General features: G+C 50.7%; 91 protein-coding genes, 1 tRNA gene and 2 pseudogenes (2 of these 94 only partly in view). 54 read left to right on the forward strand and 40 right to left on the reverse strand.

Annotated elements, in window-relative coordinates; genetic code table 11:
* On the reverse strand, positions 1-359 hold the 5' portion of the coding sequence (locus tag R6H26_RS23445) for a helix-turn-helix domain-containing protein (RefSeq protein ID WP_404785999.1). It extends 304 nt beyond the left edge of the window; the window shows 359 of its 663 coding nt (coding positions 1-359); it begins with the start codon at positions 357-359; the stop codon falls past the left edge of the window.
* Positions 360-501: 142 nt separating this feature from the next.
* Between R6H26_RS23445 and R6H26_RS23450 the strand changes: the two genes are divergently transcribed.
* Positions 502-810 (forward strand): hypothetical protein, encoded by a 309-nt coding sequence (locus tag R6H26_RS23450; RefSeq protein ID WP_404786001.1) that lies wholly within the window; start codon positions 502-504, stop codon positions 808-810.
* An 89-nt stretch (positions 811-899) separates the two neighbouring features.
* Here the strand turns inward: R6H26_RS23450 and R6H26_RS23455 are convergent, their stop codons facing one another.
* Positions 900-1,622: a Uma2 family endonuclease gene (locus R6H26_RS23455; RefSeq protein WP_404786003.1), complete on the reverse strand. Its 723-nt coding sequence runs from the start codon at positions 1,620-1,622 to the stop codon at positions 900-902.
* 231 nt (positions 1,623-1,853) lie between these two features.
* On the opposite strand from R6H26_RS23455, the gene crtD reads away from it, so the two are divergent.
* From crtD to R6H26_RS23480, 5 genes and pseudogenes are all read left to right on the forward strand, one after another.
* Positions 1,854-3,368 (forward strand): C-3',4' desaturase CrtD, encoded by a 1,515-nt coding sequence (crtD, locus tag R6H26_RS23460; protein WP_404786005.1) that lies wholly within the window; start codon positions 1,854-1,856, stop codon positions 3,366-3,368.
* Between the two features lie 103 nt (positions 3,369-3,471).
* Positions 3,472-4,419 (forward strand): cell division protein FtsQ/DivIB, encoded by a 948-nt coding sequence (locus R6H26_RS23465; RefSeq protein ID WP_404786006.1) that lies wholly within the window; start codon positions 3,472-3,474, stop codon positions 4,417-4,419.
* Positions 4,420-4,751: 332 nt separating this feature from the next.
* A pseudogene (ftsZ, locus tag R6H26_RS23470) lies at positions 4,752-5,720 on the forward strand (cell division protein FtsZ); the annotation flags it as partial.
* A gap of 364 nt (positions 5,721-6,084) precedes the next feature.
* Entirely contained in the window at positions 6,085-7,077 is a 993-nt protein-coding gene (locus R6H26_RS23475) for a ribose-phosphate pyrophosphokinase (protein ID WP_404786008.1), read from the forward strand.
* 625 nt (positions 7,078-7,702) lie between these two features.
* On the forward strand, positions 7,703-8,260 hold the full coding sequence (locus tag R6H26_RS23480; protein WP_404786009.1) for a hypothetical protein: 558 nt from the start codon (positions 7,703-7,705) through the stop codon (positions 8,258-8,260).
* A gap of 138 nt (positions 8,261-8,398) precedes the next feature.
* Here R6H26_RS23480 and R6H26_RS23485 read toward each other — a convergent pair whose 3' ends face one another.
* The 6 genes from R6H26_RS23485 to groL form a co-directional block, all read right to left on the reverse strand.
* Positions 8,399-9,349: an SIMPL domain-containing protein gene (locus R6H26_RS23485; RefSeq protein ID WP_404786010.1), complete on the reverse strand. Its 951-nt coding sequence runs from the start codon at positions 9,347-9,349 to the stop codon at positions 8,399-8,401.
* A gap of 73 nt (positions 9,350-9,422) precedes the next feature.
* On the reverse strand, positions 9,423-11,387 hold the full coding sequence (locus R6H26_RS23490) for an N-acetylmuramoyl-L-alanine amidase (protein WP_404786012.1): 1,965 nt from the start codon (positions 11,385-11,387) through the stop codon (positions 9,423-9,425).
* Positions 11,388-11,416: 29 nt separating this feature from the next.
* On the reverse strand, positions 11,417-11,590 hold the full coding sequence (locus R6H26_RS23495) for a hypothetical protein (RefSeq protein ID WP_404786014.1): 174 nt from the start codon (positions 11,588-11,590) through the stop codon (positions 11,417-11,419).
* A gap of 102 nt (positions 11,591-11,692) precedes the next feature.
* Positions 11,693-12,502 (reverse strand): carbon-nitrogen hydrolase family protein, encoded by an 810-nt coding sequence (locus R6H26_RS23500; protein WP_404786015.1) that lies wholly within the window; start codon positions 12,500-12,502, stop codon positions 11,693-11,695.
* Between the two features lie 259 nt (positions 12,503-12,761).
* Entirely contained in the window at positions 12,762-13,409 is a 648-nt protein-coding gene (locus R6H26_RS23505) for a cadmium resistance transporter (RefSeq protein ID WP_404786017.1), read from the reverse strand.
* 296 nt (positions 13,410-13,705) lie between these two features.
* Complete coding sequence (gene groL / locus R6H26_RS23510; RefSeq protein WP_404786019.1) at positions 13,706-15,370, reverse strand: chaperonin GroEL; 1,665 nt, start codon at positions 15,368-15,370, stop codon at positions 13,706-13,708.
* Positions 15,371-15,682: 312 nt separating this feature from the next.
* On the opposite strand from groL, the gene R6H26_RS23515 reads away from it, so the two are divergent.
* On the forward strand, positions 15,683-16,666 hold the full coding sequence (locus R6H26_RS23515; RefSeq protein WP_404786020.1) for a hypothetical protein: 984 nt from the start codon (positions 15,683-15,685) through the stop codon (positions 16,664-16,666).
* 11 nt (positions 16,667-16,677) lie between these two features.
* On the opposite strand, the gene R6H26_RS23520 is transcribed toward R6H26_RS23515, so the two are convergent.
* The 3 genes from R6H26_RS23520 to R6H26_RS23530 all read right to left on the reverse strand — a co-directional run bounded on the left by R6H26_RS23520 (position 16,678) and on the right by R6H26_RS23530 (position 19,352).
* Entirely contained in the window at positions 16,678-18,114 is a 1,437-nt protein-coding gene (locus tag R6H26_RS23520; protein ID WP_404786021.1) for a toll/interleukin-1 receptor domain-containing protein, read from the reverse strand.
* 313 nt (positions 18,115-18,427) lie between these two features.
* On the reverse strand, positions 18,428-19,039 hold the full coding sequence (locus R6H26_RS23525) for a fasciclin domain-containing protein (RefSeq protein WP_404786023.1): 612 nt from the start codon (positions 19,037-19,039) through the stop codon (positions 18,428-18,430).
* Between the two features lie 230 nt (positions 19,040-19,269).
* Positions 19,270-19,352 (reverse strand) — tRNA-Leu (locus R6H26_RS23530).
* Positions 19,353-19,413: 61 nt separating this feature from the next.
* On the opposite strand from R6H26_RS23530, the gene rsmA reads away from it, so the two are divergent.
* From rsmA to R6H26_RS23560, 6 genes are all read left to right on the forward strand, one after another.
* Positions 19,414-20,229 (forward strand): 16S rRNA (adenine(1518)-N(6)/adenine(1519)-N(6))-dimethyltransferase RsmA, encoded by an 816-nt coding sequence (gene rsmA / locus R6H26_RS23535; protein ID WP_404786024.1) that lies wholly within the window; start codon positions 19,414-19,416, stop codon positions 20,227-20,229.
* A gap of 13 nt (positions 20,230-20,242) precedes the next feature.
* On the forward strand, positions 20,243-21,184 hold the full coding sequence (ispE, locus tag R6H26_RS23540; protein ID WP_404786025.1) for a 4-(cytidine 5'-diphospho)-2-C-methyl-D-erythritol kinase: 942 nt from the start codon (positions 20,243-20,245) through the stop codon (positions 21,182-21,184).
* 160 nt (positions 21,185-21,344) lie between these two features.
* On the forward strand, positions 21,345-22,223 hold the full coding sequence (locus tag R6H26_RS23545; protein ID WP_404786027.1) for a M48 family metalloprotease: 879 nt from the start codon (positions 21,345-21,347) through the stop codon (positions 22,221-22,223).
* Between the two features lie 134 nt (positions 22,224-22,357).
* Positions 22,358-23,221 carry a Tab2/Atab2 family RNA-binding protein gene (locus tag R6H26_RS23550; protein ID WP_404786029.1) on the forward strand — a complete coding sequence of 288 codons (864 nt, stop codon included), beginning with the start codon at positions 22,358-22,360 and terminating at the stop codon, positions 23,219-23,221.
* A 9-nt stretch (positions 23,222-23,230) separates the two neighbouring features.
* On the forward strand, positions 23,231-24,538 hold the full coding sequence (locus R6H26_RS23555) for a TldD/PmbA family protein (RefSeq protein WP_404786031.1): 1,308 nt from the start codon (positions 23,231-23,233) through the stop codon (positions 24,536-24,538).
* Positions 24,539-24,610: 72 nt separating this feature from the next.
* A complete protein-coding gene (locus R6H26_RS23560) occupies positions 24,611-24,808 on the forward strand; it encodes a hypothetical protein (RefSeq protein ID WP_404786033.1) in 198 nt (65 codons plus the stop codon).
* A 27-nt stretch (positions 24,809-24,835) separates the two neighbouring features.
* Here the strand turns inward: R6H26_RS23560 and R6H26_RS23565 are convergent, their stop codons facing one another.
* Genes R6H26_RS23565 through R6H26_RS23585 form a run of 5 tightly spaced genes read right to left on the reverse strand, consistent with a single transcriptional unit; the run spans position 24,836 to position 29,552 of the window.
* Complete coding sequence (locus R6H26_RS23565; RefSeq protein ID WP_404786034.1) at positions 24,836-25,405, reverse strand: hypothetical protein; 570 nt, start codon at positions 25,403-25,405, stop codon at positions 24,836-24,838.
* Positions 25,405-26,796: a DUF58 domain-containing protein gene (locus R6H26_RS23570; protein WP_404786036.1), complete on the reverse strand. Its 1,392-nt coding sequence runs from the start codon at positions 26,794-26,796 to the stop codon at positions 25,405-25,407. Before R6H26_RS23570 ends, R6H26_RS23565 begins: the two co-directional genes overlap by 1 nt.
* On the reverse strand, positions 26,793-27,734 hold the full coding sequence (locus R6H26_RS23575) for an AAA family ATPase (protein WP_404786037.1): 942 nt from the start codon (positions 27,732-27,734) through the stop codon (positions 26,793-26,795). Before R6H26_RS23575 ends, R6H26_RS23570 begins: the two co-directional genes overlap by 4 nt.
* Positions 27,731-28,888 (reverse strand): DUF4350 domain-containing protein, encoded by a 1,158-nt coding sequence (locus R6H26_RS23580; protein WP_404786039.1) that lies wholly within the window; start codon positions 28,886-28,888, stop codon positions 27,731-27,733. The genes R6H26_RS23575 and R6H26_RS23580 overlap by 4 nt, the downstream gene beginning before the upstream one ends.
* Positions 28,889-28,922: 34 nt before the next feature.
* Positions 28,923-29,552: a DUF4129 domain-containing protein gene (locus R6H26_RS23585; RefSeq protein WP_404786040.1), complete on the reverse strand. Its 630-nt coding sequence runs from the start codon at positions 29,550-29,552 to the stop codon at positions 28,923-28,925.
* A 110-nt stretch (positions 29,553-29,662) separates the two neighbouring features.
* Here R6H26_RS23585 and panD point away from each other — a divergent pair, with 110 nt between their 5' ends.
* The gene (panD, locus tag R6H26_RS23590) at positions 29,663-30,064 is read left to right on the forward strand and encodes an aspartate 1-decarboxylase (protein ID WP_404786042.1); all 402 of its coding nucleotides are present in this window, start codon (positions 29,663-29,665) and stop codon (positions 30,062-30,064) included.
* On the opposite strand, the gene R6H26_RS23595 is transcribed toward panD, so the two are convergent.
* Positions 30,016-30,480 carry a dual specificity protein phosphatase family protein gene (locus R6H26_RS23595; RefSeq protein WP_404786044.1) on the reverse strand — a complete coding sequence of 155 codons (465 nt, stop codon included), beginning with the start codon at positions 30,478-30,480 and terminating at the stop codon, positions 30,016-30,018. The genes panD and R6H26_RS23595 overlap by 49 nt on opposite strands.
* A gap of 248 nt (positions 30,481-30,728) precedes the next feature.
* On the opposite strand from R6H26_RS23595, the gene R6H26_RS23600 reads away from it, so the two are divergent.
* The 14 genes and pseudogenes from R6H26_RS23600 to R6H26_RS23665 all read left to right on the forward strand — a co-directional run bounded on the left by R6H26_RS23600 (position 30,729) and on the right by R6H26_RS23665 (position 46,846).
* Complete coding sequence (locus R6H26_RS23600; protein WP_404786045.1) at positions 30,729-33,002, forward strand: GumC family protein; 2,274 nt, start codon at positions 30,729-30,731, stop codon at positions 33,000-33,002.
* Between the two features lie 72 nt (positions 33,003-33,074).
* Positions 33,075-33,704, forward strand: a complete 630-nt coding sequence (gene cysC / locus R6H26_RS23605) for an adenylyl-sulfate kinase (protein WP_404786047.1) — start codon at positions 33,075-33,077, stop codon at positions 33,702-33,704.
* A gap of 78 nt (positions 33,705-33,782) precedes the next feature.
* Positions 33,783-34,844 carry a dTDP-glucose 4,6-dehydratase gene (rfbB, locus tag R6H26_RS23610; protein WP_404786049.1) on the forward strand — a complete coding sequence of 354 codons (1,062 nt, stop codon included), beginning with the start codon at positions 33,783-33,785 and terminating at the stop codon, positions 34,842-34,844.
* A 149-nt stretch (positions 34,845-34,993) separates the two neighbouring features.
* Entirely contained in the window at positions 34,994-35,875 is an 882-nt protein-coding gene (rfbA, locus tag R6H26_RS23615) for a glucose-1-phosphate thymidylyltransferase RfbA (RefSeq protein WP_404786051.1), read from the forward strand.
* Positions 35,876-36,019: 144 nt separating this feature from the next.
* On the forward strand, positions 36,020-37,174 hold the full coding sequence (gene metK, locus R6H26_RS23620; protein ID WP_404786053.1) for a methionine adenosyltransferase: 1,155 nt from the start codon (positions 36,020-36,022) through the stop codon (positions 37,172-37,174).
* Between the two features lie 17 nt (positions 37,175-37,191).
* A pseudogene (locus tag R6H26_RS23625) lies at positions 37,192-37,884 on the forward strand (adenosylhomocysteinase); the annotation flags it as partial.
* Between the two features lie 390 nt (positions 37,885-38,274).
* Entirely contained in the window at positions 38,275-39,768 is a 1,494-nt protein-coding gene (locus tag R6H26_RS23630) for a flippase (RefSeq protein ID WP_404786054.1), read from the forward strand.
* Between the two features lie 107 nt (positions 39,769-39,875).
* Positions 39,876-41,177: a hypothetical protein gene (locus R6H26_RS23635; RefSeq protein ID WP_404786056.1), complete on the forward strand. Its 1,302-nt coding sequence runs from the start codon at positions 39,876-39,878 to the stop codon at positions 41,175-41,177.
* Between the two features lie 80 nt (positions 41,178-41,257).
* Positions 41,258-42,232: a class I SAM-dependent methyltransferase gene (locus tag R6H26_RS23640; RefSeq protein ID WP_404786057.1), complete on the forward strand. Its 975-nt coding sequence runs from the start codon at positions 41,258-41,260 to the stop codon at positions 42,230-42,232.
* A gap of 17 nt (positions 42,233-42,249) precedes the next feature.
* A complete protein-coding gene (locus R6H26_RS23645) occupies positions 42,250-43,323 on the forward strand; it encodes a glycosyltransferase family 2 protein (protein WP_404786059.1) in 1,074 nt (357 codons plus the stop codon).
* Between the two features lie 134 nt (positions 43,324-43,457).
* The gene (locus tag R6H26_RS23650; protein ID WP_404786060.1) at positions 43,458-44,408 is read left to right on the forward strand and encodes an NAD-dependent epimerase/dehydratase family protein; all 951 of its coding nucleotides are present in this window, start codon (positions 43,458-43,460) and stop codon (positions 44,406-44,408) included.
* 90 nt (positions 44,409-44,498) lie between these two features.
* Positions 44,499-44,954, forward strand: a complete 456-nt coding sequence (locus R6H26_RS23655) for a helix-turn-helix domain-containing protein (RefSeq protein WP_404786061.1) — start codon at positions 44,499-44,501, stop codon at positions 44,952-44,954.
* The gene (locus R6H26_RS23660; protein WP_404786063.1) at positions 44,951-45,643 is read left to right on the forward strand and encodes an ISL3 family transposase; all 693 of its coding nucleotides are present in this window, start codon (positions 44,951-44,953) and stop codon (positions 45,641-45,643) included. The genes R6H26_RS23655 and R6H26_RS23660 overlap by 4 nt, the downstream gene beginning before the upstream one ends.
* Before the next feature lie 93 nt (positions 45,644-45,736).
* Positions 45,737-46,846 carry a glycosyltransferase gene (locus R6H26_RS23665; RefSeq protein WP_404786064.1) on the forward strand — a complete coding sequence of 370 codons (1,110 nt, stop codon included), beginning with the start codon at positions 45,737-45,739 and terminating at the stop codon, positions 46,844-46,846.
* A gap of 167 nt (positions 46,847-47,013) precedes the next feature.
* Here R6H26_RS23665 and R6H26_RS23670 read toward each other — a convergent pair whose 3' ends face one another.
* The gene (locus tag R6H26_RS23670) at positions 47,014-47,181 is read right to left on the reverse strand and encodes a transposase (RefSeq protein ID WP_404791429.1); all 168 of its coding nucleotides are present in this window, start codon (positions 47,179-47,181) and stop codon (positions 47,014-47,016) included.
* A 398-nt stretch (positions 47,182-47,579) separates the two neighbouring features.
* Here R6H26_RS23670 and R6H26_RS23675 point away from each other — a divergent pair, with 398 nt between their 5' ends.
* The 3 genes from R6H26_RS23675 to R6H26_RS23685 all read left to right on the forward strand — a co-directional run bounded on the left by R6H26_RS23675 (position 47,580) and on the right by R6H26_RS23685 (position 52,466).
* Positions 47,580-48,788: a hypothetical protein gene (locus tag R6H26_RS23675; RefSeq protein WP_404786066.1), complete on the forward strand. Its 1,209-nt coding sequence runs from the start codon at positions 47,580-47,582 to the stop codon at positions 48,786-48,788.
* Positions 48,789-49,641: 853 nt separating this feature from the next.
* Positions 49,642-51,294 carry a hypothetical protein gene (locus R6H26_RS23680; protein WP_404786068.1) on the forward strand — a complete coding sequence of 551 codons (1,653 nt, stop codon included), beginning with the start codon at positions 49,642-49,644 and terminating at the stop codon, positions 51,292-51,294.
* Positions 51,295-51,401: 107 nt separating this feature from the next.
* A complete protein-coding gene (locus R6H26_RS23685; protein WP_404791431.1) occupies positions 51,402-52,466 on the forward strand; it encodes a glycosyltransferase in 1,065 nt (354 codons plus the stop codon).
* Here the strand turns inward: R6H26_RS23685 and R6H26_RS23690 are convergent.
* Positions 52,443-52,649, reverse strand: a complete 207-nt coding sequence (locus R6H26_RS23690) for a hypothetical protein (RefSeq protein ID WP_404786070.1) — start codon at positions 52,647-52,649, stop codon at positions 52,443-52,445. The genes R6H26_RS23685 and R6H26_RS23690 overlap by 24 nt on opposite strands.
* Before the next feature lie 87 nt (positions 52,650-52,736).
* Here R6H26_RS23690 and R6H26_RS23695 point away from each other — a divergent pair, with 87 nt between their 5' ends.
* Entirely contained in the window at positions 52,737-53,387 is a 651-nt protein-coding gene (locus tag R6H26_RS23695) for a Crp/Fnr family transcriptional regulator (RefSeq protein WP_404786072.1), read from the forward strand.
* Here the strand turns inward: R6H26_RS23695 and R6H26_RS23700 are convergent.
* Positions 53,374-54,813 (reverse strand): aminotransferase class I/II-fold pyridoxal phosphate-dependent enzyme, encoded by a 1,440-nt coding sequence (locus tag R6H26_RS23700; RefSeq protein WP_404786073.1) that lies wholly within the window; start codon positions 54,811-54,813, stop codon positions 53,374-53,376. The genes R6H26_RS23695 and R6H26_RS23700 overlap by 14 nt on opposite strands.
* 102 nt (positions 54,814-54,915) lie before the next feature.
* On the opposite strand from R6H26_RS23700, the gene fni reads away from it, so the two are divergent.
* On the forward strand, positions 54,916-55,953 hold the full coding sequence (fni, locus tag R6H26_RS23705) for a type 2 isopentenyl-diphosphate Delta-isomerase (protein ID WP_404786075.1): 1,038 nt from the start codon (positions 54,916-54,918) through the stop codon (positions 55,951-55,953).
* A 61-nt stretch (positions 55,954-56,014) separates the two neighbouring features.
* Complete coding sequence (locus tag R6H26_RS23710; protein ID WP_404786077.1) at positions 56,015-58,618, forward strand: DNA polymerase III subunit alpha; 2,604 nt, start codon at positions 56,015-56,017, stop codon at positions 58,616-58,618.
* Here R6H26_RS23710 and R6H26_RS23715 read toward each other — a convergent pair.
* The 6 genes from R6H26_RS23715 to lgt all read right to left on the reverse strand — a co-directional run bounded on the left by R6H26_RS23715 (position 58,615) and on the right by lgt (position 67,610).
* Positions 58,615-59,940 carry an exonuclease SbcCD subunit D gene (locus R6H26_RS23715; RefSeq protein WP_404786079.1) on the reverse strand — a complete coding sequence of 442 codons (1,326 nt, stop codon included), beginning with the start codon at positions 59,938-59,940 and terminating at the stop codon, positions 58,615-58,617. The genes R6H26_RS23710 and R6H26_RS23715 overlap by 4 nt on opposite strands.
* Before the next feature lie 600 nt (positions 59,941-60,540).
* Positions 60,541-61,134, reverse strand: coding sequence for a response regulator transcription factor (locus tag R6H26_RS23720; RefSeq protein ID WP_404786080.1), 594 nt, complete (start codon positions 61,132-61,134; stop codon positions 60,541-60,543).
* A 28-nt stretch (positions 61,135-61,162) separates the two neighbouring features.
* Positions 61,163-63,655, reverse strand: coding sequence for an ATP-binding protein (locus R6H26_RS23725; RefSeq protein WP_404786081.1), 2,493 nt, complete (start codon positions 63,653-63,655; stop codon positions 61,163-61,165).
* Positions 63,656-64,305: 650 nt separating this feature from the next.
* Positions 64,306-65,595, reverse strand: a complete 1,290-nt coding sequence (locus tag R6H26_RS23730; RefSeq protein WP_404786083.1) for an ABC transporter substrate-binding protein — start codon at positions 65,593-65,595, stop codon at positions 64,306-64,308.
* Between the two features lie 309 nt (positions 65,596-65,904).
* Positions 65,905-66,741 carry a precorrin-4 C(11)-methyltransferase gene (gene cobM / locus R6H26_RS23735; RefSeq protein ID WP_404786085.1) on the reverse strand — a complete coding sequence of 279 codons (837 nt, stop codon included), beginning with the start codon at positions 66,739-66,741 and terminating at the stop codon, positions 65,905-65,907.
* 14 nt (positions 66,742-66,755) lie between these two features.
* Entirely contained in the window at positions 66,756-67,610 is an 855-nt protein-coding gene (gene lgt / locus R6H26_RS23740) for a prolipoprotein diacylglyceryl transferase (protein ID WP_404786087.1), read from the reverse strand.
* Positions 67,611-67,749: 139 nt separating this feature from the next.
* Here lgt and R6H26_RS23745 point away from each other — a divergent pair, with 139 nt between their 5' ends.
* Positions 67,750-68,859, forward strand: coding sequence for an esterase-like activity of phytase family protein (locus R6H26_RS23745; protein WP_404786089.1), 1,110 nt, complete (start codon positions 67,750-67,752; stop codon positions 68,857-68,859).
* Positions 68,860-68,933: 74 nt separating this feature from the next.
* On the opposite strand, the gene lepB is transcribed toward R6H26_RS23745, so the two are convergent.
* Positions 68,934-69,557 carry a signal peptidase I gene (lepB, locus tag R6H26_RS23750; protein ID WP_404786090.1) on the reverse strand — a complete coding sequence of 208 codons (624 nt, stop codon included), beginning with the start codon at positions 69,555-69,557 and terminating at the stop codon, positions 68,934-68,936.
* A gap of 233 nt (positions 69,558-69,790) precedes the next feature.
* Here lepB and ilvD point away from each other — a divergent pair, with 233 nt between their 5' ends.
* Positions 69,791-71,473: a dihydroxy-acid dehydratase gene (gene ilvD / locus R6H26_RS23755; RefSeq protein ID WP_404786092.1), complete on the forward strand. Its 1,683-nt coding sequence runs from the start codon at positions 69,791-69,793 to the stop codon at positions 71,471-71,473.
* An 18-nt stretch (positions 71,474-71,491) separates the two neighbouring features.
* Here the strand turns inward: ilvD and R6H26_RS23760 are convergent, their stop codons facing one another.
* Complete coding sequence (locus R6H26_RS23760; protein WP_404786094.1) at positions 71,492-73,405, reverse strand: transglycosylase domain-containing protein; 1,914 nt, start codon at positions 73,403-73,405, stop codon at positions 71,492-71,494.
* A gap of 308 nt (positions 73,406-73,713) precedes the next feature.
* On the opposite strand from R6H26_RS23760, the gene tyrS reads away from it, so the two are divergent.
* The 8 genes from tyrS to R6H26_RS23800 all read left to right on the forward strand — a co-directional run bounded on the left by tyrS (position 73,714) and on the right by R6H26_RS23800 (position 79,655).
* A complete protein-coding gene (gene tyrS, locus R6H26_RS23765) occupies positions 73,714-74,928 on the forward strand; it encodes a tyrosine--tRNA ligase (RefSeq protein ID WP_404786096.1) in 1,215 nt (404 codons plus the stop codon).
* A 194-nt stretch (positions 74,929-75,122) separates the two neighbouring features.
* Positions 75,123-75,497 carry a response regulator transcription factor gene (locus tag R6H26_RS23770; RefSeq protein ID WP_404786098.1) on the forward strand — a complete coding sequence of 125 codons (375 nt, stop codon included), beginning with the start codon at positions 75,123-75,125 and terminating at the stop codon, positions 75,495-75,497.
* Positions 75,498-75,514: 17 nt separating this feature from the next.
* Positions 75,515-75,997: a CYTH domain-containing protein gene (locus R6H26_RS23775; protein ID WP_404786100.1), complete on the forward strand. Its 483-nt coding sequence runs from the start codon at positions 75,515-75,517 to the stop codon at positions 75,995-75,997.
* Positions 75,998-76,097: 100 nt separating this feature from the next.
* Complete coding sequence (locus R6H26_RS23780) at positions 76,098-77,861, forward strand: protein kinase (protein WP_404786101.1); 1,764 nt, start codon at positions 76,098-76,100, stop codon at positions 77,859-77,861.
* Between the two features lie 91 nt (positions 77,862-77,952).
* Positions 77,953-78,873 carry an FHA domain-containing protein gene (locus R6H26_RS23785; protein ID WP_404786102.1) on the forward strand — a complete coding sequence of 307 codons (921 nt, stop codon included), beginning with the start codon at positions 77,953-77,955 and terminating at the stop codon, positions 78,871-78,873.
* A 127-nt stretch (positions 78,874-79,000) separates the two neighbouring features.
* Positions 79,001-79,267: a hypothetical protein gene (locus R6H26_RS23790; RefSeq protein WP_404786103.1), complete on the forward strand. Its 267-nt coding sequence runs from the start codon at positions 79,001-79,003 to the stop codon at positions 79,265-79,267.
* On the forward strand, positions 79,267-79,458 hold the full coding sequence (locus R6H26_RS23795) for a type II toxin-antitoxin system VapC family toxin (RefSeq protein WP_404786105.1): 192 nt from the start codon (positions 79,267-79,269) through the stop codon (positions 79,456-79,458). The genes R6H26_RS23790 and R6H26_RS23795 overlap by 1 nt, the downstream gene beginning before the upstream one ends.
* Positions 79,440-79,655 carry a type II toxin-antitoxin system VapC family toxin gene (locus R6H26_RS23800; RefSeq protein ID WP_404786106.1) on the forward strand — a complete coding sequence of 72 codons (216 nt, stop codon included), beginning with the start codon at positions 79,440-79,442 and terminating at the stop codon, positions 79,653-79,655. Before R6H26_RS23795 ends, R6H26_RS23800 begins: the two co-directional genes overlap by 19 nt.
* Before the next feature lie 372 nt (positions 79,656-80,027).
* Here the strand turns inward: R6H26_RS23800 and bchM are convergent, their stop codons facing one another.
* Positions 80,028-80,717 carry a magnesium protoporphyrin IX methyltransferase gene (bchM, locus tag R6H26_RS23805; protein WP_404786108.1) on the reverse strand — a complete coding sequence of 230 codons (690 nt, stop codon included), beginning with the start codon at positions 80,715-80,717 and terminating at the stop codon, positions 80,028-80,030.
* 320 nt (positions 80,718-81,037) lie between these two features.
* Between bchM and R6H26_RS23810 the strand changes: the two genes are divergently transcribed.
* The 4 genes from R6H26_RS23810 to R6H26_RS23825 all read left to right on the forward strand — a co-directional run bounded on the left by R6H26_RS23810 (position 81,038) and on the right by R6H26_RS23825 (position 87,977).
* Complete coding sequence (locus R6H26_RS23810; protein ID WP_404786110.1) at positions 81,038-82,792, forward strand: PA14 domain-containing protein; 1,755 nt, start codon at positions 81,038-81,040, stop codon at positions 82,790-82,792.
* A gap of 321 nt (positions 82,793-83,113) precedes the next feature.
* The gene (locus tag R6H26_RS23815; protein WP_404786112.1) at positions 83,114-85,252 is read left to right on the forward strand and encodes an adenylate/guanylate cyclase domain-containing protein; all 2,139 of its coding nucleotides are present in this window, start codon (positions 83,114-83,116) and stop codon (positions 85,250-85,252) included.
* A 1-nt stretch (position 85,253) separates the two neighbouring features.
* Positions 85,254-86,726: a mechanosensitive ion channel domain-containing protein gene (locus tag R6H26_RS23820; RefSeq protein ID WP_404786113.1), complete on the forward strand. Its 1,473-nt coding sequence runs from the start codon at positions 85,254-85,256 to the stop codon at positions 86,724-86,726.
* A gap of 168 nt (positions 86,727-86,894) precedes the next feature.
* On the forward strand, positions 86,895-87,977 hold the full coding sequence (locus R6H26_RS23825) for an ATP-dependent 6-phosphofructokinase (RefSeq protein ID WP_404786115.1): 1,083 nt from the start codon (positions 86,895-86,897) through the stop codon (positions 87,975-87,977).
* Positions 87,978-88,134: 157 nt separating this feature from the next.
* On the opposite strand, the gene R6H26_RS23830 is transcribed toward R6H26_RS23825, so the two are convergent.
* The 4 genes from R6H26_RS23830 to R6H26_RS23845 all read right to left on the reverse strand — a co-directional run bounded on the left by R6H26_RS23830 (position 88,135) and on the right by R6H26_RS23845 (position 93,565).
* A complete protein-coding gene (locus tag R6H26_RS23830; RefSeq protein WP_404786116.1) occupies positions 88,135-88,854 on the reverse strand; it encodes a diacylglycerol/polyprenol kinase family protein in 720 nt (239 codons plus the stop codon).
* An 82-nt stretch (positions 88,855-88,936) separates the two neighbouring features.
* Positions 88,937-90,853, reverse strand: coding sequence for a putative bifunctional diguanylate cyclase/phosphodiesterase (locus tag R6H26_RS23835; protein WP_404786117.1), 1,917 nt, complete (start codon positions 90,851-90,853; stop codon positions 88,937-88,939).
* Positions 90,850-92,697, reverse strand: coding sequence for a CheR family methyltransferase (locus tag R6H26_RS23840; RefSeq protein WP_404786118.1), 1,848 nt, complete (start codon positions 92,695-92,697; stop codon positions 90,850-90,852). The genes R6H26_RS23835 and R6H26_RS23840 overlap by 4 nt, the downstream gene beginning before the upstream one ends.
* Before the next feature lie 283 nt (positions 92,698-92,980).
* On the reverse strand, positions 92,981-93,565 hold the full coding sequence (locus tag R6H26_RS23845; protein ID WP_404786119.1) for a chemotaxis protein CheB: 585 nt from the start codon (positions 93,563-93,565) through the stop codon (positions 92,981-92,983).
* A 288-nt stretch (positions 93,566-93,853) separates the two neighbouring features.
* Here R6H26_RS23845 and R6H26_RS23850 point away from each other — a divergent pair, with 288 nt between their 5' ends.
* The 4 genes from R6H26_RS23850 to R6H26_RS23865 all read left to right on the forward strand — a co-directional run bounded on the left by R6H26_RS23850 (position 93,854) and on the right by R6H26_RS23865 (position 97,021).
* On the forward strand, positions 93,854-94,147 hold the full coding sequence (locus R6H26_RS23850; RefSeq protein ID WP_404786120.1) for a hypothetical protein: 294 nt from the start codon (positions 93,854-93,856) through the stop codon (positions 94,145-94,147).
* Between the two features lie 130 nt (positions 94,148-94,277).
* Positions 94,278-95,096, forward strand: a complete 819-nt coding sequence (locus R6H26_RS23855) for a M48 family metallopeptidase (RefSeq protein ID WP_404786121.1) — start codon at positions 94,278-94,280, stop codon at positions 95,094-95,096.
* Between the two features lie 178 nt (positions 95,097-95,274).
* Complete coding sequence (locus R6H26_RS23860; protein ID WP_404786123.1) at positions 95,275-96,027, forward strand: hypothetical protein; 753 nt, start codon at positions 95,275-95,277, stop codon at positions 96,025-96,027.
* Between the two features lie 364 nt (positions 96,028-96,391).
* On the forward strand, positions 96,392-97,021 hold the full coding sequence (locus tag R6H26_RS23865) for a CPP1-like family protein (protein ID WP_404786125.1): 630 nt from the start codon (positions 96,392-96,394) through the stop codon (positions 97,019-97,021).
* A 14-nt stretch (positions 97,022-97,035) separates the two neighbouring features.
* Here the strand turns inward: R6H26_RS23865 and R6H26_RS23870 are convergent, their stop codons facing one another.
* Positions 97,036-97,965 (reverse strand): glycosyltransferase family 2 protein, encoded by a 930-nt coding sequence (locus R6H26_RS23870; protein WP_404786126.1) that lies wholly within the window; start codon positions 97,963-97,965, stop codon positions 97,036-97,038.
* A gap of 11 nt (positions 97,966-97,976) precedes the next feature.
* A complete protein-coding gene (locus R6H26_RS23875; RefSeq protein WP_404786127.1) occupies positions 97,977-98,138 on the reverse strand; it encodes a hypothetical protein in 162 nt (53 codons plus the stop codon).
* Here R6H26_RS23875 and gatA point away from each other — a divergent pair.
* Positions 98,137-99,588 carry an Asp-tRNA(Asn)/Glu-tRNA(Gln) amidotransferase subunit GatA gene (gene gatA / locus R6H26_RS23880; RefSeq protein ID WP_404786128.1) on the forward strand — a complete coding sequence of 484 codons (1,452 nt, stop codon included), beginning with the start codon at positions 98,137-98,139 and terminating at the stop codon, positions 99,586-99,588. The two genes, R6H26_RS23875 and gatA, sit on opposite strands and share 2 nt — an antisense overlap.
* 147 nt (positions 99,589-99,735) lie before the next feature.
* Here the strand turns inward: gatA and R6H26_RS23885 are convergent, their stop codons facing one another.
* The 5 genes from R6H26_RS23885 to R6H26_RS23905 form a co-directional block, all read right to left on the reverse strand.
* A complete protein-coding gene (locus tag R6H26_RS23885; protein WP_404786129.1) occupies positions 99,736-105,165 on the reverse strand; it encodes a beta strand repeat-containing protein in 5,430 nt (1,809 codons plus the stop codon).
* 228 nt (positions 105,166-105,393) lie between these two features.
* Entirely contained in the window at positions 105,394-108,966 is a 3,573-nt protein-coding gene (locus R6H26_RS23890; RefSeq protein ID WP_404786130.1) for a TonB-dependent receptor, read from the reverse strand.
* On the reverse strand, positions 108,963-110,456 hold the full coding sequence (locus R6H26_RS23895) for a hypothetical protein (protein WP_404786131.1): 1,494 nt from the start codon (positions 110,454-110,456) through the stop codon (positions 108,963-108,965). The genes R6H26_RS23890 and R6H26_RS23895 overlap by 4 nt, the downstream gene beginning before the upstream one ends.
* Positions 110,457-110,739: 283 nt before the next feature.
* Positions 110,740-111,312: a hypothetical protein gene (locus R6H26_RS23900; protein WP_404786132.1), complete on the reverse strand. Its 573-nt coding sequence runs from the start codon at positions 111,310-111,312 to the stop codon at positions 110,740-110,742.
* A gap of 96 nt (positions 111,313-111,408) precedes the next feature.
* Complete coding sequence (locus tag R6H26_RS23905; RefSeq protein WP_404786133.1) at positions 111,409-114,090, reverse strand: beta strand repeat-containing protein; 2,682 nt, start codon at positions 114,088-114,090, stop codon at positions 111,409-111,411.
* A 701-nt stretch (positions 114,091-114,791) separates the two neighbouring features.
* On the opposite strand from R6H26_RS23905, the gene ctpB reads away from it, so the two are divergent.
* On the forward strand, positions 114,792-115,343 hold the 5' portion of the coding sequence (ctpB, locus tag R6H26_RS23910) for a carboxyl-terminal processing protease CtpB (RefSeq protein ID WP_404786135.1). It continues 798 nt past the right edge of the window; only the first 552 of its 1,350 coding nucleotides appear in the window; its start codon is at positions 114,792-114,794; its stop codon lies beyond the right edge, outside the window.

Consider the following 115,343-nt stretch of genomic DNA (forward strand, 5'->3'; position numbering starts at 1 on the left):
AAACCAGCGAGTAGATGTTCCGGCTCGAGCTTCGACGATCGCGCTTTTGATGCTTCAGATTGGGCAAACTTGATGGCGTCGATCGCCGATTCGGTGAATCGCTCAAACCCAAACTCGAACCCCAGGAAGGTTGTGAATCGCTCGACGAGTGTTTGCATGGGATCCTTTACCTCGTGAATGAAAATGTCTTGGATGCTCGCGCCGAACAAACCTGAAATCTTGAACGCCATGTCTAAGCTCGGGTCAAATTTTCCAGATTCAAACCCATTCACCGCCTGACGACTGATTCTTAACTCCCTGGCCAGATCGGCTTGCGACCATTGGCGCTGTTGCCGAAGTTCTTTCAGTCGGTTTTTCATGGCATTTTTCTGCTCTTCGTCAAGTAACACTTTACATCTGACAAGAGAAGACTGTCAAGTGCTGCTTGACACAACCTTTGGAATACGGCGTTATATTTGTATTCGAGGGTAAGAACCGAGCCAAGGCGACCGGAGTAAACGCGTGCGAGTAAAACTCGAAGACCAAATCCTTTTTCTCCATCAAGAAGACATCCCGCCGTTCAAGAAAGGGGGATCGGTGGTGCGCAATAGTTACTTCTGGGCGCTGAAGGCGATCGCCGGATATTCACCCCGTCATGGCGATTGGGAATACGAAGCGGAAGTTTGGGTAGCGCTCAAGCGCATATTGATTGCCTTTCAAGCGTCGGGATATCTAGGCTTAAGCGAAACCCAGCTAGAATTTCCCGTCGATCGGGTTGAAATTCCTGCGGCTTTGCGAGACGTCTCAACTTGGCAAGAGCTAATCAGTTAGAGCATTCCATTCGTCGTCTTGCAGCGCGACCAATTCGTCTCGCGATAAATCCACCCAACAAATCCAACCTTATTAAATGTTTGAGACCTCTAGACTTCATTCGGATCGACACCGAGTTCTCTAAGCTTTTCAGCCAATCGATCTGCCCTTTGCTGTTCGAGATCTGCTCGTTCTGCACCCGCGAGCAGTAAAGCACCCCGCGCATCCCACCATCGCAGCCAGGGCAGTTCCAAATTCTGATAGCGTCCTTGCCAAATTCCTAACTCAACCCCCATTGGGGGAATCTCATAATGCCCCCGCTCGTTGGCAGACACCCGCTCAAACCGATTCTCAACGTGTCTGTACAGTTCTACACTGGCTTTTTCAACCTCGTAAATACCGTAAAAGGCAGGTCGAATCACCTGTTCGTAAATCCAAAACTTGCCCGTCCACGGGGTGTTATCCCGTTCTTCGGAACCATTGCCAGAGACAAACTCTAAGACGATTAGCGGCGCAATAAATTCTTGCCAGAGCACGTAAGAGCGGCGAGGTTTGCTGTCAAGCGCTGCTGGGACATTGGGGACATAAAACCAATCTGGAGCCTCAGCGCCGCGCTCCGGCGGATCCATGATGCGCCAGTAAATCCCAGAATCCTGGCCGATGCAATAGTCTCCGTTAGGATGAAGCCCTCGCAAAACGGGAGTAATAGAATCCGTCAGAAGAATGCTCTGAGGATGTTCTTGAAAGTTTTTCACAAACGTGCCATCGGATTCTGGGAGCTGCGTATGGTCTGGCAGAGAAGTTTGGCCAGAAACAAACGGAGGAGAAACCATGCAATATTACCCCCTGAAATGGAGCGTCTACCGCCATCGTAAAGCACTTTAGAGCTTGGTTCGATACCCTCTATAGGGCACAGGCTCTCGCGTCCCCGCAAGATCCTGTAATTCATTCGATCGAGAGATGCCGTAAATGACTGGCTTAAGCTTCGCCAAGCTTATGACAACTCCTCATAAGGAATTAAAACTACTTTAGAATAGGAATGTTAAGTTATGTAAAACAATTCTGTGTCCTCCTCTGCCGAAAAAAAGTCTCGTTCATCATCTCGGATTATCGTCATTGGGGCGGGCATCGGCGGGTTGACTGCGGCGGCTCTGCTGGCGCGCCAGGGATATTCTGTCCTCATTGCCGATCGCGCTTGGGTTCCAGGGGGCTGTGCCTCAACCTTCAAGCGCAGAGGTTTTACCTTTGATGTGGGCGCAACCCAGGTGGCCGGACTAGAACCGGGGGGCATTCACCATCGCATTTTTGAGGCGTTAGATATCGCAGCGCCGGAGGCAACCTACTGCGACCCAGCCTGTGCGGTAATGCTGCCAGGGGAAGCCGAACCGATCCGGGTTTGGCGAGACCCGGATCGCTGGAGGCAGGAACGGCAGGCCCAGTTTCCAGGGAGCGAGCCATTCTGGCAGTTCCTCAACACGCTATTTGAGGCGAGCTGGGCCTTTCAGGCTCGCGATCCCGCAATTCCACCCCGCAATCTCTGGGATCTATGGCAAACGGCCAAGGCCCTCCGGCCCCGCACCCTCGTGACAGTCCCCCATATCTTTTCGACAGTGGGAACTGCGCTGCGGGCTTATGGATTGGAGAGAGATCGCCGTCTCAAAACCTTTCTCGACCTTCAGTTGAAACTTTACTCTCAAGTCGATGCCGACGAAACGGCCTTGCTCTATGCCGCTACTGCCCTCGGCGTCTCTCAAAGTCCCCAGGGATTGTTCCACCTTCAGGGAAGCATGCAGGTCCTGAGCGATCGCCTCGTTACGGCCCTCAAGCGAGACGGCGGCGATTTGCGAATGCGCCATTGCGCTAAGACCATTCACGTCGAACGCGGTCGAGCCACAGGCGTCACGCTCGAAAATCTCAAAACGGGAGAACTCTTTTTTGAGGCCGCCGATCGCATCGTTGCCAACGTCACGGTGCAAAACCTCGTAGACCTTTTGGGAGATCGCGCGCCCGCAGGCTATCGGCAGCGCGTCGAAAAACTGCCTCAATCCTCTGGAGCCTTTGTAATTTACCTGGGCGTCGATGCAGCGGCCATTCCGCCCGGCTGTCCCCCCCACCTTCAGTTTCTCTACGACTACGATGGCCCCATCGGCGAAAATAATTCCCTCTTTGTTTCCGTCAGCCAGCCCCATGACGGACGCGCACCGGACGGCAAAGCCACCATCATTGCCTCTTCCTTTACCGATCCCAACCTTTGGAACCGCGCGGAAGATTACGAACAGCTCAAGCAAACTTACGCCAAAACGGCGATCGCCCGCCTCTCTCAATACTTTCACTTGGACGAGCGGACCATCCTGCATCGAGAAACCGCCACCCCCCGAACTTTTGAGCGATTTACAGGTCGCAGTCTCGGTATTGTAGGCGGCATCGGTCAGCGGGCTAACACCTTTGGTCCGTTTGGATTTGCCAACAGAACGCCCATAAAAAACCTGTGGCTCGTCGGAGATTCTACTCATCCCGGCGAAGGCACCGCAGGCGTCAGTTACTCTGCCCTGACGACCGTTCGGCAGATTACAGCCTAAATCAATTTCAGTCCTGTCGATAAAAGTGCATCGCGATTGCAAAACTCCTGCTATGGTGAAATTCGAAAACGATGTTCAGAGATTTTTTTGAAGGTCCGACGGCATGGCAGACACATACTCTGATAACCGAGTCGTTTCAATCGATCGCCGCAAACAACTCAAGCGACAGCGCCGCTCTCAATTTTGGCAAGCCACTTGGCGCACCTCGACTATCTTGGGTTGTACCTTAGGATTGGGGTGGCTGTTTAAGAGTCCGGGATGGCAAGTCCAAAAAGCCAACCAGATTAAAGTTTTAGGCAATCGCCATTTAACGACTCAAACACTCGAAACCTTCATCCCCTTAACGTTTCCAACATCGCTCTTGAGGGTAAAACCCATGGATATCAAGACCATGCTGGAGCAAAATACCCATGTCGATCGGGTTACGGTTCGCCGACAACTATTCCCGCCTCGGATCTTAGTGCAAGTCCACGAACGCCCGCCCGTGGCGATCGCCACCTGTCGGAGCTGTCTGCTGGTCGGCAAAAAAAATTCAGCCGCCCAGCCCATTACCGTAGGCCCTGCCGATCTGTGGCTCCTAGACGATCGAGGCATTCCGCTTCCCTTCGAGAGCTACCCCAAGCTAGGACAAACCGACAAAGCACCAGAGCTCGTAGTCTCGAGCTACCTCAAACCGCTCGATGCCAAGCAGGCCAAAGCCGTTTCACTCAAAAATATTCCCGCACAGACCAACTTGGTCTTCTTAGATCCCAAGCGTCAGAAGGAATGGCAAAACCTGTTTGAGCCCATGCGCAGCAGCCCCGTCAAAATCCAAGAACTCGACTGGCAGAACCCCAATAACCTCAATCTCAGGACCGAATTAGGTGTCGTTCAGATTGGACCTTCTAGTGCCAAAATTTCCGAACAGCTAAGCGCGTTAGATCGGATGCGCGCTTTACCTCAAACCTTAGATTCCAAAAAAATTAAGTACATTAATCTAGAAGATCCCAAAAACCCCGTCCTAGAAGTAAATGCAGTGCCATCATCTCCCCAGCCCAAAGTAATGCCATAATTTTTGAGTATTGTATGTATCGGGCAATACAGCGTCTAATGAAAGCAAGCAGGATATGTTTTCTAAACTGTTTGTGCTTTATTTGATTGGTTTTCAGATAAACTTACCCTATAGTTGAGTTACCGAATCACCCCGGTTTAGAGTTTGTACCCTACCCAATGACGCCAGAAGATCAGAATTCCTTAAATCAGCTTGAGAGCCTATTTGGCCCTCGCAGCTCCGCTGCGGAGAATTTTCCGGGTCTACCCGGTAATTCTCCGAGCCCAAATCGTGCTGAAGGCGGTGGCATCAATCACGAGCATCGGGCAAACTCGGAGCGCTATGCAGGTGGCATATCCGCGCGGGAAAAGAAGCTTGAGGAAGTTTTATCTCAAGGGGCGGCCAACATCAAGGTCGTGGGCGTAGGCGGTGGCGGTGGCAATGCAGTCAATCGAATGATCGCCAGCAATTTAGTGGGCGTCGAGTTTTGGTCTATTAATACTGACTCTCAAGCTTTGGCCCAGTCAGAAGCCACCAAACAGCTCCAGGTGGGTCAAAAGCTGACCCGCGGGCTGGGTGCTGGGGGCAATCCAGCCATCGGCCAAAAGGCAGCGGAAGAGTCCCGGGACGAAATTGCAGCGGCTTTAGCTGGCGCGGACCTAGTCTTTATTACCTGCGGCATGGGAGGCGGAACGGGAACGGGTGCGGCTCCTATTGTGGCAGAAATTGCCAAGGAGATGGGCGCGCTGACCGTTGGCGTTATTACTCGTCCCTTTACCTTTGAGGGTCGTCGTCGCAGTCATCAAGCCGAGGAAGGCATGGCCGCGCTTCAAGGTCGAGTCGATACGCTCATCATTATTCCGAATGACAAAATCTTAGCGGTCATTCCCGAGCACACACCCGTACAAGAAGCGTTTCGCGTGGCGGACGACATTCTCCGCCAAGGGGTGCAGGGGATTTCAGATATCATTAACATTCCCGGTTTAGTGAATGTCGATTTTGCCGACGTGAGAGCCGTGATGGCCGATGCAGGTTCGGCACTGATGGGGGTAGGGATTGCTTCGGGCAAGACGCGGGCGAAGGAAGCGGCGATCGCCGCCATTGATTCTCCACTGCTGGAGTCTTCCATCCGAGGCGCGAAGGGCGTCGTTTTCAACATTACCGGCGGCAGCGATCTGACACTTCACGAGGTGAGCACCGCCGCCGATACCATTTACGAAGTCGTAGACCCCAATGCCAATATCATCTTTGGCGCGGTGATCGACGAAAAGCGTCAAGGCGAGCTTCAAATTACGGTCATTGCCACTGGTTTTTCTGGCGAGCCTTCCGTCGCAATACCCACGCCCAGTCGCACTGCAGCACAGCAACCATCTAATCCTGCAAAGTCGTCGTCGACCAAAGCAATGCCCCCCTCCCCCGATGGTGGGAAAAAGCTCGACATTCCCGAGTTTTTGCAGCGCCGACGTCCTGGCGGCAAGCCATCCTAAAATCTCTAGCATTACTTGGAATCCTTTCTCAGACCGGATTTAACCCGATTATTCGAGCAATACAGCGGAATTCAGCCTGAATTTAGCGTCTGACTGGACTTGCAATTCCGCCTGAACCCTTTCAAAAAATCTTAGAAAACGCGTTCAACGCCCAGTCTAGAATGTTAAGATTGCGTGGAAAGTGCTTCGGGACTCTGCCGTGATCCATCCTGCAACGCTGACCGTACCGTCTTCTTTACCTGTTTTTCCAGAGAATCATCGGCTCAAGCTTTTCTCTGGCTCCGCAAACCTCGAACTCTCTGAGGAGGTAGCCCGATACCTAGGAGTGGCCCTGGGGCCTATGGTTCGCAAGAGCTTTGCAGATGGAGAGCTTTACGTCCAAATTCAAGAGTCAATTCGCGGCTGCGACGTTTACTTGATCCAGCCGACCTGTCAGCCGGTCAACGATCATTTGATGGAATTGCTGATTATGATTGATGCCTGTCGCCGGGCTTCTGCGCGACAGATTACAGCAGTCATTCCTTACTACGGTTATGCAAGGGCAGATCGTAAAACTGCAGGCCGAGAGTCCATTACGGCAAAGCTAGCTGCCAATCTGATCACCCAGGCAGGAGCGAGTCGCATTCTCGCGATGGATTTGCACTCAGCTCAAATTCAGGGTTACTTTGACATTCCGGTGGATCACGTTTACGGGTCTCCCAGCCTGCTGCGGTATCTCAAACAAAAAAACTTACCGGATCTCGTCGTCGTTTCGCCCGATGTGGGCGGCGTCGCGCGGGCACGGGCCTTTGCAAAAAAGCTGAATGAGGCGCCCTTAGCCATTATCGATAAGCGCCGCCAGGCTCACAATGTAGCGGAAGTCATGAATGTGGTTGGGGACGTTGCGGGCAAGACGGCTGTCCTTGTGGATGACATGATCGATACTGCTGGCACTATCTCCGAGGCCGCGCGGCTGCTGCGAAAACATGGTGCGACCAAGGTTTACGCTTGCGCCACCCATGCGGTCTTTTCACCGCCAGCAACCGAGCGTCTCTCCAGCGGCGTGTTTGAAGAGGTCATCGTTACCAATACCATTCCAGTGCCTCAGGAAAAGCGATTCCCGCAGCTTACAGTACTGTCAGTGGCCGACATCTTAGGCGAGACTATCTGGCGCATTCACGACGACAGTTCTGTGAGCATTATGTTCCGCTAGGGTGCGTCAGGCTTTTGGCTGAAGGACTCGGGTTGAGACTGTCTTGCGAAGATTGCTAGATATCGAGGTAAACGAGCAGCATACTGAGCAGAGAGCCTACCTGCTCGTTTACCTATTTCTTAATATTATCTCTACTTTTAATATTCATTGTCACAGAGTCATTCGTACGATTATCCTAACTTTAGAATGCTAAATCTTTCTAAGTTAAAACGATGGCAAGAGGCCTAAAAAGGCACAAGCTTGAAATTTGATTTCATACAAAATGACTGACAGAGTTTAATCGATCTAACCTTTTTGAAACTTGTATTTTTTTTGAAGTTCAGATCGCGCCTAATCTCCATGAGCGCCAGAACAAATCATTGCTTGCAAACATTCTCTGTTCTTAGCCGCATCAAGACCGAACAAGCAGACAGCATGCATGAACGCTAAGTTCGCATTAAATTCATGCAGTTATAGCATCGCAGGGCTTAAAATGTGCCGATTTTTACAAAATCAGCGCGTTTTCCTTGTTAGCGTCTGAATCCTGGACCTAGCTTGAGTTTAATCGTTGAGCTTCTTCCAGCGTCGCAGGCATCAGTCTATCGACGTTCCAATTTAGGCGTGTTATGTAGTGAGTATCATTTCCATGAAAATAGTTGTGAGTGCGATCGCGAGCTTGCTAGCTGCGAGTTTGGGAAGCGCGAGCTTAACGGCCCGAGCATCCATACTGCAAGCCACTGAGATGCTACCGAGCCAAGAACGCACTTTTACCATTGCCCAAGCCGATCAGAGTGCTTTAATTACTGAAAACCGAGAACTACTGGTCAATAACCGAGCGCTTGCTCGAAAAATTGCTACCAAATTAGGGATTACCTCGACAGGCGAACTACCGACAACGGGAACCCCTCTGGAACAAAACCAAGTGCTGATTTTGCAAAATCAGGAAACCTTTAAGGCGATCGCCGAAAAAGTAAGCGCGACAGTTCCAGCACTAACGCCTGTAGAAGCCGCCGACATTGCCGAAAAGAATCACAAGTTGCTCTTGCAAAACCGGTCGATCGTTGCCGGCATTCTGGAGAAGCTGGCTATTCCCCTCACCCCTCCACCCGAACTAACAGGTACGTTTGTCGAGAAAAACAATACTTTGCTGAAAGGAAATGCAGGTGCCCTCGGCAAAATTGCCGCTAAGTTAGACGTAAAGTAAAATCGTTTGGAGAGATCCGGCACGATTTCTCTCAAAGAAGCGATCGCATTGTAAGGGCGCGAGATCTCGCGCCCTTACACAATAGCTGCCCGTTTTCAGGTCGGACATCACTTCGCGTATTAGACGACGTATTGACGATCAGTTTTTCAGCGTATAGGTCACAAAAATTTCGCGCGACAGCTCGACATCTGGTGCGGCATTCGGATCGTACTCGGAAGATGAATCCAAGGCAAAAGAACGGCCCGTCCCGCAACCGAGAAACAACAGGTCGTAAATGGGCTGAGCGACAGACGGAACCGGATTGAGCGTTGCGTTGAGGGCCGTCGCGATCGCCGTTGCCCGGTTGCGAGCGTTCTGTACGGCTGACTGGTAAACTGCCAGCTCTAGCGCCTGACAGTCTTTGAGGGCATAGCTCACCCGAACCCGCTTGAGCGCAATATCGGTTTTTCCTGTAGCAGCACTCCGCACAGTACTCGCAATTTTAGACAGCACGGCTTGAGTCGGCTGCGATTGCTTGACGACGATTTTGGCGCTAGAGATCGCGGCTTTTGAGGGAAACGGCAACGGAAACGGGAGGGGGTTTTTGTCGGTCTCGCCCAATTCCGCCGTCATCTGAATCCGATCCTTGGGCACCCCAATTGCCAGCAATGCCTTAAGAATGGACTGAAGCGCCGACTCAGAGACTGGGGAGGTTGCAGCAGCATAACGTTGCGAAAATGTTGTAGAGGATTCTTCAGGCTTACTATTACTCGGGTCCGCAGAGCCCCTATCGCGATCGGGCATCCCAAATTCAAAGGTCAGTTGGGCAAAATCGGCAGGGAGTTTGGCCTGACCTTTACCAATAACCCGCAACACTGGCGTTGGATCGGCTGGGGGATAAAAAAACTGCGCGATGGTTGAATTCGAGGGGTTAGGCGCAGCAATAGCGCGTTCTATAGCAGTGACCTGCGCCGAATCAGCGGGCACTGCGCGATGTGCGATGGCACCGCCCGCCCCCAAAACGAGGGAAGAGGCCAGCCAGCCCAATCCCCTCAAACAGCGTCGAACTCGCACTTGGGTTAAACGCACTTTAAAATCAAACCCCATCATTCGCCAAAGCCTTTTTCAGTACAGCCTTAGCTTACCCTGTCGCGATCGCATCCCTATCGCTCGGACCGGGGCGCTAGCGACGATTGAGAAACTCGATGATGCCATTGGCGATCGCCGCTGCCATCTGCCGCTGAAAATTCGGATCTCTGAGCTTGGGCGCATCGTCTGCTCCGGTCACAAAACCCGTTTCTACCAAGGTTGCGGGCATCGGCGTATTGCGAACCACGTAAAACCGGGCCGCACGCAACCCTCGGCTTTGGATATTGACGCTGCGGGTAATGCTGTTGAGAATCGTTTGAGCCAGTTCCCTTCCCGCTACTGCACCTGGCGCGTAGTAAGTCTCCGTTCCATTCACATCCGGTCGGCTCATGTTAATGGAATTGGCGTGAATGCTGACAAAGACGTCGGCGCGCACTTGTTTCGCCAGCGCCACGCGGGGCGGCAGATCCACCTCTCGGGATTCGTCGGAACGGGTGAGATAAACCTGCAAACCCTGCTGCTGTAAAAGTCGAACCACCTCCAGGCTCATGGCTAAAGTGATGTCGGTTTCTCGCAGACCGCCAATGCCGATGGCGCCGGGGTCTGAGCCACCGTGGCCGGGATCGATGACGACCACGCGGCGACCGTTGGGTCGAGGTAAATTGGGCTGCGGAAATTGGGCAGCATTCGGCACGACGTTCGGCTGAAAAATGGTGGCGGAAGGCGCAGCGCTGCTGCTGCCGGGGCGACTCAAGTTCAACACGATCCCCTGGGAGTTGGTTCGACCGATCGTGCCAATGCGGACGCCAGGCGCTGGGGTCACTAAAATGCTGGCATTTTGACCCTCCTGACGCAGGGCAATATCTGTGATGGCACTGCCAGCGCCAGCCTGCGGCCCCCGTATATTCGTAGACCACTGCGCGCCGCGAAATGTAATGCGGTAGCGCGGTCCTTCCCAGCCGACCGTGTAGGGAACGAGGCGATCGGCCTGAATTAACAGCTGGCTGCCGCCTAAAGCAATATTTTGCAGGTTTGCTAGGGACTGTCCCCCTAGAAAGGACGGCGACGGCTTAAACGAAGAATAATTGTTAGATGCGGCGGCGGTGACCGCGCGCCCGAGCAGCAAACTGATGGTTTCGGTCGGCTGGTTGGTGTTTGCGATCGCCGCAGCGCCTGCCTGGGGTCGCATCAGCATGCCGCCCAATTGACCGTTACCGATCGACCAATCCGGGCTATCGCGATCGACTCTGAGCGTTACCCGCGCCACTGGAGGCTGGACAGAAATCTGGCGAACCGAAACCCGACGAACGCCGTGGTAATTCATGCTGTAGTCGTTCCGGGCCAGCGAAGCCGCAACCCTTACTCCGTTCAAGTCCACAGAAATTTCTCGGCGGTTTCGACTGCGTGCGACCTGAGCCCCCGCAACGGGCTGGCGGATCTTGAGGAATAACCCCTCTTTTGTAACGAGCACGTCATCTAGCCAGCTACTGGCAAGCGTCGGTGCCGCTGGCGCGGGGGAGAAAGGCGCGGCAATGGGCCTAGCGCTACCCGGACCGCTTTCCGCTGGGGGCGCTAGGGGAGAACTGCTCGGAACGGTCGTATCGGGTGCATTTTGGACGAACTGGGGCGTTGGCAAATCGATGGACCACAAGCCGTTGGCGTTGACATTCACCTTTACCTGCTGCGGATCGACGGTATAGCCAGGAGACAACTCGACCACAATACGGGCCGTCTGAGCGTCGAACTGCCCCACGCGAATGGAGCGAACCGCAGCGCTGTAGGACTGGTTTAAGGTGGGACGGTCTAGCTTCACACCTGGCAAATCCACCACGAGCCGGACGGGGGTCGGCAAAAGCTGCACGCGTGGCTGGATCGTTTCATCCGTCGCAAATTCCAGCCGATTCGCATTGGCGTCAAAGCGCCAAGACTGCAATCGCGCCGCCACAGCAGGCGTAGCGGTCAAAAGGCCGAAGCCGACGACGCTCCCTGCAATGCCGCCCAAGAGGGCCATTACTTTATATTTCGATTGCTTTTGGCAAAATCTGAGAGATGCCCCCATCCGCGAGTCTCCGTCCTCAAACAAATGTTTCAACTAGGTTTAGGACGAGTCCCGATTCCCAGATGTTCGATCGTCGATCGAGTGCCTGCCGCTGCTAGCGCGCCCGCACCTAAAGTTAAAGTCCAATCGGCAGAGAGTGCGACAAAAAGCACGGCGCGATCGTCAGCCTCAACATCATAATGCCGCTCGACCGAGATCGTCACTTCTCAAACCAATTGTCTTGGTAAAGCTATTCCTTTGTGACGCAACAAGTCGGCTTTATCGTTCCCCGTTGCCCGTAATATTATCGAGCAGAACAATTCTGGCTAAAATACGCGATGGTTCAAGCTGGGCATTTGACGGCGCACTTGTTCGAGACGGCGCGGTTCGATCGTGGCGATCGCCATTCCCGGCTCGGTTCCGGCATCGGCCAGCACCACGCCCCAAGGATCGACAATCATGGCATGGCCGTGGGATTGCCTGCGAGAATTATGCTGTCCGGTCTGGGCGGGAGCGATGACGTAGCTCGTGTTTTCAATAGCCCGCGCCTGAAGCAGCACTTGCCAATGATCTTTGCCCGTAAAGGCAGTAAATGCTGCGGGGACAAATAATACGTTGGCCCCGGATTGGGTCATGGCACGATAGAGCTCTGGGAAACGGACGTCATAGCAGACCGACAGCCCCAAATTGCCAAACTGTTCCGAAGCGTAGACCGGAGCCTTTTTTTCTCCCGCCACAATCATGGTGGATTCTTGGTAGATGTTGCCGTCGGGAAGCTCTACGTCAAAGAGGTGAACTTTTTCATAGCGGGCCAACTCTTTGCCATCGGCACCGATCAGGAGCGCGGTATTGTAAACCTTGCCGTCTTTGACGGGGGCTGGAAACCCACCGCCCAAAATTACAATCTGGTAGCGTTGGGCTACAGTTTTGAGAAATTTCTCGCTCTCAGCCGCAATTTCAGCCGCCTGTTGAATTTTGGCTGATTCATTGCCTAAAAATGCAAAGTTTTCAGGCAAACCGACGAGTTCTACGCCTCTGCGCACTGCTAGATCGATCAGCTCTTCTGCTTGAGAGAGGTTATGACGTAAATCGGGAAGGCTAGTCATTTGAATAGCCGCAGCAAGATATGACTTCATGGATGCAGTACGGAAAGTCGGATGAGTAAGGGACGAAGGTTTTAACTGCGCTAGGTTTTCACGGGCGAACGCAGCGCAATGTCATGGACCCCAAAAGCCTAACATGCTTCCTGACTCTATTACACCAGACCCTTTTCTAGAAAACGATGGTGGTCTGTGGGGTTGCGTGGCTTTAATCAATGGATCGCAAAACATTGACAGTTGAATTCTATCCGTCTCAGAAAACTTTACTTCAAAGCAATCCTATCTCTCGGAAAGGTTAACGGAGAATGTTTGGGGTGCCGCTGTCGGCCAGAATGTATAAACCTAGCCCGATCGAGGCAAATGGCATGACGAACTGTCCGTAGCGCGCGAGGAGCGCGGCGATCGCCGTTTGCCGCGTCAGCCGCTCTGCAACCCAGCACCAAACCCCCACGAGGATTAAAAAAGTACTGACGGTAACCACAAGTCTGGGGAAACTGCTGCTGGCGAAGAGGGGAATGTAGAGTCCAACATTATCTCCTCCATTCGCGACAGTGACGGCAGCGACTTGATACGTTTGCGGGTTCAGTATGCTAGCGCAGAAAGACGTCGTAGCGGATTTGCGTCCAAAGGTCAGTTCGCTTGAGACAGCCTGGACCTCGGGGTTCCCCGCCTCTCTGTTCAGCAACTGTCTGATGCCAATCCAAATGGGGAGAAAGCCCAGCAGGCCCACCCAGGCTCGGGGAAGCACCAACCCCCCGAAGTAACCCGGAAGACTCGCAAGCAAAAGAACGGCAAACCCTAAATACTGTCCTAGGACAATATGGCGGCGGCGAAAGGTGGAGCTAACTTGGGAGAAAAAGATCGTCAAAATTACGATGTCGTCCAGATTGGTGGCAACGAAGGAGCTGATTCCGATCGAAATTGCGCTTAACAGCCGATTCATGGGGCGATTATTATTGGCTTCAGATCGAATCTATTGCTGCTGCACTCCAAATAAGGATTAACTCGAGGTCTTCTGCTGGTTGAATTTGTAAGTAACATAGTACCAAACGCCTACCAGCAAAAGAAAAACATCTGCGATCGCCGCTCGTAGCAAACGAGAACAAGCATTCAAAGGCAGAAAAAAGGGCGATCGCAATATTGCGATCGCCCTTTTCAATCTCATCGTTGTAAAACGACCGATGGCTTTCTAGGGATGGCGCTCATCTTCCAGAAGAATTCGAGCATCCAAAGCACGACCTACATCATGCCCATGCCGCCCATGCCACCCATGCCGCCCATACCACCCATGCCGCCCATGCCACCCATGTCAGGCGCGGCAGCTTGTTTCTCGGGCTTATCAACCACAATCACTTCAGTGGTGAGCACCAGTCCGGCGATCGAGCCAGCGTTTTGAAGACCGGCCCGAACCACCTTAGCGGGGTCGATGATACCAGCAGCGATCATGTCTTCGTAGGTTCCATCCTGGGCGTTGTAACCGATGGGGAAACCCTTAGATCGAACGTTCTCGACCACGACAGAGCCTTCTACCCCGGCATTGTCAGCAATCTGACGCAGGGGCGCTTCTAGAGCGCGACGCACGATATCGGCCCCGATCGCCTCTTCTTCGCCTAAGGTCGCCTTGATTTCTTCCACCTTCTTGACCAGGTGAATCAGCGTGGTACCGCCACCAGGAACGATTCCCTCGGCCACGGCGGCCTTGGTTGCATTCAGCGCGTCTTCAAAGCGTAGCTTGCGATCCTTGAGTTCGGTTTCGGTAGCCGCCCCAATTTTGATCACCGCAACGCCGCCCGCCAGTTTCGCGATCCGCTCTTGCAGCTTTTCCTTGTCGTAATCCGAGTCGGTTTCCGCCAACTGACGGCGAAGCTGCTCCACCCGCTTGTCCAAGTCGGGACGGTTGCCTGCTTCTGAAATAATGGTAGTGGTGTCCTTGGTGATGGTGACGCGCTGGGCCTGACCCAACATTTCTAGCTCTACGCGATCGAGGGACAGACCCACCTCTTCAGAAATGACCTGACCGCCCGTGAGCACGGCAATGTCTTCTAGCATGGCCTTCCGGCGATCGCCAAACCCAGGAGACTTAATGGCAACCACGTTCAGCACGCCGCGCAGCTTGTTGACCACCAGGGTTGCCAGCGCTTCGCCTTCAATATCTTCCGCAATAATCAGCAACGGCTCGCCTGCGCGGGCTACTTTTTCCAGAGTCGTCACTAGCTCTTGAATGCTGGATACCTTCTTGTCAACGATCAAAATGCGGGCGTTGACGAGATCTGTCACCATCCGTTCTGCATCGGTGACAAAGTAGGGCGAAATGTAGCCGCGATCCAACTGCATCCCTTCTACGATGTCCATCTCGGTTGCCAGAGACTTGGACTCTTCTACCGTGATCACGCCATCGCGACCCACCTTGTTCATCGCCTCGGCAATCATCGCGCCCACATCGGGGTCGTTGCCGGCAGAGATGGATGCAACCTGGGCGATCGCGTCTCCCTCCACAGGTTTCGCCATGGCCTCAATTTCTTTGACCAGCGCATCGATGGTGCGGTCGATACCCCGTCGCAGCGCCACCGGGTTTGCCCCTGCCGCGACGTTTTTCATGCCTTCGCGAATGAGCGCCTGAGCCAAAACCGTCGCGGTCGTCGTGCCGTCTCCAGCCACGTCGTTGGTTTTGGAGGCCACTTCGCGCATGAGCTGAGCGCCAGCATTCTCGAATGGGTCTTCGAGTTCTACTTCCTTCGCAATTGTGACCCCATCATTCACGATGTGGGGCGCGCCATATTTTTTTTCAAGAACGACATTCCGCCCTTTAGGGCCGAGGGTAATCCGTACGGCATCGGCTAGAGCATTGACGCCCCGTTCTAGGGCGCGACGAGATTCTTCATCAAAGACGAGCAGTTTGGACATTCTTACGCTTCCTCGAGATGGGCTGGTTGAACAATTGCCAGAGCAGAGCAAGACGCACAATAGGGCTGTGCAAGTCAGCTAGCCTGGGCAAATCCTTAATCTAAAAGGGATTAGCACTCTCTTAGCTGGAGTGCTAACTCTGAGCAACCATATTGTAGCCCGTTCAAATCCGCTTGCAGCGGGTGAGAATATCCAGATAACCGAACTTACCGGCACAAGTTTCATAATTTTGCGTCACCTCTAGGCAGCGATGCGCTGGTTTAGCTATGGGCGTATCCTATTAACGTGAAATGGCGTTCAAACGAGGCACTTATGGCACCGGATCTCAGAATGAAGTACGGGATTGTTCTATTGATGCTGGCGGGATGGGGGGCGATCGGCTCGGGGGCAAAAGCGCTTCCGGGTACCCAGCAAAATAGACCTCTTCCTCGCTTCTCGCATCTGGCACAAGCTACAGAGATACAGAATCAGGGTTCCGTGCTCGCATTTGAGGCCAAAACCTCGACAGACGAGCTGAAGCAGCTCCAAGTGCAGCTCAAGCAAACCGTCGTCGCGCTGCCTGTCGAGAATACGACGCTCGCATCCGATAACCTGGGCGCTGTAGTCCTGACTGGGGGGAATGGCGATCGCCAACGGATGGACGCCTACACTTGGACGGTTGCGCCCAATTCCAAGCTATACCTGGGTCGCAGCGGCTATAAGTCTTTTTTAGCGCGATATCAGTACAGAAAAGACCGCCAATCTCCCCAATACACCCTCGATATTTCTTGCCAGACGGTAGGGCTCAAAACGCAAGATAAAGCGGCCTGCTCTATGTTTGGAAATGGCCCGCTCTTGAAAGGCGAGGTGAAAGCTACCGGACGCTTGACCTTAGAAGAGGCTCCTGCCCCGGAGGAAACCGCCTCTGAACCGCTCGCGCCGCAGACCGTCAAGAGTCAGACCAGTGCGGCTGCCAGCCCAATACCGTCCTATCCGGGGCAAGGCGCTTTGGTGATGTACCCGTCCACGGCAAAGGCCAAGGAAGAACGATATGGCCTCACGCGCGTTACGGTCAGTACGGTAAAAAACGTTTCTCGTTTGACCCTCGTAGCTAACGAACCCAAGGCTAAAACGGTAGTTTTTCAGGGACAGCTCGAAGCGACCAAAAGCGGTCAGATCTTATCGATTACGGCAGTAGACGGGGTTCCAGGACAAGGCAAAATTTTTGTGGGCAACAACGGACTCCTGCGCACCACAGCACCTATTTTCGTGGGCGCTGAAGATCGAGAAATGACCGTTTACTTTCGCCCCAATTGAAGCCTAGGCGCTCAATAGCCTTGACGCGGTAAGGGCAAAGGAGAGCGGTCGATCTCTGCTGCCGAAATCGGGCGGCGATCTTTGAGCTGGCTCAACGCGCCCACTTGAATCACCCAGGCTTTGGACTCGGCCAGCGCCCTAAAGGGTTGAATGGCCTTGAGCTGCACGCCCGCGCGCTGAAGGACGTAGGCAACCAGCTTGACATCCGCTTCGCGGACATTTTTGCCGTAGTAGATGATGTTGATCGGGACATCTGTCACCGTTGGCGTTTGGAGCTTCAGGTTAAAGCCCAGTTTGGTTAAAGCCTGCTGGATCGACTGCGGATCGATGTCTTTGGGGTAGTATTCGATGGTGACTGGGGACGGTCGCAGGAGGATGGGGAATGGCGAACTGGAGGGGGTGGGAGCGGCACCGGGCCATAAATTTTCCGTTTCGCCAGGGTCGCTTGGAGAAGACTGAGGAATGTTGCTTTCTTCGCCTTTGAGTCTTGCAACCGTTTTGCGGTAGTACCGATCTGCTGCGCCAACTTGAGCCACCTGAGCGGTAAGGTCGGTCTGGGAACCGTCCAAGAGCAGTTGAATGCGCTCGTCCGTGAAGCCCGACTGTTTTAAGAAAGCAATCAACGCGTCGTTGCTATCGCTCAGCTCTCGCGCTCTTGCGTCTAAATCTCTAATTTGCGTTTGCAGGACTTGCGTTTGCTGCTTCAATCGAACGACCTCTTGCCAGGCGTGTCTGACGATCGCAAACGTGGATATTGCCGTGACCGTCAGGGTGACGGCGCTCAAGGCAATGATTCGTCGGGCTTTGCGTCCCGCTGCGGCGAGGCGGCGATCTGCGGTCTCGACTTCGCGACTTTTGGCCAGATACAAACGCTGAATTTGGGTCGCAGGCGGATCTTTGCCGGGCGATGCCGCCAACCATTGTTCGGCATTGGCGAGGTCTTGCCCCCGCAAAAGGAACCCGTCATCGCGACCGCGCTCCCACTCGATCGCTCGACCGAGGAGGCGGGTATGCATCTGGACGTGGGACTGTTCGGTGTCGATCGCGCTCAGCAGCTTTTGAAAAGCTGTGTCAAAGTCATCGCTTTCCCGGAAAAAGATCCAGTTAATTTCTGCCAGGGCAGGATGAATTCCTTCGGTGTCGCGGACCAACACTGGAATGATGCGCTTGTTGAGCTTGAGGGCATATTCAATTTCCACCCGGCATTCTTGAGACAGCACGGAGTCCGGGCTGATCGCGCAAATGACGACATCGGCGGCAATAATGCCCCGATGAATGGCTTCTCTCCAGAGTTCGCCCTCTTGAATATCTTCCCAGTCGATCCAGGGGTCGCGGTTGACCTGTCGAAACGCCCGATCCAGTTTTTGGACAAAACTTTTATCGCGGCGCGAGTAGGAGATAAAGATTTCGTTTGGCCTTGGATGCAAGGTGGTTTCGGCGTCGGACATCTGGACGTTCCCCTCAATGCTGCCGCTTTTAGCTCATTAAAGTTCGTCTCGCGCAATCTAGGATTAACTGTACAGATACCCGCTGCTGCAATCAAATAAATTCCACATCCAACCCCGATGAAATCGGAAAATCAAACGTCACACCATTGGCCTTAAATAACTGCGGCGTTAGAGGCAGACGGTTTTGTCGAAATCGCGAGACACATTCTCTGATATGTACGAACGAAAAAGGTTGACGTCGTAACGTCAACCTTTTTTTCAATCTTGAGAGGGACGGGTTAAAGCATCAGACGAGCGACCCGCATAGAAGCCATTACAGATTGGGAGGCAAAATCACCGTATCGATAACGTGAATCACGCCATTGCTAGCAGCCACATCCGCTTTGACCACCTTTGCGGTATTGACCGTTACGTTCCCGCCGCTAGTCTGAAGATTGACCGTGCTGCCCTCAACGGTCTTTACCGGACCTGGTTTAATTGCTGTGGAGAGAACCTTTCCAGGCACTACATGGTAAGTCAGAACTTTTCGCAGCTTTGCCTTATTCTCCGGTTTTAGCAATGTTTCCACGGTACCCTTTGGCAACTTGTCAAATGCCGCATTAGTAGGCGCAAACACGGTAAAAGGGCCGCGACTCGATAGCGTAGTTGTCAACTCAGCCGCCTTGATAGCAGCCACGAGCGTGGAAAAGTCGCTTATGCCAGACGCAACGTCCACAACCGTACCCGTCTTAGCTGGCGTTTTTTGGGTGGGAACTTTCCTCATCATCCCTGGCGACTTCATCATCCCTGGAGATTGCATTGTGCCTGAACCCTGAGTCATTTTGACTGGCGTTGTAGCTCGAGCTGCAACATTCGCCAAAAGCCCCAAGGCAAAAGCTAGACCTAAAGTAGCGGGCAAGAAACGCTGAGTAGTTTTGGAGATCATAGATTTTTACGTCGTAAGTGAGGGGACTCAACCAAATGTCGCTTTTTTTAGTTATTTTGTTCCCTGGTTCTGCTGTTATTTAGATTTTTCGCTCTGCAACAGGTCCATCCTGTAGAAGTATTGAGATAGTAATCGATAAAATCGATCCAGAACAGATGCATTATTGCAATATCGCAATGCATCAAAAAACGACCCTTTGGTTGAGGCAAAGAGCCGTTTTTTAGCTTAGATGGGGGCGAAGGGACTTGAACCCATACGACCTTGCGGTCAACGGATTTTAAGTCCGTAGCGTCTACCATTCCGCCACGCCCCCAGGCGCTTACCTAAGATATCATACGAGATTGACGCACTAAAACCATCCCTAGGACTTCCATGTGGCTCACCCTCGCAAACAGTTTGGTCAGCATTGGCTCCGCAGCGAGAAGGCATTGCACTCCATCGTAAAGGCAGCAGATTTACAAGAGGGCGATCGCGTTTTAGAAATTGGCCCCGGCACGGGCGCGCTGACTGAATTTTTGTTGCAAACCCCGGCCTCGGTCACTGCGATAGAGATCGACCGAGACCTTTGCCCGAAGCTGGTCGCGAGATTTGGCAAGAACGAGCGGTTTTTACTGCTACAAGGCGACATTTTAGAGATGGATCTGGGTGCATTTCTCCCACCAGCGTCCTATCCCAATAAAGTAGTCGCCAACATTCCCTACAACATCACGGGACCCATTTTGGATCGCGTATTGGGGACGATCGCGCAGCCGACAAACCCACCCTTTAACAGCCTAGTGCTGCTGGTGCAAAAGGAAGTCGCACAGCGGATTACCGCTAAACCGGGTTCTAGAATCTACGGCGCGCTGTCGGTCCACTGCCAATACTTAGCAGAGTGCGACTGGATTTGCGATGTAGTGGCTAAGTCCTTTTTTCCGCCACCAAAGGTGGATTCTGCCGTCGTGCGGCTGCGGCCCCGCCCGTACCCCGACCCTGCAGAGCAGCCTCAATGGTTTTCGACGCTGGTGCGGTTGGGGTTTCAAAGCCGTCGCAAAATGTTACGCAATAATTTCAAATCTATTGTGGAGCCAGACCGCTTAACCGTCATACTTGAGGAAATCGACGTCAATCCCCAAGCCCGTGCCGAAGAATTGGGCGTGGCAGACTGGGTGGCGTTGAGCCGCCGTCTGACACCTGCTGCCGCATCCTAGTTGCTGAAGTTTTATGCGCTCCTATCACCTGATCGCTCCAGCCAAAATTAATTTACTGCTCGAGATCGTCGGAGATCGTCCCGATGGATTTCACGAGCTGGTGATGGTGATGCAGAGCGTAGACTTGGCTGACGAACTGGAACTGAAGCCTTTAGGGGGCGATCGCATTTCCCTCCACTGCACCCATCCCCAGGTCCCCCTCGATGAGAGCAATCTCGCCTATCGCGCCGCAAAGCTGATGCAGGATTGTTTTCCAGGGCGCGGTGGCGTAGATATTACCATCCAAAAAAAGATTCCCATTGGAGCCGGGTTGGCGGGCGGTTCGGCGGACGGAGCGGCGGTCTTGGTAGGCCTAGACCTCATGTGGAACCTAGGGCTGACACAAGACGAACTTTGCGCGCTGGCGGCCAAGTTAGGCTCCGATATGCCGTTCTGCATCTCTGGCGGCACGGCGCTGGCGCTCGGACGCGGCGAAGAACTGTCGCCCCTTCCCGATCTCGACCGACTTTATGCGGTCTTAGCCAAATATCAAAGCCTCTCCGTCTCTACCCCCTGGGCTTACCAAACCTATCGGCACGAGTTTGGCGCGACCTACGCCAACACGCCCGCCGCCCAGCAAGAACGGCGACGCACCGGACCGTCTGTGGGCTTATTGGGGGCGATCGCCCATCGCGACCCGGCGTCCATCGGGCGATCGCTTCACAACGACCTCGAAAAAGTGGTACTCGGGCACCATCCCCAAGTTGGATTGCTGAGAGAAAAGCTGGCGATTCAATCGCCCCTCGGCGCGATGATGTCAGGCTCTGGGCCGACGGTCTTTGCCCTGGCTGCAACCCGAGAAGAGGCGCAACGCATCGCAACCCAGATCCAAATCGAGCTACCGGACCCCGATTTAGAAGTATGGGTGACAAAATTTATTGGTCGCGGCATTCACTTGGCCGAATCCGAACCCTAATCGCGGAGGAGTTGTCCGATCGAGTCGAGAATCCCGAACCGATCGGTGCGTATTACTGACTGCTGAGCCGACAACTACACTATATACAATAGACCTAAAGAACGCGTCAGCTTCAGCGACGTCAATCCACTAATACGCTGCTAAAAATGCAGAACCGACCATGAATCAGATCAAAACCGTTGCGCTTTTAGGTCTCTTGAGCGGTCTTTTGATTGCTGTAAGCACGCTCTTGTTTGGCAGCTCCTATGGCTCCCTAATTGGCTTGGGTCTGGCCGCCGCGATGAACCTCGGCTCCTGGTTTTTCTCAGACAAGATTGCTTTGGCAGCCTACGGCGCTCAGCCAATTTCCCCGGAGTCTCTCCCCTCCATCTATCGAATCGTGCAACGCTTGACCCAACGTGCGAATCTACCCATGCCGGGGATCTATCTGATTCCCAGCGATAGCATGAATGCATTTGCCACGGGACGAGATCCTTCCCACGCGGCTGTTGCGGTCACGGAAGGCATCGTACGCTTCCTGCCCGAAGATGAACTGGAAGGGGTGATCGCCCACGAGCTGAGCCACATTGCCAATCGCGATACCTTGACTCAGGCCGTTGCAGCGACGGTGGGCGGGGCGATCGCCTACCTCGGCCAAATGGCGAGCTACAGCATGTTCTTCTTTGGCGGCAGCCGAGATGGCGATCGAGGCCCGAATCCCATCGGCTTGCTGGTCACTATTTTTGTCGCACCCTTAGCCGCCACGGTAATTCAACTGGGCATTTCGCGCACCCGCGAGTTTGCTGCCGATGCCGGAGCGGCTCGTCTGACTGGAAATCCCAGAGCTTTAGCAAAAGCGCTCCAGCGTTTGGAGTCATCGGCAACGCAACGGCCCCTAGAGGGAAGTCCTGCCTTTGCACCGCTGCTCATTGTGAACCCATTGCCTCGAAACTTAATGCGAAGCCTATTTTCTACCCATCCGGCCACAGAAGACCGCATCAAGCGTCTCTTGGCCCTTGAATCGCAAGTGAGCGGCGCATCCTCTCGTTTTGCCCGTTAGTCGTTCGTCCGAGAATTTATTTTGCATCCCAGCAACAGAGAAGCAACCCAGACCAGTATGCTGGAAGGAGCGATCGCGGGCGGCAATGCCCCGATCCGCAAGACAAGGTTTGTGAGAATTCGATCTAGGGTTGCATGACAGAAGTTTGGGAAATCGATTTCTATTCTCGACCCATCTTGGACGAGCGGGGAAAGAAACTGTGGGAGGTCTTAATCTGCAATGCAGAACGCACCTTCGAGTTTGCTCGGTACTGCGCTGGCTCGGAAGCAAACGCGCGCTGGCTTCAGAATGCTCTAGAAGAGGCGATCGCCGCTTGGCACACCCAGTTTGAAGTGAGCGACGCGACCCGCCCCGAAAAAATCCGCTTTTTCCGACGCCCCATGACCGCCATTATCATGCGGGCCTGCGAAGGGGCTGGTATTCCGGCGCAGCAAAGCCGTCGGACCTACGCCATGGTGCAGTGGTTGCAGGAGCGATCGCAGTCTGTCTACCCAGAACATCCGGGGTATCAGCCCAACATGGCCCCGCCGCCCAAATTCGAGCCAGCTCCGGCCCTCCCCCTCCCCGACGCGCTGGTGGGAGATGGCTGGTCCTTTGTCTCGCTCAAATTTGGCGACCTCGCCGAAATGAACGAATGGGACATCACCTTCCGCGACGGCATTCCCCTCGAACTGCTGGCACTCGACCCCGACACGGCAGTCCCCGGTCTGGTCATCTTCTCGCGGCGGGCCATCCCCCTAGCAGGCTGGATGTCTGGATTAGAAGTCGCTTCGCTGTTCTACGAAGCAAAGCCAGCCCCCCGCCTCCTGCTCGAAACAGGCTTGAACGATCGTTGGGTGGTTGCCCCCCTTGGTAAAGCCGACTTGCAAAAAGAAGCAACTGACTTCGAACGGGCGAAGCAGTCGGCACAGCAGGTTCATTTCTTAGCCGTCCAGTCAGGCCCAAAGGAAGAATCGTTTGCGGGATTTTGGCTCTTGCAGACCCTCGACTTAGACTAGGGACGAGCCATGACGCAATCCGATGGTTCATCATTTGCAGAGCAACTGATTGATACTGCTTTACAAGCCGGTGCGGAAGCGGCAGAAGTGTTTGCAGTGCATTCTATCAATCGGCCTGTTTTATTTGAAGCCAATGTCCTCAAGCAGATTGAAACTCGAGATTCGGCAGGCACCTCGCTGCGGCTTTGGGTAGAAGGCCGTCCCGGACTGGCCGTCACCTATGGGAAGATGGAACCGATACGGTTGGTAGAGACGGCGATCGCCCTCAGTCAGCTCAACGAACCGGAACAAATTGAGTTAACAGCCATACCGCCCGAAATAGTCAGCGGGCAGTACGGCGAACCCGTGGAAGTTCGACAGCTCATTCACTGGGGAGAAAAAGCCCTGTCCGGCCTGCTCGCCACAGACCCCAAAAAAGACCTTCAGTGCGTACTAGAGCTAGACACCGAAACCTCCACCACCGCAATGCTGAATTCTAAGGGGTTAGCCTGTCGCTATACCAGCCACATGAATTCAGTTTACGGATCTGCCGAATGGGTGAGAGGCGAAGATTTTTTGTGCGTCGAAGCCGAGCAAACCCGACATACCACCCTAGATATTGCTGAATTTGTAGAAAGCATTGCGGCGCGCTTGCGATGGGCTAAATCTCGCAGCACGCCTCCCATCGGTAGAATGCCCATTTTGTTTGCCGGAAAAGCTGCCGACCTTCTCTGGACCACAGTCGAAGCCGCTCTCAGCAGCAAGCGAGTGATTGAAAATGCCTCGCCCTGGAGCGATCGCCTGTGCGAACCCGTCGTTTCCCCGTTGCTGACGCTACTGCAAGACCCCCACATTGGGCCGTTTGGATGCCCCTTTGACGACGAAGGCATCTCGACCCGGCGCGTCGAATTTATTCGAGAAGGCGAACTACAGCTTTTTTATACGGATCGCACGACGGGGCGACAGTTGGGGTGCGGCAGTACCGGGAATGGGTTTCGGCCTGGATTGGAGCGCTATCCCAGCCCTGGCCTATTTAACCTGATGGTTCTACCGGGAGACGACAGTTTTGAGGCCCTCGTGGCAGAGATCCAGGACGGCCTGATCGTGGATCAGTTTTTAGGAGATTCCGGCAGCATCTCTGGCGACTTTGCCATCAGCGTCGATCTCGGCTACCGGGTCAAAAAGGGCAAAATTGTGGGCCGGGTCAAGGATACGTTGGTATCGGGGAACGTTTACGATGCCCTCAATCAAGTCATCGCGCTCGGCAACGACGCCGCTTGGCACGGATCGTGCTACACCCCTTCAATTTTGGTGGATGGCCTATCGGTGACGGCTTAAGTCTCTATCCTTCAACTAAGATCGGGGGGTAGAGACTCAGAACACCCCATCGATTTTTGCCGGAGAAGACCTGTGGAGAAACAAACCGTTAACTGTATCGAAGCATGCGCAAACGGCTGCATTTTAGGCGACGACTGTCCCCATCGCGAACATTTAGCGGCAGCTTCAAAATTTATTCAAAACACATCTATAGATGAGATATTAGCGATCGCCGAAGAAAGTATCCGCAAAAAATTCACCCAAGCCCCAGACCGCTATCTCCCAGAGTGACCCAACCGATCGGACCCGCAAGGGATGCTAGCCCGCCTGACTCAGCCACCATAGCCCCAGTAGAATCGCACCGCTGAGTCCCAGGGCGACGCCCAAAAATCCGCTGCTTTCCTTCGGATCGATCGGTTCGAAGGGTTCGGTCGTGATGGACTTTGGTTCGGTCGGTTTGGGCGTGGCAGGCTGACCCAATTGTCCGGCGGCACTGTACCGACCCGTAGCCGCAGGCTGATTCAAGTCGGGAATTTGGGTGAGCCACTCGGGACGCGTTTGAAGTTTAGGCGCTTCTAAAATGTAGAGCAGTCGCTTACTTTGCTGGCGGGTTTCGAGATTGGCGTGGCTGGAGAGCTGACGGCACAAGGTCAGGGCGTCTTCCCCCTGTCCCGCTGCATCGTAGGCCGTCACCAACCAGAGTTGAATCGCGCCACCCAAGACAGACTGCTTGGGAATCAGCGCCAGCGCCCGATCGAACCAATCGATGGACTCTCGGTAAAGCCCTCGCTCGAAGGCCATTTGCCCGGTGCTGTAAGCCTCCATCGCCTCCGCTTCGGTATTGCGATTGGAAGATTCGCCAGCATTTGCAGGAACATTGGAACTCACTACAGCCGACCTCGTGCCTTTACGCGCAGGTATTGATTGACGAGTTGTTCGCTTACCTGTGGGGCAGGTACGTCTAACACTAACGTACCTTGCTGGCGGAGCTTTGCAAAGGCAACGCCGCGCTGGTGGAGGAGGTCGAGGGCGACGGATTGAGTGTAGAGGGTTTGAACGGTTTTGAGTTCGACGGAGCGGTTTTGCTCTAGAGGAGGCTGCGCTTGAGCGTCCACCTCTGGATCTCGAAGGGCGACGCAGAGGGGCAAAAATCGAGGACTTAAGCGTCCCATCGCCACCAGTAAATCTTGGGAGGCAATTTCATCCACAATATCCGTGAGCATCACCACCAGCGCCCGTCGGTGGTACTGATTCAAGACTTGAGCCGTAACCCCAACATAATCGGATTCAGTGCGCGCTGGCTCGATGGCGTTCAAGCGTTCCAAAATATGGGACAGGTGCCCCAGTCCCGGCAGCGGCGCAATCCAAGTGTGAATGGTTTTGTCGAACACCACCACGCCCACGCGATCGCCGCGTCTCAGTCCCGCCATGGCCAAAGAGAGCGCCGCATTAATCGCCCAGTCAAATCGGCTCAACCCAGCCACTTGGGCCGTCATGAGCCGCCCGCGATCTAGCAAAATCAGCAGCGGTTGCTCCCGCTCCGGCTCTAGCAATCGCACGATCGGCCGTTGGCGGCGGGCCGTGGCCTTCCAGTCCATCAACCGGATATCGTCCCCCACGGCATACTCGCGCAGCTCGGAAAACTCCGTGCCGCCGACTTTATGCCGTCGCTGGAGGTTGCCGCTGCTTTCCAGACTCAGCCGAATCGACAGCATTCGCAACCCAATTAAGTCAGGGTAAACGTCCGCAGTCGTCTCTAAGGGAGCCTGCCAAATCCGCCAGCTTAACCCCAAAGGGCCGCGCAGCCTAAAACTAACCAGATTCCACCGAAAAGTTCCCCGGCGAGGCGGAAAGACGGTGTACGTCAGTTCCGTCTCGAGCTGGGGCGTTAACGCCACCGAAAGCAGATCCGCATCGACGCTAAAGGCAGACGGCGTTCCATCCCGGAGCTGAAGCACTGTAGATGCCACACCAGGAGGCGATCCGGTCGCGCTTAACGCTAAATGAATGCTATTGTTGCGCCCGATAGAGAGTTTCTCTTCGCAGCGTCGCTCTAAGGCAATTTGCCACTGCTTCGCTTGACGGTAATCCCATAGAGCGATCGCCAAAACCACCGCATCGTAAATCCCCAAAAGGCCCCAAAGCCAACCCATGGAAAGATAAGGGGCTTGACCTAAACCCATCGGAATCAACAAGCCTAACCCGAGGATGAGATAAAGGCGTCCGCTGGGGACAAAGCGATCGCGGCGGGGGCGCTCCGGCGCTGGCGTAGCAATCATCGGGGGACCGGAATGCGGCTGAGCAAATTCCGTATCACCCGATCGACAGAAATACCGTCCAACTGAGCCTCCGGCTTCAGAATAAAGCGATGGCGCAACAGCGGCAGGGCAATTCCCTTAATATCGTCCGGGGTGACAAAGGTGCGATCGTCCAACCAAGCCTTCGCTTGCGCGGCCCGCAGCCAACCCACCGCCGCACGCGGCGAAGCACCCAACAACAGCTCTGGCTGGCTGCGGCTTCCCGTCACGAGATTCAACAAGTAATCGAGAATAGAATCTTCAACGTGAATGCTTCGAACTTCCTGGCGCGCCGCCAAAATCCGATCGCCGTCCAAGATAGGCCGCCCCGTCCACTGCGATAGATTGTGAGGCTCAAATCCGCCCAAGATGTTCGCCAGCATTTGCTTTTCTGCTGCCGCGTTGGGGTAATCCACCACCATCTTGAACAAAAACCGATCCAACTGGGCCTCTGGAAGGGGGTAAGTGCCTTCAAACTCCAAAGGGTTTTGAGTGGCGATCGTCCAAAATAAAGGCGACAGCGGCAGGGTTTCGCCATCTAGGGTCACTTGCCGTTCTTCCATGGCTTCCAGGAGGGCAGCTTGCGTTTTGGGCGGCGTTCGATTGATTTCATCCGCCAGCAAAATCTGGGTAAAAATCGGCCCTTTGCGCAGGATGAATTGCTGACTGGCAAGGTCGAAAATACTAGTGCCCAATACATCCGCTGGCAGCACGTCCGGGGTAAGCTGCACGCGACGAAACTCTCCCTGGATCAGAGTAGAGAAGAGTTTGACCAACAGGGTCTTAGCGGTACCGGGAACCCCTTCTAAAATAACGTGCCCCTCGGCCAAGAGCGCCACCAAAAGCGCCTCGACAACGGAACTCTGGCCTAAAATAACGGTACCGATCTCGGTACGGAGCTGTTGAAAGGCGTTCTTCAAGATAGTCCTCGCAAAATCGTGTCGGCTTGCTGAACCCAAACTAAGAGTTCGCTGTCCTTGAGCCGCGTTTCAGCACCAGATCGTTCAGCATTGGACTGCTTTAATAACTCTAGTAGCTCTGATGCAGGCCGTCCAGTCGCGGTCGCCCATTCTGCGGCGATCGCCCTATCTCCCTCCACCGAAGGAACGGCTCGGAGCAGACCCAAACGGGACCTCAGGCGATCGCGCAGGGACTGGCCCAGGAGCGTTAAGACGTACTCTGTATGCCCGTGGGTGTTTAAGGTATCGGCCAGTGCCTGAATGTATTGCTCGCTGCTGTTGCGGGGAGGCGGCGCGACTTTCAAGAGCGCTCCAAACCGCTGATTTTGACCCCACAGCAAGAGCAACAGCAGCAACAGCCCCTGGCCTGCCATCACCGCAATCGGGCGACGGGTAAGGTAACCCCATAAATCCCGATCTTTTACCTTGGCAACCGCTGGTGTTGGGACTAAATCCCGATACCCGTGGATCCATTCATCTACCCAAATCGTTCCCTTGCGCTGCGCGGCCAAATCGGCCAACACCTGAAAGTTCGCTCCTTTGTTGGCATAGATCCCAGAACCGAGCCAGGGATAAACGCTCCTCATTACCCGTCCCTGTTCGAGGGCATCCACCCCAACTGCCGCTCCAAACCCATCTTTTAGCAGCACGGTATCGAATTTTTTAGCACGGCGCCCGTAACGACGCGTGGTTTCAATCTGTACGGCACCCTTTGGCGTCGGCAACTCCGAGCGAAAAGGCGCGCCCGATACATTGCCGCTCCAGCTCAGCACAATCAGAGTGTTGCCCTGCTTCACCCATTTCAAAATCTCGGGAGATTCGAGGTTGGGGTTTTGAAAAACCTCTACATCCGCCACCTGAACCAACGTCTGTCCCTCGCCCTCAAGCCGACTGTAACTTTGTCGCCAGCGCCGAACGGGGTAATTTCGAGCCTCCATAAACTCGTACCATTGGGCGTATCCGCTCAAAGAGCGGTCGTAACTGGAACCCTTTGGATAAGACGGGGGAGCCGCCATTGTTACGATGACCGAAAGGCAGAGCAACGCAACCAACGCCCACCCCCAAAAGGGCACTCTCGATAGCCAACGGGAAGCGTTTGGAGCGGATTCAGCCATAGATGCTTTGCAAGGTGAAATTTAGATTCGTCCCTTAACGGGTCTCAAGGTACGGCGCAAGGCTGTCATAGGCCGCTCGACACCGCTCGAACTGGCTCTGCTGGAGCACCGTTCGACCAAAGCAAAGAGATTCGTGGGTTCTAAACAGCGTAACCCAAGCATCGCGCAGGTGCAGCGGTTTTTCAGCCAAGCTCCAAAGCCGATCGAGTCCCAGGATGTACTCGCGATCCGTCCGGGCAGAATCCTGTCGCAGAACGCCAGATTCGTGAAGCTGCACCAGCAATGCCCGGTAGAGCGCCTCAAAGGCGCGATGGTAATCTTGACGGCTCTGGGCCTCCTGGGCGATCGCCAGCCAATCCAACCGCGATCGCGCGGGTTCTGATGCTTCAGCCTGGCCGACACGGGCAATTCTGTTTCTCCATAGGACCAACCATTGCCCAATTTGTCGGACCAGCAAAAAAATGACTGCGACCAGTAAGATCGACCCCAGAATCCGGATCGTCCAAAGCAGAATCGGCAGCAGCCAACCCCACTGGGAAGAACCATCACTGGACGAGCTAGGCTTAAGCCACTGAGACAGTTGCCACTGCAATCCTTCCCAACCCTGACGCAAACGGGTTTGGGCAGTCCAACGCAACATGTCGATCGGATCGGCAGCTTTCAAAATCGAAAATGAGCCTTGAGGGTAGGCAGCGCTCCAGTGTCCAGTCTACCCCAGACCTCCTCCCTACCCGAATTCCGCCGTAAAATCCGTGGCGAGATATGATGGCTTTTATGCAGCGAACCCTTCTTCAGGCAAAACTTCATAACTGCACGCTCACGGGTGCCAATTTGGACTACGTGGGCAGCATCAGCATCGACCAGCATTTACTCGAAACCGCAGGCATTTTGACCTACGAGCAGGTCCAAGTCGTCAACCTCAACAACGGGGAACGCCTCATCACCTATGCCATTCCCGCACCTGCCCACTCCGGCACGATCGAACTCAATGGCGCGGCGGCCCGCTTGGGCGCAAAGGGCGATCGCGTCATCATTATGACCTACGCTCAATATGCCCCCGCCGAATTGCACCAGTACCGACCCACCGTTGTTTTAGTAGACGCACAAAACCGCATCGCCGAAGTCCGCTATTCCGTCAGCGATGAGGTCAAGAATCTTTGCATGACCTCAATTTGATTGGGGTCTGGCGAGGCATAACTGTGCTGGGATTTGACCAGGGCGATCGCATCCTCGAGCGGCAAACCTTGCTGGTGAGACACGTACAGACAGCACACCGAAGCCGATCGTCCCACCCCTGCCAGACAGTGCACGTAAACCACATGTCCCTTACGATACCAGCGCTGCAGGATCTGGAGCGCCTGAGCAAACTGTTCCTCCGTGGGAATGCCTCCCTTAAATCCATCGGGAATCGGCACCTGCTCCCACAGAAAACTGTGAGCGATTCCATCGGGAACCAATCGCTCGCGGTCTTCCGTCAAACTGAGGACGGCTGTTATGCCCTCTCGACGCAGCTTCGAAACCGAAGTTGTTGCGTTGGGGAAAGAGCCAACCGCTAGTTTTTGGGGCAAAATCCAAGAAAATCGTTCAGGCATAAGTTATGGTGGCGTGAAGGGTAGTGGTCGGGGAGGTAAAAGATTTGTTGTTAAAGCTTGACGAAAAAGGTAGAGTATTGTTGCTGTTTTCCTCAGAAACGCGATCGCTCAAACTGAGAGCTTTAAAAGAATACGCTTACACAGACCGCTAATTTAGTGTATGTTTCCTCAATATGTTACTGTTTAGCATCTTGTAGCAGTCCTTACGTCTATCGTGTCAGTCCTGTGCCTATCAGTCTTAATACAGCATGGAATATACAGAAGAGTATATTGACCTAAAGCAATACTGGCTAATTTTACGTCGTCGTTGGGTACCAGCGCTGATTGTAATGGGCGGCGTTACAACACTTACTGCACTCATTACGTTTTTACAAAAGCCAGTCTATGAAGCTGAAGGCAAAGTGCTGCTCAAGAAAGACAGCGGCATCACCTCGGCATTAGAGAGCAGCAATCTCGGCAGTCTTGGAGAATTGGCCGGTATTGGCGACAAAAGTAACCCCATTAGCACCGAATCGGAAATTATTAAGTCTAGGCCAGTGGTGCAAGCGGTCATTCAAACCCTGCGCTTGCAGGACGACGATGGCAAGGTTCTAAAGCTCAAAGATTTTTTAAAAAAGCTCACGGTATCCAACGCTAAAGAGACCGATATCATCAGCGTTGCCTACAAAAGCACCGATCCAAAAGAAGCTACAGCAGTTGTCAATCAGCTCATAGATGTTTATCGCGCCAATAACATCCAACGCATGCGCGTTCAGGCCACAACTGCCCGCAAATTCATCGAAACTCAGATTCCCGGAGCCGAGCAAGAAGTGCGGCGTTATGAGAGTGCCGTGCGTCAGTTCAAGGAACGCAGCAAGGTGGTGTCTTTGCAAGAAGAGGCCAAAGTTGCAGTAGAAGGTATTGGCGAGCTGCAAAAACGGCTCACGGAAGCTGAAGGTTTGTTAGCCAGCGCAGAAAATCGCTCCCGAGCCCTGCAAAGACAGGTGGGCTTGCCGCCCAAACAGGCGTTAGACGTCAACGCCCTCAGTCAGTCGCCTACCGTACAGAAAGCATTGGCGGAACTCAAAGACGTTCAACGCGCCTTAGCGACGACGAAAACCGAACTCCAGCCCGATCACCCCAGAGTGCTAGATCTTGAAGAAAGGCAAGCAGCACTTCAAGGGTTTCTGCAATCTCAGGTAGGCCAAGTTGTAGGAGCCTCTCTCGCCACAACGCCTGGGCTACCCACGCTACAAGCCAGCGAGACACAGCAGGGTCTAACAGATTCTTACGTCAAAACTGAGGTAGAGCGCCTAGGCATCCAAAACCAAGTCGACACATTGCGACAAGCTCAGGGTGTGTATCGAGAGCGGATGACGCTGCTGCCCCGTCTCGAACAGCGCCAAAGCGAGCTCCAGCGAAAACTGGGCGTTGCAAAGGCAACCTTTGAAGGTTTAATGAAAAGTCTTCAGCAGTTCAAGATTTCAGAAAATCAAAATGTAGGAAACGTTTTGCCCATTGAGGCAGCTGTAATTCCAGACAAGCCAGTATCGCCCAAGATTTTGCTAAACCTGGCAATCGGAACCGTCATGGGTCTGCTACTCGGGATAGGAACTGCTCTGCTGCTAGAAGCGCTTGACAACACGGTGAAGACAGTCAAGGAGGCAGAAGCACTCTTTGATATGACCGTTTTAGGCAAAATTCCGCTGCTTGAGGGAGAAGAAAAGATCAATCGCAAGAGCCTAGAGCGAGCTAGACCGAGATTGCCCGTTCGCGACAATCCAAGATCTGTCGTCAGCGAAGCCTATCGGATGCTTCAAGCTAACCTAAAATTCTTGAGTTCCGATAGCCCGCCCCGCGTCATGGTGATGACCAGTTCTGTACCACAAGAAGGTAAATCGACAACGACGGCAAATTTAGCTTTAGCTTTAGCTGAAATGGGTCACCGCGTTTTAGTCGTAGATGCCGATCTGCGGAGGCCCTCGCAACACCAGATTTGGGAGCTACCCAACTCGGTTGGCTTGACCAACATTTTGGTGGAGCCAGGCAAGTGGTTTAGCGTCGTTCGCTCGGAAAACGAGCAGCTCGATATCATTACCGCTGGCGTGGTTCCGCCCAACCCCGTACGGCTGATCGACTCTCACCGCATGATCAGTCTCATTAAAGAATGGCGCGATGTCTATGATTTCGTGTTGATCGATACGCCGCCCTTAGCAGTGGCTTCCGACGCGTTGATCTTGGCTCAAATGACTGACGGCATTCTCATGGTGGCGCGTCCAGGAGTACTGACGTCACCCTCTGCAGAATCATCAACGGAAGCTTTAGCGAAAATCAGCAACCAAGATAACGAGAAACGAGCCAATCTGCTCGGTTTGGTACTCAATGGCGTGATTCCAGAGAACGAACCGGACAGCTACTACTTTTACGCTAAAAACTACTATGCTGCTGCCGAGGTGGAATTCGATCCCTCAACTCGCAATGGCAAACCTCCAGCGCTAGATAAGCCCGTTGAATCGCCTCGCGTCTCTTCACCAAAGTCTTAGATCGAACGCTAGCCAGAACGGGTAACGAAAGAAGTTTCTTTGCATTGGATTATCAATTTAGGGTGGAACGGTATGCAGTCTACAAATGTTGTTTGGCATCATGCAACGGTGTCTCGCGAAGAGCGCGAGGTTCTGAATAGTCACAAAAGTGCAATTTTGTGGTTTACGGGACTGTCAGGCGCTGGCAAGTCTACCCTTTCCCATGCCGTTGAATCCCGATTGCATGAGATGAAGTGCCATACGTTTGTCATTGACGGGGATAACGTGCGCCACGGTCTCTGCGGGGATTTGGGCTTTGCAGCGGCAGACCGGACTGAAAATATCCGGCGCGTGGGAGAGGTAGCCAAGCTCTTTGTAGAAGCTGGCGTCATAACGCTGACGGCTTTTATTTCTCCTTTTCGCTCCGATCGCGATCGCGTGCGACAGATGGTGGGGGCCAACGAGTTTTTTGAGATTTACTGCAAAGCCGATCTGGCGGTTTGCGAACAGCGGGATGTGAAGGGGATGTACCGCAAAGCACGCTCTGGCGAAATAGCTGAATTTACGGGCATTTCTTCCCCCTACGAAGCACCTGAGGCACCAGAGTTAGTTGTGGAAACCGGAAGCAAACCATTGGAAGCCTGCGTTGAGGAGGTCATCGATCTGCTGATGCGCCAAGGTATCATCAAGCTAGACCTTACCAAAAGCGTTTCAATCGCTTGACAAGTGGTGTAACAACGATAAAACTTAAGCATATCTTTAGATTTAATGCCAAACAAGCGACAGACCGATCTCTAATCTATGAAAACTGTTTTGGTGACGGGTGGGGCTGGCTTTATTGGGGGTAATTTCGTCCTTCAAAAGCGCCGAGAGTCGGATATTAAGATCGTCAATTTGGATAAGTTAACCTATGCGGGGAATTTGGCAACGCTCGAGGCGTTAGACTCCGACCCTTTGCATATTTTTGTAGAAGGGGATATTGGCGATCGCCCCCTTGTCAGCGACCTCCTCAATCGGTATCAACCGGACGCAATCTTCAATTTCGCGGCAGAAACCCACGTCGATCGCTCGATCGATGGGCCGGGTGCCTTTGTCCAGACCAATGTTGTAGGGACATTCAATCTTTTAGAAGAGTCTAGGGCTTATTGGAAGGATTTATCGGAAGAGACACGAAGTAGCTTTCGTTTCCTACATGTATCTACCGATGAAGTGTTTGGCTCCCTGAAACCTGAGGACCCTGCGTTTTCTGAGACCACGCCCTATGCCCCTAACAGCCCTTATTCTGCCTCTAAAGCTAGCTCCGACCATCTCGTGAGGGCTTATTTCCATACCTATGGACTACCGACGCTGATTACCAATTGCTCCAACAACTATGGGCCGTATCAGTTTCCTGAAAAGCTAATCCCGCTGATGATTTTGAATGCATTGGAGGGTAAACCGCTCCCCGTTTATGGGGATGGGCAGAATATTAGAGATTGGTTGTATGTGGAGGACCACTGTCGGGCGATCGCTTTAGTGGCGGAGAAAGGAAGACCGGGCGAGACCTACAATGTCGGCGGAGCGGCAGAGCGAACCAATCTTTGGTTGGTGAAGCAGCTCTGCCAGATTTTAGACGAGCTGGTTCCAAATTCTGCCCATACCCCGCACATCAATCTGGTTCAATACGTGACGGATCGGCCTGGGCACGATCGCCGTTACGCGATCGACTTTAGCAAGCTCGAACGAGAGCTAGGTTGGTCGCCGCAAGAAAATATTAAGTCGGGGTTGCGGAAGACGGTGCAGTGGTATCTGGATAACCCAGATTGGTGTGAAGCAGTAACGTCTCAAAACTACGAGCGGGAGAGACTAGGGCTAACGGCCTAGCTGAGGCGCTGAGCTAACATGAGGTGACCTTCATAATAAGCAATGAGGCTGAGATAGTTCTTTGGGCGTGACATCAAAGTAAACGAGCGATCGAGAATTAAGTTTCCCAACCCTGGGAAAATGGGTGAAATTTTTATGGTGAGTGGTGAATGAAGGGAATTATTCTTGCAGGTGGATCGGGGACTCGGCTGTATCCGGTGACGCGGGTGATTTCGAAGCAGCTGATGCCTGTCTACGACAAGCCGATGATCTACTACCCGCTTTCAACGCTAATGTTGGCGGGGATTCGCGAGATTTTGATTATCTCGACACCACAGGATTTGCCGTTGTTTTGCCGTCTACTGGGAGATGGGAGCCAGTTAGGGATAAAGCTTGTATATGAAGAGCAACCCCGACCAGAGGGTTTGGCGCAGGCATTTATTATTGGTCGCGAGTTTATTGGGGATGATACCGTTGCGCTAATTTTGGGCGACAACATTTTTTATGGGGAGTCTTTGAGCGAGAAGCTCCAGGATGCCAGCCAGCTAAAAACCGGCGGCATGGTGTTTGGGTATCAGGTGAATGACCCAGAACGCTATGGGGTGATGGAATTTGATGCCCAAGGTAGAGTAACCTCCATTGAGGAAAAGCCTCAGCAGCCGAAGTCTAATTACGCGGTAACAGGGCTATATTTCTACGATAACCAGGTGGTTGAGATTGCTAGCCAGCTAAAGCCGTCGCAACGAGGGGAGTTAGAAATTACGGATGTGAATAAGGCATATCTGAAGCAAGGGCAGCTTAAGGTTGGGGCTTTGGGACGTGGCGTAGCGTGGTTGGATACGGGAACCCATGAGAGCTTGTTGCAAGCATCGGCTTTTGTGGAAACGATCGAGCAACGTCAAGGACTAAAAATTGCCTGTATTGAAGAGGTTGCCTATCGAATGAAATATATTTCTGGAGATCAGGTAGAGTACCTCAGTAAGGATTTACTAAAAAATGAGTATGGTCGGTATTTAGTGAAAGTGGTCCAAAATCAAGACTATCTACTATAGATATTTTAAGTCTATGTATATTAGAGTCATTTCAAACAGGTTCATGCTTCTAGTTGCATTCCTTCAATAGCAACCCTTGTTGTGTCATCATTCCCTAAGAGTTTCGAGATCGTCCTTGTATTTAACGTATTTAAACCGTTCATCATGAGTACATATAGCATCTTTACTTCAGAATCTGTTTCGGAAGGTCATCCCGATAAGGTGGCAGACCAGATTTCCGATGCAATTCTAGACGCAATGTTGAAAGACGATCCCCATTCTCGTGTTGCTGTCGAAACGATGGTCAAAACGGGCATGGCCGTGGTGGCTGGAGAGGTTCGCACCAGCACTTATGTAGATCTTGAAGAGATTGTCCGCCAGGTTATCTTAGGCATCGGCTATAACAGTTCCGAGATTGGTTTTGATGGGGCTTCCTGTGCGGTCTTAAACGCTATCGGCAAACAGTCTGCAGATATTGCGATGGGTGTAGATGAAGCTGAAAACAAAGATCTGGGTGCAGGCGATCAAGGGTTGATGTTTGGCTATGCCACGAATGAAACCGATGTTTTAATGCCAGCCCCAATTTATTACTCTCACCGTTTGGTCGAACGCCAGGCCCATCTGCGAAAGACTGGTGTTCTGCCTTGGCTGCGACCCGATGCCAAGAGTCAAGTCACGCTTCGATACGTCGATCGCAAACCTATGGCGATTGATGCTGTCGTCATCTCGACGCAGCACGATCCTGATATTAGCTTGAGCGATATCCGCGAAGCAGTGATGGAAGAGATTGTGAAGCCGATTCTTCCGAACGAATGGCTCCACGCTGGGACTCAGTACCACATCAATCCCACAGGCCAGTTTATTATTGGTGGGCCAGTGGGGGATTGTGGCGTAACGGGGCGGAAAATCATTGTTGATACTTACGGCGGTATGGCTCGTCACGGCGGCGGAGCGTTCTCCGGCAAAGATCCTTCCAAGGTAGATCGCTCCGCTGCCTATGCTGGGCGCTACGTGGCTAAAAACATTGTTGCTGCTGGCCTTGCTGAGCTGTGTGAAATTCAAATTTCCTATGCGATCGGCGTGGCCGAACCCACCTCGATTTCTGTCAATACGTTTGGGACGGGGAAAATTGCAGATGAGGCCATCGAAGCATTAGTTCGCGAACATTTCGATCTTCGTCCCCGAGGATTGATTGAGATGCTAGATCTTCGCAGACCCATCTACCAACAAACGGCTGCCTACGGTCACTTTGGCCGCGAGCTGCCTAATTTTACGTGGGAAAAGACCGATAAGGCTGCTGCGCTCAACGCTGCTCTATAAAACAACTTAAGGAATCTATGCCGACACAAGTTTTAACCCAAGACTATAAAGTTGCCGATATCAGCTTGGCAGAGTGGGGTCGCAAAGAAATTGCGATCGCCGAAAGCGAAATGCCTGCGCTCATGAAAATCCGTGCGAAATATCGCGCCGAGAAGCCGTTGCTGGGGGCCAAAATCATCGGCTGCATCCACATGACCATTCAGACCGCCGTCCTGATCGAAACCCTCCAAGAACTCGGTGCAGACGTGCGCTGGTCCTCCTGCAACATTTTCTCCACCCAAGATCACGCCGCCGCTGCCATTGCCGCAGCAGGTACCCCCGTCTACGCCTGGAAAGGCGAGACCGAAGAAGAATACATGTGGTGTATCGAGCAAACCTGCCGCACCCCCGAAGGCAAACTGTGGGATGCCAACATGATTCTGGATGACGGCGGCGACCTGACCGGGTACATCCACGAAACCTACCCCCAAATGCTTTCCACCATCCACGGCGTCACCGAAGAAACCACCACAGGGGTTCATCGTCTCCTCGAAATGCTGGAAAAAGGCGACCTTAAAATTCCCGCCGTCAACGTCAACGACGCCGTCACCAAAGCCAAAAACGATAACAAATATGGATACCGTCACACAGCCTCAACTACGCTATCAAAGGGGTACCGACCATCTCATGGCCGACAGGAAGCCTTCGTGATTGGTTATGGTGATGTTGGCGTGGCTAGATACGAGGACTCATGAGATTGAAGGAATCAGTTTTTGTTGTAGAGACGATTGAGCAGCGGCAAGGGCTGAAAATTGCCTGTATTGAGTGAGAAGGTGGCTTACTGAATGAACGATATTTCAGCACAGCAGATGATGCATTTGAGCAAGGAGTTACAGAAGAGAAGAATAGATGTGGATAACATATTAAAGATTATTTAAAATCAGAAATCCCTTTATTGAAATAATGCATCAGACATTATATCGACACTAAAGTCTGTAGATTTCCTACAGTAATCTGCGAAGAATTTTTGTGCAGTATTTTCAGTTTATAAAAACTTTAAAGACTAGCAGGCATGATTCAATATTTTTAAGGCCATCGTTTCAAAATTATATAAAATAATTATGCCGAAGGCTGATGAAAAAGAAATAACCAAAGGTCAATCTCTTGTTTGGAATACTCTTTATAGCTTTCTTGGACAGGGAGTACCTCTAATTGTTGCATTAGGATCCATGCCTATCTTAATCAGAGGATTAGGAACAGATCGCTTTGGAATTTTGACGCTCATCTGGATGGTAATAAGCTACTTTAGTCTATTTGATCTTGGTTTAGGCCGTGCTCTTACACAGATGGTTGCGGAGAAAACAGGAGCTGGAAAATATCAGGAAATTCCGCCACTAATGTGGACAGCTTCCTTTTTAATGTTAATTCTTGGCATAGTGGGCACATTTGTGCTTATTGCTCTAACTCCTACCCTTATCTATGGTGTATTAAAAATTCCTGCAGAGTTAAGAAATGAGACAGAAAAAACTTTTTATCTACTAGCTTTATCAGTTCCTTTAATAACAAGCACGGCAGGTTTAGTAGGTTTCTTGTCCGCATTACAGCGCTTTGACCTGATAAACATTGTGCGCATCCCAATGAGCATGTTTATGTTTGTTGGACCAATTTTAGTTATTCAATTCTCAAATAGTTTATTTCCAGTAACTTTAACATTAGTACTTAGTAGATTTATAAACTGGGCTATTAATTTGTGGCAATGCTTCAATGTAATGCCAGATTTAAAGAAGAGAATTGTCTTTGATAAAACACAATTACCCGCAATGCTTAAATTCGGCGGATGGATGACGGTCACAAATATCGTCGGCCCTTTGATGGTGTATCTTGATCGTTTTTTAATAGGAAGTGTGATATCAATTTCAGCTGTTGCTTTTTATACTACACCATATGAAGTTGTTACTAAACTATGGATCATACCCAACTCATTGATTAATGTTCTGTTTCCAGCATTTACAACAAGTCACCAGACAAGCGTAAAGAGTTCGAGCGAGTTATTTGAGAAAGCAATAATATATATATTCTTTGTTCTATTTCCAGTAGTGTTACTCACTACCACATTTGCACAAGAGGGATTATATCTTTGGCTTGGAGCAGATTTTTCACGCAAAAGCAGTTTAGTATTACAAATACTTGCAATAGGGATCTTTATAAATAGCTTTGCAAATATTGCTTACACATTCATACAAGGCATAGGGAAACCCAACATTACTGCAAAACTACACTTATTAGAATTACCTTTTTATCTATTACTTGTGTGGCATTTAGCTAAAATTCATGGTATCGTAGGTGTCGCAATTGCCTGGGTTTTGAGGATAGCAGTAGATGCAATTCTTCTATTCTATATCGCTGACAATTTTCTCACTGTTGTCGACAAGACCAAATCAAGAATGATACTAATTCTACTAGCATCAATGGTATTAATATTAATATCTATAAATCTAAAAGAACTCCAAGCCAAGATTATATTCTCGTCCATTTCACTCATCACTATAAGTTTGGCAGCTTATTACTCATTAGACCTAAAAAATATTTACAAGAAGATTTTCAAGCCTGGATAACTTAAAACCAAAATCAGTTTTTCATTGTAACTCTAATAAAAAATAGACGATATAGAAATTCACAAGTCAGTGTTCAAAATGGTCAGTCAATTAAATCTAGGATTGCAATGTCAAACTTATTAAGTATTATAAAAACAAACTCTGCAAAGTACTTAGGGGTAAGAAACTATCAACGTTTAAGGCATTTAAATAAACTAGTAATGGGCGATCCTTCAGTAGATAGTCTACCTGAAATATCACTAATTAATCCAAGGCCAGTAAACACAAACGAACCCAGAATCAATTTAGTTTTACCTTCAATAAATAAGAATCATATATTTGGAGGCATTGCAACAGCCTTATCATTTTTCGATCAACTCTCACTTTACTTTAAAGAAGCCAGATTGATAGTAGTTAGTTCAAAGCCTTCTAAAAGTGATCTTGAAACTTTTCGTAATTTCAAACTAGTCAAATCATGTGATGATTTTGGGCCTAGCAAACAAATAGTAATTACACACAATACAACTGAATCTTTAGCTGTTGGGGCTAAGGACATATTTATTGCCACAGCGTGGTTTACAGCCTTCAATGTTCAGCACATCATCTCATGGCAAAAAGAAAAATTTAACTTTAAAAAACCTAATCAATTTATTTATTTCATTCAAGACTTTGAGCCTGCTTTTCATCCTTGGTCCAGTCAATATGTTCTTGCAAACGAAACCTATATGTATGCAGAAGAAACCATCGCAGTGTTTAATACAGAATTACTGAAAGAGTTCTTCAAGAAAAATAACTATAACTTCAAACATGAATTTAGTTTTGAACCTAAAATAAATGCTTCTTTAGTTAGATTAGCAAAGCAAAAAAGAGAGAAGAAGAAGCAAATTCTAATTTACGGAAGACCTACAGTTGAAAGAAATGGGTTTCCTTTAATTATTGAAGCATTAAGAATATGGAGTAAAGAATTTGCAGATGCAGGTGAGTGGACTATTATTTCTGCTGGAGAAGATCATGGCTACATTAAATTATCTAGTAGGCTTAAAGTTAAGTCCTCAGGGAAATTAAGTCTTGAGGAGTACAGTACTATCCTAGCTGAATCATTTATAGGAATTTCGTTAATGATATCTCCTCATCCTAGTTATCCTCCATTAGAAATGGCTTACTACGACATGTTAGTTCTGACAAATAAATTTGCAAACAAGGATCTCTCTCTTACTCACAAAAATATTCACTCTATCTCAAAAATATCGCCAAAAAATATAGCTAATGAGCTAGCTTGTTTATGCAGCAGATATCAATCGAAAATTTTAGATCTTAGTTGTACTCCCCTTGAAAATGATGAAGATTCATCGAAACCTCAAGAGGGACGCTTTGATTTTATCAAAGAAATTTATCAGATAATTCTTCAGAGTGAGTCAATCAAAAGTTAACGGATAGAAATCAAGAAACTTATTATTTTTATGACCTCAATCCTTAACCATAAATATCTAAATCTTTGATCAAACGAATTATGAATACATGTATTATTTGTAGTGGCTTGCTTGAAGACAAAGTTTATACTGTCAGAGAAATGCAGTTTGGAACAAAAGAAGAATTTGTGTATAGGCAATGCACCAAATGCAACTGCCTGCAGATTAATGAGGTTCCAGAAAATATAAGTGAGTATTATCCAGAATCTTATCCTTCATTTCAATCTCGTGCATTAAATCAACCGAGCATAGGCTACTTCAAAGAGAAGATTAGACTATTTAGAACCAAGTTTTATCTGAACGAAAAACTTAGTCTTTTACATAGAATGTCTTCTTTATTTTTTGAAAAACCTATACATATAGAATGGATGCAGGAACTTGGCCACTTAGTTGATTATAAATCTTCTATATTGGATGTTGGCTGTGGAACGGGTAAGTTGCTGTATAACCTATCTTATCTTGGATACAAGAACCTTAATGGAGTTGATCCATTTATATTAAATGATATATTCAACTCCAGATTTAGGATCAAAAAAAATAGTGTTTTTCAGGTTAAACATGACTTTGACTTAATAATGTTTAATCATTCTCTTGAACACGTGCCAGATCCTGCAGCAATTTTTACACATTTGTCTAAGATAATGAAGTCAGGTTCTTACTTACTAGTTAGAATTCCAGTCATTGATTCATCTGCATGGGAAGAATACAAAGAAAACTGGGTTCAAATTGATGCGCCAAGACATATATTTATTCCAAGCAAAAAGAGTATGCAGGTTCTTGCTAAGTTAGGTGATTTCACTCTAATCAAGACTATATATGATTCTGATGAATTACAATATATGGGTAGCGAGCAATATAAGTTAGATATTCCATTGCAAAGTGAAAAATCTTTTTCAATAAACATAAAAAATTCACTATTTTCAAAGGAAGAAAGGTTAGGCTATCAAAAAAAAGCGAAGTATTTAAATACTAAGGGAAGAGGCGATCAAGCTTGCTTCTTCTTTATCAAGAACTAGACTACGGAACCAATAAAATGCACGGTTTATCTAAAGAGAAAAAAGAAAAAGTTTATATCATAATTCTGAATTGGAATGGCTGGGAAGATACAATAGAATGCCTTGAAAGCATAATGAAAATCGATTACGATCCTTATCAGATAATTGTATGTGATAATGAGTCAAAAGATAATTCTTTAGATAATATAATTAAATGGGCAAAAGGTGAATTAGATGTCAATTTCATTGGAGATGAATCCTTAAGGGATAAGGTTTTACCAGGATTTCAAAAACCAGTTTCATATTCAATTTACTCGCAGACAGAAGCTTTAGAACGCAAAATTAATTCTGGCTCAGATTCAAAACTAATATTAATTCGTAATAATGGCAATATTGGCTTTGCTGCTGGAAATAACGTAGGTATTAATTATGCTCTTCTAAACGGTGACTGCGATTATGTATGGCTTTTGAATAATGATACTATTGTTGACAAATATTCTTTATCTGAGTTGATTCAAAAAATTCAACTTAATCCTAGCGCGGGGATGTGTGGATCAACATTGCTATACTATGAAAATCCTTCTATAATTCAAGCCTTAGGCGGTGACTTTTACAACTCATGGACGGGTTTCAATCAACACATTGGCGGTTTAAAGACATACACGAAAGGTAATAACTATTCTTTTGTGAAGAGTCAGTTAAGCTTTTTAGTTGGGGCTAGCATATTAGTAAGAGTTTCACTTTTGAAAGAAGTAGGTCTGTTATGCGAAGACTATTTTTTATACTATGAGGAACTGGATTGGGCAGTCAGAGCCAAGAAAAAGTCTTACACCTTAGAATACGCTTCAAATAGCTTAGTATATCACAAAGTTGGAGCAAGTACTGGAGGCAGCAGTTTTAAGATGAGGCAGAAGAGCATAATTTCAGATTTTTACTTAATCAGAAATAGACTACTTATTACACATAAATTTTTTCCTTATGCATTGCCTACAGTTTATCTTTCGCTTGCGATCACTCTATTTCGAAGATTAATACGTTTTCAGTGGAATAGAATATTTATGATAGCGAGAATAATATGGACAAAAGGCAATTGTAAATTCGATTATAATTAAACTAGTATTACTCCCTACTATAATTTTGCTGTTCTTGTAAAGAAGATATCATTTCTGCATGTTTAATTTATTTACCTTTTGACTAACATCTGTTGAACATAATACCAGCTAAACTCCAATTATTCAAGCATAGAATGAACTACTTGGTCAATCAAAAAAAATGTTTAATACTTGGCGGAAACGGTTTTATAGGGCAGCACTTATCTAGGGCTTTATTAAAAAAAGGTTTTATTGTTCGTATTCTATCAAAAACAAAAAAAGAAATATCTTTAAGTGATTCATTAAGCCAAAATCCAAATATAGAATGGATTACAGGAGATTTTTGCGATGAAAAATTAATAATTGAGGCTACAAAACAAGTATCATATGTCTTTCACTTAATTAGCACTACGTTGCCTTCTTCCTCAAATTTAGACCCATATTTTGATATAGAATCTAATGTTGGGTCGACAATTAATCTCTTGAAAGCGTGCGTTTTAAATAAAGTTGAGAAGATCCTTTTCTCATCTTCTGGTGGTACCGTATATGGAATTCCTAAGTACTTACCTATCAATGAATCACACCCACAAAATCCTATATCTTCTTATGGAATTCAAAAATTAACTATTGAAAGATATCTTTATCTTTATAATCACTTGTATGAATTGAAATCGAGCATCTTGCGCATTAGTAACCCCTTTGGAATTGGACAAAATATTAATCGGGGCCAAGGCTTAATAACAACATTCCTTATTAAAGTGCTTCGTGGAGAGAATATTGAAATATGGGGTGATGGCTCTGTTATCAGAGATTTTATATATATAGATGATGTTATAGAATCTTTTCTTGCAGCGCTCGAGCACCCTCATAAATTTGACATATATAATATAGGTAGTGGCGTAGGTACGAGCATTCTCGAAGTTATCAAAGAAATCGAAATTGTTCTAAGTGTCCAAGCTAGAGTTAAATTTAAAGAACCCCGATCATTGGATGTTCCAGCCAATATTCTAGACATTACTCATTCTCAGAATGAATTGTGCTGGTCTCCTAAAATATCTTTAACCGAAGGAATTAAGATGATGGCAGCAGATTTAAAGAATAATTAATTATGATTTAAGTTTTAAAATCAAGAAATTATGGTTCTTCTGGAATCTCGCTGACAATTGTATAATAGACTACATTCTATCGTGTATTGAATGATGGACATTCACTTAGATCGCCTCCTCAATTTTCCTAATGTTACGGTACAAAGTTGCATTCATGAAGATGAAGGTATTCGCTTAGATTTAGGATTTATAAAGGAAGGTAGCCATTGTCCTAAGTGTAAGCATTTTAGTGATGATCTTCATCGAAATCGACCTAGCTTAATTCGAGATTTATCGATTTTTGGAAAACAGACTTATCTTCGTATCTATCGCCGTCAATACTATTGTTCAACTTGCCAAAGTTACTTTACAGAACAATTATCCTTTGTCGATTGGCATCGTCGCTATACTCAGCGATATGAGGCATATATTTATGAAAGCGTGCAACGTTCGACCATTGAACAAGTATGCAGAGAAGAAGGACTGACTTGGGATCAAGTTCATGGGATATTTAAGCGACAATATAAGCTAAAAAAACCGAAACTTGGAGTCCAATTACCCGCTTGAGTATTGATGAGATTAGTAAACGTAAAGGACATAAAGATTTTGTGACAGTGGTTTGTGATATTGAGCAGGGAAACTTGGTAGAGGTCATTGACAGTCATAAGCAAGATAAAATCATTGAAGTGCTTGAGCAACAGCCCTTAGAGATACGTGAGCGAGTTAAAGAAGTGAGTATTGACATGTGGGGTGGCTTTCCAAAAGTGATAGAAAAAGTCTTTCCTAATGCAGTAGTGGTCATTGATAGATTTCATGTAATGAAGGCAGTCAATAGCAATTTGAATACGATTCGAAAGCAATCTGGGATAAAGGTCAAGAATAATAAATTTATCTTGCTCAAGAATGGGATAGATTTGAGTGCTGAAGAGAATGAAAAATTAGAACTAATATTAAAGCAGTCAGACCGACTGAGAACGGCATATGAGTTAAAAGAGTCATTTCGAGCGATATACGAGTCAGAGCTAACTGTTGAAGACAGGAAAAAGAAGATAGAGTTATGGATGGATAAAGCCAGGAAAGTTTACTGTAAAGCGATTACAACGATCTCTAATCATATAGAGGGGATATGCAACTACTTTTTAAGTCGGACTACGAGTGGAGTAATGGAAGGAGTTAATAACAAAAGTAAACTGATTAAACGACGAGCTTATGGATTTGTTAACTTTGACAATTTCCGTATGCGTCTATTAGCTTAATTTTTTGATTAGACAAATTTATCAGCCTAAACCCAGAAGAGCCGAAATTATTTTATTAGATTCAACAATGAATTTATCATTAAGATTGAGATTATGAATATATTGATGATAACCGTTCGTGCAGATCCCGGTGGTGGGCCAGAGCATGTATATCAACTCTCGAAAGCATTATTAGAGACCTGCAGTGAAAATGTATCCTTATACATTGCTTCACCAGAAGATTATCCATACTGTAAAAAATATAGAGATTTAGTAGGAATCAGACAGGTAGTTATAGTTCCTCACAGAAAATTCAAAGCTTTGAAGTTTTTGAATCTTATTAAGTTTATTAGATCAAATAAGATAGACATTATTCATTCGCATGGCAAAGGGGCTGGAATTTATAGTAGATTACTATCTACTTTTACGCAAGTACCATGCGTACATTCATTCCATGGTGTTCATATTGGTGAATATAACTTTCTTCAGAAGAATATTTATTTAACTTTAGAGAGGATCTTATCAATTTTCACTTCGCAAGTAATTGCAACGTCTAAAAGTGAGTTCGAAATTTTTTCAACTCTTAAACTGTGTAAAGAGAGCAAAATATCTACTATATATAATGGTGTTCAAATTGATGAAAAAGCTAACTCCTATCATAAGTCAACTGTAAACTCAACCCAGATTATCTCTATGGTTAGATTTACTTATCAAAAGAATGTTGAAATGCAGATAAAGATAGCTAAATCTTTGTCTGAAAAAGAGTTAGCCAATAATGTTACCTTTTTAATTTTAGGTGAGGGAGAAACCAAAAAGCAATTCATAGAGGATCTTTATAATGAGAAGCTACAGGATTACTTTAAGCTTGAAGATTTTGTTTCAAATAGGTATGACCTTTTAGAGAACTCATTATGTTATTTATCGACATCAAGGTGGGAAGGTATGCCTCTTTCTTTGATAGAGGCAATGGCATGTGGCTTACCAATTATAGCTACCGCAGTACCTGGAAATGTAGATCTGGTCATTCATAATGAGACAGGTTTCTTATTTGACCAAGACTCGCCCGAAGAAGCAGCAGAGTACATCAAGTTACTCATTCAGAATCAAGAATTACATGCTAGTATGTCTGCGAAATCACGGGAAACAGCCATAAATCTTTTTTCATCTAAACAGATGGCAAAAAGGATGTATTCGTTATATTCAAAGTTAATTTTTGATGCTTGAAATATAATGGTTTGACACATAAGAATAACTGAAATATGATTGCTGCCAGACACACAAGAATCAGCACAAAGAAGACAAGAATATTTTTCTTAAGCATTTTATTCTAATTTTTCTTTCTCTAGAGTACCTCTTTTAGGTTTTGGTCGATAAGTTTTTCTAATCAAAATTTAACCTAATAGGCCTATGAGGAAACTGTTAAAGCTTGCAAATCCATAATCTCGTCGCTTAATCAATTTATTTTTATTATTAATTTTCTCTATTACTGCACTCGTAGTTTGATTTAGAGAAGAGGTGCATGTACACCCTATACTATTAGTGAGTGGGTTCTTCCGGATTTAAGATGACAAGAAAGACTAATGTACTGAGCTGTAAGCTTTCAAGCTTCATCTGCGAAGCTGTTTGTATCCTTGAATATATATTTCAGTAGAGACCCAAAAGATCTACAGCCATCCTAGATAGAATATGAACAACACATCTTTACAGTTCAAGTCTTGGAAGCCCTTCTGTGTTCATAACCAACTGAGGATAGCTGTAGGGAGTATTACAATTGTATTTCAGCAAATTTTCTGAATCAGTCTACCAAGATTGAAATAATAAAAGTACCAATAACTTTCTTTATAAAACTTTTGGATTTTATTTCTAAATCGTTCTGTATCGCTAAATATGTTTTCCATAAATCTTTCGGAAAGGCCTTATTACCTATAGAATTTGCCGTCTTATACCTATTTTAAAAATGAATGCTTCCATTCTCAAATCGAAACCTGAATACAAATTCATTATTTCTCTCTTAGTATTAACTCTCGTCATTATCCCTAAAGGAGGGATAAAAGTATCGTCGATACCAATAACATGGGGATATGTACTAACCTTCTTGATTTCATTTATCTTGGTACTTGATTTAAGAAATCTAAAGAAAAAATTTTCGATCAATAAACAAAGATCAATAAGCATTTTATCGTTACTACCATTTCAATTTATTTGTATTACTTCACTATTTTTTAATGGATTTACCGATCTTGGATTTGCAATTTCTCTAATTATAAATATAATTTTATTGCCATGGATCTATATAGTAGTTTTTGGCTTCTATTTTGATAAAATGAATTTTACATTTTTCTTTAGATTTTTGAAGTTTGCGATAATTTCCATTTCTATATACGGAATCTTTCTCTTTTTCTTTAAATTTTTTACAGGTAGCTTTATTGAGATACCTTTTGTCACAATTAATCAAGGAGATATAGGGAATATATCAGAAAAAAACATTGATAGAGGTGAGGTATTCAAGCTTATCTCGACATATAACAATGGAAATATTTACGGTGTATGCATGCTAATGCTTCTTCCTTTATATAGTAGCTTTGAAAAGAACCTACTAAAAACGCTTATTGTAAAGACCTCAATTATCTTAACATTATCTAGGACTGTATGGGCAGGTTTATTTATATACGAAATTATTTACAGAATCTATATTAGAAAAGCCTCACTTAAAAGTGTACTATACTTTATAGTAAGTATTCTGTTGAGCGTTTTTGCTGTACTTTATGTCTTATCTTTTGCAGGACTAGATATAAGTTTTTTGTTTGACTCTACTTTAGGGGGCAGAGATTCACAACTGAGCTATTTATCAAATCTACAATTTATATCCTATGAATCTTTCGCTTCTATTGGTGAAGTTGTCTATATATCTATAGCAAAATACTTTGGTATTCTAGGCCTTATTCTTTTTAGCATAGGAATGACTACACCGATTCTTCTCAATTTTATATCTAAGAAGAGATCTATTAAAAATAATCAAAGCACCATACAGAAAAGCATTATTTCAGGGTTGATAATTTACCTGTTCGTTTCTCTTTCAGATGGAGCTTTCTTACTCATACCAGTCATGTCATTTTATTGGTTTTTATACAGTCTTCTCCTATCTCAAAACCTTACTTTAGAGTAAAATCTTTCTTTATTACTCCTTATGTAAGGAGTAGGTTTGTAAAGATGAGAGGAGATATTAAAATAGAGTTGACTACCTGCTTGACTGACAAAATTTTTCCCTTGGCGGTTAAAACCACTACAAGAACGAAATCTACCTGTACGGATTGCTAGAACTCTTAATATATTAAGTCTACGTACTACCCAAACTTTGTTCTTGTAGGCGCGATTTCAATCGCTGACTTTAGAGAGAGATGAATGAATTGGGAGTTCAGGACTTTTGTAAGTCACCCAGGGTAACTAAACTAAACCTTGAGATCTCCTTATGCAAATACCACATGTATTCATTTTACTGACAAGAAGTTTTGTACTAATGGATGATTGGCATTGACAATATGGCAATCATCTTATGACCTCTGTCTCAGCATTACCTGTATTGCAAACAGACTTCAGTGATTAATAGTGACATAATGAGCTACTGGAAAAGGACTGTTTTCCCTAATCAGGAGAACAGGAGTTTTTAAGGTTCATGCAAGCAAACTACTTGGATCTGGAGCCAATACAATATCAGCAAAGTCCTGCAGCTTTCAACCGATTATTGATCTATTTTCAAAAACAGATTGAATGGGTGTTTAATAAGGCGCAAAATACAGGACGAAATCTGGAGCGATTGCTGAGGAAGAAAGTTGATGGGCGATAAATCCATATTGCTGCCAAAATACTGAGTCACACGTTACAGATTCTGTTGCGTCAATACTTGAGCACTAATATTTTGTCCTTTGAGCAGCATGAGCGCTAATCTTTTAAATCCTCACATAAAGCATTAAATCTTATTTTTTTATCAGGCAAGTCTTTCTATGAAGAGGAGAGCTTTGTTGATTAGTATCTTATTTGCACCTTTCTCAAGTGCAAAGAGCATAAATATAGTACTCATCAATATTTCGTCCACTGCTTTTTTAGCGAAATATTTTGATAACTTAAAGAAAGAAATAAATGTTGACTACTTCGGTGCTTTAGGTAATGGCTTAGCAGATGATACTGAAGCAATCAAAAAAGCATTTAATCATGCGTCAAAACATGGTTTTAAAATTATTAGTTTTTCTAAAGAAAAAGTTTATCGGATAACCGAGTCAATAACTTTATACTCTAATTTAACTGTTGAAGGGAGAAATTCAACCCTGTCACTTGACATTAAATTTGTGAGTAAAAACTCAAAATTCTATCCAATTTTTAGTATAGATTCAAAAAGCAATATTGCTATTAAAAATATTGTATTCGAATGTAATTCGAGCATTGCTTATGGTGTTGTTGTTAGCTCTAGCTCTAACATTAAAATCAGTTCCTGTAAAGCAAAAGGAGCCTCACTTTTCTATAGCGGATCAAAATCAAATTTAGGGTACTCAGAAATTTCTTCAAGTAATATGAGTTCTAATATTTTAGTGCAAGAATGTGAAGGAATTGGAAATAATGATTTCAAGGGGGATGGTTGCATATTTTTTTCTTATACAAATATTTTTTCTGCTATTAAAAATAATATAAGTGGATATACTCATGGAATTGTATGGTGGGGAGGTGACTCGAATCATCTTCGCGACGGCTCTTTATCCAATCCAAGAAAGTGTATTGCTGGTCATATTTCGCAAAACTATATTCATAGTATAAAAGGTGGTGGTATATGGGGAAGTATGGGGCATAAAATTGATGTTCTCTTCAACAATGTTTTAAATTGTGGTGATGTTGGAATTGACTCCGAAGGCTCTTTTTCTGTCTTAATTCGGAAAAATCTCATAAAAAATTGTGCTAATGGTTGTATTGCTACATTCTTTTTTAACAAAGATATATACATCACAGAAAATAGAGTTTATTCAGAAGTAGCCAGCCAATATCTTTTCAAGATTAACAATTCAGCCCAATCATTCGACAACAAAAATATTGCCATTAAAAATAATTTGTTTGTATTTCTTGGGAAAAAGGGACTTGCCAACTTTGGCGGCGATAACTTCGAAAGGATTTTAGTACATAGCAATAAATTTATAAACACATCTATTTCCTTATCTTCCAATAACAATCGTTACTTGAAACTAACCAATAATCTGATAGAATACACTCAGCTTCCGCAATCCAAACTTGAATATATTGTTATTGGAAATACTAACAGCAATGGATCTCTATATTTTTTAAAGAACAAACTAAGATGTATTTCTCATAATAGTTCCAAGATATTTGCCATACGTATTATTCAATCCGATTTCAACTCTGCTTCTCAAAATTTTATTCGGGACAATCTAATTTCTGGATTTTCTAATATACTCTACTTTCTAAATTCCTCTCAGAACCTTGGAATCATCCCAAAATTTTATGTAGAAAATAATATTTTTTCCATAGTCGACAATCAAAAACAACAAAATTGCAACAACAAAAAGATTCAACCATTAACCGAATGCAATCTATATCTTAAAAAGGACAAAAAAATATTTTTAGAGTGGCGAAATAATAAGCTTGACAATGGGGAAATTATATCTGTATAGTATTAGCCAAAGTTTAATTAATCAAAGTTTTTCTGCACAAATATTGTGATGATTTAGTAATGAAAGAAAATCTTAGAGTTGCAATTATTCATTATTGGTTGGTTGGAATGCGTGGAGGAGAAAAAGTTTTAGAATCTTTCTGCGAATGTTTCCCTCAAGCTGATATTTACACTCACGTTCTTGATGAATCTGCAATCTCCGAAATTATTAGTAAACACAAAATCTTCACCACTTTTATCCAGAAATTACCACAAGCCAAACGCAGATATCAAAAGTACTTACCTTTAATGCCAATCGCCTTAGAACAACTAGACCTCCGCAACTATGACCTTGTGATCAGCAGCGAATCAGGACCAGCAAAAGGTGTCATCACATCCCCCGAAACCCTCCATATCTGCTATTGCCACACCCCCATGCGCTACGTATGGGACATGTACCAAGACTACCTTGAAAACGCTGGACGCATCACTCGTCTCCTCATGCCCCCACTCATTCATTACTTGCGCCTCTGGGACTACGCCAGCGCTGCCCGCGTCGATCGCTTTATCGCCAACTCAGGCCACGTCGCAAAACGCATTCAAAAACACTACCGCCGAGACGCCACCGTCATTTATCCCCCAGTTGATACCGCAGCCTTTACCCAATCCGCCACTCCTGAGGACTTTTACCTCATTGTCGGTCAACTCGTTGGCTATAAACGCACAGACCTAGCCGTCGAAGCCTTTAATCGGATGGGTAAACCCCTCATCATTATTGGCGACGGCGAACAGTTCAATCAACTCCGCACTCAAGCCAAATCTAACGTCAAAGTTATGGGTCGCCAACCCTTTTCAGTCATCCGAGACCACTATGCAAAATGTAAAGCCCTAATATTCCCTGGCGAAGAAGACTTTGGTATCGTCCCCCTCGAAGCAATGGCCTCCGGTCGCCCCATCATCGCTTATCGCAAAGGCGGCGCTCTTGAAACAGTTGTTGAGGGTGTAACAGGACTGTTCTTCGAGCAGCAAACCCCAGAAGCCCTCATTCAAGCAATTGAACATTACGAAGAAACCCAACAACAGTTCATCCCAGAGCGCATCATTCAACACGCACAAAGCTTTGACAAAGAAATATTTAAAATTAAAATCAAGCAGTTTATTGAAGAAGCACTAGCCGAAAAACAGGCATTCTAGCGATCGATCGATGTTTGTAGCCTTCTGAGCCAATAGTGCGATCGCCCTCAACCCGCACTGCACATTCAGTTCTTCGCTGGAGATATGCGATCGCCGTCCTATCTGAGGTATGCGAAAGCCCTGCTTTGGCTGGGTTGTGCAATATCCTGCGATCGCCTCTCCGCACGAGACTGTCAGACTCAAAAAACTTAACCTTGCCAAAACCTGAGCATTACCTGCTATTGAAGTTACGGGGTTAGGGTAGTTACAAAGTATGAAGGCTAGTGAGCAATGGCTATTTCAGCGCTTGCAACAGCTACAGTTTCTACCGATTGGCGTCAGCTTCTAGAAGATCTCTATCGAGGTCGCAACGTCTCTACAATTCAAAGCAGCCAATTTATTGCAATGCAACCTCACGAGGTTTTAATTGTATGTCGCGGATTGGTTCAGCTCAGCACCCTATATCCCAACGGCGATGAGGGAATTTTAGGATTGGTCGGACCCTCTATGCCTTTTGGCATTCCTTTTTCTTTGCTCAACCCCTACGAAGCGATCGCCCTAACCGATGTAGTTTTGATGCGGGTTCACATTGTTGAAATAGAGCAGTCGCCCCGATTGGCCCAGAGTTTGTTTCGAGAGTTAATGCGCCGCCTTCAGCAAACAGAGACCCTGCTGGCGATCGCCGGATACCGCCGCGTCGACGATCGGCTGCGCCAGCTTTTAGAACTCCTGCGTCAAGAAATCGGTCAAGTTACGCCCGAAGGCACTCGACTGAGCGTTCGCCTTACCCATCAACAGCTTGCCGGATTAATTGGCACCACGAGAGTCACCGTAACGCGCCTGCTTAGAGAATTCCGAGATGAAGGCTCGATCGGCGTGGACGCTGCCAGACATATTTGTTTCCCAGCGTCTAGCTCGCATCCGCTCGTCAATCCTGTATGACCTGGATGGACTGCAAAGTCGGATCGGCACAGCCCGCGATGAGGCCCCCAGCCGCCTGGATTTGTTGGAGAAAGGCGATCGCTTCTGGAGCGATCGCCTCTCCCGGTAAAATTACCGGAATTCCGGGCGGGTAAGGGCAGAGCGTTTCCGCGCTAACGCGTTCGGGCGCTCGATCGATGGGGACGGAAACGCGCGGGGCAAAAAAAGCCTCGCGGGGCGATCGGGCCGGATGGCAGATGTGAGTTGTTGGCGGCCAACCCGCCAGCCGACTAACTTTGTGAGTGGCAAGCGTCGATTGCTGCGGCAAATGTCGGAGGGCGTAGAAGAGTCGATCGATGTCTTCACTGCGGTTGCCCAAGCTGACAATAAACGTCAGATGGCGGAGCGTGGGTAGCTCGGCAACGATGCCAAACTGCTCCGTACAGATTTCGTCGGCGCGAAATCCGTCCAATCCTAACGCACTGACATCGACGGTCAGGCGGGTTGGATCGAGGTCGAAAAAGCCTGCTGTAGGTGCCTCGGGCTTCTGTAAAATTGAAAGTCCGGCAATCTTGCCAATCCCCGCGCGCGCAGTACGGGCGATCGCCAGAGTTTGACTCATGAGTGCCGGGCCATCGGCAGACATTTGCTGGCAAGCCCCTTCTAGAGAGGCCAGCAATAAATTGCTGGGGCTGCTGGATTGAAGAATCTGAAGGGCGCTGCCGACCCGTCGCGGATCTACGAGGGAACTCTTTTGGTGCAACAGAGAGGCTTGAGTCAGGGCCGAGAGGGTTTTGTGGGTGGACTGTACTGCAAAATCTGCCCCCGAGGTTAAGGCGGCGGCGGGCAGGTCGGCGTGAAAGCCGAAATGGGCACCGTGGGCCTCATCGACAATGAGCGGGATGTTTTGCTGATGGGCAAGGTGGGCGATCGCACCCACATCTCCACAGACGCCGTGGTAGGTGGGCGATACCATGAAAATTGCTTTTGCATCGGGGTGTCGGTCGAGGGCGCGGGCGACGGTATAGGGCGTAATGCAATGCACTAAGTCCCAATCGGGGTCGTACTCGGGGTTAATAAAGATGGGATGAGCGCCCGATAAAATGAGACCCGAAATTGCCGAAGTATGAACGTTGCGAGGCAAAATAATCTTGTCTCCCGGACCGCAGGTGGCCAGGATAGCGGCCATCACGCCCACCGTCGAGCCATTGGCTAAAAACCAAGTTCGGTCTGCCCCAAAGAGTTGTGCGGCGCGGATCTGGGCGGAGGCAATGAAGCCCTCTGACTCAAACAAATTAAAGCCCGGTAGATCGGGTAAGTCAGCGCTGTAAGCTTGAGATCCCATCAGCCGCTCCATGGATGCCGGAATCGATCGACCGCGTCGATGCCCTGGCGTACAAAACAAAGTAGCATCGGAGTGCGAAGCAGCCAGGAGCGCATCTATCATGGACGGACTGAATCGATACACAAAAATCAAAACCCTGACTACACTATGTAAATCCTGTAGCGATTATATGCGCTTCGCTTCTCTAGGTTTGAGGTTAAAGCCGTGACGGTTTCTCTCGATCGCATCGAAGACAATATTCAGAGCCGCAAGGCCGACCACCTCAGAATTTGCCTCGACGAGACGGTTCAGTGCAAAACCGTCACCAGCGGTCTGGAGCGCTATCGCTTCCGGCATTGCTGTTTGCCGGAGCTGAACTACGACGACATCGCACTCCACACCCAGTTTTTAGGACGTGCCCTCAACGCGCCTTTACTCATTTCTTCGATGACCGGAGGAACTGAGTTAGCGAAGGAAATCAACATCCGCCTTGCAAAAGCAGCTCAGCATTACAACATCCCGATGGGAGTGGGTTCTCAGCGCATTGCCCTCGAGCAGCCCGGTCTGACCGATACGTTTGCCGTGCGCTCCATCGCGCCCGATATTTTTTTGATGGCAAACCTCGGTGCCGTCCAGATGAACTATGGATGCGGTGTGGATGAATGCCGTCGCATTATCGAAACATTGGAAGCCGATGCCCTGATTTTGCACCTCAACCCCCTTCAAGAGTGCGTGCAAAGCCACGGCGATCGCAATTTCCGAGGTCTCCTCCACAAAATCGCGGATCTCTGCCGGCACCTTGAGGTTCCCGTCATCGCCAAAGAAGTGGGCAACGGCATCTCCGGCCCGATGGCCCAACGCCTCATAGAAGCCGGAGTAGCGGCCATTGACGTCGCTGGGGCCGGAGGCACCTCTTGGGCTAAAGTAGAAGGAGAGCGGGCGGTCGATCCGCAACAGCGTCGGCTGGGAAAAACCTTTGCTGAGTGGGGGCTTTCGACTGCCGACTGCATCCAGGAGGTTCGCGCCCGAGATGCCGCGATTCCGCTGATCGCATCGGGCGGCTTGCGGACGGGGTTGGATGTGGCCAAGGCGATCGCCTTGGGTGCCGACCTTGCCGGAATGGCCTACCCCTTCCTGACAGCAGCCTACGAGTCCGAAGCAGCGCTGTACGAGCTGATCGAAATTTTGCTAGCAGAGTTAAAGACCGTCCTGCTTTGTACGGACAGTGCTTCCCTTAAGGATCTAAAGCATTCTTTAACGTAGTTCGCACTAGATATAGACCGGCGAATCCGCTACTCTAAGGTCACATTGATGGGGCGATCGCATGACTTTTGTCGGGCTACACATTCACAGCGACTACAGCATGCTGGACGGGGCCAGTCAGCTCAACGACCTGGTCGACCGCGCTGCGGAATTGGGGATGCCGGCGATCGCCCTGACCGACCACGGCGTGATGTATGGGGCCGTAGGGCTGCTCAAAGCCTGTAAGGGCAAAGGCGTCAAGCCGATTATCGGCAACGAAATGTACGTCATCAACGGGGATATTACGCTTCAGGAGCGCCGCCCTCGATACCATCAGGTCGTCCTGGCCAAAAACACCCAGGGCTATCGCAACCTGGTGAAGCTGACTACCATTTCCAGCCTTCAGGGCGTGCAAGGTAAAGGCATTTTTTCGCGCCCCTGCATCAATAAAGATTTGCTAGAGCAGTACCGCGAGGGCTTAATTGTCACCAGCGCCTGCTTGGGGGGCGAGGTGCCTCAGGCCATCATGGCAGGGAAGCCCGAGATTGCCCGTCGCATTGCCCGTTGGTACAAGGATCTATTTGGCGAAGACTACTATCTCGAAATTCAAGACCACGGGTCTCAAGAAGACCGCGTGGTAAATGTCGAGATCGTGCGCATCGCCCGCGAACTCGATATTAAAATTATTGCCACCAACGACTCGCACTACATCTCCTGCTACGACGTAGAGGCCCACGACGCCCTCCTCTGCATCCAGACGGGCAAACTCATTACGGAGGACAAACGGCTGCGCTACAGCGGCACGGAGTACCTCAAATCCGCCGAGGAGATGGCCCTGCTCTTCCGCGATCACTTGCCGGATGAGGTGATTGAAGAGGCGATCGCCACCACCCTAGAAGTTGCCGACAAAGTCGAAGCGTACGACATCTTCCGCGATCCCCAAAGTCCGGCCTATCGAGTACCGGAAGGGCACACGCCCGAAACCTACATGGAAGAGGTGACCTGGCTGGGGTTGCTCGATCGCTTTGGCGTGAAGTCCCGCGAAGAGATTGGCGCGGAATATAAAGAGCGCCTAGAGTACGAGCTGAACATGCTCGAACAGATGGGGTATTCCACCTATTTTTTAGTGGTGTGGGACTACATCAAATACGCCCGCGATAATGGCATTGCGGTGGGGCCGGGTCGGGGTTCTGCGGCAGGGTCTCTGGTGGCCTACGCTTTGGCCATTACCAATATCGATCCCGTACACCACGGCCTCTTGTTTGAGCGCTTCCTCAACCCAGAGCGGAAGTCCATGCCGGATATCGACACCGACTTCTGCATCGACCAGCGCGAAAAAATCATCGAGTACGTCACTCAAAAATACGGCGACGATCGCGTTGCCCAAATCATTACCTTTAACCGCCTTACCTCCAAAGCCGTCCTTAAAGATGTGGCTCGCGTGCTGGATATCCCCTACGGCGAATCCGATCGGATGGCAAAGCTGATCCCCGTATCGCGGGGCAAGCCAGCCAAACTCAAAGTCATGATTTCCGACCAGACCCCCGCTCCGGAATTTAAGGAAAAGTACGACAGCGACCCAAAAGTACAGCGCTGGGTGGATATGGCTATTCGCATCGAAGGCACCAACAAAACCTTCGGGGTTCACGCAGCGGGCGTGGTGATTGCGGCGGAACCCATCGACCAAGTCGTGCCCCTCCAGCGAAACAATGACGGCTCGGTCATTACCCAGTACTACATGGAAGATTTAGAATCTCTGGGTCTTTTGAAAATGGACTTTTTGGGGCTAAAAAATCTCACGATGATCCAAAAGGCTGCCGAGCTAATTCAGCAGAATCGCCACGAGATAATTGACGTAGACCAGTTGCCCATGGACGATGCCAAAACCTACCAGCTCCTGGCCAAAGGAGAACTAGAAGGCGTCTTTCAGCTAGAATCTTCCGGGATGCGTCAGGTCGTGCGGGATCTGAAGCCTTCCAACCTGGAGGATATTTCGTCGATTTTGGCGCTCTACCGTCCGGGGCCGTTGGATGCGGGGCTGATTCCCAAGTTTATCAACCGCAAGCACGGGCGGGAGCAGATTGAGTACCAGCACAAAATCCTAGAGCCGATCCTCAACGAGACCTACGGCATCATGGTCTACCAAGAGCAGATCATGAAAATTGCGCAGGAGATGGCGGGTTATTCCCTGGGGCAAGCGGATTTGCTGCGGCGGGCGATGGGGAAAAAGAAAGTTTCTGAGATGCAGAAGCACAGCGAACTGTTTGTAGAAGGGGCCGCCAAGAACGGCGTGACCAAGCAAGTAGCCACGGAACTCTTCGACCAGATGGTCATGTTTGCGGAATATTGCCTTGCTGCCGATACGGAGGTGCTGACGGTCGAGTACGGCTGGATCTCGATTGGACAACTGGTAAATCAAGCACTAGAGGCACAAGTCTATACGGTGCATCCCCAGGGCTACGTTTACACGCAACCGATTTGGCAGTGGCATCATCGGGGCTATCAAGAGGTGTTCGAGTACGAGCTAGAAGATGGCACAGTCATTCGGGCCACTGCCGATCATCAATTTATGACCGCGGACGGACAAATGTTGCCCATCGATCGGATTTTTGTAGAGAGGCTCGAGTTAAAGCGGGTCGAACTCTCGATCTCGACGTTGGCCGCCTCAGCACGCGCAGTTTTCTAGGCCTGCTTGCCGGAGGAATCTTCGATCGAGTCGAGGTTAACGGCAGAACCGTCAGATAGGCTCGCACTTTGAGTTTGGGCCAACAAGGTTTCCACAAATCCATAAAGTTCGTCTTCAGGCTGTTGATTCAGGACTCTAGTTTTGAGATCCAGCAGACCCTGCACTAACGTTTCGGCGGTGTCCCTGTAGTTGACATTGGCCACTAAAAAATCCGTAAAGACAGTGCGCTCGATATCTAGACGAGAGGGCAGCTCATCCTCCGTATCGATGTAGGTTTGAAATTCGCGACCGATCGCGTCGTACTTCAGCAAAAAAATGAGCGCTTTGCTCAGGTCTTGGAGGCGCGATCGTAGCGTTCGAATATCCAGATCCGAGCGATCGAAGCCAATGCTGCCGTGGATCCGCAGCTCCACAATCGCATTTTCCGTCTTACCGCGATCGGCAGCGGTCTGAATCGCGGCGATCGCCTCTTGCTCCAGTTCGGCAGCGGTTTGGTTTGGGTCGGACTGAAGGCTCAGCCGAACGATATTGCGCTGTTCGTAGTCTTGCTTCAGCTCTGCTTTTACACCATGGGGGGATAGCTCTACGAGATAAACCCCGCGCGGGTTTTGCTCCTGATTTTCAGCCACGCTGTTGGCTTCAATGGAGCCTGGGTTAAAAATCCAGTTTTCGAGGCTGTAATTGCGATGGATGTGGCCCAAGGCGAGGTAATCCACCCCTGCTTCTTTCAAAGGCAAGAAATCTTGATAGCGGAGCGCGCCGCTATAGCGAGCAATTTGCCCCTCTAGACCGTGATGAAACATCATGACTGTAAACGGCGGGCCGACAGGAAGCCGTTCGATTTCGACAGCGAGTTTCGCAATCGCTTGGGGGGCTGCGGCGCCATACCAGCGCGAACCGATGACACGGACCCCGCAGGGCAGATCGATATAGCCGCCGCTCATTTCGGCATCGGACCAGGGTTCTAGCCCTTCATGCTCGTTAGGCTCTAGCAGCTTGAGGACCCCCCAACTCGACAGATAGCGCAGCCAACTCGTTTGAGTTCCATAGGGACGGTAGTCGTGATTGCCCTCGATCGCCAATACCGGAATGCCCGCTTCTTGGAGCGGTGTCAAACAAAGCTGAGCTTGATTGAGGGTCGCAGGAAGCACCTGACGCTGCTCAAACAGATCCCCAGCAATGAGAACAAAATCAACTGCAGCCTCTAGCGCATGCTTTTGAATCGCATCCTGGAGAGCATAGAAAAAGTCCTTCGTTCGCTCAGGAGAGTCATACTTTGTAAAGCCTAAGTGAACGTCGGCCAGATGCAAAAACTTTGGCATGGCTAGACTTGATACAATAAAGAGGAACCTTTAAGACCCACGGGGAGGCCAGTATGTCTCAGCTAAAACCTGTGTTAAAAAGTGATGAAAGCGTTGCCGACATGGTCATTGTAGCGACCTTGATTTTTACGCTCCTAACTTGTTTAATTTTAATCGGAATTTTCTAACAGACTCGCAATACCGGAGGCATTTGCTAAAAGAGGCACATTTGATGTGCCTCTTTTGGTTGTTAGACATCAAAAGTAATTATTCAAATTGAGGGAGGCAGAAAGCGTTTTTGTCCTAAATTACATTTAGGACGGTATTGCAGTGCTGCTTTAACGTTAACCGATGATAGATGCTCTCTAGTCCCTCAAGCGTATGTTCTCAAAAAATCGGTGTGCTCTACCCCCTGCATCAGTAGGATTTTAGCTATCAGCAAATCCCTTCTCCAAAGTTTGAAAAAGCATCTCAAAGAACCCCTTGCAAGAAGACATTGGGATGCTCGGGTTAGAAGAGCGAATTCTCTCTTAGAATGAATTCTCAATTTCTTTAGCCTGCATAGGTAGATAGTATTACTTATTGCCACGAATTTAATCGTTGCGAAGTCTAGGTTTTCTGTCATCTCAACTGAAGAAATAGATTCAGATCTTCTGAGGATAAAATTTGTCCTAATTCTGGTGTTTTTCTAAGTAATTCAATTTCAGAATCACATAAATTTCCAATGATTTTCAAGAAATTGTCTCTCTGCTTACCTGGTTTCAGGTTTTTCAACATATGTACGGCAACTAGAATTTTTGATAAAGCTTCACCTTGCTTTCTCTGCTCCTGTATTTTCTCTAAATCAGCCTTCTTTTTTAGCTTAATTTCAACCGACTTTAGTAAGTCAATACTTTCAAAAGGCTTTGTCAAATAATCGTCTGCACCTAATTCCATTCCCTTCCTGATAGATTTTGTATCTGACATGGCGGTCAGAAAAATAAATGGAATCATTGCTGTTGTGGGGCTTTGACGCAAAGCTTCTAAAACTTCATGCCCATTGACCTCTGGCATCATCACATCACAAATAATCAAATCGGGGATATGTTCGGATGCCCAAATTGCCCCAATATAACCATTCTCCGCACAGATAGCCTCATAATCGTTAGCTTCAAGCAGATCGACAAGATTCTCTCGAACAGAAACTTCATCTTCAATTACAAGTATTTTAGTCATCCTTATCTCCTTTATATTAAAAAAATCACTATTTGACGCTACTATCTATTGGTAATCTAATCGTAAACGTAGTGCCTATGCCGATCTCACTCTCAAGATCGATATATCCACTATGCAATTCCACAGATCTTTTGATAATTGATAGGCCTAACCCAGTTCCAGAAATGCTTCCTACATTACTTGCCCTGTGGAATGACGTAAATACTTCATTTTTTTCTGTCAGAGGTATACCAATCCCTTCATCTTTTACACGGAAAATAATAAAACCATCATTGTTATTTAGCTCAAAGTAAATATTTTCCTTTCCTGGCGAATATTTGATTGCATTTGACAGTAAATTATTTAGGATATGTCTTAATAATTTTTGGTCCGCATTGATAACTTTATGCTGACTATTATCTGCAAAAATTACTGTATGGTTCTGAGTTGTAAGCTGTATATCTTCAATAATCTCTTGACAAAAGCAATTCAAAAAGATTGGAGCTGGATTAAATTCTAGTTTACCCACTTCAGCCTTGTTAACGAGCAATATATCATTTAATAATTCAGTCATGTGTCGAACTGATGTTTGAATGCGCTGGAGATGGCTATTTTTTTTCTCCTCACTCCATTTTTGTGAGTAATGTTCGATTAACTGCGCTGAAGATAAGATGGTAGATAGAGGTGTGCGAAATTCGTGGGACGCAATTGATACAAATTGAGACTTCAGTTCATTCAATTCTTTCTCTCGTTCTAATGCATTTAGTATTTCTGCTTCAGCTCGTTTTCGTTCGGTAATATCTCGAATAATTGCAATCACTTCTTTCGTAGAGCTTACTGCAATTCGAGCTTCATAATCTAGCAATTGGTCATTTAAATCTAGTTGGTATTCAATCATTTGAGCCTCATTAGTACTCAAAGCTTGGCGTATACAGTCCATTAACAAACCAGCAACATTCTGCGGTAGAACGTTAGAGAGGTTTTGTCCTATAAAGTCTTTTATTGGCAATGGTAATGGGCAGGTTTTTGGATCGTGGAAATTTACAATCGTCCCAACGCTGTTGATTCGAAACATCCAATCTGGCATAGCTGTTAATAACGCGCGATTTGTCGCGTGGCTTGAGCGTAGTGCATCTTCTGCCTGTCTACGACGCATTAATGAACCGATATGGATGGCAGCGGTTAAGATAAGTTGGATCATTCTCACGTCTTCTTGGAAATCTTCATAGCCAAAAAAGACGAGTACTGCCACAACCTGATCTTTGTCGATTAAAGGAATACTTAATCCTGTTTTTAAGCATTCCGGGCTTTCGAGCGTCAACAGATCCGCTTTCTCGTGCATGTCTCTGATTAATTCGGGCTGCTTGGAAACCCAAGTTCGCCCTGGAAGCCCCTCATTTCGTACAAAATTATAGTTTTTTCGGTAAAGCTGTAATTGATTGAGAAGTAGATCGTTTCGATGCCAAAATGAACCATACTGAAGATAACTTCCGTCATGGTTGGGAACCCATGCTTCTGCATAGCTTAAATCAGTAACTTCACAGATCATTTGGAGAGCAATTTTCAACGCTGATTGAAAATTTGAAGATTCACTGATGGCTTGCATCATTTTTCGAATGAATTGAATTTCTTCCTCAACCTTTTGACGCTCTGCAATTTCAGCTTGTAGATTCTCGTTCGCGGTCTTCAGTTCAGAAGTTCTTTCGTCTACCCTTTGTTCGAGATTATCATAGGCTTTTTTCAGCGCTTCTTCAGCAAGTTTACGCTCAGTGACTTCAATGATATAACTACGGATTAGCTCACTTTCTGCAAAGTAGTGGACGGACTGTTCGTAAATCTTAGAGCCAACGCTAACCTGACGGACATAAAATTTTTTGGTATGATTCCGTATATTTTCAATAATCCCCTGGATTAGAGGATGATTGATGCCCTCGTCTCGAATACCTGGAAATTCATTAACAGTTGCGGGATTCAGGTAGCTTAGTTTTCCAGAAAGATCGAATTCTAGGATGGGGTATGAAAATAGTTCGGGATAGGACGCTAACCTCATTAAGGAAGCTTCATTAGCATCTCTGATATTTTGGCTTAATAAACCCGATGTGGCAAGCGTTTGAAATGGATTTTGCATTGTCTGCAAAAATCCTGAAAGTTCATTGCTTTCACAAGAAATCAAAAAGTCAATATCAGCTCGGTTACCTGAAACGTAATATCTTGCTCTTACTTTATTCCCAAAAATAACTTCATCGCCATAGGAGAGATCGTAAGAAAAGCATTTTTTTCCATTGACGATGAGACCGTTACGGCTGCGAGTTCCCTGTAAGTTCCCATCAATGATTCGAAACAGATACCCATCAACATCAGGGCTTGTAGTACGCAACAAAAGGGCATGTTGCATTGAAACCAGAGGATTATAAAGGACAATCGTATTACTAGGGTCTCTTCCGATAGAGCAAGTTGCTTCTTTCAACACGATCATTCGTTTGCCGCGATCGTCTTCAACGACCAACAAATGTTGAATGCTATTAGGACCATTGCTAAACATGTTTTAATAATTATCTCGAATTAGAATTTATTTTTGGCGCAAAATTTTTGATTTAACATAAAAAATTCTAATCTAAAGATTAAATATTGAATAATATATAAAACGATTCAAAGTGCTGTCAATTACAGTTCGGCAGATTCTAATTTCTGCGGCTAGATTTTCTAAATAATCTAAGCTAAATTGAGTGTTCTCTATATAATTGAGAACCGCTGTATATCTTTTCTTATTCGTTCTCATAACAAATTTTTACACTAATGTTTAATCTTAAACAGTGAATGTCAAATAGTTTTGTTTAAGCACAATTTTTATGGATACGACTTGATTAGAACTTATGCGTAGCCTAGTGTAGTAGTAGTCGGGCTAGCAACCTGAACGCTATTTCAAGGAACCTGATTCAGAGTGTTTTGCATAAGTCCTATTGATTTAAGGATTCCCATCCTTTAAGAGGTTCGATCATCCTACGGACTGGAAGCCGCTTTGGCCACCTTTTTCTTCTGATTGAACCTAAATCAAATTTCTGCTCGTTGGCAAAATCTGCCAGGACTTATTCAGAAGAAACCCCCAGCCTGCTTGGCAAGCAGGCTGGGGGTTTAAGGAGGCACGTTAGACCAATTCTATTCAGGCGATCGAACGTTAGGGAAAGTTATCCTTTATTTGGATGGTAATACCTTGCCGATGGTCTTCGTTTTGCCATCCGCCTGCACTTGCCATACATCGTAAACCCCTACCACATCGCCATTGGCATCAATGTCTACGTTACCGCTGGCCCCCTGATAATTGATCTTTTTGCCCGCCTTGAGCAGTTCCAGCCCCTTACACACATCTGTCACCTCTTCGCCAGGACCGGCGGATACCTCGCGAATGTTAGCGGCGATCGCCTCTCCCGTATTGGCCTTAGCCGCTTGAGCCGAAAGCGCTAGCAGCGCCGCCGCATCCCAAGCTTGAGGCACGTAGGCGGGGGGCGGACTGTTTTTCTTAGACTTCCAGAGCTTGTCTAGGGCCGCTAGGGCCTTGCCGTCCGCACCGGGGACCGTCCCGATCGCCCCTTCCACGATGAACTTACCGTCCCTCGTCTTACCCACCTGCTGGGCAAAATCATCCGACTTCACCCCATCCGTGAGCAATAGCTGCACGCCCGAGGTCAAGCCCGCTTCATAGGCCGCCTTGAGCAACAAGCTTCCGGTTTCTGCGTACAACACCGCCGCCACCCCATCGGGCTTGCCCTTAAAGGCAGCTTCCGCCTCCGTATTCAGCGTCGTAGCCTTAGGGTCGTAGCGGGTTGGATTTTTCTCATTGGCGACGGTGCCGCCCAGCGCTTTAAAGGCCGTCACGAATTCTTTCTCAAAACTAACCCCGTAATCGTTGTTGATGACGACCGTCGAAACGCGCTTTAGCCCCTTATCCTTCGCGAGCTGAGCCAACGCGCGCGCTTGATAGGTGTCGGGGGGAGCTGTGCGCGCCCAGAACCCCTTGAAGTCGCCTTTCTTTGCCCGTTCCGTAAACACCGGGCTCGTGCTCCCAGGAGAGACCAACATCACTTTATTGCGGGCGGCCACGTCCACCGCCGACTGCGACACGCTGCTGGCAAAGGAACCCACCACCCCAGCAACTTTATCCACTTCCGCTAACTTGGTCATGGCGGCATTGCCTTTGACGGGGTCGGTTTCGTCATCGGCGGGCACCAGATCGATGGGTTTGCCGTTAACGCCACCACACTGGTTCACGGTTTCGACCAGCAATGGGACAGTAGCGATCATGGGCTGTCCGACGGGTGCTAAATCCCCCGTTGAGGGGAGCAGCGATCCTAGCTTGAGCCCGCCCTCGGCGGAAGGACCCGTTGCGGCGGTCCCGCAGCCTGCCATCAAGGCTGCCATGGAAAGCGCGATCGCCGCCCGGCGGTTGGGGGAAAATTGCAAAGCCTTTTGCATCAGATGTTTCATTAGATCGAACTCCTCACCTAAAATTTGAGCCAGTCAACGCGAGTCGTGCGGCAGCGCCCAAAACCCAGCAATGTACTCATTGGAATGCATTCTATTACTTTTGGGGTCAAAACATGGCCCTTGAGTTGAAAGACAATCTGTAGCGGCGTTGCCTTTTCAAGAAACAACCTGCAACCAAACCACAAAGGGAACGATCGCAGGCGTGCTTTGGCTATCTTGAGTAACGAATGTAAGGATTCGCACGGAATGCGAAACCCTTAGCCTCTGCATTCTGCGCGCAAAACGTCAGTTTTGTCGATTCAGAAAAGTTCAGGTCTTTTGCTCGAAAAGTCGGTTTTTTGCACTCATTTCTGCTTCAACCGCGACTGAAGCAGGCCGAAATAGATGGGCGCGATCGGGATGGTACAGGCGCGATCGCGCCCCCTTCGTTAAGGCTGGATTCAGCGCGGGACTGACCAAATAGAGGGTGGTGCGCTCTAGCCGCTGCGATCGCGTCACTGCGGCCATGCGATCCAACGATACGACCCAAAGCTGCTCGTCGGGCCAACCGAGCCGAAAACAGATGGCGACGCAGGTGTCGGGAGGGTAGTGGGCCAACAGCTTGGCCTGGGCTGCTTCAACGTGGTGGGCGCTCAGATAAAGACACAGGCTGGCTTGATGGGCTGCCAAACTAGCCAAATCTTCCGTCGCGGGGACGGAAGTGCGTCCGCTGATACGCGTCAAAATAATCGTCTGCACCAGTTCCGGCACCGTTAGCTCCACCTGAAGTCGAGCGGCAGCCGCCTGAAACGCGCCGATTCCCGGAATGACCTCAAAGGGGATCTCTGCGGCGGAAAGAGCCTGGATTTGCTCGTGGACGGCACTATACAAGCTGGGATCTCCAGACTGAAGTCGCACGACAGATTGACGGCGCGATCGCACCCGGTCGATCAGGATGGGCAGAATTTCTTCGAGGGTTTTACTGGCAGTTTGAATGACCTCGGCTCCTGGCTTGACAGCATCTAAAAGCTGCTGCGGAATTAAGGAATCGGCATATAGGACCACGTCTGCCTGGGACAACATGCGATGGGCTTTCAACGTTAAAAGCTCGGGGTCGCCAGGTCCGGCCCCCACAATGTAAACACCCGGATGGAGAGGTTCGCTCATGTTACGCGCTCGTTTTAACTGCCGAGAGAGGTTTGTTTGGGGACGTTGTCGGGGAGCGAGCGTCGGAGTAGGTACAGCCAGATCAACCCCGCACTGCCAAAGATGACCCCCACAAGGCTGACCATCTGCGCCATCCTGAGCGGTCCAAACATCAAACTGTCCGTGCGGAGTCCTTCAATCCAGAAACGCCCGCAGCTATAGGCGATCGCGTACACCAGAAATAAAGTCCCCCGTTTCGCTTGCGGAAATCGGATGAATAGCGCCATCAGGAGACCAAATACCATCAAATTCCACAAAGACTCGTACAAAAACGTGGGGTGATAGTAAGCGACTGACTCGAATCCAGGGAGTCGGCGGTCTGGCGGAATGAAGAGCTTCCAGGGTAAATCCGTCGGGCTGCCAAAGGCCTCGGAATTAAAGAAATTACCCCAGCGACCAATGGCCTGTCCCAAAATTAAGGAAGGAGCTACCACGTCGGCCAGCCGCCAAAACGAGCAGTGTTTGACGCGACTAAAGAGCGCGGCAGCGAGCATTCCGCCTAAAATTGCGCCATGAATGGCAATGCCACCCCGCCAAATCGCTAAAATTTGGCCGGGATGCTGGCTGTAGTAGTTCCACTGAAACAGCACGTAGTAAAGCCTTGCACCTGGGATAGCCCCCACGATCAACCAGACCAACAAGTCGCCCACTAAGTCCGGGCTGAGCTGGCGGGCCTTGGCCAGCCGTTGCGATAGGGCGAGTCCGATCAATACCGCACTGGCAATCAGCAACCCATACCAGCGGAGGTTGAGGGGCCCCACGGAAACCCCCGAGCCAGGGGAGGTAAATTCAAAGGCTGTCGTTAAAGTAGAGACAGAATGTTGCAGCATTCACAGTTAAAAGGAGTTCATCCACGCTTGTTAGTATCCCACTCACTCATCATAAGGGGCAATTTGAATGGCTTTGGGTTTTAAGACTGTTTCCGCAAGCCAGGGTTTCCTGCGGGACTGGAGTAGAGCGTGTCTGTCCTTGTCTCTAAGTTTGGTACTGCTGCTGACGGGCTGCAGTCTTCCACAAGTTAGCGCTGAGTCGCGTTTGTTTCTCAACCTATCCGCATCCTTAATCGCAGACCATCCCCTTGCTCAACCCAACTTCAACGGCACGACGGCGGGCGGTTTTTCTGCCATCGCCTACAGCGCTCAGAAAAATCGAATTTATACCTTAGCCAACGATGCAACGAACCCTCGTTTGTATACCCTGAACTTCAGGCCAATCAATGCTCCGTCGAGCCCGACCGACCTCGCGATCGAAGCGATCGCAGATCTCAAAGATCCGACCGAGGCTGACTCGCCCCCCAGCACCGCCCCTTCAACCAAAGAAGGTTTGGTACTGACGCGACGCGGCACGGCGTTTGTTGCCAGCGAGGGAAATCCTAGCCTCAACATTCCGCCGCGTCTGAGCGAGTTTCAGATTACCGATGGAACCTGGCAGCAAGATCTACCGCTGCCGAAACAATACTGGCCGCTGCAGCCCGATGGAACCTCGGGCTTGGGTCTCGCTTCCGGTCGAGGGTTGAAGTCTTTAGCCATTAACGAAGAGGGCGATCGCCTGTTTGCCGCCACTGCAGCTCCTCTCCAGCAGGACGCATCCCAACCCTACAGTCGATTTTTGCATTACTGGATTGGGGAACCCGAACCCATCCTCATTTCCGAACACCTCTATCCCCTGGATTCAGCCCCTACGGGTCCCTCTGAGGGTTTAATCGACCTCGTTTCCATTGACGGTGCCGGCCACTTTTTAAGTTTAGAGCGCAGCCATAGCAAAACCGCAGGCGACCGTACCGTCCTGTATCAACTGGCCACAGGCGTTGCCACCGATACATCGGGAATTCGGACGCTACCGCCCGATCTGAAGGGCATTGTGCCCATCCTCAAAAAGCCACTGCTCGATTTAGCAGAACTCGACATCCCGCTTCAAAATTTAGAAGGTCTGACCCTCGGCCCGCGCCTCCCCGATGGAAGCCGCAGCCTGCTGCTCGTTGGCAATAACAGCACTCATCCAGAGGTTCCAACCCAAGTGCTGACACTGAAGCTAGAGCGGCGATCGTCCCAGGTCGAATCTCGAAGCCCATCCAGCTAGCGCTTCCCGAACCGCTGGAGATTTCCCGTTCCCAGCGTCGCAGATTTTGGCGGGTGCCAGCAGATCTTGAATCTTTAATTCGTAAAAGTCGGGTGGAAGTCTGGCAGCGTTCCGGTTCGACCGATCGGCCAGAATCGAAATGAGGCGCGACCCACGACCTCTTCTTTCTTGACGAGTCCCCAGCAGCGCCCGTCGTAGCTATTGCTGCGATTGTCGCCCAAAACCAACACGCTCTCTTTGGGGATGATGACGGGCTTCGCCAAAAAGGGCAGCGGCGGTTCCCGATCGCTGTTTCCCGGTACGTTGCCACAGGCTTCGATCAAGGTGGAATCCCCGTTGGCTACGTAGGACTCCGACAGGCGGCGACCGTTGACGTAAACGCTACCGTCTTTAATTTCGACGCGATCGCCGGGGATGCCGATCACCCGCTTAATAAACGCATCGTGAAATCCTTGCGACTTGAGGGCCTGAGTGGGATTAAACACCACCACATCGCCCCGCTCCGGGTCGCGAAAATAATAGCTGATCTTTTCAACAATGAGGCGATCGTTAATTTGCAGCGTTGGCTCCATCGAACCTGAGGGAATCCAGCGAGCCTCAGCAACATAGGTACGAATGCCAAATGCCAGCAGTAGACTTAACCCAACGGTCTTGGCCGCCTCTAGCCACCAAGACTCTTCCTGAGATGATTTCGCCATAGATTCGTTCGATTGACCTTTTGTTACTACAAATAGAATTCCCGATTCAGACTACTTTAAAGATACCGCGATCGCCCGGTCTCTTGGGTCAAAGACTGGCGACAAGCGATCGTATTTAAACTGTACTGACGGGGACTCGCGTCCCTCAGTTCCGATGGCGCGGTTTGCCATTAGCGCTGTCCATGCAAGATTCTGCAAAAATAAAAAAGAAGACGCTTAGGAACTATATCCCCATGCCGGACAATCTTCGCAGCCAAGCCATTACCCAAGGAATTCAGCGCTCGCCCAATCGCGCGATGCTGCGCGCGGTCGGCTTTGGGGATGCCGATTTTACCAAGCCCATCGTGGGACTCGCCAATGGCTTTAGTACTATCACTCCCTGCAACATGGGCATTGATGGCCTGGCCGCTCGGGCCGAAGCCGGACTCAAAACCGCTGGCGCCATGCCCCAAAAATTTGGCACCATCACCATCAGCGACGGCATTTCTATGGGCACCGAGGGCATGAAATACTCCCTCGTGTCCCGCGAGGTGATTGCCGACTCCATCGAGACGGTCTGCGGCGGCCAGAGCATGGACGGCGTCTTGGCGATCGGCGGCTGCGATAAGAATATGCCCGGTGCCATGATTGCCATGGCCCGCCTCAACATTCCGGCCATTTTTGTCTACGGCGGCACCATCAAGCCAGGACATTACAATGGCAAGGACCTGACCGTCGTGAGTTCCTTCGAGGCGGTGGGCCAGTACAGCGCGGGTCGAATCGATGAGGCGGAATTGACCGCAATTGAACAGAACGCCTGCCCAGGGGCGGGGTCCTGCGGCGGCATGTTTACGGCCAATACAATGTCTTCGGCCTTTGAAGCGATGGGCATGAGCTTGATGTACTCGTCCACCATGGCAGCGGAGGACCCGGAGAAGGCCGACAGTGCCGAAAAATCTGCATTTGTCCTGGTGGAGGCCATCCGCAAGCAGATCTTGCCGAGCCAAATTCTCACCCGCAAAGCCTTTGAAAACGCGATCGCCGTCATTATGGCGGTGGGCGGCTCCACCAACTCGGTGCTCCATCTGCTGGCGATCGCCCACACCATCGGCGTAACGCTGACCATTGACGACTTTGAAACCATTCGCGGCAGGATCCCAGTTTTGTGCGATCTCAAGCCCTCCGGTCGCTACGTCGCCACCGACCTGCACAAAGCAGGCGGTATCCCCCAAGTTATGAAAATGCTGTTGACCCACGGACTCCTCCACGGCGACGCCCTCACCATTACGGGCCAGACCGTGGCGGAGCTATTGGCCGATGTTCCCGAAGAACCGAGGGCCGATCAAGATGTCATCCGACCCTGGCACAATCCGATGTACGCCCAGGGCCACCTCGCAATACTGAAGGGAAACCTGGCTGCCGAAGGGGCAGTGGCTAAAATTACGGGTGTCAAAAAGCCGATTATTACGGGACCCGCCCGCGTCTTCGAATCCGAGGAGGAATGCTTAGCGGCGATTCTGGACAAGAAAATTCAGGCCGGGGACGTGATCGTCATCCGCTACGAAGGACCGAAGGGCGGGCCTGGAATGCGGGAAATGCTAGCGCCCACTTCTGCCATCATTGGCGCGGGGCTAGGCGACTCCGTCGGACTCATTACGGACGGGCGCTTTTCCGGCGGCACCTACGGCATGGTGGTGGGCCATGTGGCTCCAGAGGCCGCAGTGGGCGGGGCGATCGCCCTGGTCCGAGAAGGCGATACCATCACTATCGACGCTCCCGCCCGCAAGCTAGAGCTGCAGATCTCAGACGAGGAACTCGATCGACGGCGAGCTGATTGGCAGCCCCGCGCCCCGCGCTATGTCAAAGGCGTACTGGCTAAATATGCCAAACTGGTCTCCTCTAGTAGCGTGGGTGCGGTCACCGACCTCCAGCTATAGCCGATACCGGACTGCGCCCTAGGACGCATTGGGGCGCTGGAACTTAGATGCAGGGGTGAAATCCAATACGGGTTGCCCCTGCATAGCGCGGCTCGTGAAATCGCGCCAGATGGGTGCCATAATGCCGCCTCCCGTCACGCCATGTCCCAAAGGAGTGTAATCGTCATTCCCAGCCCACACTGCGACTGAGAGCTGCGGCACGAATCCCGCAAACCAAATATCTCGCTCTGAAGAAGTGGTTCCGGTTTTGCCGGCAGCGGGTCTGCCAAAATAAGCCGCCTTTCCGGTCCCGCTGTTAACCACGGCCTGCATCGCGTCAACCAATGCGGCTGTTGCCCAAGGGTCCAACACGAGCTTGCGTTGGGGCGTGTTGTCCAACATCAGCCGCCCCGACCCATCTGTCACCTGAAGCACGGCGGTCGGGTCCGATTGCCATCCGTTGCTGGCAAACGTCGCGTAGGCAGAGGCCATCTCCAAAGGGGTCAGGTCGACAGAACCCAATGGCAGGGAAATAACTGGGGCAATGGGGCTTCTAATCCCCAAAACTCGGCAAATATCGATCACTTTTTCGAGGCCGACCTTCTGACCGAGCACGACAGCCGGAATATTGCGCGATTGCGCCAAAGCTTGACGGACGGTCATTCCACCCTTAAACGTGCGATCGTAATTTTGCGGGAAATAGCGCTCGCCCGTACCGTCATCGTAGCTAACAGGGCTGTCGCTGATAACGGAATCCGGCGTATATCTGCCCGAGGCAAAGGCCGCATAGTACACGAAAGGCTTAAAGGAGGATCCGGGCTGGCGCTGGGCTTGGGTGACGCGGTTAAAGGAGGTTTTGCGGCTATCCACCCCACCCACAATGGCCTTAATAAAATGCGTCCGAGGATCGACTGCCACCAGCGCGAGTTGGTCGGCTTGGCCCGCCAGCATTCCGCTGCCGTAGCGAATTGTATCCTCTGCAAGCTGCTGCAGTTTCCAGTCCACCGTCGACTGAACCCGCATTCCGCCCCTCTGAACCGATTCTTTGCCAAACTTATCGGTCAATTCTTTGATCACCGTGTTGGTCACAAAAGGCGATAGGCTTTGCTGAAAAGAAGTGACGTGGCCGAATTTAATGGGTTGTGCCTTTGTCGTCTCTGCCTCCTCTTTCGAAATCCAGTTGAGCGTCACCATACGGTCTAGAACGATCGCCTGCTGGCGCTTGGCGGCGTTGAAGTCAAAAAATGGGCTGTACTTTTCCGGCGCTTTGATAATGCCCGCCATCATGGCCGCCTCGGCCAGGTTCAGATCCGCCGCAGGTTTATTAAAGTAGCTCAGCGCGGCAGTTTCGGCCCCGTAGGTGTTGTGTCCCCAATAAATTTGGTTGAGGTACATCTCTAGAATTTCGTCTTTTTTGAAAAGCTTCTCGACCCGCATCGCTAAAACAGCCTCAGTCACTTTGCGGCTAATTTGCTCGCGGGGCGTCAGAAACAGGTTTTTGACCAGCTGCTGGGTCAAGGTAGACGCTCCTTCTACGGTGCGCCCCTCCCTGAGATTGACGAGGGTGGCCCGGAGGATGCCCACGGGGTTCACCCCGGAGTGCTGGTAAAAGTTACTGTCTTCAATTGCAAGAACGGCCAACTTGAGCTGGGGCGAAATTTTATCGAGCGGGACGACCTCTCGATTTTCTTCCCCGTGCAAACTGGCCATCACCTTCCCATTGATGTCGTAAATGTAAGTGGTTTCGCTGGGGACGTAGCCTTTGAGCGATCGCACGTCCGGCAGATTTCTGTAGCTCATGGCGAGTCCCACCAGCCCACCCGCCAAGGCAGTGAGTCCCAACATTGAGGTAACCAGAATGGTGGATCCCGCAATCTTTAGGGTAGAGGGCAAGAAGCCATCTTTAGCATTGGAAGCGGTGACAGCCCTTTGGTGAATTGCTTTAGTGGACACTGCTACTGTAATTCCTGTATGCAGAACGGCTGATAAGACTTGGGCAAAGCTAAGATCCCCGCAGAACGATTAAACCATGTCTTCAAAACATTCCAGACCTACCTTTAACTGTAGGACTATCTTCTTGATCGCTTAATCACAATTCTAAATTGCCGAACAGCATTCGCTTTAATTCTGGCTCGACTCGCGCCGCAAATTAGAATGGGGAACTGATAAACTTTAGTATTGCGTTGATCTGAAATCAAGTTTTTTCTACGGTCTTTTGTCCGACCCGGTAACGTTCACCTCTGGCTCAACGGATTTCTTCCATGACTTATTCTTGGTCGCCACTGCTACAGCGCGGCGTCAGCGACATTTTTCCCAACCTTCCCGACTCTCGAGATCCAGCCGAAAATATTGCGGCCAAGCTTCAGCAAGCGATCGGTCCCCTCAGAATTAAGTTTGGCATTGACCCGACGGGATCGGAGGTTCACCTCGGCCACAGCATTCCGATTCGCAAGCTGCGAGCTTTTCAAGATGAAGGCCATACTGCCGTTTTAATTTTTGGCGACTTTACAGCCCGCATTGGCGATCCTACCGGAAAGTCGGAGGTACGCCAGCAGCTCAGCGAGGCGGATGTAGCCGCTAATGTTAAAACCTATATCGAGCAAATTCGCCCCATTCTAGACTTCGAGACGCCAGGACGGCTAGAGATTCGGCATAATTCCGAATGGTTGGCTCAGCTCGATCTATCCGCCACCTTGCAGTTGCTGACGACCATGACCGTGGGCCAAATGCTGGCCAAGGAAGGTTTCTCAGAGCGCTACAACAAGGGAAATCCCATCTTTCTCCATGAATTTTTATATCCGATCATGCAAGGTTATGACTCCGTGGCCGTCCGAGCCGACGTGGAAATTGGGGGAACGGACCAAAAATTCAATATTGCCGTGGGCCGCGATCTCCAACGGATTTTCGGTCAAAAACCGCAGTTTGGGCTGCTGATGCCCATTTTGCTAGGGACGGATGGCGTGCAAAAAATGTCTAAGTCTTTAAATAATTATGTGGGCTTAGCGGAGAATCCCGTAAGCCTATACTCTAAACTGGAGAAAGTCCCTGACTCGATTATCGAGCAATACTTTGAGCTGTTAACCGACTTACCCCTCGACGAATTGCCGACAGCCGCGCGCGATCGCCAGAAGCTTTTGGCCCTAGAGATTGTAGGCCAGTTTTACGGCAAAGAAGTGGCCCAACAGACCCAGAAGTCGGTCGTTGCCATGATAAAAGAGGGGAAAGCCAGCGATACCGAGCTAGTCCCCGAGTTCTCGTTGACTCGGGTTCAGTTCCCAGTCAAGCTATTTTACCTGCTCGGCGCTTGCGGGCTTTGCCCCACGAGCAGCGACGCCCGCCGTCAAATTCAAGGAGGAGCCGTAAAGTTAGATGGTCTTAAAGTTTCCGAGGTGGATTGGACGGTAGCGTCTTCTGAGAGCCTCAATGGAAAAGTGCTTCAGGTTGGCAAAAAGAAGTTCGTGCGTTTTGTGTCTTGACCGTTGCCATTTAGCAATGGAGCAGGCGTTTCTTGAAGATCCGTATTTTCATGGATGTAAAAGATGAATTTTTTAGGCATGATTCAGTTTTACTCAGCCATCCATAAACCCCGTTATAGTGACAGTAGTTACAGTGGCGCCGTGGTTTTGGGCATACTTTCCATGGAGGGAGATACCTCAAAGAGGTTGTGCAAATGACGACAGTGATGGTTGTGGACGATAGCCCTACAATTCGGGCGATGTTGGTCAACTTATTGAACCAGCATGGAATGACAGTGGTCGAGGCCGAGGATGGGCTTGTTGCAAAGCAGCTCATGAAAGACAAGCGGCCAGACTTGGTAATCACAGACGTTGTGATGCCCAACATGAACGGCTACGAGCTATGCCGCTGGGTCAAAAACGAGATTCCAGGGGGTGCAGTACCCGTCATCATGTGCTCTACAAAAAGTGAGGCCTTTGACCGTCACTGGGCGATGAAGCAAGGGGGAGATGCTTACATTATTAAGCCATTCAATCCCGATGAAATGATGACTGCCATCCGGTCTTTATTGCAGGGCGTTAAGCCGTAAACCCCGTCCGAGCCAGCATGGGAACTGAAATAGAGCGTAAATTTTTGGTAAAAAGCAATGTTTGGCGTTCCCAAGCGGATGGCAAACTCTACCGCCAAGGATATATCGTCAAGTCAGCCGATGCGACGGTAAGGGTTAGGGTTGCCGGCGCTAGAGGCTTCCTCACGCTCAAGGGTAGGGCGGAAAACTTTGCACGACCCGAGTTCGAGTACGAAATCCCGCTCGCTGATGCCCAGGAGATGTTGGATCTGTGGTGCCATCCTCGGATCGTCGAAAAAATTCGATACTGCATTCCGGTGGGGGATCTGATATGGGAGGTGGATGAATTTCAGGGGTTCAATCGGGGGTTGGTTTTAGCTGAGGTAGAGCTGGATGCCAGCGATCGAAAGATCGATCTGCCCGATTGGGTGGGGGCAGAGGTCTCGGAGCAGGCTCGGTACTACAACTCCAATTTAGCAATCTATCCCTATTCCCTCTGGACTCCAGAGGAGATAGGATGAGTCCTTTGACGATTTGGCGCGAACTTAAACCGCCAAAGGACCGTACATTTCGCTAAGATGGCGATTGTCTCGTCGGCCCATTTCTTCAGTATTAAATCCCATGTCAGGGTTGCGTTTGTGTCATCAAGGCCACTCTAATCCCCTCAGCAGTCGCTATTGCAATCAGTGCGGCGTGCCCTTAAAGGGAGAGGACGATCCGATCGAGAAGGTGATGGGCGATCGCTATCGAATCGTGCGCGATATCGGCCACGGCGGTTTTGGACGAACGTACTTGGCGGAGGATATCAATCGTTTTAACGAGTATTGCGTGCTCAAAGAGCTGGCTCCTGCGGCTGAGAACCAGGATCTAGAGAAGGCCAAAGAACTTTTTGCCCGCGAGGCTGAGGTGCTCTACAAGCTGGAGCACCCCCAGATTCCGAAGTTTCGAGAGTGGTTTACCGAATCCACGCGGCAGTCGATGTTTTTGGTGCAGGATTACGCCGAAGGGCCGACCTATCAAGATATTTTGCGCGATCGCCAACGTCAGGGCCGCACCTTTGTCGAATCCGAAATCGTAACGCTGCTGAGCCAACTATTGCCGGTATTGAGCTACATCCACGGGCGCGGCGTGGTTCATCGCGATCTTTCCCCAGATAACCTCATCTGCCGCAATAGCGATCGCCTGCCCGTGCTGATTGACTTTGGCGGGGTTAAGGAGGTTGCGGCCAGTACGGCTAAGGCGCGCGGTCCTGCCGGAGAAGACCGGGAAACTAGCAACGTCACGCTTATTGGCAAACCGGGCTATTCTCCAGAAGAACAGATGCGGCGCGGGCAGGTTTCAGCGGCCAGCGACCTCTACGCGCTGGGAGTGACGGCCTTGGTCCTCTTGGTGGGTCAAGACCCCGCCGACTTCTACGATGCCTTTCATTTGACCTTTGACTGGCGAGATCGAGTCCCCGTGAGTCCGGGGTTAGCTGCCATTCTCGATAAAATGGTGGCCCATCGCGTTGCGGAGCGCTACACCACTGCCGAACAGGTGTTGGCAGACATCAAAGCCCTCAGCCACAAGCAAACCGACTGGGTTGCACCCCCGCAACAGCACTGGCCCACCGCCTCTGAACCCCAGAGCGCGCAGCAAACGACGGGCTCCTTCAAGACAGTGGTCGTGGCCCCTTTAGGCACGGCTGTGGCGACGTCTGCTGCCCTTCCGCGCAGAGCGGCTTCTCCTCTCGCGGGCGCGGCGCGGGGTCTCTCGGCTTGGATTTGGCAAAAGACTGCTGCGCTAGCGCGAGGGGCCTTAGTGGGGGCGTTGCTGTTGGGCGCTGGGGGACTGGGCTGGGCAGCAGTGCGCTGGTGGTTTCAGTCTCAGCAACCGTCTGCTTCCGCGCCCTCGGCAGCCGTGTCTGCGCCCTCAGTCCAGCAAGCGCGAGCTTTTTCCGCTTCCGAGCGACAGCGGAAAGCAGAGCTCATCAATCGGCTAGAGCGCTCGGGCGTATCGTCTGGTTTCTTTTACCGATTGGCTAATGAAGCTTACTACCTCCAATATCCCGACCAGCGCGGGCGACTGTTGAGCAACGGACCGGAAGACGAAGCCCTGCGCGCCAATTGGGATGGGGTGGCGTCTCAGGTGATGGATACCATCGAGCCATTGCGCCCTGCCGCCCGCGATCGCCTAGGTCGCTATACGGAGGGCGATCGGACCTCCTGGGTCGCGCAGCTGCGCGGAACGGGACGAGATCCAGATCGTTTCTTCGAGCAAGTTGAATCGCAGCTGACCGATGCACTCCCGATGTATCGTGGAGTTGACCTGCGCAGCAGGGCCGCCCTCCAACTCGCGAATGGCATCGCTGCCGATCGGATGGTAGAAACGGGACGGCGCAGATAGTTTGGGCCTCCCCCATCTTTCGCCGTTAATTCGGCGTCATCCGCCGAGATGCTGCACGGCCAACCCCCTGAGCACCATTCTGCACGGATCTGTGACAAGTTCCTCTGTCCCGCAACTCTTCTTGCCCTCAGACTCTCCCTATGCCACGACAGGGACGATCGAGCGTGGGTTTTGGAGTCCGATGAACTGGATGACTCGATTCTCATCTTCGCTGCCAGCGGGCTATTACTATTCTTTGGTCGGCCAAAAATTTTGGACCGTCGGCAGCAGTCCCAACTGCAAAATCGTATGTACCGACGACCAGATTTCGAGCCAGCACGCGTTGCTCATCGCAACCGCAAATCGCGAAATCTATTTTTGCGATTTACAGAGCATCAATGGCTCCTTTGTCAATCAACGACCCATTAGCTGTCCAGTGCTGCTGCACCACGGCGATCGCCTCAAAATGGGTCCGCTCGAGCTTGAATTTCAGTATTCTGGGGAACTCCCAGTTGCTCGACTGCCTGCGGCCCAGAAAACAGTTTTACTGGTGCAGGTTCGCGCCAATCAGGATGAAATTTGGCGCACCTTGCTTAAAACCTGCGGCGTATCCATTCATGAGGACAGCTATACCGATCGAACCCATAGCGAAGCCATTGAAACCCTATTGGAGCGCTTAGAGCGCAAACCCGACTTAATCGTGGCGGATTTGGAGGCATTAAAGCCAAACCCCTACGAATTTTGCCGTTGGTGCCGAGGTCAGCATCCCAGCCTTAAAATCATCCTGACCTGCGGGAATAGAGCCGATATTTTTTCGTCAGAAAGACGTTGGGTCAAACAGCAGGGAGCTATCGATTTATTGCCCGGATTTTCCCAGGAGAGCTTTTTTTCCCTCAGCTTGACGGACGCGATCGCCCGGTTTGAATGCGTCTTGCAGGCGCTGGACCTGCCGGCATCTCAAGTTTCTTCTCTAGAGCCCATGCTGCGATCGCTGATGTATCAGCTCAACGCTGCGGCTGACCCATTGCCCTAGGAGACCGCAGACGGCGGGGTTTAAGTCCATCGACCTTGTTTTAGACCTTACAGAATTTGCTACGCTCCATCAACAGGGTTTCCCGTTATGGTAAGGATAGGAAAGCTAATACTGAAGGGCGATCGCAATGCATACGATTACGACCCAAACTTATGTTAACGCTGATGGTTGTCTTCATCTTGAGATTCCGATGGGGCTCGATCTAGCAGGTCAAGAGATAGAAATTCAGATTGACTATCGCGTCCTCTCGCCTGAGATCGCAAAACCGATTGCCAGAACTATCGATCTAAAGGCAATTCAGAGAATTTGTGACGAAATATCAGCGCTGCCCATTCTGGATACCCGTTCACCTGATGAAGTTCTTGGCTACAACGAAATTGGTTTGCCTGAGTAATGGTTATTGATACCTCAGCTTTGATTGCCATTCTTTTTGCTGAAGAGGAAAAGGATATATTTTTACAGGCAATTGCGACCGATAGCGTGCGTTTGATGTCGGCGTCGACCCATACGGAAACATCATTGTTTTTGCCGTTCGGTATGGCGGAGAAAACCTACCCAAGCTGGATTTGCTGGTTGAGACGCTAGGGATAGAGGTTATTCCGTTTTCGCTTGAACAATCGACTGTTGCGAGAGCGGCCTATTTGAAATATGGGAAAGGCCGTCATCCAGCTCGCTTAAACATGGGCGATTGCTTTTCTTACGCTTTAGCCATAACGATGAAGGAACCCTTGTTATTTAAGGGAAGTGACTTTACTCAGACTGACGTACAGAAGGTGTTTTAGCGTCCTAGAAGATGCACCTTTGAAATCTCGATCTGTGTTCTATGTGTAGAAGGGCACTCCCCAAAGGCTGACCTTCATTCTTGTAAAGAAATGTAATTAAAGCGACTTGCTCACATAAATTTGCTGGAGTTGCGCTGTTATTTCATTAAAGTCATTTGGAGTAATCCCTGTAGCAGATAAACGGGCACCCGAGACGGTCTTGCAGACTGGCTCAGGCGACCTCAGCGATCGGCGAACAGAAACTCCGATCGACCTAGAATACTTGTGAAAAAAATCCCTTCCCTTTGACCATCCCATGTACTGGACATCCTTCACCTGCCAAGGGCTGCGTTAAAGGGAAATGGCCCTAGTTTTCGATCTTTCCCAAAATGTTTAAGATCCTCGTTTTACCTCAAGCAGCCGTGAAAAGTAAAATTGTGTCGTGGTGAGGGCGGTCCGCTCGACCGTCCAACCCAGCCCCTTAAACGTCTCTACAATGTCCCTCTCGCGATGAAGATAGGCGCGGGTAGCCTTGCTGGGGCCTGGGAAAAAGTCTCCAATTTTTTTGAGCAGGGTATAGATCGGTGTTTTGGGGGCAAAGCTCAGGATCAGCCGCTCCGTTGCCAGAGAACTCAAATGCTCGATCATCTGAGCAGCTTTGTCTTGCGGATAGTGAATCAAGACATCAAGACAAATGACAGTGTGGTATTGACCCGATAGGCTTTCGAGATCCTGGACCGTAAAGATAGGGTTGGCTGCATCGCTACCTTGAGTCACGGCAAGGGTTTTGGCTTCTTCCACCATTTTGGCAGAGATATCGCTGGCATAGACCTGGGCGCCCAGTTGGGCAAGGGGAATGCTTAAGCTACCGACTCCGCAACCCGCATCGCAAATAGTCAGCCCTCGAGCATTGCCGTCTGCCTTCAGCCAGCCAAGGACGGTATCTACCGTTTGCTGGTGACCCTTGCGGATATCAAGCTGAACTTTATTGACTTCGCCATCGCCATAAATGCGCTGCCAACGGTCGAAGCCCACGGAATTAAAGTACGAGCGAACAATGGTTTTATCGTCTGTGGTTGTCATGAGTAAGAAAGGATATACCAGCACTGCTCGAACGAAGGGCGCGCCTCGACGCTAACCATTTTGATTGTAGTCATGGATGCGATCGCAATCCAAGCCCACTGCAGAGAGATTGATGGCTGCGTCCCTGCCAGCAGTAGCATCGATTTTGGCAGCAGGATCCATCGGTTTTGAAAAATAAGGTGGAAAGGCACTCTTGTTTATTTTTGGGGCACCCTAATTTAAGTGGAATTGCTGAGGCGCGCCTTCCTCGTAGAGGAGTAGCAAATCTGTGCAGTTTGAAGTTTGAAAGTATTAACTATCCAGTTATTCGGGGGGTTCAGATGGATCTTATTGTCGGCAACGGAGATGGATTAAAGGCACAGTATTTTAATGGGACGGCTGATTCCTACGGACTGAAGGCACAGCCTCTCGATAGCCCTAGTTATGGCTACGGACTGCAGTCGCTCAATCAAAACGCGATCGCACTGAATCGCATCGATCCGACGATCGATTTCAATTGGAAAACTGGTGCGCCAGGCTCAAAGGTGAACTCAGACCACTTCTCAGCCGAGTGGACGGGCCAAATTTTGGCACCCACAACAGGTACGTATACCTTCACGACCAAGTCCGATGACGGCATTGCCGTTTGGGTGAACGGGCAGCGGTTGATCGACGCGTGGAATGACCATGCAGTGCGACAAGACAGCGGGACCATCAGCCTCCAAGCCGGACAAAAGTACGATATCAAGGTGAACTACTACGAACGCAAAGGCGAAGCCGTCGCACAGCTCTATTGGTCGGCACCCAATATTGCCCAACAGATTATCCCCCAGGCATATCTGTATTCATCGGCTGGAACTCCGGCGATCGCTTCCACTCCAGCCTCGATCGCTTCGGCAGGAAACGGACTGACGGGCAAGTATTTCAACAACACCAATCTCGACCCAAAAACCCTTGCATTGACCAGAACCGATACCAATGTAAACTTCAACTGGAATACTGGCACGCCGGACTCAAAGGTAAACGCGGACAACTTCTCAGCCCAGTGGACGGGCCAAATTCTGGCGCCTCAAACAAGCACGTACACCTTTACCACCACTTCGGACGACGGCGTAAGGGTGTGGGTGAACGGGCAGCAGCTCATCAATGCGTGGAATGACCACGCACCCAGACAAGACAGCGGCACCATCTCCCTCCAAGCCGGACAAAAGTACGATATTAAGGTGGAGTACTACGAACGAGGTGGCGAGGCAGTCATGCAGCTCTTATGGTCGGCTCCCAACATTACCCAACAGGTCATCCCGCAAGCTTATTTGTATGCAGCGGCTGCAAACCCAGATTCAAACCCGATCGGGACCCCAACACCGGATCCGATAGTCGCGCCAACGCCGCCTCCGACGATCGCTCCAGCCTTTGACGATTCGACGCTTCCCCATGAAGGCTTCCCTTCTGGCGTCCCTTCTAACTGGGATTGGGCCAAAGGGCCGACGGGAGGCTATGGAAATAATATTCCTAGCGGTTGGAATGCGTTTACGGCGTGGGGACAAATTTACGTCGAGAAGGGTTGGAATCCCCCAGCCAACAGCAACACCCGCGTGCAGATTACAAACTTAGACTCGTGGTATCTCAGTAAAGCGACAGGCAAGTGGATCCAGATTCAGCAAGCAGACACTGTTATGGGTGCAGCGTTTGTAGAAGATTTCAAGAATAATGCTGCTAAAGCGGCAGATGTAAAAGACGAATCTAAGAATGGTGGGGGAATTAGCGTTACGGCGGGTTACGGCTATAACTACCATTTCTGGACGGATCGGGCATCGATCGCCAATCCCAGCGACATTGACGGAATTTATACTAGATTCCAATCTCGGCTCGTTCTCAACGACCCTAATGGCGTGGACGATCGCGCTTCGGCTCGCTATCTCGCCAATGACGGTGCCGACTACTGGCGCGATATGACATCAGGTTGGTCTCCCGATTGGAGTACCAATGGCGGGGTCGGCGGAGGCCGCTTCAAGTTTGTCAAAAAAGACTGGCAGAATTTTACGATGACGACATTGCCCGTCGATCGGTTGTTGAAGAATCCGCCGCCCTACTAAGGAGAGGCCGAGTCTCTCTCAACGGTGCTGAGGTGTCAAAGCTCGCCCGTCGAACGGTCGCTCTGCTGCAACCCTTATTTGCAGCTTTATCCGCCCATGGATCTGCTTTTACGAACAGATCCGGTCTGAAGTTAGCTCGGTTCGATCTCGTTTAGGACAAGCCAACTTCAGACGAGGGCGGATATTTTCTGCGGCTAGTCTGCGTTAAGGAATACAGTATTTTTCGATGCAGCTTTGTAAGCTGCGAGGGTTAACTGTCGCAGCGGGGATCCGCTTGCGGCAGGCGGACGCGCACCTGCTTTAGAGTGAAACCGTAGCCCTATGCGATCGCTCAACCAACTGAGCATAAAATCCAAACTCATCGCCATGCTGTTGGGGGTCAGCGGCGTTTCAATTTTAGTGACGGCCTATTTGGGCTATCAAAGCGGTCAGGCCAACCTGACCAGCCGAGTATTCAGCCAGCTCACGAGCCTGCGAGCGTCCAAGGCCTATCAGATCGAGTCTTACTTTAAGAACATTCACCACCATACCGAAACCCTCAGCGAAAATCCGGCAGTGATAGCTGCCATGCAGGAATTCGCAGCGGCCCATCGCGAGCTGGAATCGGCCAAAGTCCCCGCCGCATTCGATCGAAAGCTCGCGAGCTATTATCGACAAGAGTTTCTGAAGCGCCTTGCCAAGGCAGAAGACGGCTCGCCAGTCCTAGAGTCCTACTTACCCACCGCCGCCGCATCCCGATACTTGCAGTACCAATACATTGCCAATAACGCGAACCCCGTTGGCAAAAAGCACCTCTTGGATGCTGCCCCAGACGGCAGCACCTACAGTCGCGTACACAGACGTTACCACTCTATTTTTCGCAAAATCATCCAGAAATTTGGCTACTACGATATGTTCCTCATCGATCCTCAGGGAACAGTCGTTTATACGGTTTTTAAAGAGACAGACTTCACGACCAACTTTGGCACGGGGGCCTATAAAACCAGCAACTTGGCCCGTCTAGCGGCTCAGGTGCAGCAGGCCAAAGAAAAAGATTACTCGAAAATTATCGATTTTGAAGGCTACGGCCCATCCTACGGCGCGCCTGCGGCCTTTATTGCGGCCCCCATCTTCGATCGATCCAAACTTATCGGGGTACTGGCCTTTCAGCTTCCAGTCGATGAGATCAATAACGTGATGACGGGCAACCGGAAGTGGGAGGAAGACGGGCTGGGCAAAACAGGCGAAACCTACCTGGTAGGGCGAGACTACCTGATGCGATCGGTTTCGCGCTTTTTAGAGCAAGACCCCAAGGCATACCTCAAAGGTCTGCAAACCGCAGGCGAGCAGGAGGATGTCATTCGGCGGATCGGTCAGTACAAGACCTCGATCCTGCAGCAGAAGGAGCAAACCACGGGAACCGCCGAAGCCTTGCTGGGGAGACAAGGCACCCGAATCCTGAAGGACTATCGCGGCGTGGCAGTACTCAGCTCTTACGCGCCCCTCAAGCTCGAGGGTCTAGACTGGGTCATTTTGTCAGAGATCGACCTCTCAGAAGCCTACGAACCCATCTACTCCTTCACGCGACAGGTCCTCATTTCGGCGACGCTGCTGATGTTGGTGCTGACGATCGCGGCCATGATCATGGCTTATTTGTTCGTCAAGCCCATCCAACACCTGATCGACAGCGCTCGAAAGGTGCAGGACGGAGAGATGGATGCGATCGCCCCCCTCAACCCTCAGGACGAGTTTGGCGAACTGGCACAGTCTTTCAACGGAATGCTGGATAGCCTGCACGTCCAAACCGCGTTGGTCGCCGAGAAAACCCGCGAAAACGAACAGCTCTTGCTGAGCTTTTTTCCGACGGCGATCGCCAAGCGCCTCAAGCAAGGCGAAAAAGATATTGCAGAAGAGATCTCGAACGTCGCAGTGATGTTTACCGATCTCACTGGCTTCTCAAAACTCGCTGCGGCCTCGACCGCCCCCGAAATGATCCATCTCTTAAACGAGGTCTTTGCCGCCTTTGACGACGCCGCCGACCGCTATGGTATGGAAAAAATCAAAACCATTGGAGACAGCTACATGGCCATTTGCGGATTGTCGGTTCCCTACCTAGATCACGACAAACGGGCGATCGGGTTTGGCCTAGAGCTACAGTCCATCCTGCGACGGCTCAACCAAGAGCGAGGCTTTCAGCTCGACATTCAGGTGGGGATCGACTCTGGAGACGTGATTGCCGGAATTATAGGCCGTCATAGATTGATTTACGACGTCTGGGGCGAAACCGTCAATATTGCTAGCAGTTTGAGAGAGGCTTGTCCCGCCGGAGAAATTTTGGTATCTGAGGCAGTCTACGAGCGTCTCAAGGATCTCTACGATTTTGAAGCTTGGATCGATGCGGAAGGGAGCGGCAAAGAAAAAATTCAGGCATGGCGCTTAAAATCGGCCCAGCCCTCGTCCTCTCCCAAAAGGCGCGCGTGATATGGATACCTCCGTCCTTCAAAATCTTTTGGTGTGGGCGATCGCCCTAATCCTGGGCTTTCCCATTCTGATCGTTCTGTTGGGGGAAGTCATCCATCGGCAGAAGCTGCGCGGTCGGCCCATTGCCGCTACGTTACGCGTCGTGCGCAATGTCCTGCTGCCCGTACTAGTCTTTTTGCTGTTCATGCTCTACGTGCTGAAAATGCACCCAGACCACCAGGCGGTTAAGAGCGTTCAAACCTTACTGTGGATTGTCGTCATTCACGCGGCGCTGTCGCTGCTCAACGTGGTAATTTTCGAGCAGGCCGGGGCCGATACGTGGCGCGCCAAAATGCCCAAACTGCTCATCGACCTCGCGCGGCTATTTTTGATTTTGGTCGGTTCGGCGATCGTGCTCGCCACCGTCTGGCACGCGGATGTGGCAGGACTCGCCACAGCTCTGGGCGTTAGCTCCATCGTGATCGGCTTAGCGCTGCAAGATACCTTGGGCAGCATTACCTCCGGCATTGCCCTGTTGTTCGAGCGGCCCTTTAACGTCGGAGACTGGCTCCGGGTCGGAGAATTGACGGGACAGGTCATCGATATCAACTGGCGCTCAGTGCGGCTGCAAACCTTCGACCGCGAGATGGTGATCATTCCCCACAAGGTCATCAGCGGCGAAATTATCCGTAACTTCAGCCGTCCCTTGCCACTCCATGCCGAGCGCATCAAGGTTGGTTTTTCCTACAGCGACCCGCCGAATTTAGCGCGCCACGTCCTTAAAAGTACGGCCCTGGCTACCCAGGGCATTCTCATCGATCCAGAACCGCAGATTTTTACCCTTTCCTACGATGACTCTTCCATTAACTACGAGGTGAAGTTTTTTGTAGAAAACTATGCGGACATCGAGGACATTCGCAGTCGCTTCATGAGCCGGGTTTGGTACGCAGCCCAACGCAATAACCTGAATATCCCCTTCCCCATCCGCACCCTCTATCATTTCCACGGCCCTACCGCCCGCGAAGGCAGCACTAACAAGAAATTTGCCGAAAGCCTCCAGTCTCTGCCCGCCTTTGTCCCCATCGACCGCGAACACGGCGATCGCCTCCACAGCAACGCCGAAGGCGTCACCCTCCAGCACTTTGGCATTGGCGAAAAGGTCATTCGACAGGGCTACCCCAGCAACTCGCTTTACATTATCGTGTCGGGCCAAGCAGCTTTATCGATCTCCGACAGCTCGGGCATCGAGCATCCGGTATTGTTCCTCGGCGCCGGGGAATTTTTTGGCGAGATGGTTTTGTTTTCTGGAGAACCCAGCCCCATCTCCATTACGGCAGTCAACGATCTAGAAGTGATGATGATTTCTGCCGATGAGGTCAACCAGATGATCGCGCGTCAGCCCAGCTTTGCGCGGGAGATCGGGCAAATTTTAGAAGTGCGCCGTCGGGCCATTCAGGCTGTCAAACAAACCGCCGGTACCCCTACCGTTCTGTAAAGATCTCGGCAGGAGAAAAACGCGCAGGCCGACGGCTGCAAACTATCGCAACTCAATATCGTAAATTTTTCATAACATTCAGTCGACTCAATCCGCTAATCTCGACACAGCGTCCTCATTTGGGCGTATGGTACTGCTTATCTTGAGAACACAGAATTAGTAGAGACGATGGTTGAGCATAAACGGATTGGGATTTTAACCAGCGGCGGAGATTGTGCTGGCCTCAATCCCGTCATTCGGGCGGTCGTGCGGCGGGCAGCGGGCACCTATGGATGGGAGGTTTTGGGTATCCGTCAGGCCACGTTGGGGCTGATGGCAAATCCTGCCAGCGTTTGGCCTCTGGATATCAAGACCGTCGATTCTTGGCTGACAGCAGGCGGCACCATGCTGGGGACCACCAATACGGGCAACCCCTTTGCCTTTCCGATGGCGGATGGGACGTTGAAGGATCGCTCGGAAGAAATTATTCAGGGCTACCACCAGCTGGGCCTAGACGCCATCATCGGTATTGGGGGCGATGGCAGCATGGCGATTCTGCGCCAGTTGGCCCAGCAGGGCAACTGGAATCTGGTGGGCATCCCCAAAACCATCGACAACGACGTGGGCGTAACCGAACGCTCGATTGGGTTCGATACGGCAGTTAACATCGCCACCGAAGCCTTAGATCGGCTCCAATTTACAGCCGCCAGCCACAGCCGCGTCATGATTTTGGAGGTCATGGGTCGGGATGCGGGCCACATTGCTATTAGTGCGGGGATTGCAGGCGGTGCGGACATCATTTTGATTCCAGAAATCCCGTTTTCCGTGTCCCATATCTGTAGCAAGCTGAAGGGCTGGCAGCGACGCGGCAAAAATTCCGCGCTCATTATCACCGCAGAGGCAGCCCGCGCGGAAGAGGGCATCACCATGATGCAAACCGATGCAGCGGGACAATGTCGCCTCGGCGGAGTGGGAGAGTATCTGGCCAATCAAATCTGCGGGAATAACATTGCCGAGACGCGGGTGACGGTACTGGGACACGTCCAGCGGGGCGGGATTCCTTCGCCGTTGGATCGCCTCATCGCATCCGCCTTTGGCGTGGCAGCAGTCGATCTGATCGCCCAAGGGAAATACGACCAAATTGTCACCTGGCAAAAACGGCAGGTGGTGAGCGTGCCGATCGCAGAGGCGATCGCCCAGTATGACAAGGTAGACATCCACGGGACGCTGGTCAAAACCGCGCGCGGGTTGGGGATCTATCTGGGCAACTGACCCTACCGCCACCCTAGCGGGAAGGTGAGGCCGTGGATCCACGGTCAAATCGGCACTGGAAGAGTCGCGATCGCGTGGTTTGGAGGACTGCGACTCTTCTAGGGGAGCTAGTCGGCCCCGAGTTTGGCATGAATGTCGTACCACCCAACGCGGTTTTCTAGAGCCACCATACACCAAGAACGATCGCCGTTCCCGTCAGCGTAAGGTTATCGATATCCCGAAACGGTAATGCTTCGACCAGGGTGGCCGCGAGGGCGATCGCCGCCACAATGCCTGCTGTCTCGTCCAAGGGAAGGGCCAACAGTCCGAGGTGCCCAAACCATGCCAGCATTCCCCACGCAAATGCAAAGCTGCCGCCAAACATAGCAGCAGAACCCGCCCAGCTTTTATCGGGACTGAAGGGCAGCTTGCGGGTGCCCCAACGGCGACCGATGATGTCTGCCAGCCCATCTCCACCGCACATCAGCATCAGGGCGACGATACCGACGGGCGAGGTGCGCCAAAAACAGATCGTGCAAAGGACAAAAACCAGACCGTAGTACAGCGGCCCTCGCAAAATTTCTCTGGGGTTCCCCGCGCGCGTCATAGCCGTGACTGCCGCCGGGTCCTGGAGCCAGCCTACGCCAATGGCAACAAACTGCGCGGTGATGCTGAGGGGCACTAAAGCTGCAAAATAACGGGCGCTGGCGGCAGCGCTAAACAACGGCCAACACAGCACGAACAGCGGTCCCGTCCCAATGTGAACGATCTTGCGGCTGAGTTTGGGTTCCAGCCAGCCTCGATGGGCGATCGCATCGATCGCCCGCAGCCACAACAGCGCGAGCGCGAGGGTGATGAAAGCGGCGATCGCATCGTGCCATAGCAAAGTTTGGAACAACGGCATCTCCTCCACCATTCAGCTATTTTTTCTTGCCGATAAGGTTAGGCGAAGCTGAGCGGTTTGAATCTGGTGGTCAAAATTAATCGCTTTCATGAGCATTAGACCTAAGTTTGAGCTGGGCTAGGGGCCATTCCGCAGGACGACCGAAATAATATCCCTGAGCATATTCACATCCAAACTCTCCTAAGGTCTGCACTTGAGCCGTCGTCTCTACCCCTTCAGCAATCACGTAAAGCCCCATGGTATGAGCCAGTAAAACAATGGCGCGCACCAATTCTCTACTGTCCGAGTCCCCTATAAAACAGCGGTCGATTTTTAATCCGTGGAAAGCTAAGCCCTGTAAACGGCTGAGGGAGGAATATCCGGTACCAAAATCATCAATGGTGAGATGCACCTGCAAGGCTCGAAGCTGCTTCAAAATTGCCGCTGAGTGCTCGATATTGGACATGATCACGTCTTCAGTGATCTCCAATGTGAGACATCTCGGATCTAGACCCGTTTTTTGAAGGATGGCTTGAACTTTACACACAAAGTCTGGCTGAGTAAACAGCCGACTCGATACATTAACACTCATCGTTAACAGAGGCGTTAGAGCAAACTCACGCTGCCATTGGGCCATCTGCTGGCAAGCCGTTTGCATCATCCACTCATCAATCAAGGTAATTAAACCTGTTTCCTTGGCAACGGGTAGAAACTCTGAAGGCAATAGAATGCCCCGCTGGGGATGATGCCATCGCACCAGCGACTCAAATCCCTTAGGCGCTTGGGTTAAAAGAGAAACGATGGGCTGATAGTAAACTTCAAACTCTTGCCGCTGGATTGCTTGATACAGCTCCTGCTCTAGCTGAAACGCATCTAGTTTGCTCGTCTGCATTTCCGAGGTAAAAATACGGAAACAAGCTCCACCGTGCCGCTTCGCTTGGTACATTGCTAAATCCGCGTCGCGCAGCAATTCTTCGGGCTGCTGATACTGGGCGTGACCCAAGACAATGCCAATGCTGGCCTGAATCATCACCTCATGGGTTTTTAGCCTAAACGGAGCCGCCAGCGCCCTTTGAATCCTTACCGCACAGGCTTCCGCCTCACTGCAATGATGGATTTCTTCTAAAAGAATGACAAATTCATCCCCTCCTAACCGCGCTAAGGTATCTTCCCGTCTCACGCAGGTTTGGAGGCGAGAGGCCATTTCCATCAGCACTCGATCTCCGGCGAAGTGGCCCAGGCTGTCATTGATCGGCTTGAACCGATCTAAATCTAGAAATAGCAAGGCAAATAATTGCTCTGGATGCCGCTGATAACCTTCCAGCAGATGTTCCAGACGATTCAGCAGCAACGCTCGATTAGATAGCCCCGTTAGGCTGTCATGAAACGCATCGTAGCGCATTTGCTTGGCCTGCTTGCGATCGCTAATATCCCGAATCAGCCAGCGCAGACCGACCCATTTTCCCTCTAAGTCTTCCATTGTAGAAATCGAGATTGATGAGGGGAATAGGTTATTTTCTCGCGTTCTTAGGCTCACTTCCCAGTCTGTTATAACCTGACTGACGGCCAACTGATTCAATTGAGTATGAAAATGGGCGCGATCCAATTCACTAACAAAAACGATTAACGGTTTGCCGAGCAGATGTTCGCGGCGCAGATTGAAAAGTTTTTCTGCCGCACAGTTCGCCTCCAGAATTACCCCTAAAGGCGTTGTCACCAAGTAACCATCTGGCGCAAATTCAAACAGCTCTAAGTAACGGAGTCTCTCGATCTCTAAAGATTGACGAGCGATCGCCAATTCCGCATTCTGAGCGTGGATTTCCTCAGTAGCGACGTGCAGTTCTTCTAACGCCACTGAAAGTTTAGTAATGGATTCGTCTTGCAGTTCTTGAGACGCGAGGGAGGAGTCCTTCGCACTTTGCTCCAGTATTTTCAGTCGCTGCTGTGCGGATTGAAGCTGTTCCTCAAAGTCGAGAATATTAAAATCAAGCCTTTTACGGTCTCTTGGATTCATGTTACTTCCTCCATTAAGATAATTACACCGCGTTGCAGAACTTCATTGCCATTGAGCGGGCTAAAGCTAAGATGACATTGAATGTCTCGCCCTCTCCGATTTCTGGCCTTGAGTACCAGCTCCTGTCGCGTTGCATTCCCTTTGAGACAGTTGAGCACGGGTTCTCTCAGTTGTTCGACGGGCAACCCAATTTCCAGTCCTAGCAGGGACTGTCCCTTCACTTCCTCTGCCCGTAGCCCCCAAAGATCTTCTACTCTAGGGTTCCAAGTGAGAATATTGAACTGGCGATCGATCGCAATTACGCCTAGGCTCAGACTCGCAAAAATAGAACTGACAAAAGCATTGGCCTCGTTGAGTTCATCCGTGCGTTGCTGTAGCTCTGCGTTGATAGTCTGTAATTCTTCATTGGTAGACTGAAGCTCTTCATTCATGGTCTCCAGTTTTTCATTGCTAGATTGAAGTTCTTCATTGGTCGTTTCCAGTTCCTCATTAGTGGATTGAAGTTCTTCGTTGGTGGTTTCTAACTCTTCATTGCTGGACTGAAGCTCTTCATTAGACGTTTCCAGCTCCTGATTAGAATGCTGGAGTGCTTCCTGGAGATCGTGGTAATGGGTGACATCTACAAAGGTGATGCTTACGCCCAGGAGTTCGTCATTTTCGTCTGCTAAGGGATTAAACTGCACATCTAGAGACTGGGCGCAATGGTCTGGAAAATTCCGCACCACATCATTGATGATGACCAGATGACGCTCTCGGTATACCTGGTCAATGTGCGAGCGTAGCTCTAGGGGACGGTACGAAATTTCTAAATCCTGCAAGGGACGACCCAGATCCATCAGGTTAAGCTTAAACATAGACCGTGCTGCCGCATTTGCTAGCACCAAAATGCCGTCGAAGTTGACAATAATCTGCGCCATAGGAAGCGACTCAAAGGCCAATTCCCGCAGATAGATGTAGTTCTCCAGAGCGTTGCTGGGTGGGTCTTCAAAGATCTGAACCTTCGCGAGAAGGGGGTCGCGTCGATTTTTCTGGGACACCCGACGAAAAATGCGGTGTTGCAGACTGATAGGGATGAACGAATTGGTATGGGTCAGCAACATTTCTGCCTTGCCCAAAAGTAAAACACCCGCAGAATTGAGGGCAAAGTGAAAACGCTTGAGAACCTTAGCCTGGGTTTCGGCATTAAAGTACATGAGGGTATTGCGGCACACCAATAGGTCAAGGCGAGAAATTGGCGCATCCTGGAGCAGATCGTGGCGACCGAAGATCACCGACCGACGTAATTCGGGATGGAAGATGTACTGGTCTCCCGCTGGCTCAAAAAATTGCGTCTGGAATGCCTGTGGGACAGACTTAATCTCTCTAGCGCTGTAGATCGATTGACGAGCATGCAAAAGAGCCTCTTCATCCACGTCTGTAGCATAGATTTTGACGCGCTGTCGGAATGATTCGATGCCCAGCATATGGGCAAAAATCATCGCTAGCGTATAGGCTTCTTCCCCAGAGGCGCATCCCGCACTCCAAATTCGAATGCGCGATTGGGCTGGCTTTTCGTTCAGGAGATGAGGAATGGTCTCAGTTTGGAGATAGTTCCAAGCGCTCGCATCCCGAAAAAAGGCAGTGACGTTGATCAAGATTGTATTGAAAAGCAGGGAGAATGCCTCTGGATGGACTTCTAAGTAGTCCTGATAATCTTTGTAATTCTCAAGCGCATGGAACTGCATTTGCCTTTGCACGCGACGGGTGAGGCTGGCTCGCTTATAGCCTGAAAAGTCAAAGCCCCGCGACTGCCTCAGGTAATCCAACAGCTCATCAAAAGAGCGGTGGTCGTCATTTATTTTCATTTCCTCGTATTCAACCAGCGTTCTTTTGCTAGGCTAGCTAGGATAAAATTTTGGCTGAGTAAAGATTTTAAGATTTGACAGCACTATTTTTTTATCCCGATCGCACCTCTATAATAGTCTCTAGCGCTATTAGTTTCTAACCTCAGAGACTATTGCAGTTACAGCATTATGACTTGAGCAAAGCCGATCGAAGAAGCGCAACCTTACAAAAAATCGACCTCACCGCCTCAAGCAAAATCCTACAGCCCTGGCGGGCAAAGAACCTCAGGCTCAGATGTTATTCTTAGAACATGCAGACCAAAGACATCAGCGCATCTGTAATTTGGGGGAGAGGTAACACAAAATCTACGAGTCCCGTTTGAATCGCAGCACTGGGCATCCCAAAAAACTCCGATGTTTCTTTATCTTGCGCAATTGCAATGCCTCCCATTTTGTGGATCGCCTGCACTCCTATGGCGCCGTCATTCCCAGTCCCACTCAGAACTACGGCGATCGCCCGGTCTTTGTAGCTAGCCGCCACGGACTCAAATAGTAAATCCGCCGAGGGCCGCAGAAAATGCACTAGCGCGGTTTGGGTTAAGGACAGCGTTTTATCTGGGCTAACCAGAAGATGGCGATTGGGCGGTGCAATATAAACGGTTCCAGGGTCGATCGCATCCCCTTGCTCTGCCTGCTTGACGTGTAGGGCTGTTTTCCGGCTCAGAATATCCGCCATGAGCGATCGATGTTGGGGGGCAAGGTGTTGCACAATGGCGATCGCAGCAGGAAAGTTAGCAGGCAAATTTTCCAGAATCTGGCCGATCGCGCTGAGTCCCCCCGCAGAGGCAGCTAACGCCACAATATCGTAGGCTGGCTTCGGAAAATTCATGGTTAGTCTCAAGGTTTTCCATCTCTTTTGACCCTAAACGGACAAACATGATGAAAATAAGACTTATGCTGTCTCAATGGACTCGTAAAAGCTGTGACTAATGCTATTCTAGCCTTCCCGATAGATTAGCTGCGGGGGATGCGTCCCTCTAACCCACCTCCAATCGCGCGCGCTTGCCCGCCCCTAGTGAGGACGATCGCCATGGCTCAGGTAGCTCGATCGCTGCCCGGATAGGATGCTTCCGGCAATATTAGGGAGCATAAAAAACCTTAAAAGGAGGTTTGAGTCATGAAAAAGTTAACGGTTGCGCTCATTTCGCTCGCAACCCTCGGGCTGGGGATAGCAGTTCCCCTTCAAGCGAAAGCCGAACCCTTCCACTTCGAACACTCTGGATTCTCGATTAACCTAGGTCATAGATTCCAGCGTCAGTACGACGTTTACTATCGGGATGACCGCTATGACGACGAATGGCGCTTTGCAGGCTCCTACCGATCTTGGAAGGATGCGAACTATGCCGCTCGCAAGCTCGAACGTCGGGGCTATATCGCTCAGATCGAACCTCGGTTTCATTCCCGTTGGTAGGGTTGCGCTCCCGCACTCATAGGTCTCTCAGGCAACCGATTGCCGCTTACTGTCCGACCAGTTTTAGCGCTGCGCTCCGTTCCCTTGAAGGGAATGCCACAATAAAAAGAGACCTATGGGGTAAGGAGCTATGACGATCGATAAGGTCCCCTTTGTAGGGTTAAAAGCCGACCAGTTTCGCCATCCCCTCGACCTTGAGGCAACCTTGGCCTTTAAGCAACTGCCTGGATGGGATTGGGTCGTGCGGAGCATCCTCGGTTCTGTTGCGGAGCAAGCATTGTACTTAGACAATATCGGCTCTGGATTGCTGGTGGGCAAGCAGCAGCTTCCAGAACTCCACCATTTGCTCCTAGAAGCCTGTCAGATTCTGGACCTAGAACCCCCGCAGCTTTACATTCGTCAAAATCCCGCGCCCAATGCCTATACGTTGGCCATCCGTGGCAAGCAGCCTTTCATCGTGCTGCATGCGTCCCTGCTCGATCTGTTGAACCCAGCCGAAATCCAAGCCGTGATCGCTCACGAGTTAGGCCACCTCAAGTGCGACCATGGCGTTTACCTGACCCTGGCAAACATAATGGTCGTAGCGGCAGGCCAACTCCCCTACTGGGGCGGCCTTATCGCTCAAAACCTGCAGCAGCAGCTCTTGAATTGGGTGAGGTGCGCGGAATTTACCTGCGATCGCGCGGGTTTGCTCGTCAGCCAAGACCCTAACGTCATGATTTCCGTGCTGATGAAACTGACGGGAGGGTCCCCCACCCTTGCGCCGCAGTTAAATGCGGATGCATTTCTAGCCCAAGCTAGAGCCTACACCCAAGCTGGCGACGATTTGAGCGTCCTCTGGAAGACGCTTCAGACCGCTCAATTAACCCATCCGCTCCCTGTGTTACGGGCCAGTGCCATCGATCGGTGGGCCAACAGCAAAGCCTATCGAGATCTGCTGTGCCGCTAGCCCCCAATCGATCCTGCAAAGGCACGACAGTCCTGTATTTCAGGAGCCGCCGCCGTCTCCAGCGCAGTTGACCCCAATAGCGGGGCATGATAAAACTATGTTCCTGGTCTCCCTGTTCGATCGCCCAAAGCCCTAAGGTTTGCCCTCTATGTACGCTCAGTTTAGAAGCCAATATCCGATGGGTAGCCTGATTTCAGAACTGCTCAACATCCACGAGGGCAAATACATCGTTAAGGCCATCATTCAAGTGGGCGGGTCTACTCTCGCAACGGGCCTATCGGCAGCAACCAGTATCGAGCAGGCCGAAGATCAGGCTCGGGTGCGTGCTTTGGTCGTGCTTGGAATTGACGATCGCCCCTATGCGACTCAGGCACAAATTGTCAACTCAGGGCCAGAAGAGCCTGCTGCCCGCACTCAGGCAAGGCTGGCAGCGCCCGCCGCTGAGTTTTTGCCCCTGAACGAAGCGACGTTTCAACATTCGGTGGATGTGGATTGGGCGATCGCCGATCGCGCTGCTCGGTCCTTCCAAGCGCCAGAACAGCAGCAGCTGGCCTGGTTCGAACGCAATGCCGTCGAGCCGGAACCGCATGTCCCGCAACGCTCCAGTCGGCACTCAGATCGAGAAATCGCTCCGCCCCAAGCTGAGGCTCCCTCACCTCCCGCGTTTGCACCTCAGCGAGAAAGCAGCCCTCGCCCTCGAGGAGAACGGCACGAGGCAGCCGCTGCAATTGCAGCACCAATCGACCTTTCCGACATCATTGCCCATACGGACGTCGAACTCAAGCGCCTCGGCTGGACGAATGCCCAGGGGCGTCGTTATTTGGAGCAGACCTACGGCAAGCGATCGCGACAGCACCTCAGCGATGCAGAACTCATAGAATTTTTAGATCATCTTAAAACTCAGCCTACTCCTGGAAAACCCTCGCTTTAAAACGCTATCCTGGAAGTCTAGAGGGAACCTTAAAATTTTCAGCTGCGGCGATTCAACCGTTAGACTGAGGACAGACTACCTTCGTCGTCAAACCAGATAAAAAAATTTACGCAGTGCAAAATGCGTTACGCTGTCACGGTCTCAAACGGTGTAAGATGCACGTCAACGCTTACATCCGGTCAATATAGGATAGCTTTAATAAACGGTTGGGGAGGCCATCATGAAGGACTGCGCTGGTAAGCAAAGTCTGAGGAGGCTAAATGCTCGATCGTTCCTTCCGATTTTTCCATCATTTCAGCAGTTCTCAATCGATCTCGTCAATCTACTCTCTCGCTAATCTGGAAGGGCCATGGAAGACAAGCGCATGAGCGAACAAAACCCCTACGTGAAACTGGAAGTTCCAGAGGATGCTTCCTTTGAAGAAATTCAAAGCGCTCGCGATCGCCTCGTCGAGCGCCATCCCAACGACGAACGGGCGCGCCAAGAGATCGAAGCAGCCTACGATGCCATTTTGATGGATCGGCTGCGCAAGCGCCAAGAAGGGAAAATTACGGTGCCGGAAGGCATCCGATTTGCGGAAAAGTTAGCCGAAAAGTCTTCTAAGACGGCGACTCTTGCCAAGGTCCCGGAGTCGCCCGCTTGGCTCCAGCAAACCCTCGATCGGCCCAGCGTGACGGAAGTTTTAGTCTCGGCTGGCTTTTTCACGACCTTAGGCACCATTGCGGTGTTGAATCCGGGTTCTAACCCCAACAAGCCTGAAGACTCTTTAGCCTTTTTGGTCGCGCTCGGCGTTGGCTTTACGATGTACTGGCTCAATCGCAAAGAGCAGCGGCTGGGTCGCGCCTTTTTGCTGACGATCGGCACGCTGATTTTTGGGGGATTGCTGACCGTCTTTCTCCTGCAATTTGTGCCGCCTGTTGGTCTCCCCTCCACGACCCTGGTGACTTTGGCGATTTTGTTCTTGTTTTGGTTGGTCAGTTCTTTTCTGCGCTAGCGCGGCCCGCGCTGCTAGTGCGAGGCAGAACCTTGCAAATGCATGGCTTGCCTCAAGCCTTGCAAGCTATACCAGTTGAGAAAAATCCGGGCAACTTGGTAGGCGATACCGGGCTGGCCCCGCCGGATTAACCATTCCATGAGCGGGCGCAGGGAACGTTCGTTGAGTCGTCCGCCCAGGGATAAGCCGCCCCACAGCAGCCAGTGCAGTGCCGTCATTTGCAGCATGATTCTGACATCCCAGGTGGGATGCTTTTGGTAGAACACCGCACCCATTTTGCCGCGCTGAAGTTCGCGATCGATGAGGGCGGGAAGTTGCTCGAGACCGAACGCCGGGTGCCAGTGGTAGCCGACAGCTTCGGGAACTTTGACAAGCTTCAGCCCCAGTTGTTTGAGCCGAACGCCCAGTTCCAGGTCTTCCCAGCCGTAGAGCGAAAACTGCGGGTCGAAGAGTCCGGCTTGAATCAGCCAATGTTTCGGGATCGTTACATTTCCAGTGGCAAAGTAGGCCGCTGAAAAATCTGTCAGTTTGTAGGATTCAGCGGTCGGGCAGTCGAAATTACTGGTGTTAATGACCGCACCGTAGGTAAAAAGGCGATCGTGTCCCAGCACTTTCTGCGCCTGAATTAAGGCGTCCGCATGGGATTGCAGGAAGGTTTCGGTTACCACCAAATCGCTATCGATAAAGACAATGGTGTCTCCGGCAGCCTGCTCGACGCCCAGATTGCGGGCAGCGGCGGGGCCTAAATGGTTTTGCAAGAGCAGCCTGACGTGGGGAAACGCAGCAGCCTGATGCCGGAGCCAGGGAATCGTGTCATCCGTGGAGCCATCGTCCACCACAACCACTTCATAGTCGCCGCGATAGGTCTGCCGTTCCAGCGCCCGCAAGCACTTTTCTAAGATCGGCTTGCGATTGTAAGTGGGAATCACAATGCTGCAAAACACGGGTTGACTCTCTATTCCTGCAAACTTTCCCAGTATAGAGACTCTGACGGCGATCGCGTAGCGCTTTGCGATCTGCGGAATTTATATTGTTTCTGCGGCAATCCGATAAACTGACAAAGGGGGAGCGCGTTACGGGCTTTACCCCGGTCGTTACGTAAAAGGATCTGCTGCATGGCTTCCCTCCGGGAGTTGCACCAACAATTGGTCAGTAAAGCGCGCTCGGCCACAGAGATTGCCCAAGAAGCGCTAGAGCGCATCCACCAATTAGAACCCAAGCTCCATAGCTTTCTGGCCATTACAGCAGATCGGGCCTTAGACCAAGCCCGGCAGGTCGATGCCCAGCTTGTAGCGGGAGAATCGATTGGACTCTTGGCAGGCATCCCGGTTGGTATCAAAGACAATCTTTGTACTAAAGGCATTCCGACCACCTGCGGGTCTTACATCCTCAAAAATTTCGTGCCCCCCTACGAGTCCACCGTGACTCAAAAGCTGGCAGCGGCAGGGGCGGTAATGGTGGGTAAAACCAATCTAGATGAGTTTGCCATGGGCAGCTCTACGGAAAATTCGGCCTATCAAGTGACGGCCAATCCGTGGGATACGTCGCGGGTGCCCGGTGGGTCTTCTGGCGGCTCGGCAGCGGCAGTGGCAGCCGATGAATGCGTCGTCGCCTTGGGTTCCGATACGGGTGGTTCGATTCGCCAGCCCGCTTCGTTTTGCGGGGTAGTGGGACTGAAGCCGACCTACGGACTCGTTTCGCGGTTTGGGTTGGTGGCCTATGCCTCTTCCCTCGACCAAATTGGGCCGTTTGGACGCACGGTGGAAGATGCGGCGATATTGTTGGGGGCGATCGCCGGACACGACCCGAAGGACTCCACGAGCTTGAATGTAAAAATTCCAGACTACACACAATTTCTCATCCCCGATCTCAGGGGCAAACGCATTGGAGTCATTGCGGAAACCTTTGGGGAAGGGCTAGATAGCGTTGTCGCGGAGGCCGTCCAGAAGGCCATCCAGCAGCTAAAAGACCTGGGCGCTGAGGTTGTGGAGATTTCCTGTCCGCGCTTCCGCTACGGGTTGCCTACATACTACGTGATCGCGCCCTCAGAGGCTTCGGCAAACCTCGCCCGCTACGACGGCGTCAAGTACGGCTTCCGCTCGGAAGAGGCCGAGAATTTGCTTTCGATGTATACCCAAACCCGCGCCCAAGGATTTGGTGCGGAGGTGAAGCGACGGATCATGATCGGTACCTACGCGCTCTCGGCGGGGTATTACGATGCGTACTACCTCAAGGCTCAAAAAGTCCGCACCTTAATCAAGCAGGATTTTGAAAAAGCGTTTGAATCGGTAGATGTGCTGGTGTGCCCTACCGCTCCCACTACGGCCTTTAAGGCGGGGGAGAAAACCTCGGATCCGATTAGCATGTACCTGTCAGACTTGATGACGATTCCGGTCAATTTGGCCGGTCTGCCGGGATTGAGCTTGCCCTGCGGGTTTGACGATCGAGGGTTGCCGATCGGCCTCCAAATTATTGGCAATGTGTTGCGCGAAGATTTGGTGCTGCAAGCGGCCTATGCCTACGAGCAATCGACGCCGTGGCACGAGCAAAGCCCGAAGGTGAGCTGAGCGCCTGGGAATCGCCGAGGTTAAGTGGGGCTTCATGCCAGCCAGAAGTCGCGAAAATTGCGACTGGGGTATTTTGCCGCGATCGCCAAGTCAAGAAGCGCGCGTTGACCTGCGTTGCAGTTATCGATCGAACGGCGTTATTCGGGGCTACTTCACCTGAGCGCGGAATCTTATAAATCCATAGGATTCTGCTGGAGAACCCGATGCCGTAGCGTTGGGAATCTCGCCTAAATTGACGACAATTGCGCCATTGTCTTCCGCTAAAGCGGGTTGCGTACAAGCACTGGGCAGGGTAGATCCGGGGGCATAGTATTGGGCAGCATCCCCATCGGCAACGTTGGTATAGGCGTAGGCGGTACCGCCTTGGGAGACAACAATGCCGCGATCGCCCGGTGGAGAAGCGGGTGCCGTATTGGGAGCGGCAGTCAGGCTATTGAAAGCATCGGGGACAAAGGTTTGGTGCGCGGGAATGCGATCGCAAATCGTCGCATTTTTGGCTGGCCCTGTCCCTGCGGATAAGTAATAAATGGTATAATCCACTCGATCTTCAGGGCGAACCTGACCGCCATTGGTAGCGCCCAAGAGATAGTTGGCAGGCCACTTGGCATTATTGTCCTCATCGGCGTTTGTCCCGTAATTGACAAACGTATTGAGTGCCGTATTGTCATTGGGATTTTGGGAATTGCCTTGAATGGCGGTAATGCGTTTGACCAAAAGCAGATTGGGCGTACTACTAATGGTGCCTGTAGTCGTGACAACGCTGGTTGTATTGTTAGAGGTGTCGGAATCTGGCGTCGCGCTATAGACCGTCGCAAAATTTGTAAAACTAGATCCCGCTTGAGATGTGACTGTTACGGTCAACGTTAAAGGACTGGAACTATTGCCGGGACTGAGTGCTGCATTGTAAGTACAGGTAATGTCCGAACTCGTTGAAGACGCGGGGCAAGTCCAGTCCGTCCCCGTCCCGGAAACATAGGTAAGACCAACGGGAAGCTGATCGACGAGCGTGATGGGTAAGCTTGGCGAAATTGGGCTGGCGGCACTATTTTTGACCGTTAATTGGTAGGTGGCAGTCTGCCCGACAATAAAGTCTCCCGCAGCAATCTTGGTGACAGAAAGATCGGCGCTGCTCGTAATGGTTGTAGGGTCAGTATCCGTAGCGGCAGCGGTAGCGCTTGTGCCAATGAATGCGCTGGCCGCGTTTGTGACTCCGCCTGTGGGTGGCGAACCCGTGGGCGTACTGGCACCCACATTTACGGTGATGTCAACAGCAGTTTTTGCCCCTGGCGCTAAATCGTTATTGGTCGTACAGGTCACTGAAGTCGTCCCCGTACAGGTCCAGCCATCGCCAATGAAGGATGTCAAACTCAGTTGGGACGGTAAAGCATCTTCGATGCGGATCGCATCCACAATCGTAGTGTTACCTGTATTAGCGACCTCTAAGGTGTAGGTTCCTTGCCCGTTGAGGGAGAAATTCCCCGCATGGCTTTTATTCAACGCTAGAGCTGCGATCGCTGTAGTCGCAGTGTTCGAGATCGTACTGCTGTTATTCCCTGAGTTCGGATCGGTGAGGGAACTTGAAACTGTTGCTGTATTTTCGATGGAACTTGGAGCGCTCGCGCTCGCGGCGACCGTGAGGTCAATGGTGGCAGTGCCTCCCAACGCTAAACCATCATTTTTCGTGCAAGTTACTGGCGAGCCATTGCAAGAAAAGCCTCCGCCAGAACCGGACACAAAGCTGAGTCCAGCGGGCAATGCATCGGTTACGGTAACCGCCCCAGTTACATTTGCAGGGCCATAATTTGTGACTTTGAGTTGATAGGTCGCGTTTTGGCCTTTCACAAGACTCCCTATCAGCGTTTTCTCAATGCCTAGGTCGGCACTTTGAGCTACACTGCTCGAAACCGTCGAGGTATTGTTGGCTAATTTAGCGGTGCTTTCGTTCGGAACCGTATCGACTGTGGCGGTATTGCTGATATTGGCTGCAGTTTGACTGCCGACCAAAACGGTTAGGGTTAGGGGAGGGGCTGCCGAGCCAGCGGCAATATCGCTAAAGTTGCGACAAAGAACATCTTGCCCCGTTGCGCTACAGCTCCATCCGGTGCCAGTTCCTGAGACAAAGGTCAGACCTGTTGGCAACGTGTCTCGGATCGCGATGGGGGCAACCGCAACCGTCGTGCCAATATTGCTTGCAGCAATACTATAAGTACCTGTTGCGCCTAAAGTCAGCGTGCCAGCAGTCTTGACGATCCTTAAGTCTGGATCCGGCGCGGCGATCGTATTTGTGACGCTGCCGGTATTGTTGCCAGACACGCTATCGCCGAAATAGGCCACAGTGGCACTGTTGGTAATGGAACCCGTTGCCGTGGGCGTGACGGTAATATCTATAGCGCTGGTTGCCTGAGAGGCCAGTGCGGTCGTGCTGACGCAGGTCACGACTCGGGTGCTTGAGTTGTAGCCACAGGTCCATCCCGAGCTACCCGTAGCAGAATTAGCCGAGACAAAGGTAAGCCCGGCAGGCAAGGTATCGGTCACGGTAATGCTTCCAGCAGTCGAGCGGGCAGCAGTGCCGGAAGTTTCATTTTTGACGGTTAACCGATAAATGCCATTAACCCCCACTACAAAACTACCAACATTGGTTTTAGCCAAGCTCAAATCTACGGGAATAACGGAGTTAACCGTATAGCTATTATCGACTGGCGCTTTATCTGCTCCAGAAGCAGATGAGGGGTTTGCAAAAGCGGTATTCGAGAGAAATCCATTAAAGCTGGAGTTAAGCGTCCCCACGATCGTAAATCGAACTTTCCCTCCCCCTTTACGCAAGCCAATCGTATTCAAGCTAATATTATTCCCCGAACCGCTGGCTCGGTATTTTGGCGTGCCGCTCGTATTGTTGGGATTGCAGGCATTAACGTCGTTCCCGCTTCCCCAGTATTTCTCAGGGCTTGGATTGCCGGTGTTGCCCCCTGGCACGTCATTTTTATCGAGATAATCGCAAGTCCATGACGAGACGGTAATGGCTGCTGGGACTGTGTCTGAAAAATAAATAGCTGAGTCATCGCCGTTCCCGCTAGAGTTGTTAATGACATCTACAGTATATTCAATGGCATTGCCGCTGCTCATTGATGCGGTACAGGTATCAATGGATGTAGCAGTGGTACAAGCAGGACTCGGTGCGGCGGATCCGACCTTCGACAGTTTCTTTATTACAGTCAGATCGATATTCCCTGGTGCAATAACAGGCGTCGTATCGCTGGCCGAATTGTTATTGGTGGTTGCTTCGCCGGGAGTTGACACGCTGACCGTATTCGTAAAGGGGGATCCGGTGGTACTCGCGGGAGCCTTAACTGTCAAGAGAATAGAACTGCTCTGACCGGGAGCGATCGGGCCGGGGTTAGTACAAGTAACCGTTGAGCCGGAGTTACTACAGCTCCAACCCGTACTGCCAGAAGCAGAGGTAGCCGAAATATAGGTGAATTCAGCAGGCAATGTATCGGTTACGGTAATTGCACCCGACGTACTCTGAATGCCGCTCGCATTACTATTGGTAACCGTGATGTTATAAGTACCATTGCTATTGGTGGCAAATGCTGCCCCATTATCGGTTTTGGCAATGGTTAAATCTGGGGCGGGCAGGGTGGCGGTGTTTGTCTTGGTGGCAGTATTATCAGCGGTATTCGTATCTAGGCTGCCGCTACTGACGGTGGCCGTATTGGTGACGGATGCGGCGACAGTCGAGAGGACATCTACAACCAGGGTGACTGTTGATGTACTGCCAGTATTCAAGCCGTTAGGGTTCGTGCAGGTCACATTTTGACCATTGGCACTACAGCTCCAATTTGTCCCGCTGGCCGAGCGGAAGCCTAAGCCTGCGGGGAGGGTATCGGTAATTGTGAGCGGGCCAGCAGCGTTAAATCCGCTCGAATTGCTGGCAGTTAACTGATAGGTTGCCGTGCCCCCTGCCAGAAAGGTGGCATTGCTAGGAACGGAGTCTTTGCTGAAGGAAATATTGGGGCCAATGATAAGGGTAGCGGGATCGCTATCCGTGTTGTTGGTCGGAGTGGGGTCGGTGGTCGAGCTAGAAACCGCTGCTGTATTGACGGTGTTGGTTGCGGCACTAGCGCTGACGTTGACCTTGAGTTTGAGGGTGGATGTTGCAGCATTGGCGAGGTCGTTGGGGTTGGTACAACTGACCGTCTGCCCCGTAGCGCTGCACGTCCAATTGGCGCTGGTACCGCTATCTAAGCCCGCGTAGCTGAACCCTGCGGGTAAGGTGTCCGTAACCGTAATGGGCGCTTTGGCAGCATCGGGGCCATTATTTGTGACAAATAGGGTGTAAATATTATCGCCTGCCGAAAAATTGCCGACGTGGCTTTTGTCGATGCTTAAGTCCGCTTTGCGATCGATGACGCTAATGGTAATCCCGCCGAGACCGCTACCGTAGTCAGAGTTGTAGTGGTAGCTGCCGCCAGAAAAATCCAGAATGAGATGATTGACTTGTAAGGTACTGCTGCTGGCACCAGTACCTGTGGATAAGATTTTGATCTTATAGGTTGTGGTAACGGTATCGCCAACTTTCCCACCCGTATATTGGTCGCCAACGGGACCGTCGCAGTTGCTAGAACTCTCGTGATATCCCGGTGTTGTATAATCAGCAATCCAGCCGCAGGCATCAGCGTAAATGCTGCTATTGGTGACTCCTGGGGTAGAATATTGGGTTGAAATATCAGTGAATTGAAAAACTGCATTCGGAAAATTCGAACTGACGGTTAATTGAGGATAGGCAGTTGCCGTTTTAGTCACTAGGGTGAAGGTATATTCTTCGCCAACATAGACGGAGGAAGGGCCAGAAAAACTTATAACTTCATTACGGCCTTGGGATAGAACTTTTTCGACGTATAGCTGTCGATTGGTAGGCGTTCTGACGCTCGCTGCATTGGAGGATGTCGCTGCAATGTAATACCGCTGTACGGTATTGTAGGCAGATGCGGTTCGCTGCACGACAACATTGTAGTAGGCATCAAAACAGTTGCTAGGGGTATGACTCAGTTGGTGATGGTCTGAGGGCTGCGTCCCTGGCGTCAAGCGGGGAATGACCAATGTATCGGTACGCGCTTCTCCCAAAGCGGTAACGGTAATGTAAGGGTTGGTTGCGCCTTCTTTAACAAATTTTACGACTGTATTGATGGCATCGCTAGCGCCGATATTGCAGACCCGCGCCCCAGTTAGATAACTATTTGGGCCGACGTTGGGATTATTGCTGTCTAACCCGATAAAATCCCAAGTGAGCGGCTCGATGTAAAGACTTGCCGTTTGGGCTTGGGCCGGATTCGTCCACCACGGGTTAATGCCGGAAAATTGCACCGTAAAGATAACGGCTAGTAAAGCTGTAGAAATAAACCGCAGGGTTCGGCGACGCGGCAGTTTAACGGGCGGAACCCTCCCAGGGCGGCGAGATCGGATGCGGCTGGAAATTTTGCGGGAGAAGGGTTTGGTGGCGATCGCCAGGAGCAATCGTACCAAAAACACAATACCCTTTGCCATGCCTTCAAAAATCCGAAATCGCTGTCGCTTCATATCGCGCGGGAGTGAGGTAAGAAGATAAAGTGAATAGATAGAAAAATAGAACTTAAATTTATCCAGATATAGACAGCATTCCCCGCTGCTCGCGTAAAGTATCACCTATACCTTAAGGATTGCGGCTTAAGGTCGTTCGATGGGGTCTAGGGATCGGGTTCCAATCGGAAATTTCTATGCCATCCCCAACGTCAATACTGCTACAGGGGACGCGATCTAATTCCTGCATCATGAGGGACTCTCCTGGGGCTCGGCTGTTGGTGTGGCTGTCGCTTTATCGACCTTAGGCGCTGGCTTTTTCAGGAATTTAAATCCAGAAAAGAGCTGGTCGAGCTTGACCGTGACCCCCAGGTAGGGACCGCTATTGGAACGGGCATTATCGAAACCAGCGTTACTGACGCTGCCCCAGGCGTAGCCCGCTGCCAACCGCAGATCTGGCGTGACGTAGTACCCCACTTCAGCCGTCGCGCCAAATTCTGTATCTCCTGTCGTCAGACCTTTGATGACCCGCCCTTCCGCCACCACATCCCAGCGATAGTCGAACCGATAGGTCGCCCGCAATTGGCCGAGCAATAACGCATTGGTGCTGACTAAATCGCTGGCGAGATAGGAGGTGCTTTGGCGGTAGCCCACTTTGCCGTACAGTTCCCACTGCCAGTTCGGCGCGTAAATGCCCTCTGCGGACAGCGTATGGTCAGTAGAGCCCGTTCCCCTGCCCAGCAAGATGGTCTCGGGTGTCGTGGCTGGATTCTGACGAAATTGGTAAGCAAATAGGCCATTAAAGCGATCGTTTTTGGGATTGCGATAGGCCAACCCCACCTTGAGGTCGATCGTGTCGCCCAGCATCCCGAGCAGTTGATTGGCCGCTCCGCCCTGCTGGTAGCGGACGAGTCCTGAAAGAGAGGGCGTGATTTTACCGAACAAATCCCCCCTCAAGACGCTATTGGTGCCGCTGGAGGAAGTGCGGTACTGGTATTGCAAGCTCGCCTTGAGATCGGGGTTGCTGGTGTAGTTTAACCCCACCGAAAAGTTGTGCCCGCTCTCTAGTCCTAGAGCGGACGCGCCGCTTCCCACGGCGTAGGGTTGGGAAAATTGGTTGCCAGCGGCGGTTCTCTTGGAAAATTGACCCATGACGTACTCGTAGGCCAAGTCCATGGAGAGGCCAGGGGTGACGATCCAGCGATGGCTGATGCCCGCAGTTCCCTGTCCGGTCATACCGCTAGGGTCGCCGAGGAGCGAAAATTGGCCCGTCAGTTTGGTATTTTTGGTGAGGTCGTACTTGACCTTTGTATCTAAGGTAGTGAGGGCGCGATCGCCGTACTGCCCGCCCCTCAAAAAGTGCTGGTTGAGGCTCATGGAGACATGGGAGTTAATATCCCAGGTCAACCCCAGCAAACTGCGATTGGTGTAGATGGGGTCGCTGCCGCTGAGGTCGAACTGGGTCAAGGCATGGATGCGAAGGTTATCGCGCAGGGCGTAGGCAATCTTTGCTTCCAGTCGATCGGATACGGTTTTGACATCTACGGCGGGAGCGCGATCGACGCGATCGCGGTGAATGTAGCTCAGTCCCAGGGTCGCCTTGCCGATCTGATGCTCGACCCCGGCCAAAATGGTGGTCAGGCTGTTATCTTGTTTTTCACCGGGCGTCGGGTTGCTACCGGGGTTGAGCAGCCGATCGAGGGTATTGAGCGCTAGGGGTGCAATGCCGATATTATCTTCGCGATCGTAGAAAAACCGCAGCCGAGTTTTGGGAGACAGGTTGCCGATTCCTTCCACGCCATAGCGGGTTTGTCCCGCCACGAAGCTTGTGGTGGCCTGATTGGCAAAGCCGGTGTCCGCGCGGCTGAAGAAGGCGCGCACGTTAACTTTATCCTTCAGCAGTCGTCCGGTTGCCTCGAGGCGATAGGCCGAACCGCTCACGCTTGAGGCTAGATTTTCGGCGCGGTTACTGGAATGGGCGTATTCCGCAATGATGCGGCCCTGGGTTCCGAGGGAAATTTGCGCGTCTGCACCGTAAAGTTCGAAGTTCCTCGCACCTTGATTTTCCTGCCAGTAGGTACCGCCCAACCAGCTTTCTTTGCCGGGAACGCGCGAAAAATGGTAGCGGGCGCGACCTCCGTAAATGCTGGTATTTCCGCTCGAGGAATCGTATTGATAGGTTGCCACAATTTTGCGGACCAGTACGTTCCCGTTTGCATCGGTCTCGGTGCGTAGAATCGGTTCTCGAAATAAAATCGAGCCGCGATCGTAGTCGATGGTATAGTCAACTCCTCGCTGTTGGGGCCTGACCTCCACCACCGTTCCGGGGCGATTCAGTTCCTCAAGCTCCAGGAAAATAACTTCGCTTCCGTCTAGGATGGGACGGCGGGAGAGAAAATAGAAACCGCTGGTTCCGTCCGGTGCGATGCTGTCGCGCTGAAAACCCTGGGCTGTATTGGAATACAGCGCGCTCAGTTGGAGATTGCCGAGGTTGTAGTTCGCCTTAAACCCGTGCAGCCCCCGTCCGATGGCCGTGAATTTCTGGGCGGTGGTGGCGAATTCTGCGGTATTGTAGTCGCCCCACATAAACGAGTCATTGCTGGCATATTGCACGGGAGAAGTGCGCTCGACCTTCAGGAATAAACTGTCCTGCGAGGGGGTCGTACGCGTCGAAGTGGATTCGTCTCCGAAGATGGAGTATTGCTGCTCGGAGGGTTTGACGGTCCGAAAAAGTCCGCTCGTGCCGTCGGCTCCTTCGTTGAGGGGGCGATCGCTGTTAAACGCCCCCGTAATCAGCCAGTCACCCACCGAAGCGGTGCCAAAGGCCGCCCCCTTGGCTGTAAACACGGTCTTTTCTCCGCCTTGGAGCGGTAAAAAATCCTGGTAGCGATCGTAGAAATTAGTGCCGCGCCCGCCTAAGCGCAAATCGACAACCCCGGTCATCAGCGGGGCGGGCCGCATCATTGTCGAAAGCTGAAATTGATAAAATGCTTCCAAATTGTTCGTCGCAGCGCGAATCCGCACGAATTGAGACGTAATGGCAGCCTGGAGTTGGGCTGAAAAGGTGCCATTCTGCGCTTCCACCTGAAAACCGGGGATGTCCGGTTGGGCATCGACGCCCAGAAACTCCCCCGCACTGGCCTCTAGCGTGACCATTGCATTCCAGTTAGAACGGTTGCCGCGACGATCTAAAATTTCGCCCTCCACGTTGGCAACGCTGCGGCCATCAGCAGGCAGGCGGGTCTCTTGGGTTTTGACGGTTAGCGATGCGGGCGAACCGCTCAGTTCTATCACCGTCGTTGCCAGAATTTGCGCTTCGCCCGCGCGACGAAGGGTTAGGGTATTTTCCCCTTCGCTCAAGGTAATGCCGTACCAAGTTTCCGTGACTCGGCCTGTCGTGCTATTGGTCTCAGTGCGACCGATCGCGTCTCGATCCACGGGGCTGCCGTTCAGCCAAAGCTCGACGGTGCTGTTGAGGGGATATTGCAGGGTGACCGCCGTGGCGGGACGATCCATGACCGTGCCCTGTATCGGCGAGAGAATGGCATAGGCGGCGGCGGTTGCTGGCGTGACTGTAGCGGGAGGGGGGACCGTCGCAGGTTGAGGGGCGGGCGGAGCGGCAGCAGGAGCAGCAGAATCGGGCTGGGGAACTGCTGGGAGCGGCGCCACCTGAAGCGCGGTTGGCGGTGAAACGGTCTGGGCGATCGCCCCATCGACCTCAGCCGCCCAAACAGGCCGCACTGCCGTACCTAGCATCAACGTCACCGTACCGCCCAACCACCATACCCCTCGGGCAATCGCGACGCGAGAGCGGGATTTCATGGCTTATCTCCCGCCGCTGGCATGACCCCAAAGTTCATTCTGACCATGCCCCCTGGAGCCAATCGCACCAGTCTGGAGGCACTATTGCGCTCGATAAAGTGACGATTGGGGGCGAGTCGGTAGTCTGGAATGCTGAGGGGGTCGAGCACCCCGGTATGGGAACCGGGCAGCGCGCACTTCACCGAAAAGAGACCGTTTTTATCGGTGGTGATGCGATTGCCGTCTTCTAAAAATACGACCGCATTGGGAATTCCCGGTTCGCCATCTTGCTGCTCTCCGTCGAAGTTGCGATCTTCAAACACGCGACCGAGGATAATGCCGCAGTTGGACACCAGTCCCGCACTGATGCGAACCGTATGAATGGCAGGGCCGTCTCTGACTTCAACATCGTTGTCGGTGCGCTGGCCGCGGACGTTTGCAGTATTTTTGCCGTTCCCCCGCAGGGCATCGGGAGTCAATTGAGTAGCATAGGCAATCGTGATGCTTTCTCCCTTCGGCAGAGCGAGATTGCCCAACCGAAAGCGAAGGGTTTGACCCTGCTGTTCGAGCGCGATCGGGACGGGTGCGCCCTTAAATTCCGCACGCACCGAATCTTTGAGCGACCGAAACCCGGCGGGCAGGACATCGGTAATGGCAATTTCATCCAGGTCGCCATCGGACGCATTCTTGACCGAAAGCCGATAGATCACCGTGTCTCCGGGCTGGGCCGCGCTGCGATCGCCCGATTTAGCAATCTGAATTTGATTTTGCTGGCAAAGACCGTTCCTGAGCTGAAACGCCAGCAGTTGCAGGCCGATGGCATCCGCGTCGGAAATGAGCACGACCGTCTGCTCGATCGTCATTTCCCCTTCAACGCCAATGGGCAACCCATCCATGGATGTGGCGCGGTATGCCACCACATCTCGTCCGGCATCGGGACGGATATCGATGATTTCTAGCTTGATCTGCCGCTCCTCGTAGAGCGACGAATTGCTCGGCGGTGCGACCACCAGAATGTAAACCTTCCCTACCGCAAGCTGGCCCCGCGTGCGATCGAGCAGGAAGCTGTAGCGGCCTTCATCGGCATTGCTGAGGGCGAAGGGATTTTGATTGGTGCTGTTGGGTGCAATTCCCTTAGGAATGCTGTTGCCGGGGATATCTGGCAGTTCGGTGCGCGTCAGGCTCAAGCGTTGGCCTAGGCTGAGGCTCGATGCCGGACTGGGTTCGTAGAGGGCAACCGTAAACCCTTCGTAGTTATCTAAAGGTTTGCCGCCGCAACCCAAGATCTGACCTCTAGGATCGGTCAAGGCGGACGTGTCTGAGGTGAAGAGAATCGAGTTGGTCGTACCCTTGACAGTTTCTCCGCTCTGGGGGTCCGTGAAGGAGTACTGGGCCTGGTTGACAATTTCCCTGACAGAAGTGCTATTTTGTGGAGAGGAAGCAGCATCCGCGATGGACTGGGCCAACACCGGGGCGATCGAGAGCGAACTACCCGCCCAAGCCAATCCCAAGAGGCTTGTCCTGATTGAGAACAAGGCTCGCGATGCTGGCTCGCAGTGCTTATACCATCGGTAAAAACGTTTCACAAGGGTATCAGTCCGCTCGAGAATTGCAGGTAAACTAGGGCTGGCAAGAGAAATCTTTCAAAAAAGCGCGAGGAACCTCTAGACCGCAGCAAGAACTAAGACACTTGCTGCGTCTGTGAGGGTTGAGGAGTTTGAAGTACCTCTCAATGCGGTAAGGAATTCAGATGGCAGCATGCGATGCTGTGCTACCATCTGAATTAAATGGCTGCTACTTCACGGCAACTTCATAGCTGTTGCGGAAGGCAGTGGCTGGCGCTAAAGCTTCTGTGTAGGACCAGCGCACGTTGGTATAGACTGATGCCGGAGCGGGGCGGAGCGCTTGGGTGCCATTTGCAAGCTTGACCGCGATTGTGGGCTGGGCAGAGAAAGTCTTACCGCCGTCAATACTAAACGTGAGAGCTGCTCCGTTGTTACGGGCCGATCCTGAGATATAGGTTGCTTGAGGGGGAATGGGCTGAGTGATGGACAGGTTGCGAGCTGCCTTTTGACCGGAATTTTGGGCGCTCACGCTGTAGCGCAGGATATCGCCAGGTTTTACGACAGGCTTATCGCCCAATTCTTTCCAGCTTGTTGTCGAGGTCCCATCCGCCTGCTTGGCAACGACTTTTTTGGCAACCGATAGCTTCATTTCAACCTTGGGCTTAAGCATCGGCAAGTTTTGCGCGATCTGCTGCGCGCCGTTCTGCAAGTTTCGAGCAATACTGGGGTTCGTGCCAATGAAAGGTGCTACTGCGATCGCAGCTAGACTAACCCCAATGGTCGCTAAACGTATGGTTGTCATGGAATCCTCGCTAGTCAGTAAAGATGAGTTGATGGCCTAAGGTTTGGTGGGGTTGGATAGGGGATATCCTCGTGAATACCCCCTACCCGCAAGCGCTTACTTGATCGCGCGCTTAAAGATCAGATTTCCGGTGTAGCCAGTCGCCGTCAGAGAAGACGATACCGGACCTGCTGGAGCTGCATCTAGCGTCCCTAGCGTGTAGGTTTGAATATCGTTTTCGCCGGAGGTGTTGGTTGCAAATACAGCGGAAAGGGCACCCGTTGTAGTCGTGGTTGCAGAGCCGGGGGCACCGGAGCTGGCCTTGGGATCGACCGTGGTATTGAACCAGGTGTTCGATCCGGCAAGGCCGTCCTCTGTAATGAGAACGCTCTTTGCTGTCAGAATGGAATTATCGGTACCCACCACAGCTTCAGAGATGTTGATGTAGGAAACGCGGTACTGAATTGTATTGCCAGACTTGACGTACTGCTGGTCGGCAGTAGAAATCGTTGTGAAGTAATCGGTCAGTGCATTGCCGTTGCTGTCGAGGATTTGGGCTTCCTTCAGGAGCTTTAAGAACCCGACATAGACGCGATCGATCGTGATATTGCCCGTGTCGCCCGTATTGTAAGTTCCACTGCCGTCGTTGTCGGTGAAGGCAACGATGGGCACGCCATAGCCTCGGAGAACGGAATCCGCCGTGGAGAGTAGCGTTCCATCCGGTAGATCGACCTTCGTGACGATCGGGAGATTGGTATCTGCCAAGATCGTTGGAATTTCGATGGGTGTCCCGGAAGTTAAGTCAAAGCTATAAACGCTAGTGGTTGCGTTCAACTTGTACTCGTAGGTTGCCGTGTTGCCCCCTACCGTAATTGTGACCAGGGTACCAACGGGCAGATCGGTAGCTGTAGCTGGGGCCAGAGGGCGCACCAGTACGTTGGTCAAGGAAGAGACGCTGGTATTTTTGATGGTGTTGTTGAAGGTCACTTCGAGCGGGTTGTTCGCGTCTGCGCCCGTTCCATACTTGGTTGCCAGGTTGGTGAAATCGTCGTTGTTGCTGCTGGGGCCGATCGCCGCAGGTTTGCCATTGGGTCCGACTAAAATGCTAGCCGCTGTGGTCACACCGCCAATGGTTACCACATTGACTTCCCCATCATCTCCAGACCCTTGGTTGTTGGCTGGGTTGCCGCTAGGATCTGTATCTGTACCTTGAGTGGTCTTGTTGGGGACACCTTCGCTGATGTCGGAATTGAGGGCGTTAAACGTTGCTGGCGTTACGTTAGAGTTTGTGCCAGCAGTGGATCCGTTGTAGTTATTCGGATTTTGGTCGCCCGATTCGTCATAAACCAGGTTCTGGGTTGTGCCAGAGATGGTTTGACCGAAGACCTGGGCGATGTTGAGTACTTCACCGCCCGCAGAAGGCACGTTGGTTCTGACTGTAAACTTAAAGGTAGAAACCGTCGTTCCCTTGGCGATCGGTCCGTTGCCTGGATCGGTTGCCACGCTGGCAGCATTTGCGTTGTAAATAAAACCGACGCGCTTCACAGCCTGGAATTCGGCTGGAGTAGTCGGAGCGGTCGTACTCCAGTCCACTTCTAGAGCGCTGTTGTTGGACGCCGTTGGGTCGTCATTGCTGTACACCACCGTCCAGTTTGCTGGGGCAGTGGGCGCAGCGGTTAGAGTGGTATTGGCTGGAATGACGTCCGATACTAAAATCTGATTGTCGCGGACGACCGTATCAACCGTGAGCTGCGTACCTTGGAGGTCGGCTGCCGTATACTGCGAGTCTGGCGAAGCGCCTTCAACCCTCAAGCTGAGGCTATAGGGAAGATCTACGTTGGGAGCGCTCCCTGTTACAGGCGCGCCGACCCCAGCTGTTTTCAGGATTGTGGCAAAGGCTTTTGGCGTGGACTGTAAGTACGTTTCGTTAAAGGCGCTGGCCTCTTGACGGTGGTTAGTTGTATCCCCATTGGCCGGATTGCCATTTTGCTCGTCCGTAATGCCATCGATATCGGCGTTGTCTTGGGTGTAGATATCGTAATTTCCAGTAATGGCTGGTGTGTTGGTGCTGACGCTGTAAGCTTGGTTTTGGGTCGTTGCCGAGTTGTCGTTCGCACCCGTATCCCCAAGGAGGACCCGAATGGGCGCACCGGACGTATCGGCAGTCACGTCTATAGCAACGCGGACGATCAGAGACTGACCGGGTGCAAAGGAGCCATCCGCAGCCGAACCCAAGAGCGTCTTTGTATCGCCACCGCTAGCAGGAACATCGATAGGGGTGGTAAATGGTGGAGCGCCTTTGGATGAAATAATCTGGATTTGCCCGGATTGGGTACCGCCTAGAATCTGCGCGGGTTTACCTGGGATGAAGAATTGAGTGGGGTCGTTACCGTCGTTGGTAATTTCAAAGTCGAAAAATAGCTTATCCCCAGTCTTGATGGGCGCACTGCCGCCCGTATTGTTGGTAATGCCTTTGGCTTTAACAGTAATCCCGGCAATTTCTGCCACAGTTAAGGTGACAACGTTAGATTTGCTGGTTAAGGCTTGACCGCCATCGTCGGTGTAGCTTGCAGTTGCTTCGTTGGTAATGCTAGTGCCAGCTTTGGGGCTGGTGGCAAAGGCCGGTTGGAGGGTAGGGTACAAAATCCCGCTGCTGACCAGCGCTGCGATTACAAGCGGGCGATACCCCGCTTTAGCGCGATCGTTTCGTTTCTTCTTGAAATTAGACATGAATGTGGAAGTTCCCCCGTAGAACGATGAGAGTTGGGTGCGATAGGTCGGTTTGGCAGCAGAATCCATGCCACCGTCTGACTGCGGGAGTTGGTGAAGGAAACCATTTGGCGATTGGTATCCAACCCTTAAAACTCCAACAATGGTTCGCTATGAGCCACGTAACCAGAGATAGTATGCACGTATGGCCAGACAGATCGGACAGCTATTAAAATTTTTATTTAGTCAAGAATCTGCCTTGGCCCTACCTCACCTAACGTAATGAACTCGGGGCCAATTTGTAATCAGTGATACCGCTGAACTCGTAGAAGTGCCTCGCCCGAACTCAAAGCCCGAGCAGCCTGAGATCGGCTCTGTCGGACCATCCAAAGTTCTCATTTAGGAAAAGAATACAAGTATATTTACTGAGAAAATTGAGGGATTGGCGAGCCATCAGTCCCAAGCGTTCTGAAGGTGTAGCCATTCTTCAGATCGATGGACGGGCATTACGATCGAAACCGCAGCCCCAGTTTTTCTTTGTATCCCGCATACATGCGAGTGCAAGACCCATTAAGTTGGGACATCAGTCATAACCCAGGATCACAAACTGTCACATCTTTAACGGCAATCTTCAAAATCTTTGGTCTATCTTATGAATAGAGCAATGCTATCGGCATACCCGCAAGCGTAATCCAAGCATTTAGAAATCCCAGTCTCGGTCCGCGGTTTGCATTCGCTTTACATCTCGTGAATATCTCCGAACACTCTTCACCTGCGGTGGCACGCAATCTATGAAACAAGGTTCTTTTCCATCTCAAATCCTCCGCGCGTTCTTCTTCGGCGGCGTTCTTGCAACCGCTACAGCCTTAATTCCTACGCGACCTGCCGATAGCCGCACGGACGGTATAGCCTTTAAGGATAGCCCTAAGGTGGTTCTGGACGAAGCATGGCAGCTCGTAAATCAGTATTACGTCGACAACACTTTTAATCGCAATGATTGGCAGGCCATTCGCAAAGATCTCCTGAGCCCGTCCTACAGCTCCAAGGATCAGGCTTACAGCGCGCTTCGCTCCGCGCTTAAAAAGCTTCAGGATCCCTATACCCGCTTTATGGATCCCGAGCAGTTTACGGCACTCACCACCCAAACGTCTGGAGAATTGTCTGGGGTTGGCATTCGCTTAGAGCTGAATAAAGTCACCAAAATTTTGACCGTCGTGGAACCGATGGCAGGTTCTCCAGCACTCAAGGCGGGCATCAAAGCAGGCGACCAAATCCTTGCCATTGATGGCAAGTCTACTCGCACTATGAATGTAGAAGCAGCCTCTGCGCTGATTCGCGGGAAG

The organism is Altericista sp. CCNU0014, assembly GCF_044923475.1.
Lineage (GTDB): Bacteria > Cyanobacteriota > Cyanobacteriia > Thermosynechococcales > Thermosynechococcaceae > JAAURS01.

Coding starts and splice junctions, on each gene's coding strand:
- R6H26_RS23455 (WP_404786003.1), bottom strand. CDS start 1,622: ATGGTTTCTCCTCCGTTTGTTTCTGGCCAAACTTCTCTGCCAGACCAT.
- R6H26_RS23465 (WP_404786006.1), top strand. CDS start 3,472: ATGGCAGACACATACTCTGATAACCGAGTCGTTTCAATCGATCGCCGC.
- R6H26_RS23480 (WP_404786009.1), top strand. CDS start 7,703: ATGAAAATAGTTGTGAGTGCGATCGCGAGCTTGCTAGCTGCGAGTTTG.
- R6H26_RS23485 (WP_404786010.1), bottom strand. CDS start 9,349: ATGATGGGGTTTGATTTTAAAGTGCGTTTAACCCAAGTGCGAGTTCGA.
- R6H26_RS23490 (WP_404786012.1), bottom strand. CDS start 11,387: ATGGGGGCATCTCTCAGATTTTGCCAAAAGCAATCGAAATATAAAGTA.
- R6H26_RS23500 (WP_404786015.1), bottom strand. CDS start 12,502: ATGAAGTCATATCTTGCTGCGGCTATTCAAATGACTAGCCTTCCCGAT.
- R6H26_RS23505 (WP_404786017.1), bottom strand. CDS start 13,409: ATGAATCGGCTGTTAAGCGCAATTTCGATCGGAATCAGCTCCTTCGTT.
- groL (WP_404786019.1), bottom strand. CDS start 15,370: ATGTCCAAACTGCTCGTCTTTGATGAAGAATCTCGTCGCGCCCTAGAA.
- R6H26_RS23515 (WP_404786020.1), top strand. CDS start 15,683: ATGGCACCGGATCTCAGAATGAAGTACGGGATTGTTCTATTGATGCTG.
- R6H26_RS23520 (WP_404786021.1), bottom strand. CDS start 18,114: ATGTCCGACGCCGAAACCACCTTGCATCCAAGGCCAAACGAAATCTTT.
- R6H26_RS23525 (WP_404786023.1), bottom strand. CDS start 19,039: ATGATCTCCAAAACTACTCAGCGTTTCTTGCCCGCTACTTTAGGTCTA.
- ispE (WP_404786025.1), top strand. CDS start 20,243: ATGCGCTCCTATCACCTGATCGCTCCAGCCAAAATTAATTTACTGCTC.
- R6H26_RS23545 (WP_404786027.1), top strand. CDS start 21,345: ATGAATCAGATCAAAACCGTTGCGCTTTTAGGTCTCTTGAGCGGTCTT.
- R6H26_RS23550 (WP_404786029.1), top strand. CDS start 22,358: ATGACAGAAGTTTGGGAAATCGATTTCTATTCTCGACCCATCTTGGAC.
- R6H26_RS23555 (WP_404786031.1), top strand. CDS start 23,231: ATGACGCAATCCGATGGTTCATCATTTGCAGAGCAACTGATTGATACT.
- R6H26_RS23570 (WP_404786036.1), bottom strand. CDS start 26,796: ATGATTGCTACGCCAGCGCCGGAGCGCCCCCGCCGCGATCGCTTTGTC.
- R6H26_RS23580 (WP_404786039.1), bottom strand. CDS start 28,888: ATGGCTGAATCCGCTCCAAACGCTTCCCGTTGGCTATCGAGAGTGCCC.
- panD (WP_404786042.1), top strand. CDS start 29,663: ATGCAGCGAACCCTTCTTCAGGCAAAACTTCATAACTGCACGCTCACG.
- R6H26_RS23595 (WP_404786044.1), bottom strand. CDS start 30,480: ATGCCTGAACGATTTTCTTGGATTTTGCCCCAAAAACTAGCGGTTGGC.
- R6H26_RS23600 (WP_404786045.1), top strand. CDS start 30,729: ATGGAATATACAGAAGAGTATATTGACCTAAAGCAATACTGGCTAATT.
- cysC (WP_404786047.1), top strand. CDS start 33,075: ATGCAGTCTACAAATGTTGTTTGGCATCATGCAACGGTGTCTCGCGAA.
- rfbB (WP_404786049.1), top strand. CDS start 33,783: ATGAAAACTGTTTTGGTGACGGGTGGGGCTGGCTTTATTGGGGGTAAT.
- rfbA (WP_404786051.1), top strand. CDS start 34,994: ATGAAGGGAATTATTCTTGCAGGTGGATCGGGGACTCGGCTGTATCCG.
- metK (WP_404786053.1), top strand. CDS start 36,020: ATGAGTACATATAGCATCTTTACTTCAGAATCTGTTTCGGAAGGTCAT.
- R6H26_RS23630 (WP_404786054.1), top strand. CDS start 38,275: ATGCCGAAGGCTGATGAAAAAGAAATAACCAAAGGTCAATCTCTTGTT.
- R6H26_RS23635 (WP_404786056.1), top strand. CDS start 39,876: ATGTCAAACTTATTAAGTATTATAAAAACAAACTCTGCAAAGTACTTA.
- R6H26_RS23640 (WP_404786057.1), top strand. CDS start 41,258: ATGAATACATGTATTATTTGTAGTGGCTTGCTTGAAGACAAAGTTTAT.
- R6H26_RS23645 (WP_404786059.1), top strand. CDS start 42,250: ATGCACGGTTTATCTAAAGAGAAAAAAGAAAAAGTTTATATCATAATT.
- R6H26_RS23650 (WP_404786060.1), top strand. CDS start 43,458: ATGAACTACTTGGTCAATCAAAAAAAATGTTTAATACTTGGCGGAAAC.
- R6H26_RS23655 (WP_404786061.1), top strand. CDS start 44,499: ATGATGGACATTCACTTAGATCGCCTCCTCAATTTTCCTAATGTTACG.
- R6H26_RS23665 (WP_404786064.1), top strand. CDS start 45,737: ATGAATATATTGATGATAACCGTTCGTGCAGATCCCGGTGGTGGGCCA.
- R6H26_RS23675 (WP_404786066.1), top strand. CDS start 47,580: ATGAATGCTTCCATTCTCAAATCGAAACCTGAATACAAATTCATTATT.
- R6H26_RS23685 (WP_404791431.1), top strand. CDS start 51,402: ATGCGTGGAGGAGAAAAAGTTTTAGAATCTTTCTGCGAATGTTTCCCT.
- R6H26_RS23695 (WP_404786072.1), top strand. CDS start 52,737: ATGGCTATTTCAGCGCTTGCAACAGCTACAGTTTCTACCGATTGGCGT.
- R6H26_RS23700 (WP_404786073.1), bottom strand. CDS start 54,813: ATGATAGATGCGCTCCTGGCTGCTTCGCACTCCGATGCTACTTTGTTT.
- R6H26_RS23710 (WP_404786077.1), top strand. CDS start 56,015: ATGACTTTTGTCGGGCTACACATTCACAGCGACTACAGCATGCTGGAC.
- R6H26_RS23715 (WP_404786079.1), bottom strand. CDS start 59,940: ATGCCAAAGTTTTTGCATCTGGCCGACGTTCACTTAGGCTTTACAAAG.
- R6H26_RS23720 (WP_404786080.1), bottom strand. CDS start 61,134: ATGACTAAAATACTTGTAATTGAAGATGAAGTTTCTGTTCGAGAGAAT.
- R6H26_RS23725 (WP_404786081.1), bottom strand. CDS start 63,655: ATGTTTAGCAATGGTCCTAATAGCATTCAACATTTGTTGGTCGTTGAA.
- R6H26_RS23730 (WP_404786083.1), bottom strand. CDS start 65,595: ATGAAACATCTGATGCAAAAGGCTTTGCAATTTTCCCCCAACCGCCGG.
- cobM (WP_404786085.1), bottom strand. CDS start 66,741: ATGAGCGAACCTCTCCATCCGGGTGTTTACATTGTGGGGGCCGGACCT.
- lgt (WP_404786087.1), bottom strand. CDS start 67,610: ATGCTGCAACATTCTGTCTCTACTTTAACGACAGCCTTTGAATTTACC.
- lepB (WP_404786090.1), bottom strand. CDS start 69,557: ATGGCGAAATCATCTCAGGAAGAGTCTTGGTGGCTAGAGGCGGCCAAG.
- ilvD (WP_404786092.1), top strand. CDS start 69,791: ATGCCGGACAATCTTCGCAGCCAAGCCATTACCCAAGGAATTCAGCGC.
- tyrS (WP_404786096.1), top strand. CDS start 73,714: ATGACTTATTCTTGGTCGCCACTGCTACAGCGCGGCGTCAGCGACATT.
- R6H26_RS23770 (WP_404786098.1), top strand. CDS start 75,123: ATGACGACAGTGATGGTTGTGGACGATAGCCCTACAATTCGGGCGATG.
- R6H26_RS23775 (WP_404786100.1), top strand. CDS start 75,515: ATGGGAACTGAAATAGAGCGTAAATTTTTGGTAAAAAGCAATGTTTGG.
- R6H26_RS23780 (WP_404786101.1), top strand. CDS start 76,098: ATGTCAGGGTTGCGTTTGTGTCATCAAGGCCACTCTAATCCCCTCAGC.
- R6H26_RS23790 (WP_404786103.1), top strand. CDS start 79,001: ATGCATACGATTACGACCCAAACTTATGTTAACGCTGATGGTTGTCTT.
- R6H26_RS23795 (WP_404786105.1), top strand. CDS start 79,267: ATGGTTATTGATACCTCAGCTTTGATTGCCATTCTTTTTGCTGAAGAG.
- bchM (WP_404786108.1), bottom strand. CDS start 80,717: ATGACAACCACAGACGATAAAACCATTGTTCGCTCGTACTTTAATTCC.
- R6H26_RS23810 (WP_404786110.1), top strand. CDS start 81,038: ATGGATCTTATTGTCGGCAACGGAGATGGATTAAAGGCACAGTATTTT.
- R6H26_RS23815 (WP_404786112.1), top strand. CDS start 83,114: ATGCGATCGCTCAACCAACTGAGCATAAAATCCAAACTCATCGCCATG.
- R6H26_RS23820 (WP_404786113.1), top strand. CDS start 85,254: ATGGATACCTCCGTCCTTCAAAATCTTTTGGTGTGGGCGATCGCCCTA.
- R6H26_RS23825 (WP_404786115.1), top strand. CDS start 86,895: ATGGTTGAGCATAAACGGATTGGGATTTTAACCAGCGGCGGAGATTGT.
- R6H26_RS23835 (WP_404786117.1), bottom strand. CDS start 90,853: ATGAATCCAAGAGACCGTAAAAGGCTTGATTTTAATATTCTCGACTTT.
- R6H26_RS23840 (WP_404786118.1), bottom strand. CDS start 92,697: ATGAAAATAAATGACGACCACCGCTCTTTTGATGAGCTGTTGGATTAC.
- R6H26_RS23845 (WP_404786119.1), bottom strand. CDS start 93,565: ATGAATTTTCCGAAGCCAGCCTACGATATTGTGGCGTTAGCTGCCTCT.
- R6H26_RS23850 (WP_404786120.1), top strand. CDS start 93,854: ATGAAAAAGTTAACGGTTGCGCTCATTTCGCTCGCAACCCTCGGGCTG.
- R6H26_RS23855 (WP_404786121.1), top strand. CDS start 94,278: ATGACGATCGATAAGGTCCCCTTTGTAGGGTTAAAAGCCGACCAGTTT.
- R6H26_RS23860 (WP_404786123.1), top strand. CDS start 95,275: ATGGGTAGCCTGATTTCAGAACTGCTCAACATCCACGAGGGCAAATAC.
- R6H26_RS23865 (WP_404786125.1), top strand. CDS start 96,392: ATGAGCGAACAAAACCCCTACGTGAAACTGGAAGTTCCAGAGGATGCT.
- gatA (WP_404786128.1), top strand. CDS start 98,137: ATGGCTTCCCTCCGGGAGTTGCACCAACAATTGGTCAGTAAAGCGCGC.
- R6H26_RS23875 (WP_404786127.1), bottom strand. CDS start 98,138: ATGCAGCAGATCCTTTTACGTAACGACCGGGGTAAAGCCCGTAACGCG.
- R6H26_RS23885 (WP_404786129.1), bottom strand. CDS start 105,165: ATGAAGCGACAGCGATTTCGGATTTTTGAAGGCATGGCAAAGGGTATT.
- R6H26_RS23890 (WP_404786130.1), bottom strand. CDS start 108,966: ATGAAATCCCGCTCTCGCGTCGCGATTGCCCGAGGGGTATGGTGGTTG.
- R6H26_RS23900 (WP_404786132.1), bottom strand. CDS start 111,312: ATGACAACCATACGTTTAGCGACCATTGGGGTTAGTCTAGCTGCGATC.
- R6H26_RS23905 (WP_404786133.1), bottom strand. CDS start 114,090: ATGGATTCTGCTGCCAAACCGACCTATCGCACCCAACTCTCATCGTTC.